Raw genomic sequence first — 115,343 nt, forward strand, 5'->3', positions numbered from 1 at the left:
TCGCCGTCGCCGAACAAGGCGCTGAAGCCGCCCGGCAGGCGCACTTCGAGCAGGCCGCCGTGCAGTTTTTCAAGCAGTTCGAAGACGAGGCGGGTATCACGGGCGACTTGCTCGCTGCCGCGCAGGACCAGGGTATTGTTCATTTTGTCGATTCCCGAAGGGGTTGAGAGACGTGGGCGCCACGGAAGGGCACCCCTTTCAGCCAGAGTTTCAGCGCCTGCCAGTGGATGCGGAAAACCACGCCGGCGGTGAGCAGCGGCATGCGCAGGAAGGCGCCGAGCAGCGCCCTTGCGGTCCACGCCTGCGCCTTACCGGAAATGGCGGTGAGCAGCAATTCGCCGTCGGCATCGTCGTAGTCGATGCGGGCGAGCGGGATCGGCCGCGCCAGGTGAAAACGGAAGCGGTAGCCGCCTTCGATCTCGTTGAACGGCGAGACGTGGAACAGCTTGTCGGCGCGCAGTTCCTCACCGTCGCGCAGCGCGGCGCCGGCCCGGTGCAGCAGGTAGTTGTGGTGGCCGCCGAAGGTATTGTTCACCTCGGCCAGCACGGCGATCAGTTCGCCGGCCCGGTTGTGGCAGAACCAGAAGCTGACCGGGTTGAAGAGCAGGCCGCAGACGCGCGGGAAGGTCTGCAGCATGATCTCGCCATCGTCCGCCAGGCCGTGTTCGCGGAGCAGCGCCTGGATCCAGGGCAACAACGGGCTGCCGTCGCGGGCGCCGTGGTCGCGACTGCGGAAACTGAGCAGATTGCTGCGGTCGACCCCGAAAATTCCGCAATTTCCCGCCGCCAGGTCGCGCACCGGCAATTGCACGTAGAACACCGGATAGACGAAGGCATTGACCACCGGGCGCAGGCGCCGGTGCATGACATGGCCGAGGAAGAGTTGCGGACGGGGTTTCATGGCGACCTCAGACGGTTTCCATCGCCGGCTGCGGTTCGGTAACGCCACCCTGCCACGGCGCCTTGACGCCCAGGCCGTTGACGACGCGCAGTGCCGATTTCAGGCCGTCCTCGTGGAAGCCGTAGCTGCCCCAGGCGCCGGCCAGCCAGATGCCGTTTTCGCCCTGGATCTCGGCCAGCTTGTGCTGGGCGGCGATGGCCGGGCCGTCGAAAATCGGATGGGCGTAGTCGAACTCGGCAATCACCTGGGCCGGGTCCGGTTCGCGAGCCGGGTTCAGGGTGACCACCACCGGCGTCGTGAACGGCAGCGGTTGCAGCTTGTTGATCAGGTAGGAAACACCGACCGGCTGGTCATTGGCCTCCGCGCCGGGGGCGCCCTGCGCGGCAAAGTAGTTCCAGGCCGACCACAGTTTTTCGTCGCGCGGCAGCAGCGCGCGGTCGGTGTGCAGCACGGCGCGGTTCGGCTGGTAGCGGATCGCCGACAAAACGGCGCGTTGCGCATCGCTCGCCGTGAAGCCGAGGATGGCCAAGGTCTGGTCGCTGTGGCAGGCCATCACCACCTGGTCGAAATGCTCGCTGCCCTCGGCATGGGTGACGCGCAGGCCATCGGCCTCGCGGCTCACCGCCTTGACCGGACAGGCCAGGCGGATATCGTCGAGCTGGGCGGCAATCTTCTGCACATACTGGCGGCCGCCGCCCCGCACGGTACGCCACATCGGCCGGTCGAAAACCTGCAGCAGGCTGTGGTTCTGGCAGAAGCGGATGAAGGTGGCGAGCGGCATGTCGAGCATCTGGCCGGTCGGGCAGGACCAGATGGCGGCCGCCATCGGCAGCAGGTACCAGTCGGCGAAGGCCGCCGAATAGCGCCCTTCGACCAGGAAGTCGCGCAGGCTGCGCTTGTTGTCCGGGTGACTGAGCAGCCAGGCCGTGCTTTCCCGGTTGAAGCGCAGGATGTCGGAGAGCATCGACCAGAACTGCGGCCGGATCAGGTTGCGCTTCTGGCCGAACACCGTCGCCAGATTGCTGCCGGCCCATTCGAGATCGGGCTGCTCCAGGCTGACGGCGAAGGACATTTCCGTTTCGACGCTATCGACGCCGAGCAGCGCGAACATCGCGATCAGGTTGGGGTAGGTCTTTTCGTTGAAGACGAGAAAGCCCGTATCGACTGGATGCGTTTTGCCCTCCAGCGTCACGTCCACCGTATTGGTGTGGCCGCCGAGGTAGGCGCCGGCCTCGAACAGCGTCACGTCATGCGTCCGGCTCAGCAGCCAGGCGCTGGCCAGGCCGGAAATGCCGGCACCGACGACGGCGATACGTTGCTTTCTCTGCATGCTGCGCTCCTCAGGCGTTGACGCCGAACAGTTCGGCAAAGGCGGAATGGTTGTGGATCGACTCGAAGTTCTCCGAAGCCACCTTCCACTCGGCGATGCGCGGTTCGTTCATCAGGCGCAGCGCGATGTCGCGGACCAGATCCTCGACGAACTTCGGGTTGTCGTAGGCGCGCTCGGTGACCCACTTCTCGTCCGGCCGCTTGAGCAGGCCGAACACTTCGCAGGAAGCCTCCTCCTCGGCGATGCGGACCAGTTCCTCGATGCTCATCGTCGAACGCAACTTCGCTTCGAGGGTGATGTGCGAGCGCTGGTTGTGGGCGCCGTAGTCGGATATCTTCTTCGAGCACGGGCACAGGCTGGTCACCGCGGCGACGACGCGCAACGTCAGGCTGGCGACCTGGCCTTCCGGCTGGTCGATGATCAGTGTCGCGTCGTAATCGAGCAGGCTCTCGACGCCGGACACCGGCGCCGCCTTGCGAATGAAATAGGGGAAAGCCAGCTCGATGCGGCCGCTGCGCGCCTCCAGCCGCAACAGCATTTCCTCGAACATGCGAAACAGGCCATCCTGGCTCAGTGCGCCGCGCCGGGCTTCGAGCAGTTCGACGAAACGCGACATGTGCGTGCCCTTGACCTCGGGCGGCAAGCCGACCGTCATCGCCAGCGTCGCCACGGTATTGAGCAGTTCGCCGTTGGCGGCAGCCAGTTGCAAGGGATAGCGCAGGCCTTTGACACCGACGTTCTGGATGGCCAGGCGACGGGTGTCGGCGGTGGACTGCACGTCAGGCAGGAAAATATTTTCTGGGGCATTCATGGCAAGGCTCCTGGTCGCGGCTTACTTGAGGAATTCGTCGATTTTCTTCAGCAGATCCTTGTCGTCCGGCTTGGTCAGGCTGCTGAAGGAGAGCACCTGCGTCGCCTCGCGGTTGATCAGGTACTTGTGGAAATTCCACTTCGGACGGCTGTCGGTGATTTCGTCCAGCTTCAGGTAGAAGGGATTAGCGTTCTTGCCCTTGACCACGCTCTTGCCGACCATCGGAAACTCGACGCCATAGGTCAGGCGGCAGAAGTCGGCGATTTCCTTTTCCGTGCCCGGCTCCTGCTCGCCAAAATCGTTGGACGGAAAGCCGATGACCACCAGCCCCTTGTCCTTGAGGCGGGCATAGAGCTTCTCCAGCCCGTCGTACTGTGAGGTGAAACCGCAGTAGCTCGCCGTATTGACGACCAGGATCACCTTGCCGGCGTACTGGCAGAGCGGCATCGGCTTGCCGTCCTGCAGACTGGCAAAAGTGTAATTGAGCAGGGGCGGGCATTCACCGGCCGCCGCAGCCGGCACGACACCGGCCGAAAGCAAGGTGGCAATGCCGAACCAGCGTTTGAGTTTGCTAATCATGTTCAACTCCTTGTTCGTTTTGTCCTAGACAAACAGGACGTTTGTTCGTAAGATAGTCATCAAAGATTCGTTTGTCAACGGTTTGTCTAACAATTGTTCAGGACAAATATGAATACCCCAAGCTTCAACATTGCCGCCGTCGAACGGGATACCGGCCTCTCCAAGGATGTCCTGCGTATGTGGGAACGCCGCTACGGATTTCCCGTACCGGACCGTGACGCCAACGGGGAACGCTGCTACCCGGCCGAGCAGGTCGACCGCCTGCGCCTGATCAAACGCCTGATGGATCAGGGACATCGCCCCGGCAAGCTGATCGCCACCCCCGCCGAAGAACTGACCGCGCTGGCGCCGCGTCGTTCAGCCCCCCGCGACAGCCACGATGCCGCCACGGCCGAGGACCTCGGCGAACTGCTGGCACTGATCAAGCAGCACGATGCCGCCGGCTACCAGCAGGCCATGCTGCAGCGCCTGGCCCGCCAGGGCTTGCAGCGTTTTGTCCAGGACACCGTCGCGCCACTCACCCGGCGCGTCGGCGAGGCCTGGGAAGACGGCAGCTTCGAAGTGTTCGAGGAACACCTGTTCACCGAGCTGACCAAGCGCCTGCTCCGCCAGGCCATCGCCGCCCTGCCCGGCGGCCCGCGCCGGCCGCGCATCCTGCTCACCAGTGTGCCGGAAGAACAGCACGTCCTCGGCCTGCTGATGGTCGAAGCGCTGTTCGCGCTGGAAGGCGCCGAGTGCATCCCGCTCGGCACCCAGATGCCGCTGCTCGAAATCGGCCGCGCCGCCAGCGCTCACCGCGCCGACATCGTCGCCCTCTCCTTTTCGGTCGCCTTCCCGCAGCGGCAGATTCCCGGCCTGTTGCAGCAATTGCGCCTCGTCCTGGCACCGGAAATCGCGCTCTGGGCCGGCGGCGGCGGCGTCGCCCGGGTCGCAAAAACAGACGGTGTGCATCTGCTGGTCACGCTGGACGACGCCCTGCGGGCCTTGCACGACTGGCATGCCGCGCCGCCCTGAAAGCAGCCGGACGACGCAATAACCCCCTTCCTGGCCCGCGGCAGAGCGCTGGCTTCAAAGTAAAAGCAACAGGCTTGGCGCCTTGTAGCAAAGCCAAGCCTTGAGCTTCTTTACGCCGTTTTTCATGAGATGACCTCAGGAGTGCCCGATGTTTTGCCGCAAACACCTGCAAAAAATTACCGAACTGGAACGCCAACTGAGCCATGCCCAGGCCCAGCAGCACGCACTTGATCGCTCGACGGCCGTCATCGAACTGGCGCTCGATGGCAGCATCATCCGGGCCAACGACAATTTCTGTTCGACGATGGGCTATACGCCGGCCGAACTCACCGGCCAGCATCACCGCATGCTCTGTGACGAGGCCTTTGCCGGCAGCCGGGAATATGCCGATCTATGGACCCGCCTGCGAACCGGGGATTATTTCCGCGGCACGATCAAGCGTCGCCACAAGAGCGGCCGGGAGATCTGGCTCGAGGCAAGTTACAACCCCGTCCTCGATGAGCGTGGCCAGGTGAAGATGGTGGTCAAATTAGCCACCGATGTCACCCGGCAGGTCGAAGAGGCTTCGCGCATGCAAGCCATGGTGCAGGCGATCGAACGTTCGATGGCGTTGATCGAGTTCAGCCTGGATGGTGTGGTATTGCGTGCCAACGACAATTTCCTGCGGACCATGGGCTATTCGCAGCAGGAAGTGATTGGTCGGCATCACCGTATTTTTTGCCCGGCCGACTATGCCGCGAGCAGCGCATACGCCAATTTCTGGGCCGCACTCGGGCGTGGCGAAATCAACGCCGGCCAGTTTTCCCGGCTCGACCGCCAGGGCCGGGAAGTCTGGCTGGAAGCCAGCTACAACCCGGTGTTCGGCCCGGACGGAAAAGTCACAAAAGTCGTCAAATTCGCCACCGACATCACCGCCCAGATCCAGCGTCATCAGGCTGAAAAACAGAGTGTGGGAACGGCCTATGAGGTGGCGCAGGAAACCCGGCAAATTTCCCAAAACGGTGAAAACATCATTCTCGCCACCATTGCCAAGATGCAATCGATCACCGCAATCGTCGAACAATCTGCCAATCTGGTCGATGCGCTCGGTGCCCAGACCACCCGCATCACGTCCATCGTCAATACCATCAAGGAAATTGCCGACCAGACCAACCTGCTCGCCCTCAACGCAGCCATCGAAGCCGCCCGGGCCGGCGAAAGCGGCCGGGGTTTTGCCGTGGTCGCCGACGAAGTGAGAAAGCTGGCCGAGCGCACCGGCAAATCGACCGGCGAGATCAGCCAGATGATTCAAGGCATCCAGGCGGAAACCGCATCGGTCGGTAACAGCATGAGCCGCGGCCTGAGCGAGGTCGCCTCCGGGGTCGATCTGGCGAACGAGGCCGGAACCTCGATCCAGCAGATACGCAACGGCGCGACGCGGGTCGTCGAAGTGATCCAGGAACTCTCGGAAACCGTTGCTAACTGAGCAGCAGGCAGCCCGACCTAGCGCTCCTTGGGGCGCAACAAGCTGTCCCTCCTGGCATCGGCGCACTAAAATACGCGCCTGTGTCCTCATTGAAGCCAGCCATGACCTACGCCGCCCCCAGTTTTGAATCGAAAATCTGCCCGCCGGAGCAGTTGACCGCAAGAGCCGCCCAGATCGCCCGGCCGCTGGTGTTCACCAATGGCTGTTTCGACATCCTGCATCGCGGCCACGTCACCTATCTGGCGCAGGCGGCAGCGCTGGGCGTCAGCATGGTCGTCGCGCTCAACACCGACGCTTCCGTGAAACGCCTCGGCAAGGGCGACGACCGCCCGGTCAATCTGCTGGAAGACCGCTTGGCCGTGATGGCTTCGCTCGGTTGCGTGGCGCTGGTCACCTGGTTCGACGAAGACACGCCGCTACAGCGCATTCTCGACTGCCGGCCGGAAATCCTGGTCAAGGGCGGCGACTGGCCGGTGGACAAGATCGTCGGCTGCAACGAAGTGCGCGGCTGGGGCGGCACGGTGCATTCGATCCCCTTCATTCACCAGAAATCGACGACTGCGCTGCTCGAAAAGATCCGCAAGCTGTAATGAAAAAGGCGCCCGCGGGCGCCTTTGTTCTTTGCGGGCGCCCCTTAAAGGACGACCTGGGTACCCAGTTCGACCACCCGGTTGCTCGGGATCTTGAAGAAGGCGGTGGCCGAACCGGCATTGCGGAACATGGCGATGAAGATCTTTTCGCGCCAGAAGGCCATGTCGGAATTGAGGCGCGGAATCAGCGTTTCGCGGCCGATGAAGTAGGAGGTTTCCAGCGAGCTGAATTCGAGACCGGAATCGGCGCACAGTTGCAGGGCCGCCGGGATGTCCGGCTCGTCCTTGAAACCGTACTGGATGACGACGCTCCAGAAATTCTCCTTCAGTTGCCGCACTTCGACGCGGTCGATATCCGGCACATAGGGCACGTCGTAGAACTGCACCGAAACCAGCACGACGCGCTCGTGCAGCACCTTGTTGTGCATCAGGTTGTGCAGCAGCGCATGCGGCACGCCCTTGGGGTCGGCATTCAGGAAGACCGAAGTACCGGAGACCCGGGTCGGCATCGACGAGGCCAGCGACTCGAGGAACAGCGACAGTTCCAGGCGCTCGCCCTGCAGGCGTTCCGACAGCAGCTGGCGGCCACGCTTCCAGGTCGTCATCAGAATGAAGACGACCATCCCGGCGATCAGCGGGAACCAGCCGCCATCCGGGATTTTCAGGATATTGGCGGCGAGGAAGACGAGTTCGACGGCGAGGAAACAGGAGAAGAGCAGCACGGCCCGCGTCCAGCCCCATTTCCAGGTGCGGGCGACGACGAAGGTGGCGAGCAGCGAGGTGATCACCATGTCGCCGGTCACCGCGATGCCGTAGGCGGCGGCCAGGTTGTTCGAGGACTTGAAGCCGAGGACGAGGATCATCACGGCCAGCATCAGGCCCCAGTTCACCGCCGGCAGATAGATCTGGCCGGCTTCCTTGTCCGAGGTGTGCTGCACTTCCATGCGCGGCATGAAGCCCAGCTGCATGGCCTGGCGGGTCACCGAGAAGGCGCCGGAAATCACCGCCTGACAGGCGATCACCGTCGACAGCGTGGCCAGCCCGACCAGCGGGTAGAGCGCCCAGTCCGGCGCCAGATGGAAGAAGGGACTGGCCGCCGCCTCCGGCTCGGCCAGGATCAGCGCGCCCTGGCCGAAGTAATTGAGAACGAGGGCCGGCAGGACAAAGAAGAACCAGGCGCGCTGGATCGGCTTGCGGCCGAAATGCCCCATGTCGGCATAGAGCGCCTCGGCCCCGGTCACGGCGAGCACGACGTTACCCATGGCGACCAGCGCCATCGCCTTGTTGGCCAGCAGAAAGTCGAGACCATAGGCCGGATTGAGCGCGCTCAGGATGGCCGGGTGGTCGACGATGCTGGCAATGCCGAGCAGTGCCAGCGTACTGAACCAGAGGACCATGACCGGGCCGAAGAAGGCGCCGACCACGGCCGTGCCGCTGCGCTGCACGAAGAAGAGGCCGAACAGCACCAGCATCGTGATCGGGATGACGAAGGGCTTGAAGGCCGGCGTCGCCACCTCCAGCCCTTCGACCGCCGACAGCACCGACATCGCCGGCGTCACCATGCCGTCGCCGTAGAACATCGCGGCGCCGAGGATGCCAACGATCATGATCGCCTTCATCTGCTTCGGGCTGCCCTGCGCCTCATGCAGGGCCAATGCGATCATCGCCATGACACCGCCTTCACCGCGGTTGTCGGCGCGCATGATGAAGATCACGTATTTGATCGAGACGATGATGATCAGCGCCCAGAAAAACAGCGACAGGCTGCCGAAGATGTTGGCCTCGGTGACTGGAATCGGATGATTGCCGGCAAAGACTTCCTTGACCGCATAGAGCGGGCTGGTCCCGATGTCGCCATAGACCACCCCGAGGGCGGCCAGCGCCAGGACGGCAAGACGCTTGCCGGAGATATCCCCGGCCGTTGTGTGACTGTTACTCATGCTTACCCCTGAAACCCCGGCGGCTTGAAAACCGCTCTGGAAATCGTATCTGCTGCTGCCGCCAATGGGCTGACGGCCCCCCAGCCATCAGCCACCCAGCGCCGACTTCAGCGACTGCACTTCTTCTTCGGATTCCTCGATGATCTCGGCCAGCGTTTCGGCGTCGAAGATTTCATCGAGTATCGAGGTGTCGACCGCACCATCGAGTTCCGGATCGCGCCAGCTCGCCGAACGGTTGGCGATCTTGTTGGCGACGTAAAGGACGTCGGACAGCGACTTGATTTCGACGATCTCGCGGTCGGTCTCGTGTTCCTGTACTGCCTTCAGCACCGATTCCGGCTGGCCGAGCGCCGAGAGCAGCGCATGGCCGATGTTGTCGTGCCAGTCAACCAGCAAGGCGTGCAGTTCGACCTTGTCATTGACCAGTTCAGGGAAATTGGCGGCGCGCGACATCAGGTAGAAAACGCCGAGATCGTGCACCAGGCCGGCGAACATCGCCTCGTCGCCGTTGATCTTGGCGACTTTGCGGGCCAGCACGCGGCACAGCGCGGCGACATGCGAGGTGTGCTCCCACAGCTTCTTCGAAATGCCTTCGAAGGCGTGCATCTGCTTCGATTTCAGCAATTGTTCCATGGCCACGGCAAAGGACACCGTGCGTACCGCTTCCATGCCGACCCGGACAATCGCGTTCTTGACGTCGGCAATCTCGCGACCAGACGGATTCAGCGCCACCGAATTGGACATCCGGATGATCTTGGCGCTCATCAGCGGCTCGGCCCCGACCAGCTTGGCCAGTTGCTCGATGCTCAGATTCGGATCCTTGAGCGCCGAACGCACCTGGAAGGTGATGTCGAGGAAGGTCGGAAAAGTAATCTCGTCGCCGGAAAGATCCTTGGCAATGTCTTCGAGAATCTTGAAGGTGATGGCATTGGACATGCTTTTATCCTTGGTCGGCTGCAGCAGTGCAGCAAGGCCGGAAATATCGTCGCAAAAGCGGTCTACCGGGCAAGGCACGGCACGCCGCAAACAAAACGAGCTTATTTTACAACCAGCCTGCACCAGGACGTGCGGCTCTCGTGCAGACAAGCTGCCGGTCGCCGCCAAGATGGCCGATAATCGACGCTCTCGAATTTCCGGACTGCCCGATGCGCCGCCTGCCCCTGCTGATTGCCGCCCTTCTCCCGCTTGCCCTGGCCGGCTGCGGCGAGCCCGAAGACACCCGCCCCGGGCAGCCGGTCAAACATCGGCGCGCCGCCTTTGCGACCATCCTGAAAGCCTTCGAACCGATGGGCAAGCAGTTGCGCGACGATCGCTACGAGGCCGACAAGTTCCTCACCCATGCCAAGGCGCTGGCCGCGGCCAAGGATGGCCCCTGGCAATATTTCGGCGCCGATACCAACTACCCGCCGACCCATGCCACGGCCCGCGTCTGGAGCGAGCCGGAACGTTTCGAAGCCGATCGCCAGGCTTTTTTCAAGGCCACAGACAAATTGCTGCAAGCCGCCGAGCGCCGCGACGAGAAAGAGGTCAAGGCGGCCTACGAAGCGGTGCATGACAGTTGCCGGACCTGCCACAAGGCCTTCAAGGAATAAAGCCGCTTAGCGGCAGCGGCTGCCGCTCATCCGGGAAAAGCCGAGGCCGCTGCCACCGCCGCTGCCCGGCTGGATGCAGATGGTCACCCCCAGCGAGCGGGCAGCCTTGTCGATATCCGGCGGGAAGGGCGAAAACGGTAGCGAACGCTCGATCACCGACTTGATGAAAGCGATTTCCTCGGCCTGATCGCCAGCATTCAGCACGACGAAGGATTTCAGCGAGCCGTCCGGGTTGAGCCTGAACTGCACCGCTGCCGAGCGGACGCCCTTGCTGCGCGGATCGTTCTTGACGAAAGCGGCACTCCGGTTGAGGCGGCGGACCAGGCCGTCCATATACATTTCCAGGCTGAAGGGGTCGGCCGGCGGGCCGTTCGGACGCCGCTCCAGCATCGCCTCGCCTGCCTCGTCCTGTGCCGCCATCTGGCGGCCCTGCTCGCGCGCCATGGCCAGCGAGCGCTGGGCCAGCGTCGGCTTCGGGGTGGCTTGAGCCTGACCGGCCAGCTCGTTGAGAAAGCCATCCATCTCCGCCTTCTGTGCCGCCGTCCATTTCGGCGCTGCCGCCACGGCCGGCCCGCGCGACTTGTCGACCGTCATCATCCGTGGCCGCGGAGCCGGCTTGGCGGCCTTGCTCGCCGACCTCGGCTGGATGTTGGCCGGCACCGGCGGCGCCGGTGTTTCTGCCGCTGGCTGGCGCACCGGCCCGAGGCGCGCTTCCAGACGCGACGCTGCCGCCGGCTGGGCGGACGGCTCGTGCCGGGGAACGAACAGGATCAGCAGGTGGATCACCAGCGAGGCAGCCAGCGCCCAGTTCAGGGCGCGCTGCTCGGGCGAGGTTTGCGCAATCAGCATCGGCGGAATTCTAAGCGGACCTCAGCGTGATGCTCAGCGAAAGCTGCCCCGGGTGGCATAAATAAACGCAAATTCCGGCCGGGTTCGAGCAGTTGTCCCGGCCGCGCCGGCAAGGCTTATTTGCCGTGCCGACGCTTGCGCTCGAAGTTCAGGGCCCGGGTCAGGTAGTCCCCGAATTCCTTCATCGCCTGCGGGTTGTTGCTGTAGCCCTGCTGCTCGATCTCGGCATCGATGATGGCATCGGTTTCCGGAGACATCGAGGCGTTCGGGTAAGTTGTTCTCTTTTTTGCTTGCTTCATCGCGACTGATCCTAAAATGAGGCCGAGACTTTAGCAGAGTCGACCGCTCGGCCCCAGACCAGCCGCCGCCCTACCCCATTCACTACTGGAAAATTGACCGCATGGAATCCCACCTCACCGACATTACGCACGTCATCCAGTTGTCCGTCGCCCCGGTTTTCCTGCTGACGGCCATCTCGACGCTGATCGGTGCGATGAATGCCCGTCTCGGGCGCATTGTCGACCGGCGGCGCGTACTCGGCGAACGGAACAACCGGGGCAACAAGGCGACCGAGGATCTCGAAGAACTCCAGCAACTGGCCCGCCGTCGCCACCTGATCTATCTCGCCATCCTCTTTGCGGTGATCGCGGCCCTGGCCGTCTGCCTGGTCGTCGGCGGCGCCTTCCTCGGGGCGTTGATGGCGTTCGATCTGGCCCGCCTGGTCGCTGCTTTTTTCATCTTCGCCATGACCTCGATGATCGCTGCGCTGTCACTATTGCTCCGCGAAATCTACCTGGCCGTCAGCGAGGGGAGCCGTTAGGCAAGCAGCCGGGACAATGAAAAACGCCCTGCAAAACAGGGCGTTCTTTAAAGAGCTGACCAAGCCGGTTCGGGTTAAAACGGGATATCGTCGCCCAGATCGTCGAACGAGGGCTTCGGCTTGTTCTTGGCCGGCGCCGGCGCGTAATCAGTCGGCTCGTTGTCGTAACCGCCACCACCACCGCCGCCACCGCCCGCCGGGGCGCCCATGCCCTGACGGCCGCCCAGCATCTGCATGGCGTCGCCGCGAATTTCGGTGGTGTATTTCTCAACGCCGTCCTTGTCCGTCCATTTGCGGGTCCGCAGGCTGCCTTCGACGTAGATCTGCGAGCCTTTCTTCAGGTACTGGCCGCAAACTTCGGCGGTCTTGCCGAAGAAGGAAACGCGGTGCCATTCGGTCACTTCCTTGCGCTCGCCGCTGGCCTTGTCGCGCCAGTTGTCGGTGGTCGCCACGCTCAGGTTGCACATCGCATCGCCGCTGGCGGTGTAGCGCACTTCCGGGTCGCGGCCCAGATTGCCGACGAGAATCACCTTGTTTACCGATGCCATACCCTATCTCTCCTAAGCTGTTTGAGTCGCAGCGGCGGTCTGGCGCCGTTGCGGAAAATTCATCGAGTTCGCTACCGCCAGCCAGAGCAAAGCCAGCCCGGCGCAGGCAGCAAAAACGGCATTATCGCCGAAATTTTGCGCCACATAGCCACCGACCGCACCACCAATAAAGAGTCCGATGGCCTGCGTCGTGTTGTAAACCCCGAGCGCCGCGCCCTTGGCGGCGGGCGGCGCGGTCCGCGAAACCAGCGACGGCAGCGTCGCTTCCAGCACGTTGAAGGCAACGAAGAAAAGCAGCAGCCACAATGCCAGCGTCCACAAGCTGGCGCTGAAGAAAAACAGCCCAACCTGGACGGCGATCAGCAGGGCGACCGCGGCGAGGAAGATCGGCCGCATCTTGTCCTTGCGCTCGGCGGCGATGATCGCCGGTACCATCACGGCGAAGGAGACGAGTACCGCCGGCAGATAGACTTTCCAGTGCTCCGCCGCGGCCAGCCCGCCGTGACTGACCAGGGCGTGCGGCAGCACGACGAACATCGCCATCTGCACCATGTGCAGCACGAAGATGCCGAGATTCAGGCGCAGCAGGTTGGCGTCGAATAGCACCTGGCGCAAGGGCAGCTTGGCGTGGCCCTGCGGCCCCGGCGCCGACGGCACGGCCTTGAGCAGCAGGATGATGGCGGCCAGGGCCAGGCCACCGGTCAGACAGAACAGGCCGCCCATGCCGATCCAGCCATAGAGTAGCGGCGCACCGACCAGCGACAGCGCAAAGACGAGGCCGATCGAGGAACCGATCATCGCCATCACCTTGGTCCGATGTTCCTCGCGCGTCAGGTCGGCGGCGAGCGCGGTGACCGCGGCGGAAATGGCACCGGCGCCCTGCAGCACGCGGCCGACGATGATCCAGTTCATGTCCGGCGCCCAGGCGGCGACGAAGCTGCCGAAGGCAAAGATCAGCAGGCCGATGACGATGACCGGCTTGCGCCCCCAGATGTCGGAAGCGATGCCGTAGGGAATCTGGAAAACGGCCTGGGTCAGGCCGTAGGCGCCGAGCGCGAAGCCGACCAGCGCCAGGTTGTCGCCGCCGGGCAGGGTTTTCGCGTAAACAGAAAACACCGGCAGGATCAGGAACAGCCCGAGCATGCGCAGGGCGAAGATGGAGGCCAGCGAGGCGCCGGCGCGGCGCTCCTCGGGACTCATGCGATCGGTTGGGGCAGACATTATGTTTGGTGTTTGTTGCATCGCAGCGAAGGCGAGAATATTAGCAGGTTTGCCCCGCCCTCCTCGCCCTCTCCGCCCCTCAAGCCAGCCAGGCCTGGGCGCCCCACAGCGCCAGCATGCCGGCCGCGATGGTCGCCAGCACGCTGCGCGTGGCCACCGCCACGGCCAGGGCGACCAGCGTCGCCCACCAGCGCGGATTGCCCGGAATGTCGGCCAGCACCGGCCCGCCGGGGAAAATTTCCGGCGCGATCAAGGCCCCGAGAATGGCCGGCGGCACGTAACGCAGGAATAGCGAAAAAGCCGGACTGGCCGGCAGGCGCTGGCCGCCCGCGATGAAGGAGAAGCGGATCAGGAAAGTGACCAGGCCGCAGGCCGCCATGGTCAGCAACAACGCGCCCGTACTCATGCCGCCCCCTGGTCGAAACGGCGCAGCAAGACGCCGCAGACGACGCCCACCGCCGCCGCGAGCAGCAGTCCCAGCTTGTGCGGCAGACCGAGCGCCAGCAAGGCGGTGGCCGCTGCTGCCAATGCCGCCCAGGCATCGCTGCGGCGATGGACGCCCAACACCAACAAGGCGATGAAGGTCAGCGCCACCGAGAAATCGAGCGACCAGCCGGCCGGTATCGCTGCCCCGACCAGCACGCCGGCCAGCGTCGACAATTGCCAGCCTGCCCACAGCGTAAACCCGGCGCCGAACAGGAACCAGTGACGCTGTGCTGTCGCCGGCCCGTCACGCAGGCGGCCGATCCCCGCGGCAAAAGCCTCATCGGTCAACAGATAAGCCAACAGCAACTTCCAGCGCCAGGGCAGCGCCTTCAGATAGGCGGCGATCGCCGCGCTGTACAAGGCATGGCGCAGATTGACGACGCCCACCGTGGCCACGATCACCGCCCCCGGCGCCGCCGCGCCGAACAACTGGGCAAAGACGATCTGCGACGAGCCGCCGAAAATTAGCGACGAACTGAGCACCACGGCCCAGTCCGGCAAGCCGGCGGCCAGCCCGAGCACACCGAAGATCAGGCCGAAGGGCACGACGCCGAGCAGCAGCGGCAATTCGGCGCGAACGCCACCGAGGAATTCGGTACGACAGGATGAGGATGACGGCATGGCGGGGTAGAAAAGAAACAGAGCGCTATGCTAACCGCCGGCCGGCTGCGATAGAACAAATACGGCGGTAAATCTAGCCGTTCCGGTTTTTGCCTTTTTTCGCGGGTTCACCGCAGCAATCAGGGCGAACGGGCAAAAAATCGACCGTGGCCGAGCGCCGCCATAAAAACTGTATGGACATACAGTCTTCAGTGCAAAACCCAGCTATTTTGCGTATAGTTCCCTTCTCCCAATCCCTAGCAGAACAGCGATGGAAACCATCCGCATTCGTGGCGCGCGCACGCACAATCTGAAGAATATCAACCTCGATCTGCCGCGCGATCAACTGATTGTGATTACCGGGCTGTCCGGCTCGGGCAAGTCCTCGCTGGCTTTCGACACGCTGTACGCCGAGGGCCAGCGGCGCTATGTCGAATCGCTGTCGGCCTATGCCCGGCAGTTCCTGCAGTTGATGGAGAAGCCGGATGTCGACCTGATCGAAGGGCTGAGCCCGGCCATTTCCATCGAGCAGAAGGCGACTTCGCACAACCCGCGCTCCACCGTCGGCACCGTCACCGAAATCCACGACTACCTGCGCCTGCTCTACGCCCGTGCCGGCACGCCCTATTGCCCGGACCACAACCAGGCGCTCGAAGCGCAAACCGTGTCGCAGATGGTCGATACCGTGCTCGCCCTGCCGGCCGAAACCAAGCTGATGATCTTGGCCCCGGTGGTGGCCAACCGCAAGGGCGAACAGCTCGACCTGTTTGCCGAACTGCGCGCCCAGGGCTTCGCCCGCGTCCGCGTCGATGGCACCGTCTATGAAATCGACGAGGTGCCGAAGCTGGCCAAGACGCAGAAACACAACGTCGATGTCGTCGTCGACCGCCTGAAGGTGCGCGACGACATGCGCCAGCGTCTGGCTGAATCCTTCGAAACCGCACTGCGCCACGCCGAAGGGCGGGCCATGGCGCTCGAGATGGACAGCAACGTCGAGCACCTGTTCTCGGCCAAGTTCGCCTGCCCGGTCTGCTCCTACGCCCTGCAGGAACTCGAACCGCGCCTCTTTTCCTTCAACAACCCGATGGGCGCCTGTCCGAAGTGCGACGGGTTGGGCGTCATCCAGTTCTTCGACCCCAAGCGCGTCGTCACCAACCCGGCCGCCTCGCTGGCCAACGGCGCCATCCGTGGCTGGGACAAGAAGAACCAGTTCTATTTCCAGATCATCGAGTCGATCGCGGCGCATTACGATTTCTCGGTCGATACGCCGTGGGACGAGTTGCCGGACGACATCCGCCAGCTGATCCTTTACGGCTCGGGGCGCACCGAAGTCAATTTCCGCTACCTGAACGAAAAAGGCACCCGTTTCGACCGCAGCCACACTTTCGAAGGGATCATCCCCAATCTCGAACGGCGCTACCGCGGCAGCGACTCCAATGCCGTGCGCGAGGAATTGTCGAAATACGTCAGCAGTTCGGCTTGCCCGAGTTGCGCCGGCACCCGCCTGCGCATCGAGGCCCGGCATGTCCGCGTCGGCGACAAGACCCTGCATGAAATCAGCCGCCTGCCGCTCGGCGAGGCGCGCAACTATTTCAACTGCCTGACCCTGAGCGGCCACAAGGCGCAGGTCGCCGACAAGATATTGAAGGAAATCACCGCCCGGCTGAGCTTCCTGATCAACGTCGGTCTCGATTACCTGTGCCTGGAACGCTCGGCCGAAACGCTGTCCGGCGGCGAAGCGCAGCGCATCCGGCTGGCCTCGCAGATCGGCTCCGGCCTGACCGGCGTCATGTATGTGCTCGACGAACCGTCGATTGGCCTGCACCAGCGCGACAACGACCGCCTGCTCGAAACCCTGAAGAACCTGCGCGACATGGGCAATACCGTGCTGGTCGTCGAGCATGACGAAGACGCCATCCGCGCCGCCGACTACGTCGTCGACATCGGCCCCGGCGCCGGCGTCCATGGTGGCTCGGTTGTCGCCCAGGGCACGCCGGCCGAAGTGACGGCCAACCCGCTGTCGATGACCGGCGATTACCTGTCCGGGCGGCGGGCAATTTTGCCCCCGAAACAACGTCGACCGGCGGACCCCAACAAACAGCTCAAAGTCGTCGGCGCCTACGGCAACAACCTGAAGGACGTCACGCTGGAAATCCCCGGCGGCCTGCTCACCTGCATCACCGGCGTCTCCGGTTCCGGCAAGTCGACCCTGATCAACGACACGCTCTATGCCGCCGCCGCCCGCCACCTCTACGGCTCGACCACCGAACCGGCGCCGCACAAGGAAATCATCGGCCTCGACCTGTTCGACAAGGTGATCAACGTTGACCAGGCGCCGATCGGCCGCACGCCGCGCTCCAACCCGGCGACCTACACCGGTCTGCTGACGCCGATCCGCGAACTGTTCGCGCAGGTGCCGGAATCGCGCGCCCGCGGCTACGGCCCGGGCCGCTTCAGCTTCAACGTCAAGGGCGGCCGCTGCGAAGCCTGCCAGGGCGACGGCATGATCAAGGTCGAAATGCACTTCCTGCCCGACATCTACGTCCCCTGCGACGTCTGTCACGGCAAGCGTTACAACCGCGAGACGCTGGAGATCCACTACAAGGGCAAGACCATCCACGACATCCTCGGCATGACCGTCGAGCAGGCCCGCGAGTTCTACGACGCCGTGCCGGTGGTTGCCCGCAAGCTGCAGACCCTGGTCGATGTCGGCCTCAGCTACATCACCCTCGGCCAGAGCGCGACCACGCTGTCCGGCGGCGAGGCGCAGCGCGTCAAGCTGGCCCTGGAACTGTCCAAGCGCGACACCGGCCGCACCCTGTACATCCTCGACGAACCGACCACCGGCCTGCATTTCCAGGACATCGAAATGCTGCTCAGCGTGCTGCAGCGGCTGGCCGCCAACGGCAATACCATCGTCGTCATCGAGCACAACCTCGACGTCATCAAGACCGCCGACTGGATCGTCGACCTCGGCCCGGAAGGCGGCGACGGCGGCGGCCGCATCCTGGTTGCCGGCACGCCGGAAATGGTCGCCAAGTGCAAAACCAGTCATACTGGACGCTTCCTGAAACCCTTGCTGAAGTCATAACCGACCAGGGAGTCCGCCATGTCGCTCGCCATCACCATCGTCACGACCGCCAACCGCAAACGCCGTTTCGTCCAGACCGACCCGACCCAGATCGGCCACATCCTGGACAGCCTGCAACGCGCCGGCCAATGGTTCAAGCAATCGAACCTGATCATCGTCGGCCACGACTCGACCGAGGTTTTCAACCCGTCGTCGATTGCCCGCGTCGAGTTCGAAACGACGATCGACCTGACGCCTCACCTGCCCTCGGGCTGGAAGCCGGATGCCATGCAGGCGCTCGCCGCCGACGCCGCGACGCCGACCGGCCAGGTCGATGAGGACTCGATGCAGATGCGGATCGATTTCTTCTTCGAAGGCGGCGACACGCTGCCGGTCTGGCTCGACAACAAGGATCCGGGCAGCGCCGCCGAACGCAAGGCCCGCGCCACCCATCTGTTCGAACAGGCGGTACTGCCCTACCGCCCGCTGCAACCGGGCATCGGCCTGATCAACCCGGCCGCGCTGACCCGTGCCCGCTTCGGCATCGCCGTCCTCTACCCGCCGAACAGCGCCTGGTTCGCCAACGAGGCATGAGCAGCGCCGAATTCAAGGGCAAGACCGGCCTCGTTCGGCTGTGGAACGCGCTTGGCTATTCGCGCGACGGCATCGGCGCCGCCTGGAAAAATGAAGCCGCCTTTCGCGAGGAAGTGCTGCTCGCCATCGTCACCATTCCGCTCGCCCTGTACCTCGGCCGGAGCGGTGGCGACCGCGCCTTGCTGGTCGGCAGCATCATCCTGGTTCTGATCGTCGAGATCCTCAATTCGGCGGTCGAAGCGGTGGTCGACAAGGCCTCGCCGGAAAAACACGAACTGGCCAAGCGTGCCAAGGACATGGGTAGCGCCGCGGTACTGTTCAGCCTGCTCAACGCCGCCGCCGTCTGGGCCTGCGTGCTCTGGCCGTGAACCGAAATTTATGTCAGTCAGATTGCGGTCAGACTTTGCCGGCATGATGGCCCGGCAACTCCTCCTAGACATACTTTGCCCCGCCACCCGGCGGGTTATTTTTGCCGGCTTGCCTGCCGCCGCAGCATCTCGCGGGCCAGCGCCGAAAACTGCTCGGCCAGTTCATGGCGCATCAGATTGACACCGAGCACTGAAGGCAGCCAGCGCTCGGGCTCCACTTCCAGCTTGTAATCAATGCGCGTGCCGCCGCCTGCCGCCTGATAGTGCAGTTCGCTGCGCATCGATTTGGTCGAGCCGGACAAGGCCTGAGCCAGAATCCGACCATCCGGCATCAGCTCGATCCGGCGCTCCGACTCGAAAGGGAAGGAAAATGGCCCGAAATCGGCCTTGCCGTACTGAATGACCCGATAGACATTGGCGCTGCGCGAGACGAGGCGGCTACTCGTCAGGTTGGGCATGAAGGCGGCCATGTGCTCGAAGTCGGTCAGCACCTCGAGCGCTACGGCCGGCGTCACGGCGACGCGCAGGCTCAGGCTGGCGAAATAGGTGCCGGCCCGATAGTCGACCGCGACATCGTCGTCAGCAAGCGGCGCCGCCGGCCCATCGGCAGCCGCCGTACCGGCCAGGCAGAGCATCCAGAGCAACAGGGGAAGGACGCCGCGCATGGCCTCTGCTCGCCTCAGTGCAGCGCCCGGGCCAGCCGGGGATGGGTCGCCACGTAGTAGTAAAGCGCCGGCAGCACGAACAAGGTGAGCAGGGTTGCCGAGATCAGGCCGCCGATGACGACCAGCGCCAGCGGCCGCTGGGTTTCCGAACCGATGCCGTGCGACAGCGCCATCGGCAGCAGGCCGAGCATGGCCAGCAAGGCGGTCATCAGTACGGTGCGCAGCCGGGACAGCGCACCCTGGAAAACCACCTGATAGGTCTCGAGCTTCTGCTGCTTCAACTGGTTGAAGTAACTGACCATCACCACCCCGTTCAGCACCGCCTGCCCGAACAGCGCAATGAAGCCGATCGCCGCCGAGACCGAGAGCGGGATGCCGGAAATGAGCAAGGCGAAAATGCCGCCGATCAGCGCGAACGGAATGTTGCAGATGATGATCAGCGCATCCTTGAAGGATTCGAAAGCATCGAAGAGCAGCACGAAGATCATCAGGATCGACAGCGGCACGACCAGCATCAGCCGTTTCATCGCCCGTTCCTGGTTCTCGAACTCGCCCGACCAGGTGATCGAGTAGCCTTGCGGCAGCTTGATGTCCTTGGCCTGGGTCTGCATGTCGGCGACGACGCTGCCCATGTCGCGGTCGCGGATGAAGACACCGATAGCGACGACGCGCTGGCCGGATTCGCGGGCGATGTTCATCGCCCCGCTACCCATCTTGAAATCGACCAGCGCCGACAGCGGCACCTGCGCCCCGGACGGGGTCGGCACCAGCACCTCCTTCAGGCGCTCAAGCTGGCGCGACGGCTCGTCGAGGCGGACGACGACGCTGAAATGGCGGTCGCCTTCCCACAACTCGGTCGCCGCCTTGCCGGCCAGCGCCGTTTCGACGACGTCCTGCACATCCATCACGTTCAGGCCGTAGCGCGCCGCTGCCGCCCGGTCGATCTCCAGCCGGTATTGCGGCAGATCGCCGTCGCGGTCGATGAAGGCGCGGACGACGCCCGGCACCTTGCCGATCCGCTCGAGCAGCTGGTTGGCGTGCAGCTTGAGGGTCGCCGTATCGTCGCCGAACAGCTTGACGACGATCTGGCCGTCGATCTGCGAGATCGATTCGAGAATCTGGTCGCGCACCGGCTGGCTGAAGGTCGGCTCGATGCCCGGCATGTCGTTCAGCTTGTCCTCCATCTCGCGGACCAGTTCGTCCTTGCTGACGCCCTTGCGCCAGAATTTGTCCGGCTTCAGGTCGACCAGCATCTCGGTCATGTTGATGTTCTTCGGATCGGTGCCGTCTTCCGGCCGGCCGCCCTTGGAAATCACCGCATTGACTTCGGGGAAGTCGGCAATGATCCGGCGCAGCTTGCGCAGTTCGCTCTTCGCCTCATCGACCGAAACCGAGGTCGGCAGCGTGATGTTGATCCAGATCGAGCCTTCGTTCAGCTCGGGCAGGAACTCGGTGCCCAGTTGCGGCACCAGCGCCGCCGTGATGGCGAGGGCGCCAAGGGCGATCAGCAGCACCCGTCGAGTGTTGGCCAGCACCCACTTGAGCGCCGGTTCGTAGCGGTTCATGAACCAGTGCATCAGCATCGTTTCTTCGTGCGGCACGTTTTTCCGGAAAGCGATCTTGCTCAGGAAAGGCACCAGCGTCAGCGACAGGATCAGCGAGGTGATCAGCGCCGCCACCACCGAGTAGGCCATCGGCGCGAAAATCTTGCCCTCGTGGCGCTGCATGGTGAAGATCGGCAGGTGGGCGACCATGATGATGACCATCGAGAACACGGTCGGCCGGCCGATTTCGACCACCGCCTCCTGGATCGTCCGCGTATGCGGCCGGTGATCGTCGTCGCGATTGGCTTCGCCAAGGCGGCGGAAGATGTTTTCGATGACGATCACCGCGCCATCGACAATGATGCCGAAGTCCATCGCCCCCAGTGACAGCAGGTTGGCCGGGATGCCGACCGCCGACAGGCCGATGAAAGTGCCGAGCAGGGCGAGCGGAATGATCGAGGCGACAATCGCCGCCGCCCGCAGGTCGGCCAGGAACAAGTAGAGAACCAGCGTGACCAGCAGGGCGCCTTCGAGCAGGTTCATGAAGACGGTTTTCAGCGTTTTGCTGATCAGCCAGGAACGGTCGTAGAAGGGCACGATCTGCACGCCGGGCGGCAGGCCACCGGCATTCAGCACATCGACCTTGGTCTTCAGGGCGTCGAGCACCATCGACGGATTCTCGTCCTTGCGCAGCAGCACGATGCCCGATACCACGTCGTCCTGGTCGCCGTTGGCATCGCTGATGCCGACGATGCCCTGCTCCGGCACCCGCGACTCGACGATTTCGGCCAGATCGCGGATCAACACCGGCGTGCCCTTGTTTTCGGCGACCACGACCTGGCCGATATCGGCCGACGAACGGAGCAGGCCGAGCGAACGGATCAGGAACTGCTGCCGGCCCTGCGCCACCGAACCGCCGCCGGCATTGGCGTTGGCCCGTTGCAGCGCATTGAACAACTGGCCGATGGTGATCTTGTAGTCGCGCAGCTTGGCCAGGTTCGGCCGCACTTCGTACTGGCGGATCGGGCCGCCGAGCGAAACGACATCGGCGATGCCGGGCACCTGCTTGATCTGGCGGGCCACCGTCCAGTCCTGGATGGCGCGCACTTCGCTCGGTTTCAAGCCGGGCGCATCGAGCCGGTAACGGAAAATTTCGCCGGTTGCCGTCGCCGGCGGCGCCAGTTCCGGCTCGACGCCGGCCGGCAGATCGAGACCGCGCAGGCGTTCCTCGACCAGTTGGCGGGCCATGAACAGGCTCGGTTTTTCGTCGAAGGTGACGACGATGAAGGAAAGGCCGAACTGAGTGTGCGAGAACATGCGGATCGAGTTCGGCACGCCGGACAGGGCAATCTCCAGCGGAATGGTCACCTGCTTCTCGACCTCTTCCGGCGCCCGCCCCGGGTAAAGGGAAATCACTGTGACCTGGGTATCGGTCACATCGGGAAAGGCCTCAATCGGCAGGTTCTTGAAGGCAATCACGCCGATGCCGATGAACAGCACCAGGCCGAGAATGATGAAGAGCGGCTGGTTGAGGGCGAAATGAACGATCCGCTTGATCATTTCGCCGCCTGCTTGTCGGCGGCCAGCGGCTTGAAAAACTTCAGCAGGTGCAGGTTGCCTTCGACGACGACCTTGTCGCCCTGTTTGACGCCCTCGAGCTCGATCCAGCCGTCGCGTTCGGTGCCGCAACGAACCGGCTGCCGCCGGTAGCTGCCGGCCGCTTCCTCAACGAAGACATAGCGCTTGTCGCCGAACAGGAAAACTGCCGTTGCCGGCGCCCGCAAGGCCTGCGTCGCCGGCAGTTCGACCAGCGCATTGACGAACATTTCCCCTTTCAGGCGGCGCTCGGCATTCGGCACCTCGCCGCGCACTTTGATCGTCCGCGTCGTCGGGTCGACGAAATCGGCGACGTGGCGTATGACGCCCTTGAAACGTTCGCCGGGATACTGCCGCGATTCGATGAGCAGCGGCTCGCCCGTCTGCAAATGGGCCAGGTCCACCTCGCCGGCATCGATCTGGATCCACAGGCTGGCCGGATCGGTGACCACGAATAGCGGCGTGGTCGCCTGCTCGGGGCGGAACTCCATGCCCGGGTTCAGGTTGCGCTCGACGACAACGCCGGCCAGCGGGCTGCGCAGCACGTAGGAACCGTCGGCCTCGCCGCCCAGCCCGGCCAGCCGGCGGGCGGCCCGTTCGCCTTCGGCCTTGGCCGCGACGGCGGCCGCCTCGGCCTGTTGCCAGTCCTTTTCGGCGATGACGCCGGCTTCACGCAACTGGCGGCTGCGGTCCAGCGCCTGAGCCGCGACCTGCGCCTCGGCCCTCGCCTTGCGCGCGTCGGCCAGGGCCTGGCCGTAATCCGGCGAATTGAGCACGGCCAGTGCCTGGCCGGTTTTTACCGTATCGCCGACGTCGACCGCCAGACTCTGCACCCGGCCACCCAGTTGCGGGAAAACGCGCACCGTCTTTTCCTCGTTCCAGACCAGCCGGCCGGGCAGGCGCAGCACGCCGCCCGGATCACGCTCGACCGTCGCCAGTTTGAGGAAGGTCGCCTTGTCCGGCTCGCTCAGCGTGATGCGCTCGCCATCGACCTTGAACGCCGCCTGTTGTTTCGGTTCGGGTTCGCCGGAACAAGCGGTCAGGGCCAGCAACATGGAGAGAAGGATGGGTGTGAACTTCATTTCGCTTTCCTGAATTCGGCCTGGATCTGCCAGTCCGACAATGCCTTGGCGTAATCGGCGCGCGCGCTGGCCGCCTCGATCTGAATCTGGCGCAGCGTCCGGCGGGCATCGAGCAGATCCATCAGCCCCATCGCCCCCTTGCCGTAGGCAAACTCGGCGGCCTTGGCGACCCGTTCGGCATCGGCCAGCAAGCCGCCTTCGAGTCTCTGGTAGCGATCCCGCGCCGAGAGCAACGCATTGCGCGCCTGCGCCACCTGGCCGGTCGCCTGCGCCTGCAACTGCTCCAGTTGCCGGCGGGCGACATCGAGGTCGGCTTCGGAGCGGGCGATTTCGCCTTCGTACTCGTGCCAGATGAAGAGCGGCAGGCTGACCCCGAAACCGTAGCTGTTGGTCGGCGCGTTCTGCATGTTGTGTTCGTACTGGACGCCAAGCGTAACGTCGCGACTTTTCTTCGCTTTCGCCAGATCGCGCTCGGCCTCGGCTGCCTGCAGGCGGCGGCTGGCCGCCTCCAGGTCTGGCCTCTGCTCGAGCGGCGCCTGGGCCAAGGCCAATGCTTCCAGCGCCGGCCAGCTATCGGCGGCAACCAGCGACTCGGCCTCGGCTTCGCGGCCAATCAGGTAGGCCAGCGCCTGCCGGGCCTGCTGCAATTCGGTCAGCGCCTGCCGTGCATCGCTGTCGGCCCGCGCCTGATCGATCTGCAGGCGGGAGAGGTCGACCGGCGCAATGTCGCCGGCCTTTTTCCGCAACTTGCCGGCCTCGGCACTCTTGCCGTAGAGCGCCGCGCTTTCCTGCGCCAGGACCAACCGTTCCTGGGCCAGGCGCAGGTTGTAGTAGGCGTAGCGCAGCAGGCCCAATTGCTGGCGGGCAGCGTCATCGAGATCGAAACGCGCCGCATCGAGGCGGGCTGCGGCGCTCTTGACCCGCAACTCGCGCTTGCTGCCGCGCTCGATCAGTTGATCGAGGCGGAGCTGGGTATCCATTTTCTTGTCCTTCCACGGGCCGGCGCCGTAGCCCGACCACGGGCTGATCGACAGCATGTTCAGCGAGACGTCGGGGTTGGGAATTTGCCCGGCTGCCGTCACATCGGCGGCGGCCCCGGCCACGGCGGCCTGGCCGAGGCGAAGTTCGTGACTGTGCTCCTGCCAGAGCAGCTCGGCTTCGCGCAGGCTCAAGGGGGAAGTTCCTTGCGCCATGGCCAGCGTCGGCAGTATCAGGAAAAACAATAAGGATCGCATTGCTCTGACTGGGAAAGCGGAGTGGTATCGTATGGCGCTCCGCTGACCAATTTCTGACACCCGATGCGCATACTTCTTGTCGAGGACGACGCCCTGCTGGCCGACGGTCTGGCCCGTTCCCTGGGCCAATCCGGCTATCTCGTCGAAGTCGCCGCCGATGGCCTGACCGCCGACCGCTGGCTGGAAAACGAGAGCTTTGACCTGACCATTCTCGATCTCGGCCTGCCCGGCCTCGATGGCAGCACCGTGCTGCAACGCCTGCGTGCCCGCAAGCAACGCACGCCGGTACTGATCCTGTCGGCCCGGATGGCGATCGAGGAGCGGGTCCGCCTGCTCGACCTCGGGGCCGACGATTACGTCGTCAAGCCAGTCGCCCTGGTCGAGCTCGAAGCCCGCGTCCGCGCCCTGATCCGCCGCGGCGCCGGCACTGGCGAACCGAACATCCGGCTCGGCCGGCTGGAACTCGACACGGTCGGCAAGCGCGCCTGGCTGGCCGGCAAGGCGCTCGAACTGAGCGCCCGCGAATGGACCGCACTGGAGTTCCTGGCCAGCCGGGTCAATCGTATCGTCAACAAAGAACAGATCATGCAGGCGCTCTATAGCTGGGATGACGAAATCACCCCCAATGCCATCGAGAAATTCATCTCTCGCCTGCGCAACAAGCTCGAACCGGCCGGCATCACCATTCGCACCGTGCGCGGCCTCGGCTATTACCTGGAGAAACCCGACAAGGACGGCGATGAAGCAGGCTAGCCTGCGTTTCCTGCTGCTCCGCCAGCTGCTGCCGGCGATGCTGGTGCTGCTGCTGGCCGGCGCCGCCACCGCCTACTGGGTCGCCTGGCGCAGCGCCACCAAGGCCTATGACCGCGCGCTGTTCGATACGACGCTGGCCATTGCCGACCAGTTGCGCATCGTCGACGGCAAACCGCAACTGCCCTTGACGCCGCAGGCGCGGGCGGTACTGCTCACCGACAAGTTCGACGACACCTTCTACGCGGTGCGCGGCCCGGCCGGCGAGGTGCTGGATGGTGAGGCCGGGCTGCCGATGCCGGCAGCGACGCAACCGAGAATCACCAGCAAGGAAGGGCGCTATTACTTCGATGGCTGGCTGCAGGGGCGGCCGATCCGCATTGCGGCGCTGCAAAAGGAGCTGGCCGGCTCGACGATAACGGTGCTGGCCGGCGAAACGCTGGTCAAGCGCAATGCGCTGGTCCGGGAAATCATTCTCGGCATGCTGCTCCCCGAACTGCTGCTGATCGTGGTCAGCCTGGCCGTCGTCTGGTTCGGTGTCCGCTCCGCCCTGCGCCCGCTGTCGGCCTTGCGCCAGGAACTGGCCGGGCGCTCGCAGAGCGATCTCAGCCCGGTCCTGGTCGCCGTCCCCGAAGAAATCAGGCCGGTCGTCACCGAAATCAACGAACTGCTGCAGCGCCTGCAACGCTCGTTGGCCAGCCAGCGCAATTTCGTCTCCGATGCCGCCCACCAGTTGCGTACCCCGATTGCGGCGCTGCAGGCCCAGGTCGAGGCGGCGCGCAGCGAGTCGGCGCCCGACACCCGGCAAAAACTGGATGGCGTGCTAACCGCTGCCCAGCGCCTGTCGCACCTGGTCGCCCAGATGCTGGCGCTGGCCCGGGCCGAGCCCTCGCCGGCCCAGACGCAACCCGAGGTTGCGCTGGAAGCGGTGGTTCAGAAAGTGGCCGAAAGCTGGCTGCCGCTGGCCTTCAGCCGGCAGATCGATCTCGGCTTCGAACTGGCGCCGGCCTTCATGCACGGCAACAGCCTGCTGCTCGAAGAACTGCTCGGCAACCTGCTCAATAACGCGCTGCGCTACACGCCGGAAGGCGGCATGGTCACCGTCAGTTGTGGCGAAAAGGATGGCCGGGCCTGGCTCAGCGTCGAGGACAGCGGCAAGGGGATCGCCGCCGGCGAGCGCGACAAGGTCTTCGCACGCTTCTACCAGGCACCGGGCAGCCTGAGCGACGGCAACGGCCTCGGCCTCGCCATCGTCCGCGAAATCGCCCGCCAGCATGGCGGCAACGTCGTCGCGCAGGTCTCGGAAAAACTGGGCGGTGCCTGCCTGCTGGCCAGCTTCCCCGCCCAGCGCCCGACCGCCTCCGCTTAGCGCGGCAGCGACCGGCCTGGCCTAATGGCGGCCGTCATTGCCGTGCCGCTCCATCAGCAGCGCCGCCCCCTGGAAGTAGGCAATCGCTTCCTCGGCCAGTTTCGGATCGGTTGCCATCGGCTGCGCATCCTTGCCGTCGGCGCTGATCCGGAAGGTTTCGATCTTGCGGCGCGGTTGCAGCACCGTCATCACATCGCCCTTCAGATAACCGAGGTTTTGATAAGTCGAGAGCAGGGCGCGGCCCTCCTCCGGCGGCACCTGCAGGATATTGCGGCCGACGAAATGATCGTCCTTTTCCAGACCGAGCATGGCGAGCAGGGTCGGCACCAGGTCGATCTGGCTGGCCAGCGTATCGACGCGCTGCGGCGAGATCATTTTCGGCGCATAGACGATGGCCGGGATGTGATAGCGATGGACCGGGATCTTGGCCTTGCCGGCGCTGCTCGCGCAGTGGTCGGCAACGAAGACGAAAATGGTGTTGTCGAACCACGGCTTCTGCTTGGCCATCTCGATGAAACGACCGACCGCATAGTCGGCGTACTTGACGCCGCCGGCCCGCTTGCCCGGCGACGGGATGTCGATGCGGCCGGACGGGTAAGTGAAGGGCACGTGGTTGGAGGCGGTCATGACGTGGCCGAAGAAGGGCTTGCCGGTGGCCGTTTCCCGGTCGATTTCAAGCAGCACCTGGTCGAACAGATGCTCGTCGGCGACGCCCCAGACATTCTCGAACTCGACCAGGCCGTCCTTGAAGCCGGTGCGGTCGGTGACCTTGTAGCCCTGAGCGCCGAAATAACCGTTCATGTTGTCGAACATGCCATAGCCGCCATAGAGGAAATGCGGCGCCCAGCCGCGCTCGGCCAGCGAAGCGCCGAGCGTGTTCAGGTTGGTGATGTCCGGCCAACGCACGACCGACTTGCCGGGCAGCGGCGGCAGCGCCGCCGACAGCGCTTCCAGGCCGCGCACGGTACGCGTGCCGGCGGCATAGAGGTGGGTGAACAGCATGCCCTCGCCGGCCAGCTTGTCCAGGCTCGGCGTCAGGTTCTCGGTGTTGCCGAAGGTCGCCATGTATTCGGCCGACATGCTTTCCATCATGACGACGACGACATTCGGCTGTTTGCCACCGGGGAAGCCCGACTTGTAGGCCACCTTCTGAACCGCGTCGTGCGTCGCCGAAACCCGGGCGTGACCGGACAGGCGCTGCAGATCGCTGATCACCTCGGCATCCGGGCGGGTAGCGTAGAACTGGCGATAGTCCAGCTTGTTCTGGCGAGCCGCCCACAGGAAGCTGCGCCAGCCGTTGTCGGCCAGTTCGTTGGCGAAATTGCTGCTGGAGAATTCGGGCGGCGCCATCTTGTAGGCGACGACCCAGACCAGCACGACGAGGCTGAGCACCCAGCCGAACTGGCTGCGGCGCGGCACGCTGCGGGCGACGGCCGAATGCAGCGGCCGCTTGAGCAGCCAGACGAGCAACGCGCTAAGCAGGGCGAGGGCACCGACGATCTGGCCGACCGGGTAGGACTCGCGGATATTGCCGATGACTTCGGTGGTGAACACCAGGTAATCGAGGGCGATGAAGTTGAAGCGGACGCTGAACTCATCCCAGAAGATGGTCTCCGAAACGGCGACGAAGCACAGTGTGAAGACATAGATCGCCAACAGCGGCCAGCGCAGCCGGGCTCGCCAGCTTGGCTTGCCGAGCAATTCGAAGAGCGCCCAGGGCGAAGCGACCACCGCCGCCGCCGGCAGGTCGCGCAGCAGGCCGAGCGCGACGGCGCCGAGCAGGCCGCCCGCCGGCTGTTCGCTGAAAACCACGGCATGAGCCAGCAGCACCAGGCGGGTCACGAAAAATACACCAAGCGCCAGTAGAGCCGTCAGGCCCCAGACACGCAAGGCATTGCCGTTCAATCCGGAAAAGCGCTTCATAAGTCGACCACGAGACAAAAAGTGCTCGTGAATTTAGTCGACCGCGCGTGAGGCTTTAGTGAGCGAGTTGTGAGGGAATTGTGAGGCTAGCCAGATAACCGGAAAGCGCAGTTTACCGGGCAGCCTCGGCGGTGGCTTCGCTCTTCATCTGCTTGACCCGGAGCTCGATGTAACGGGCCCTGGCCACGCCTTCATCGCCGCTGGCGATCTGCATCGCGCTATCCCACAGTGCATGGTCGATGCGTTGCAGGTGCAGTTCCCGATTGGCCACCATGAAGCGCTGCAGATCGTTTTTATCCGTCGCGTCGGCCGAGGCCATCGAGCGGCGATAGATGAAATAGCAGGCACCGACCAGCAATGCCAGCGCCAGGAAAGCCAGGAAAGTCGCCATCGATAGGTCCCGTTGAGTGAGGGCGCCAGCATACCACCCGGACCGGGCGCTCAGTGGAGCCGGCTGCTGCCGAAGTCGAGCATGATCTCGCCGCCCCCGGCTGGCGCATTGCGCGCACTGACTTGCCAGCCGCAGGCCGCGCAGACGTGGCGAACCAGCGCCAGACCGAGTCCGTGGGCGCCGCGCGGACCGACGAAGAAGCGATCGAACACCCGCGCCAGATCGCTTTCGGCAAAGCCCGGGCCGCTATCGCGCACGCTCAGCAGCTGGCCGCTCAGCGAACAGATGATGTCGCCCGTTTCGCTGTAGCGCAGCGCGTTGTCGAGGATATTGCGCAGGACCAGGTCGAACAGCCGGGGGTCGGCGGCCAGCGTGCCCTCGGCCGGGATATCGAGGCTGAGGCCGACTGGCTTCGGCGTGGCCAGGAGCAGCGACTCCCAGACCGCTTCGATGGCCGGGCGCAGGCGGATTTCTTCCGGCTGGCCGGCTTTCGCTTCACGGGCCAGCAGGAGCAGGCTGCTGGCCAGGCCATTGATGCGGTCGACGCTGCTGACAATGCGATTTCCGCGCCGGGCGACGGCGGCGGGCAGATCGGGCAAGGCGGCGAGCATTTCAGCGTCGGTGCGGATGCCGGTCAACGGCGTGCGCAGCTCGTGCGACAGGTTGGCGGCGAAGGCGCGTTCGCGCTCAAGGACGGCGGCCTGGCGAGCCCGGGAATGGTCGAGCGCTGCGGCGACGGCCTGCAGTTCGCGTTCCATGCCGGGTTCGACCAGGGGGCCGGGGCTTTCATGCTCGACGCGCTCGGCCAGCCGTTCCAGCCGGCGACTCAGGCGCCCGGCCAACCAGTAACCGGCAAGCAGGGTCAGTACGCAGAGCAGCAGCGAGGCACAGACGGTGATCCAGACCAGGCTGTTGAGCCGCGATTCGTGGTCTGCGACATCGTAGGCCAGGATATAGCGCCCACTGTCGTCCTCGCGCACCGCGACGTGGTATTCCTTGCTGCCGAGATAGGCTTCGTGGTTGCCGACAGTCAACTGGCGGAACACCGGCGGCACATCGCTCCTCGCCGGGCCTGCCGTCTCGTCCTTGGCAACCCGATACAGCCACATCGCCGGCGTGTTGGGGAACGCCGCCTCGGGTGACTTGCGCCAGATCGCCATGCTGTATTCGATCTGATCGGCCAACTGGTTGTTGATGAACTCTTCTTCCTTCTCATGCAGCAGGAAGACCAGCGACAGCGACAGGGTCAGGATGACCAGGAAGACCAGCGCCGCCAGCGACAGGGCGATGCGCAGGCGCATGCTGGGGGCCCGTTCAGGCAGCGACGAGCTTGTAGCCAAGGCCATGCACGTTCTGGATTTCGACGGCGCCGCTGCCCAGTGCCTTGCGCACGGTATGCAGCACGCTGCGCAGGTTGTCGCTGGACTCCTGCTCGTGGCCCCAGATGGCGATTTCCAGTTCGCGGCGGGCAAACAGGCGGCCGGGGTGGGGCAGCATCACGGCCAGCAGGCGGATCGCCTTCGGCGGCAGGACGAGCAATTCGCCATCCAGGCGGACTTCCTGCGCCGACGGATCGTAGGCCAGTCGGCCGAGCTGCAGCGGCCCCTCGCCGCCCCGGCTGCCGCAACGGCGCTGCAAGGCGAGCAGGCGGACCTCGACCTCCTTCAGCGCGAAGGGTTTGGCCAGGTAATCGTCGGCCCCGGCATCGAAGCCGGCCAGCTTGTCGTCGAGCCCGTCCCGGGCGGTCAACATCAGAATCGGCAGCATTTTGCCGGCGCTGCGCAGGCTGCGGGCCAGCGTCGCGCCATCGCCATCCGGCAGGTTGCGGTCGAGGATCAGCGCATCGATCGTCGATCGGGCCAGCAGTTGCCGGGCCGCCGCCAGCGTCGTCGCGAAATCGCACTGGTGACCGCGCGACTCGAGAAAATCGTAGAGATTCTCGGCAATCAGCGGGTCATCCTCGACAATCAGGACATGCATCAGGCAACCGTACCACTCGCATCGGCCAGCACGATCCGGTTGCGCCCCTGGCGCTTGGCCATGTACAGCGCCTCGTCGGCCCGCCGTAGCGCAACCTCGATCGGGCAGGCGCTGGCATCGGCCAGCCCCATGCTCAGCGTGACCCTGACCAGGCGACCGTCGGGAATGCGGATGTCGTAGTCGGCGCAGCGGGCCCGGAAACGCTCGGCCAGCTTCTCGGCCTCGACCAGCGTGCTTTCCGGAAAGAGAAAGGCGAACTCCTCACCGCCGTAGCGGCAAACGAAATCGGACTGGCGCAGCATCTCGTTGGCCAGTTCGGCAAAGGCGCGCAAGACCGCATCGCCGGCGGCATGGCCGTAGGTGTCGTTGAGCTTCTTGAAGAAATCGAGGTCGGCCATGCCGACGGTGACCGGCCGCTGGTAGCGCTGGGCGCGCTGCAACTCGGTGTCGGCCGTCTGCAGGAAGTGGCGGCGGTTCATCAGGCCGGTCAGGCCGTCCTTGTTGGCCAGCTTTTCCAGCGCATGGCGTGCCACCTCGTTCTCGAGCAGCGAAGCGTGCAGTTCGCCGATCGCCTCTTCGACGACCTGGATCTCGACCATCGCCGACGGCCTGAACTCCGGCGCCGGCCGGTCAACGCTGAGGCTGGACAGCGCCCGATCGATGCGCTGCAAGGGGTGAATCAGGTGCCCCCGGACCAGGAACAGGAAAACGACGAGAAACAGGCTGACCACCAGCAGCGCTGCCGTCAGCTTGTAGCGCGCCAGGCGCATGGCGCCCGCAACATCGGTCAAGTCGGCGGTCGCCAGATTGATGCCCTGGATCGATACGTCATCGACCAGGATACCGAGGCGGCCGGCCAGACGCTGCCATTCGTCGTAGCTGGCGGCAAAGGCTTGCGCATCGCGCGCCGAGTGCCGCACGACATCGATCAGGAAGCGTTCGGTCTGCCGCGCCAGGTCGGCCGCCTCCTTGTGCTCCAGCACGCTCGGGTGGCTGGCGACCAGGGTGACGACGAACATCGCCTGCTGCCGGGCTTGCGGCGTGCCGGCCGAGAAAACACGCTCGCCTTCCTGGCGCAACTGCTCCAGATTACGCGCCAGACGCTGGTAGCGGATGATTTCCGGCACCGTCTGTTCCTGCAGGCGGGCCGTCGCTTCGAGCACCCGTTGCTGGTCGAGGGCGACCAGCGCCACCATGATGCCGAAGGCCAGGATGAAGGCCGCCCCCAAAAAACCGAAGGCGTGACCGGCGCGCAGACCGGAGAGACGGGGGATGAAGGTCAGCGGCGCCATCTCAATCCAGATTGAAGGGGAAATGCCGACGGACGATGCGCAACCAGGTTCCGTCGGCCCGAATCGCCGCAATCGCCCGATTGACCGCCGGCTGCAACGTGGCGTTGCCCTTGGTCAGCGCAATATGCACCGTACCGCCGAGGCCGCGTTCGGCAATGGCCGGACCGACGAACTCGAAAGTACCGGGGGTTTCCCGGCTCAGCATGACGAAGGCACTGAGCATCGTCAGCAGCGAAAAATCGGCCTTTCCGTCGCGCAGCAGGCGCAAGGTATCGGCCATGGTTTTCGCCTCGACCAAACTCAGTTGCTGCTCGGCGGCAACGCTGCGCAGATAGATCGCCTGCTGCGTGTCGGCAATGACGGCGACCCGCACGCCGCGCAATTTGTCGAGCGTCATCTCGCCTTCCGGATGGTCGGCATAACGGCGGGCGGTGGCCGCCGTCGCCAGCAGGCGTGACGACGAGCGCCAGATCGAGTCGCTGAAATCGACCCGCCGCTCGCGCTCCGGCGTGCGCAGGAAATTGCCGAAACCGAGGTCGGCGCGGCGTGCCTCGACATCGGGCAGGATGCTGGCAAAGATGCCGTAAGTGAAGCTGCAACGCGCATTCAGCCGGCGGCAGATTTCGCGGGCCAGATCTTCGTTGAAAGCGACCAGGCCGCCGGTTGCGCCACTTTTGCCGGCCGCATTCGGGGCCAGATCCTGGACGCCGAGCGCGACACGCAACTCCAGCGCGTGGGCGAGCGGCAGGCAAAGGCTGAAGCAGAGCAGGAAAAACGCAACAAAACGCATCAATTCACCCGAAACGGCAGAAATTGGGAATTGATACGATCATACGTCCCATTGCGCTTGATGCGCTCAAGCGCCGCGTCAATTTGTTCCTTCAGTTCCGGCCGGCGCGGCGCAATGCCGAACGAGGCATCGCCGCCCAGTTCCGGTTCGGGCATCACGCTGCTGCTCAGGCCAAGCTGGCGAAACTCCGGTCGCTTCATCAGGTTGAGGGCGCTGCTCATCGGAATGATCGCCGCCTGGGCGAGACCGGCATTGAGCGGCTCGGCCAGTTCGCCATTGGTCTGCACACCGACGGTATCCCACCCCTTGGCCCGGGCGAAGCGGTCCTGCGCCGAACCGCGGACGACGGCGACGCGGATGCCGGCCTGCCCGGGCAACACCCCCGGCTTGGCGAACCACAGTGAAATCGAGCGGAAATAGGGCTTGGCCAGAATGATCCGGGCCCGCCGCTCCGGGGTGTCGAGCAGGCTGACCGCGGCAATGTCGTACTCGCCGGCAGCCAGTTCATCGACGACGCGGTCGAGGGTCGTCACCTGGAAGCTGCAGTGGGCCCGCATTTCCTCGCACAGGGCACGGATGATGCCGAGCGAAAAACCGCTCAGTTCGCCATTCGCATCGCGAAAAGCCATCGGCGGCGAATTATCAAGGACGGCAACGCGCAGGTTTCGCTCGCCGGCCGCCAGCCCGGCACTGGCGGCGAACAGCAGCAGGATGCTGGCGAAAACTCGACGAAATTCAGACAACAGGCACGCCTCGACGATCAATATCTATGACTAAAGTATAAGCAGTCGTTTTTGAAGGTTATGTGTAATTTTTCATACTTTGCAGAATTCTCAGCCGGTCAGTTCGATCAGCCGCCCCTGCAACGGAAAATAGATCGCCAGGCGTAGCGGCAGCGGGTCGCCGGCGAACAGGCCGGCATAACGCGCCAATTGCGGCCGGTAGGTCTCAGCCCGCTGCGCCAGCTGGTCATCTGGCAGGCGTACCGTCTTGTAGTCGATAATCCAGCGGCAGCCATCGGCGACGAAAATGCGGTCGATGATGTGGTTGACCGGCGCCCCGCCATCGCTGCTGCTCCAGGCTTCTTCGGCCGCCGCCAGGGGGTGGTCGGCGAGCAGCCAGCGGCCAGTATCGCCGGCCAGCGTTTGGCTCAGGGCAGCGACCACCTCCCCTGCCCCGCTCTCCGCCTCGGCCTCGCCGTGGCCCTGGGCGAGCAGCCAGCGCCGGTAGGCCGGCTGCAAGCTGGCGACCCTTGCGGTCGACCAGCTTTCCAGGCCGTTTTTCGCGATCAGTTCGAGGCAGCGGTGCACCAGCGTGCCGACCGAGGCTTCGAGCGACAGGCCGCTTTCCGCCACGTCGAGATCGACCGGGTTGCCGGCCGGACGCAGGCCGCCGGGAATCTGGCGCAGGCCATCGGCCAATTCGATGTCGCGCAGGCGGACCAGCGGCGGTACGAAGCTGGCCGGATCGATACTGCTGGCGGCTTCGCCGGCCGTGACCAGGCCGGCCAGTGCCGCGGCGAAGACCGGCTGGGCGACGCCCGGCCAGAGCAGCTTGAGCAGCGTGCCGGCAGCCGGCGCTTTCAGGCCGTCGTCCTTGTTGGCGTCGGCAACGGCGATGCCGACCAGATGCAGGCGGCGGATGGCGCGGGTGGCGGCGACGTAGAGCAAACGCTCATCTTCGTGCGCCGCGCGTTCGGCTTCCAGTTTCTTCAGGTAGTCGTAGGCCGTCGGCTCACTGCCCGCCCCCTTGGCTTTGATCGGCGCGACCAGCAGATGCTCGGCGCCGTCGGCCCCGGCCACTTCGTCCCAGAGCAGCAAGCTACTTTCGTTGCCGCCGGTCTCGCGGTGCAGGCCGGGCAGGATCACGGTATCGAACTCGAGGCCCTTCGACTTGTGCACCGTCATCATCTGCACCGCATCGCCGAGCGGGTCGGACGGCGCATAAAGCTCGGCGGCATGGGCGGCCAGCGTCTCGGCGCTCAGATTGCGTGCGGCGACCAGCTTGTCGACCAGTGCGAAGAAGGCGGCGACATCGTTCAAGGCCTCCGGCGCTTCCAGGCAACGCGGTCCGCCAAGCATCAGCCAGACCCCTTCCAGCCAGCGCCGCGGATGCAGGCGGGCACGGCCGGCGAAGGCCAGGTCGAGCACCGCGCGCACATGCCGCAGGCGCTGCCGGCCGTCGTCGGACAGGCGGGCAAGGCGGGTTTCGTCCTGCATCAGTTGCCAGATCGTCTGTTTCTTGTCGTCGGCGGCCAGCGCGTGCAGGTCGGACAGGGTCAGGCCGCACCACGGAGCGCGCAGCAGGGCCAGCCAATGCACGCGGTCGGCACGATGCTGCAGGGCGCGGAACAGGGTCAGCAGATCCTGGACATGCTGGCGCCCATCCAGGCCTTCGATATCGACCGCCTGAAAGCGTAGCTCCGGCGCGCTGCGGCGAATCTCGCCGACCAGTGCATCGAGGTGGCTACGAGCGCGGACCAGCACGGCGACCCGTTCCTCTGGCGCCTCGCGTCGCGCCTGCTGGATGATGCCCAGCACCTGGCGGGCTTCCTCGGCGATGGCATCCGAGCCATCGCGCTCGATCACCGGATGCACGATCACCCCGCTGTCGGCTCGTGCCGCCCGGGTCGCCGCCGATTCGGCATAGCGCACGGCGCCGGCCTCGGGGCTGTCGGCGGCCGGGAAGATGCTCGGAAAGGCCGTATTGACCCAATCGACGATGCCCGGATAGGAGCGGTTGTTGCGGAACAGCCGCAGGTGGCCGAGCCGGATGTCGCCGATGCCGCGCTCGCGGCAGCGCAGGAAAAGCCCGACGTCGGCCTTGCGGAAGCGGTAGATCGACTGCATCGGGTCGCCGACCACGAACAGCGTCCGACCGTCGTCCGGCATCCAGCCACGGGTCAGTTTCTCGATCAGGCCGACCTGGCTCGGGCTGGTGTCCTGGAATTCGTCGACCAGCAGGTGGCGGATGCGGTAATCGAGGGCCTGCGCCAGATCGGTCGGCGCCTCGTCGTCGCCGAGCGCCAGCCCGGCGCGGGCGGCGATTTCGATGAAATCGACCTCGCCGGCTTCCTGGAAGGCCAGCCACAACTGGCCGGCGGCCAGCCGGAGCAGGCGCGAAAAGCATTCGACGGTGGCCCATTCGGCGGCGCTCAGCTCCGGCTGCGGCAGCTTGCCGAGGACGCCGAGTTTGTCTTCGATACCTGGCAAGCCGGCCAAATCGGCGAGCAGTTCGCCCATCGCCTCCTTTTGCGTCGCCGCTTCCTTGCCGGCCGGGAAGCCGATGTTCTTGTTCAGCGCCTTGCGCAGCGTGCCGGTGCCTGTCAGCAGCAGGCTGGCCAGCGCCTGCCAGCGCGGCAGATCGTCGATGGCTGCGGTCAACGGCGTCGACCAGTCCAAAAGCGGCTCCAGCACCTCCGGCACATTGGCCGCGGCAAAGCGGGCGAGCGGCATCAGGCGCTGCTGCCAGGCGCTGTCGAGCAAGCGCCCGACCTGCGCCAGATCGCGCTCGATCAGCGCCGCGAAGCCGGCCTCGACTTCGGCCTGCATGGCGCCGCTTTCGATCCGCGTCGCGTGCTGCACCCACTGGTCGCGCCGGCCGAGCATGCTGACCAGCAGCTTTTCCAGGCGGCCGGCGTTGTTGTCCATGAAAGCCAGCGCCTCAGCCACCACCCCGGCATCGGCCCCGTCGCCCTCGACCATTTCCAGCGTCCGCCGCGCCGCCGTCGCGTAATGTGCCGCGACATCATCGCTGACCCCGGGCTGGCTGCCGAAACGGCTGAGGTAGGGCATCTGCCGGGCCAGGCTGGCGCACAGCGCATCAAGCGTCGTGATGCGCAGGCGGCCGGGGTGGCCGAGCAGGCTCCAGCCGAGCCGGGCGTCGTGGGCCAGCACCTTGGTCGCCAGATCGAAAGTCAGCTGCTTGTGCGCCTGTTCCGGCAGCTCGCCGCTCGCCGCGCGCTCCAGGCTACCGAGGATGCGGTCGCGCATCTCGGTCGCCGCCTTGTTGGTGAAGGTCAGCGCCAGCACCTCTTCCGGATTGTCGACGACGGCGAGCAGGCGCAGGTAGCGCTGGGTCAGCAGCTCGGTCTTGCCCGCCCCGGCCGGCGCCTCGACGATGAAGGAAGCAATTTCGAGCGCCCGCAGCCGGGCGATTTTATCCTCTTCGAGGCGGTCGCCCCCAGGACCAGCCGTTGATTCCATGGTCGCCGGCATCGTGGCGGAATCAGTCATCAGGGGCCGGCATCCTCGAGTTCAGCGGCAAATTTCTCGGCGAAGGCGACGAACTGCTCAAGCGGCAGCGGCCGGCTGAAGAAATAGCCCTGGTAGGCATGGCAGCCGGAAGCGGCGAGAAAGTCGCGCTGCGCCGCAGTTTCCACCCCTTCGGCGATGACGCCGAGGCCCAGGCTGCGGGCCAGCGCAACCACCGTCCGGGCGATCGCCGCGTCGTTCGGGTCGACCAGCACATCGCGCACGAAGGACTGGTCGATCTTCAGCTCATCGAGTGGCAGGCGTTTCAGGTAGCTCAGCGAGGAATAGCCGGTACCGAAATCGTCGAGCGAGAAACCGACGCCGGCCGCTTTCAGTTCGGACATTTTGCCGATCACTTCCTCGACGTTATGGACGAGCAGGCTCTCGGTCAGTTCCAGTTTCAGGCGCTGCGGATTGGCCCCGCTCTGCACCAGCACGGCCAGCACCCGGGCCACGAAGTCGGGCAGGCGCAACTGATGGGCGCTGACATTCACCGCAATCGTCAGATGCGCCAGCTCCGGCCGGCATGCCCAGACGGCCAACTGCCGACACACGGTTTCCAGCACCCACTGGCCGAGCGGCACGATCAGCCGGGTTTCTTCGGCCAGCGGAATGAAGTCGGCCGGCGACACCATGCCCAGTTCGGGATGCTGCCAGCGGAGCAGGACTTCGGCGCCGGTCAATCGATCGCCGCCGGCAATCTGCGCCTGGTAGTGGAGCAGGAACTGCTTTTCCTCGACGGCGCGGCGCAGGTCGGTTTCAAGCAGCGCCCGCTTGAGCAGGCTGGCCTCCATCGCCGGGTCGAAGAAACACAACGCGTCGCGCCCCGCCGCCTTGGCCTTGTACATCGCCATGTCGGCCTGCTTGAGCACCTCGTCCATGCTGTCGTGCGGATTGCCGAACAGCGCGACGCCGATGCTCGACGTGCTGTGACACTTGTGGTCGCCCACTTGGTAGGGTTCCTTCAGGGCGGCGAGGATCTTGTCGCCGACCGCTTTCGCCTGGTCGGCCGCGACCCCGGGGTCGAGGTCCAGGCCTTCGAGCATCACGACGAACTCGTCACCGCCGAGGCGGGCCACGGTATCGCCGTCGCGCACGCAACTGGCCAGGCGGCGGGCGACATCCTGCAGCAAAAAGTCGCCCGCCGTGTGACCGAGGGTGTCGTTGAGGGTCTTGAAATTATCGAGGTCAATGAAGAGCACGGCACCGCGCAGTTGATTGCGGACGCTGAGGGCCAGCGCATGGTGCAGACGGTCGCGCAGTTGCCGCCGGTTGGGCAAGGCGGTCAACGGATCGTAGAAGGCCAGATTCTGGATTTCCTGTTCCGCCGCCTTGCGTTCGCTGATATCGATATGAGTCGCCACGAAATGCGTCGTCTCACCGGACTCGCCCTTGACGGCCGTGATGCTCACCCACTTGGGATAGACCTCGCCATCCTTGCGGCGGTCCCAGACTTCGCCCTCCCAGACCCCGGCCTGCGCCAGGCCCTGCCACATCGACGCATAAAAGGCCGCATCGTGCCGGTCGGAGCGGAACAGGCTGGGCGTCTGGCCGAGCAACTCGTCCGCGGCATAGCCGCTGGATTCGACCAGTGCCCGGTTGACCTTGACGATCCGCCTCTCGCTATCGATCACCATGATGCCGACCTGCGCCTCGAAGGCGCTGGCCGCCACCCGCCGGTCGGCCTCGAGCCGGCGCGACTCGCTGATGTCCTCGACGATCGACCAGATGTGGCGCTCGCCATCGGCGCCGGCGACCAGCACGCCGTTCAAGCGGACCGGTACCAGGCTCCCATCCTGGCGCCGATATTCTTTCTCGTAGGGGCCATAGCGCCCGCTGCGGGCCAGCGCATCGAGTTGCCGGGCCTCTTCCGCCGCGTACTTTTCCGGGGTCAGTTGCCAATAATCGAGCGCCTTGAGTTGATCGGCGTCATAGGCGCAGAGCTTGCGGAAGGCCTCGTTGAATTCGATAAAACGGCCGTTCATGTCGGTCAAGGCAATGCCGAGCGGCGACAGCTCGAACAAGCCGCGCAACTTTTCCTCGCTGGCGCGCAAATCGAGCTGCGCCTGCTTGACCGAACTGATGTCGGAAACCTGGACGAAAAATCCGCGCACGGTGCCATCGACCACATCCGGCACATATTCGGCCAGCGCATTGCGGACGACCTTGCCATCCGGCGACGGAATGGCCCGCTCGAAGGCTTGCGCTTCACCGCGCAATGCCGCCTCGATGTAGGGCAGGTTGAGCTGATAGCGTTCCTCGCCGATCACATCCCGGATATGGCGACCGGCAATCTGGGCCGGCTCGAGACCGAACCAGGTCGAATAAGCCTGGTTGCAGAAACAGTTATGCAACTCCGTGTCCCAGTAGCCGATCATCGCCGGCATGTTGTCGAGAATGCTCAGCGGCAGGCAATGCGCCGCCTGGGCATCGTAACGATCGGCCGTGGCAACGGGGCCGGTGCCCGCGGCGGGCCCAAGCAGAGCCGTGAGGCGGGCCACCTCGGCCTGCAGGCGCTGCTTGTCGGCTTCCAGCTCGCGCAGGCGGGCGGCAAAATGGTCGGGGGAACACATGATGGGCGGTGGCTCGGGAAACGGTTAATTAATGACGTGCGAAAGGCGAAAAGTACCATTACTGCGACACAATGTGAAAATCGATGGCACTAATCCACAGGCCGGCGCGAGAAAAGTTCAGCCATCCGCCGGTTGCAGCGCCATTGCCAGCAGCCGTCGGCGTTCCGGCAAGCGGAGCAGCGGCAGCACCTCGCAATACTGCAAGGCCTTTTCATCGGCAAACATCACCCCGGCCTGCCCTTGCCTGACCTCCCTCGCCACCGCATGCAGTCGTTCGCGCCAATGGGTGATGACGGCAACCCAGTCGGGGAACTCGGCCGGATCGAAAATTTTCTGCTTGTCGTCGCCGATACCCTGGACGCCGGGCAGGATGTCCTTTTCGTCGGCGACGCCGGTAAAAGCCGGCTTGTCGAGCAGTACCTTGGCGAAGACGACGGCCGCCACGTCCTCATTGACCAGCGCGGCGTAGATCGGCAACTGCGGCTCGGTGATGCGGAGCGCCGCCCAGTTCTTGGTGTCGATGCTGGCGCCGGTCTTGTAGTCGATGATCACCTGCCGGCCGTCGGCCAACTGATCGATGCGGTCGACGACCATTTTGACCTTGATTTCCTCGATCTCGACCTCGGCCGCCTGTTCGCAGGCGAGCACGTCAAACGGCTGCTCGCGCCGGCTTTCGACCTGCAGCCAGACCTCGAGCAGGCGGGCCAGGCGCGCCGCCTCCAGGGCGCGGAAACGGGCCGGCAGGGTCAGGCGCCGATCCAGTTCGAAGCTCTGCAGTGCCTGGTCGACCGCCGTGGCGATCGCCGGCCGACGGCCCGCCTCGCCCAACGCGGCGAGCGCCGCCGACGAGCGAACCGCCGTCCAGAAGGCTTCCAGCGCCTCGTGAACCAGCGTGCCACGCGCCGCCGGATCGAGCCCTTCGACCGGTTTTTCCATCGCCTCGCCGCCGAGCCGGAACTGGTAATAGGCCCAGGCCGGGCAAATCGCCTGGGCGCGCAGCAGCCAACTGCCGCCGGAGACCTTTTCGCCTTCCGCCACCGGCGGCGCCACGGCATCCGCCAGTTGCTCGCAGGCCGTCCCGGCGGCACCGGCCAGTCGCCGGGCCAGGCTACTCACCTCGCCGGCCGGCTCGCGGCTGGCCGGAATGCCGGCAATCAGCGGGCTGGGCCGCAGCACGCGGTTGCCGTCGGCCTGCGCCCAGGAAAAGGTCACGCTCGGCGCCGCCAGCAACAGCCTGGCATGGACGCGCCGGGCAAAATCGAGCTCGACTTCGGCGCTGGCATGTGCCGCCCCGGCGGCACGCAGCGCCTCGGCCGGCAACAGCGGATTGGGGCGCGGCGGCGGCGGCCAGAGGTCGTCGTTCATGCCCATCACCCACAGCGCGTCGAATTCGAGGCCGGCACTTTCGAGCACGCCAAGCACCTGGATCGCCGGCCGGCCGCGCGTTTCCGGCTGGAAGATGCGCTGGCGGCAGAGTTGTGCCAGGCGATGAACCGCTTCGGCAAAAGCCTGCGCCCCGAGCAGGCCATCGAAACGGCCAAAGCCGTCGAGCACCTCGGCAAAAGCCAGACGGGCCTGGAATTCATGGCTGGACAGTTCGCGGTCGCCGGGCCAGCCGGCCGCTTTCAGGCACTGGCGAAAAACGCCGGCCCACTGACCGGGCAGCAGCTTGCGCGGCGCGCTGTCGGCTGCGACGAGCAGGGCCTCAAGCGCCGCCATCGTCTGCGGGCAGAGGGGCGGCTCGTTGTCGGCCAGCCGACCAGCCAGCCGGATCAGGGCCGGCAAGGTGGTGAAATACGGCAAGTCACGGCGCAACGCGACATCGAGCCGGGCCCGGCCATCCGCCTCGGCATCGCTCGCCGACCAGCCGCTGCTCAACAGCAAGGCGGAAAAACGGCTTTGTTCGAGTTTGGCCCGACTACTGCCGAGGGCCAGCAAATCGAGGGCGACGCGGATCAGCGGCAGATCGGCCAGCGCCCGACCGAGCGAGAAATTGAAGCTGCGCTGCACCTCCGCCGCATCGGGGCGAATCAGTGCCGGGTGCAAGGCATCGTCGAGCTGGAATTCCAGCCGGTCGCGCACGCCGGCCAGATCGGGGGCGACGATGCCGAGCCGGGCCGCCGGATTGGCCCGCAGTTGCGCCGCGGCCCAGGCAGCGACGGCCACGCATTCGGCCTCGACGTCGGCACAGGCCAGGCCGCGACGCTGACCACCGACCAAGGGAATTTCCTCGGTGCGGCGGTCGACGGCCGTTTTTTGCCCATTTTCAAGACTGACACCACGCGCCTGCAAGGCCGCCAGCAAACGCAGTTCAAGCGGCGTATGGCGATCGTAACCGACCACGCTGATCGTCGCCGGCAAGGTGAAATGGCCGGCCTCGATCAGTTCGATCAGGCGCCGCTGCAGCCCGGCTGCATCGATCCAGCCGGCGGCCCGGCAGCGTTTTTCGAATTCAGCCTGCCAACCGATGAAGAGCCGGGCTTCGTCGGACAGCGCGCTTTCCGCCGGCTGAACATTCCAGACCTGGCTCAGGGCATGCGCTTCGGCGGCCGAGGAGGCCATGCCCTGGATATCGAAGAGCGGCGCCGCTTCGGTCAACGCAGCGGCAATGACTTTTTCCCAGAGCAGCCGTTCGGCAAAGGCATCGAGAGCGACCGGCAACTCGGCAATGCCGGTCAGCTGCGCCTCGTCGGCCAGCGTCGCCAGCCACTGGCCAAGGGTCAGGGCCGGCCGGGTCCGCCACACCGCCTGCCCGCCCGGCACCTCGCCGCGCAAGGTCTGGGCAAGGCGGGTGGTGGCGCAGAGGAATAAAGACTGGCTCACAACGACTCCGGAAAAATGGCCAAAAAGGTCAGTTGACCGCAGCTGGCTGTGCCGGTTTGGCCGGTTTGGCCGGAGCGACCGGCATGGCTGGCTTGCTGGCTGGCGCAGCCGGGGTCGCCGGCTTGCTCGCCGACGATGCCGTGGGCGGTGCGGCTGGCTTCGCCGGCGCAGGCTTGGCCTCGGCGGCCGGCTTGCCGGGCATGGCCGGCCGAGCAGGGGCCGCCGGTTTAGCCGCAGAATCGGCGACGGCCGGCACAGGTGCCGGCGTTGCCGGCTTGGCCGTTGGCCGAGCCGGCGCTACCGCCTCGGGCTGGCCGATGGCCAACCCGATGCCGAGCAACCAGCTGGCGATAACGAGGCATAGTGTCTTCATGATTTCTCCACTGATTCACAGATCGGCAACGGATAGCCAATCACTTGACGCCAATCGAAAGGAAGAAGTTGGAAACGCCGCTGCTCGAATAGGCCATGCCCAAATAAACCGGCCCGAGCGGGGTTTCGCCGCCGACATAGAGGCCCAGCGAATCGAGCAGGCCGTCACGCTGTGTTTCAGTATAGCGATAGCCGGCCCGTGCGACTTCCAGCGAGATGCCCAGACGCATGTCACCGCGCAAACCGAGCGGCAGCCGCCCGATAATCTGTTCGGCGCGCAAGCCGGCATAAGCGATGTCGTCACCGATGATCTGGCCCTGGGCATAGGCGCTCAGGTTCTGAGGACCGCCCAGGCTGGCTGCATCGTAGATCGGCAGTTGACCACGCGGCGATCCGGAGTAGCTGGCGCGTGCATTGAACACGGTATTACCCCACGACATGGCGCCCTGCAACTGACCATCGATCCGGGAATAGCCAGATTGTTGCGAGTCGAAGTAAACGAAGCGGGCCGACCAACCATCGGTCGGGAAGTACATCCGGTTCATCTGGTCGAAATCGAGGGCCAGACGGACCCCGCCGAAGGTCACGTCGCCGTCCGGCAACGAGGGCGTCCCGGTATCCAACTCGGCCCGCCGCTTGCGCTCCAGCCAGCCCATGCGGATCTGGCCAAGCAGGCCGACGTTGACCCCGCCATAGACGCCGAGGGCCGACTGATAGACGTTGTACTGGGCGATCCGCTGATCGTTCTGGAACACCGTGGTCCGCGTTTGTTCGGTCAAGGCTGTGGTTTCAACGAAATAGCGCTGTGCCGCATCGAGCGGCTGGTAGTAGTCACCGCCCAACCGGTTGACGTTACCGACATCGACCGAAGCGATCAGCTCGCCGCCCAACTGGTTGATCAGAGTTTTGTGATAGGCGGCCCGCAGACCGAAAGTTGAACCCTTCGACGCATCAGCCTCCAGATGCATCGCCAAACGCAGATAATCCGGTCCCCAACTTTTCTCCAGCGGCATGACGCGCAGGATGTTGCGGTCGCGCTGGGTCAGCACGCTATAATCGACCGCCTCGTAATAGCCGTCGCCATACATGCGGAGCAGGTCGCGATTGATTTCGTTGGGCCGGACTTTCGTCCCGTTACCGAGCGTCAGATGCCGTTCGACCACGGCCGGATTGACCCGCTTCAAGCCGGCCACCTCAACCTCGTCAATGACCGGGGAGACCCGTGGCGCGCCCTCGATGCCCTGCCACCACGCCAAATAGACCGCTTCCGGCTGGCTCAGCTTCTGTAGTTGGGGGATCAGGGCCTCGGCCGCAACCCGACCGCGATCGGCGGTTTCGGCATGACGCGGAAAATCGCCGGCGCTGATGCCGTTCAGGTCCGGCTTGATGTAGACGTCTTGCGGCGTCAACTGGGCCAGCGAACGCGTCACGTTCTGTTCGGTCAGAATATTGACCATCTGCGCCGAGACGCTCAGCAGCGAACCGACCTCCTCGGGCTTGAGCAAGGGCGAACCGACATTGACGGCAATCACCACGTCGGCCTTGCAGCGCTCCTTGACTTCGCTGATCGGCACGTTATCAACAAGGCCGCCGTCGACCAGCTTGCGCCCCTGATGATCGACCGGCGCCAGCAGGCCGGGCACCGACATGCTCGCCCGCATCGCCTTGGTCAGGCTGCCATCGCGGAAAACGACCCGATCGCCATTGCCGATGTCGGTGGCGATGATCGACAGCGGCAACGGCAGATCCTCGATATTTCGCTCGCCCTGGTTGGCGCGCACCAGCTGGTTGAAGAAGAGCTTGATCTTCTGGCCGGCGACGACACCCGGCTGATAGCGCGCCCCCTCCGAGGTAATGCCGGTTTCCGAACCGGGCAGGTAATTGCGCAACATCGTCTTGTTACGAAAGCTCATCTCCGAATAATCCGGGTTGTCGATGAACATGTCGTTCCAGTCGGCTTTCCCCAGTTGCTCGCGCATCACGGCCGGCGACAGGCCGGCGGCGTAGGAGCCGGCGACCAGGGCGCCCATGCTGGTCCCGGCGATGCAATCGACCGGCACCCGCATTTTCTCCAGCACCTCCAGCACGCCGATGTGCGCCGCGCCGCGCGCGCCGCCGCCGCCGAGGACCAGGCCGATACGTGGCCGGCTCGGTAGCTCGGCGGCCTGGGCGCCACAAACAATGAGCAGAGCGGCCAGCATCAGCGAACGAAGCAGTGAGGACGTGTTAGGCATGAGAACCCCTTGTATGGCAAAAAAAAGCCCCGCTGGGCGGGGCTTTTCGCTGAAGCGTCGGCGGATTACTTGGTGCCGATGACTTCGATGTCGACGCGACGGTCCGGCTGCAGGCAGTCGATCAGCGCCTTGGACTTGGTGGTGCCCTTGCACTTGTCGCCGGTCACGGGCTGCTTCTCGCCCTTGCCTTCGGTGTAGACGCGGTTGGCTTCGATGCCCTTGGCAACCAGGTATTCCTTGACCGCGGCAGCGCGCTTCTCGGACAGCTTCTGGTTGTAGGCGTCACCACCGATGCGGTCGGTGTGGCCAACGGCGAGGATCACTTCGAGCTTGATCGCCTTGGCCTTGGAGACCAGTTCGTCGAGCTTGGCCTTGCCTTCCGGACGCAGCACAGCCTTGTTGAAGTCGAACAGCGCGTCAGCGGCGACGGTGATCTTCTCACCGGTCGGCTTCGGGCCAGCCACGGCGGCGCCGGTAGCTGCGGTCTTCGGGGCGCAAACTTCGGCCGGCAGCAGGTCCTTGTCGCATTCGCAACCGGCAGCGTCCTTGGCGGCAGCAGCCGGGGTCCAGTAACCGGTACGCCAGCACAGGCCGAAGCCGCTCTTGGCGACGACGTCGCGCTGGTCGATGACGTATACGCGTTCCTGGGCAGTGGCAGCAAAGCCGATACCGGCCAGCAGGGCCAGAACCAGCGACTTCTTGGCGATGTTCTTGATCATTGTTTTCCCTCGTTGAAGAAAATTTGAAAATCTTTAACCCGCAATTCAGCCTAGAACTAGGCCTCCCAGCGGACTTCCAACCTATTTTGCCATAGTGCAATAGTCGATTCCAAGTCATTTTGGTCGGCTGGGTGAAGTGTTTTGTGGTCTACGCAACACTTTCCGGCCACCCAGACGTGGGTGACGCATTCTCGGCCGGCGACATGTACCAGATGTGACACCGGGTCGAAGCACGGCTTGCTTTCGATAGCGCCCAGGCTGACCGCGCAAAGGTCGGCGGCCTTGCCGGGGGTGATCGAGCCGATCTCGTCGCCGAGGCCGAGTGCGATGGCGCCGTTGAGTGTCGCCATGCGCAGCACCTCGTTGGCCGGCAGGACGCTGGCGTCGCCGGTGCTGCCTTTGGCGAGCAGGGCAGCGAGGCGCATTTCGCCAAACAGGTCGAGTCGGTTGTTGCTGGCGGCGCCATCGGTGCCCAGGCCGACATTGATGCCCAGTTGTCTCATTCTTGCCACAGGGGCAAAACCGCTCGCCAGCTTTAGGTTGGAGGTCGGGCAATGGGCGATGGAGCTGCCGGTTTCGGCCAGCAGTTGCAGCTCGCCTTCGCTCAGGTGCACGGCGTGGACGCCGATGAAGCTGGGGCCGAGCAGGCCGAGTTGGTGCAGGCGTTCAAGTGGTGCCAATCCATTTTGCCGCTGGCCGTCCTCGATTTCCTGGCGCGTCTCGTGGATGTGGCAGTGAATGGGCAGATTCAGTTGTTCGGACAGGGTCAGTACGCGTTCGAAGGTGCCGTCGGAAACCGTGTAGGGCGCGTGGGGGGCAAGGCAGAAGTTGATTAGCGGCTGGTTCAGCAGTTTTTCGCGGACGGCCAGGCCTTTGTTCAGGTAATCATCGGCATCGCTGGCGTAGGTGGTCGGGAATTCCAGGGTGGTGATACCGAGCGTCGCCCGCATGCCGTATTCACGGGCGGCCGTGGCTGCCGCTTCCGGGAAGAAGTACATGTCGTTGAAGCAGGTGATGCCGCCCTTGAGCATTTCGGCGCAGGCCAGCCGGGTACCGTCGTAGACGAACTGGGCCGAGACGTGGGCGGCTTCGGCGGGCCAGATGCGTTTTTGCAGCCAGTCGTGCAGCGGCAGATCGTCGGCCATGCCGCGCATCAGCGACATCGCGGCGTGGGTGTGCAGGTTGACCAGGCCGGGGATCAGGACGTGGTCTTCCAGTGTGACGCGCTGGTCGGGCAGGTAGCGCTGGCGGGCTTCGCTGCCGGGGAGGACGGCGAGAATACGGCCGTCGCGGATGGCGACGGCGTGGTTTTTGAGCACAACATCGGGGGCGACCGCAGCGATCCAGCGGGCTTCGATCAGAAGGTCGATTGCTTCGGGTGTTGTTGTCATGGAAAACGGCGTCGGCTCTATGTTGGGGCGTGTTAAAATAACAAATTACGCTCAATTCAACCAATAAGGCATCGCGCAAGCGGTGCGATTGTGAGACATGGATCAATTCGCCAAAGAAACACTGCCGATCAGCCTCGAAGACGAGATGCGGCGTTCCTATCTCGATTACGCGATGAGCGTGATCGTCGGCCGTGCGCTGCCGGATGCGCGCGACGGCCTGAAGCCGGTACATCGCCGCGTGCTGTTCGCGATGCACGAGTTGAACAACGACTGGAACAAGGCCTACAAGAAATCGGCGCGTATCGTCGGTGACGTGATCGGTAAGTATCACCCGCACGGCGACTCCGCAGTCTATGAAACCATCGTTCGCATGGCGCAGGATTTTTCCTTGCGCTACATGCTGGTCGATGGCCAGGGCAACTTCGGTTCGGTGGACGGCGATAGCGCGGCGGCGATGCGTTACACCGAAATCCGGATGGCTAAGATCGGCCACCAGATGCTGGAAGATCTGGATAAGGAAACGGTCGATTTTGGGCCGAACTACGACGGTTCCGAGCATGAGCCGCTGGTCATGCCAGCGCGCATTCCGAATCTGCTGATCAACGGTTCGTCCGGTATCGCGGTCGGTATGGCGACGAATATTCCGCCGCACAACCTGAATGAAGTAGTCGCCGGCTGTCTGGCGCTGCTTGAAAACCCGGCGATTTCGATCGATGACCTGATCGACTACATCCCGGCCCCTGATTTTCCGACTGCAGCGCTGATCTACGGCGTCATGGGCGTCCGTGAAGGTTACCGGACCGGCCGTGGCCGCGTCATCATGCGCGCCCGCACCCACTTCGAGGACATGGAAAAGGGCGGGCGTCAGGCGCTGATCGTCGACGAGATTCCCTACCAGGTGAACAAGAAGTCGCTGATCGAGAAGGTCGCCGAACTGGTCAATGAGAAGAAGATCGAGGGTATCTCCGATATCCGCGATGAGTCGGACAAGTCCGGCATGCGCATCGTCATCGAACTGAAGCGCGGTGAAGTCGGCGAGGTCATCCTCAATAACCTGTACAAGCAGACGCAGTTGCAGGACACCTTCGGTATGAACATGGTGGCGCTGGTCGATGGTCAGCCGCGCCTGCTCAACCTGAAGCAGATGCTCGAATGTTTCCTGTCGCATCGCCGGGAAGTGGTGACACGGCGTACCGTCTATGAATTGCGCAAGGCGCGCGAACGCGGCCATATCCTGGAAGGTCTGGCTGTCGCGCTGTCCAATGTCGATGAAATCATCGCCCTGATCAAGGCGGCGCCGACGCCGGCTGACGCCAAGCGCGGCCTGATGGAGCGCATGTGGCGCAGCGCCGTGGTCGAGGAAATGCTGCTCCGTGCCGCCTCCGACGCTTCGCGACCGGAAGGGCTGGCGCCGGAATTCGGTTTGTCGGCACAGGGCTACCGGCTGTCCGACGCCCAGGCCCAGGCCATCCTCGAGCTGCGTCTGCAGCGCCTGACCGGCCTTGAGCAGGACAAGATCGTCGGCGAGTACAAGGACGTCATGGCCAAGATCCTCGATCTGCTCGACATCTTGGCTCGTCCGGAGCGCATCACCGAAATCATCGTCAATGAACTGACTGCCATTCGCGAGCAGTTCGGCGACGACCGTCGCTCAGAAATCATCCTGCAGACTTCCGAACTCGGCATCGAAGACCTGATCACGCCGCAGGACATGGTGGTTACGCTGTCGCACGGCGGCTACATCAAGGCCCAGCCGCTCGCCGATTACCGCGCCCAGCGCCGCGGCGGTCGTGGCAAGCAGGCGGCGGCGATCAAGGACGAGGATTTCGTCGATCACCTGTTCGTCGCCAATACCCACGATTACATCCTGTGCTTCTCGAACCGCGGCCGCTGCTACTGGCTCAAGGTATACGAAGCGCCGCAGGGCAGTCGGGTCAGTCGCGGCAAGCCGATCGTCAATCTCTTCCCGCTGGAAGAGGGCGAACGGATCAATGCCGTGCTGCCGGTCAAGGAATTCTCCGACGACCAGTATGTCTTCATGGCGACCGTGATGGGCACCGTCAAGAAGACACCGCTCTCCGATTACTCGAACCCGCGCAAGGCCGGCATCATCGCCGTCGCGCTGGATGATGGCGACTACCTGGTCGGCGTCGAGCTGACTTCCGGGCAGAGCGACATCGTGCTTGTATCCGACGCTGGCAAGGCTGTCTGGTTCGATGAGGAAGATGTCCGTCCGATGGGTCGCGGTGCTCGTGGCGTACGCGGCATGAAACTGCAGGAAGGCCAGTCGGTGATTTCCCTGCTCGTCGCCGAGAGCGATCAGCAGACCGTGCTGGTCGCTACCGAGAATGGCTACGGTAAACGTACCGTTCTGGCTGATTTCCGCCATTCCGGTCGCGGTACCCAGGGCGTGCGCGCCATTGCCGACAGCGAACGCAATGGCACGGTGGTCGGCGCCAAGCTGGTCGGCGATGAGGATGAAATCATGCTGATCACCACCGGTGGCGTGCTGATTCGCACCCGCGTCTCGGAAGTGCGCGGCATGGGCCGGGCGACGCAGGGCGTGACGCTGATTTCGCTGGACGAAGGCGAGAAGCTGGCCGGCCTGGAAAAGGTGGCCGAATCCGTGGTGGAAGCCGAGGCCGAAGTCGAAGTTGGCGCTGAAGTCGAAGCGGCACCCGAAGTGCCGACCCCGAATGCAGAAGAAGGTGGAGAAGCCTGATGAGTCGAATCTGGAATTTCAGCGCCGGCCCGGCTGCTCTGCCAGAAGAGGTCCTGCGCCAGGCGCAGGAAGAACTGCTCGACTGGCATGGCGCTGGCTGCAGCGTCATGGAGATGAGCCATCGTGGCAAGGAGTTCATGTCTATCCTCGATCAGGCCGAAGCCGACCTGCGTGAGCTGATGGGGATTCCCGCCAATTACAAGGTGCTTTTCCTGCAGGGTGGGGCGACGCAGCAGTTCGCACAGATTCCGATGAATTTGCTGGCCGGCCGTTCGGCCGACTACATCGTTACCGGCTCGTGGTCGAAGAAGGCACTCAAGGAAGCGCAGCGCATCGGTGACGTGCGCTGTGCGGCAACGACCGAAAGCAGCGGCTTCAACCGTCTGCCGACGGCCGAGGAAATCAAGCTCGACCCCTTTGCCGCCTACCTGCACGTCTGCACCAACGAAACCATCCACGGCATCGAAATTCCCGCCCAGCGCATTGCCGATACCGGGGTGCCGCTGGTCGCCGACATGTCGTCGCATATTCTGTCGCGGCCGGTGCCGGTCGAAAAGTTTGGCCTGATTTACGCCGGCGCTCAGAAGAACATCGGTCCGTCCGGCCTGACCCTGGTCATCATTCGCGACGACCTGCTCGGCATGGCGCCGCTGACCATCCCGAGCGTGATGGATTACGCGGTGATGGCGGAAAACGGCTCGATGCTGAATACGCCGCCGACCTACGGTATCTATATGGCCGGTCTGGTTTTCCAGTGGCTGAAGAAGCAGGGCGGTCTGGCCGTGATTGATGCGGTCAACGCCGAAAAAGCACGTATTTTGTACGAGGCTATCGATCAATCCGCCGGCTTTTACCATAATCCGGTCGATCCGGATTGCCGCTCACGGATGAACGTGCCATTCACGCTGGCCCAGCCGGAACTCGATGCGGCTTTCCTCGACGAATCGAAGGCAGCCGGTCTGGTTTCCCTGAAGGGCCACAAATCGGTCGGCGGCATGCGTGCCTCGATCTACAACGCGGTTCCGCTGGCCGGTGTGCAGGCGCTGGTGGACTTCATGAACGATTTCGCCAAGCGCAACGGTTAACCCACGATGAGCGACGATCTGCAGAAGGCTCTGGCCGGCGTCCGCGCCGAAATTGACGGTATCGATGCCGAGTTGTTGAATCTCCTCAACCAGCGCGCCCGTTGCGCCCAAAAGGTCGGCGAGATCAAGGCTGAGCACGGCGAAGCGGGGCATATCTACCGCCCCGAGCGCGAGGCCCAGGTTCTGCGCCGGTTGCAGGATGCCAATCCTGGGCCGTTGCCGAACGAGGGCATTACTTTTTTCTTCCGCGAGGTGATGTCGGCCTGCCTGTCGCTCGAGCAGCCGCTCGGCGTGGCTTTCCTCGGGCCGCTCGGCACCTTTTCGGAATCGGCAGCGACCAAGCATTTTGGCCACGCGGCGCGCCTGTTGCCGCAGGCCTCGATTGACGATGTCTTCCGTGAAGTCGAATCGGCTCATGCCCACTATGCGGTGGTGCCGGTCGAAAATTCGACCGAAGGGGCGGTCGGCCGGACGATGGATTTGCTGCTCGGCTCGTCGTTGAAGATCTGTGGTGAAGTGGTGCTGCGTATCCACCAGAACCTGCTCTCCAACGAGACGGATCTGAGCAAGATCACCAAAGTCTATTCGCACGCCCAGTCGCTGGCCCAGTGCCACGAATGGCTGAACCGGGTGTTGCCCAACGCGCAGCGTATCTCGGTCGGCAGCAATGCCCAGGCGGCGCAAAAGGCCTCCGAGGAAGCCGGGGTAGCGGCGATTGCCGGGGAAGCCGCGGCAACGCGCTACAGCCTGCCGCGTCTGGCCGAGAACATAGAGGACGAGCCGAATAATACGACGCGCTTTCTGATTCTTGGCAAGCACGATGCGGGTCCTTCCGGGCGCGACAAGACCTCGCTGATCATGTCCGCCCCGAACCGGACGGGCGCGCTGTACGAACTCCTGCTGCCCTTCTCGCATACCGGTGTCTCCTTGTCCCGCCTGGAATCCCGCCCGGCACGCCATGCCTTGTGGGAGTACGTTTTTTATGTCGACATCGACGGCCATCGCGACGATCCGACCGTCAAGGCCGCGCTCGACGAACTGGCCGGCCGCGCCGCCTACCTGAAAATCCTCGGCTCCTATCCGGTTGCCGTTTACTGAGGAAAGTTCATGAGCCTCGCCGAACAAGCGCTCTCCTACGTCCGCGCCATTTCGCCTTACCAGCCGGGCAAGCCGATCACCGAACTGGCCCGAGAAATGGGCATTCCGGTCGACAGCATCGTCAAGCTGGCTTCCAATGAAAATCCGCTGGGCGTCAGCCCGAAAGCCAAGAAGGCGGTTGAGGCGGCGATCAACGGGGTCGAGCGTTACCCGGACCAGTTCGATCTGATCAAGGCCGTCGCCGAGCGTTCCGGCGTCGCCCAGGGGCAGGTCGTGCTCGGCAACGGTTCGAATGATGTACTCGATCTGGTTGCCCGAGTCTTCCTCGCGCCCGGTCGTTCGGCGGTGTTTGCCCAGCATGCCTTTGCGGTTTACCCGCTGGCCACGCTGTCGACCGGCGCCGAATTGATCGTCACGCCGGCCAAGAACTACGGTCACGATCTGGAAGCGATGCGCGCCGCCATTCGGCCGGATACGCGGATCATCTGGATCGCCAATCCGAACAACCCGACCGGCAACTTCCTGCCTTACCCGGAAGTGCGCGCTTTCCTGGAAAGCGTACCGAAGGATGTTGTCGTCGTGCTCGACGAAGCCTACAACGAGTACCTGCCGCCCGAGGAGCGGGCCGATACGGCTGCTTGGATAAATGATTTCCCGAATCTGGTGGTTTGCCGCACTTTCTCGAAGATTTTCGGTCTGGCCGGCTTGCGCGTTGGCTATGCCCTGGCTTCGGCCGAGGTCGCCGACCTGATGAACCGCGTCCGCCAGCCGTTCAATGTAAACAACCTGGCCCTGGCCGGCGCACTGGCTGCACTCGATGACCATGAGTTCATTGCCGAGAGCTACGAACTGAACCGCCGTGGCATGGCGCAGATCGTTGCCGGCCTGCAGCGCCTTGGCCTCGAATACATTCCGTCGTTCTGCAACTTCGTGACCTTCAGGGCCGGCGACGGCGCGGCGGTCAATCAGAAGCTCCTGCAGCAAGGCGTGATTGTCCGGCCGATCGGTGGTTACGGCTTGCCCGAATGGTTGCGGGTGACGATCGGCACCGAGCCGGAAAATGCGCGCTTCCTGGAGGCGCTGGAGAAAGCCCTCTAAATGTCCGCGCATGCGCCCGAGTTCGGCAAAGTCGTTGTTTTTGGCACCGGCCTGATTGGCGGTTCTTTTGCGCTAGCCCTCAAGGAAGCCGGTGCGGTGGAAGAGGTGGTCGGTTTCGGCCGGACGCCTGCTACCCTGCGTGCCGCTCAGCAACTCGGCGTAATCGACCGGGCCGGGATCAACCCGACGCACGAAATCGAGGAAGCCGACATCGTTCTGGTCGCCACGCCGGTGGCCCAGATGCCGGAGATTTTTGCGCGCATCGAACCTTACCTGGGGCCGAATACCATCGTCACCGATGGTGGTTCAACCAAAGGGGATGTCGTTGCCGCGGCACGGGCCGCCTTTGGCGACAAGATCAGCCAGTTCGTGCCGGCCCACCCGATCGCCGGGGCGGAAAACAGTGGCCCGGCTGCGGCGCGTTGGGATCTGTATCAGGGCAAGAAAGTGGTTGTCACTCCTTTGCCTGAAAACAGCGACGATGCGCTCGATCACATCAAGCGCGCCTGGTCCCTCTGTGGCGCCGATATCTACGAACTGGCGCCGGAAGCACACGACCGGGTATTTGCCGCAGTCAGCCACCTGCCGCACCTGCTGTCCTATGCCTTGGTGCACGACCTAGCGGTCCGCGAGGATGCCGACCTGTTCTTCACCTTCGCCGCCTCGGGGTTTCGCGATTTCACCCGCATCGCGGCCAGTCATCCGGAAATGTGGCGCGACATCTGTCTTGCCAACCGGGCGGCCCTGCTTGGTGAACTCGACAGTTACCGGGCGCAACTCGATGAACTGCGACTGGCCCTGGCGCAAAACGATGGCGAGCGGCTCGAAGAGGTGTTCGGTATCGCCCGCCAGGCGCGGCGAAGCTGGGCGGGCGACAACTGATGTCACGCCTGTTGCGTGCCTTGCTGCTCGGGCTCGCATTGGTCCAGCCGCTCTATACATTTGCCGCGGAGCCGCCGGCTATCCTGCTGGGGCAAACCTACCGTGGGCAAGTTGACGTTTCCCATTATTTGATCAGCGAAAAACTGGATGGCGTCCGTGCGATATGGAATGGCACAACGCTCCGCTTTCGCAGTGGCAAGGAAATTCAAGCGCCACGCTGGTTTCTGGATGGGTTGCCCAAAGAGTCGCTCGATGGTGAGTTGTGGATGGGGCGGGGCAGTTTCGAACGTCTTTCCGGTGCCGTTCGCCGCGACTCACCGGATGACGCAGGATGGCGGCAAGTTCGCTACATGATTTTTGAACTCCCTGGCGCTGCTGGTAGCTTCAGGGAGCGTGCCGAAGCCATTCGGCAAATAATTCGCCAGGCCAGTGTCCCATGGCTGCGTGAAATTGAGCAGTTTTCAGTAGTCGACCGCAGCGCTTTGCAAACACACTTCAGTAAGGTCGTTAAGGCCGGCGGCGAAGGCTTGATACTGCACCATGCCGACGCCGAGTACCAGACCGGACGTAGCGACGTGCTCCTCAAAATGAAACCCTGGGATGATGCCGAGGCGGAGGTGGTTGGCTACAAACCTGGCAAGGGAAAGTATGTCGGTGCCTTGGGGGCTCTGCGAGTACGGATGCCGGATGGTAAGGAGTTTTATCTGGGTTCAGGGTTTACCGATGAACAACGCCGTAATCCGCCTGAGATTGGTACGGTGGTGACTTATGGTCATCGGGAGTTTACGGCAAATGGGCTGCCCCGGTTTGCGACTTTTTTGCGTGTTCGTGGGGAGTGATTTTCAGGGGAATCAGCCCGATAAATTCATCAAGGATCGCATTGGCATGAGGTTCTATGACTAAAGCTAGACTGGGACAAATTGGTGCAATGCGATAGAATTAATGTTTTCGCCAAAAATTAACTGAAATGCTTATTCCTGTTATTTTATCCGGTGGTGCTGGTACGCGACTGTGGCCGGTTTCTCGTGAAGGGCATCCAAAGCCTTTCATGAAGCTGGCCGATGGTCAGAGCCTGCTGCTCAAGACCTATCTGCGGGCCGCTGGTGTTGCACAGGTTGGCGAGATGCTCACGGTTACCAATCGCGACTATTTCTTCATGAGCAAGGATGAGTTGGCCAACGCCAAACTGGGCGAGAACCTGCCGGGGGTCTTCATGCTCGAACCGGTCGGCCGCAACACTGCACCGGCGGTGGCCATGGCTGCGCTGCATATTGCGGAAAAGTACGGTCGCGATGCCCGCTTGCTCGTTCTGGCGGCCGATCACCTGATTCAGGATCAGCCGGCTTTTGCCAAGGCAGTAGTCGATGCCACCAGTCTTGCCGCCGATGACTACCTGGTGACCTTTGGCATCGTCCCCGATGCGCCCGAAACCGGCTTTGGCTACATTGAAGCGGGCGAAGCGGTCGGTGCAGGCAAGGCGGTTAAGCGCTTTGTCGAAAAGCCTTCGCTGGACAAGGCGCGTAGTTATCTTGAGGCTGGCAACTTCCTGTGGAACTCAGGGATGTTCTGTTTCAAGGCGGGTACCGTACTCGATGAGCTTGCAGTCCACGCGCCGGACGTTCTTAAGGCATGCGAGGCCTGCTGGGCGGCGATGAAGGAATGCGGTTCGCGGATCGACGCCATGCTCGAAATCCCTGCCGAAGCTTTTGGCGAAGTGCCCGATATCTCGGTCGATTACGCCATCATGGAGCGTTCGAGCAAGGTCGCCGTCGTCCCGGCGGATATCGGCTGGAGCGACATCGGCTCCTGGAACGCGATACGCGATCTGGCTGTGCCGGATGCCGACAGCAACCGGGCGGTCGGCGACGCTATTTTTGTCGATACCCGCAATACTTACGTGCAGAGCGAGGACCGTCTGGTTGCCGCGGTTGGTATCGACAACCTGATGATCATCGATACGCCCGATGCCCTGCTCGTTGCCCATCCCGACAAGGCGCAGGAGGTCAAGCAGGTGGTCGCTCGACTCAAGCAGCGCGACCACGATGCCTACAAGCTGCATCGCACGGTGGCTCGCCCTTGGGGTACCTATACGGTGCTGGAAGAGGGACCGCGATTCAAGATCAAGCGCATCGAAGTCAAGCCCGGCGGTAGTCTTAGCTTGCAGATGCACCACCACCGTAGCGAGCACTGGGTCGTCGTCAGTGGCATGGCCAAAGTGGTGAATGGGGACCGGGAAATTTTCGTCGGCACCAACCAGTCCACCTATATTCCGGCCGGCCACAAGCACCGACTGGAAAACCCCGGGGTGATGGACCTCGTCATGATCGAAGTGCAGAGCGGCGAATATCTGGGCGAGGACGACATCGTTCGCTTCCAGGATGTTTACGGGCGCTGTTGATTCAGTCCGCGACTATGAGTACCGAAAATTTTCCGATTCAAGCTACTGTTTCGTCGGCTCGACAGTTGTGGCACGAGCACGACGGAGGTAGCGATATCTCCGTCGGATTGTTAGCTTCACATGTATGGCTGGCGCTCGGCTGGCACGACATTCGACAGCGCTACCGTCGCTCGGTGCTGGGGCCTTTCTGGTTTACGCTGAGCACGCTCATCATGGTCGCGGTCCTCGGGATACTCTATTCCACGTTGCTGGGGCAAGAGATCACCACTTATTTGCCGTATCTGGGCATTGGGTTGGTTGTTTGGCAGTATTTGAGCGCTTGCGTCAACGAGGGGAGCACAGCATTCATTGGCTCGGCCTATCTCATTAAGCAGATCCGCATGCCATTGACGGTACACGTAAGTCGTATTGTCTGGCGTAATTTTGTGATTTTGCTGCACAGTCTGCCTGTCGTCGTGGTGTTTATGTTCATCTTTGGGCACGTGCCGGGGCCGGAATTCCTGTTGGTAGTGCCGGGCTTGGTGCTGCTGTTACTTAACGGAGTCTGGATTGGTGTAGTGCTCGGAACGCTCTGTGCCCGCTATCGTGATGTCCTGCCCATCGTCGGTAACCTTATTCAGATTGTGTTCTTCTTTACGCCGATCATGTGGACGAAAGATCTGCTCAAGGACCGGGCTTGGGTCGCCGAACTCAATCCGTTTCACCACATGATCGATATCGTCAGGGGGCCGATTATCGGAAGCACAGTTGCGCCGGAGTCGTGGCTTTGGTCTGTCGGCATCTTGGTCGTTGGATTTCTTGCGGCTCAGTATCTGATGCAGCGTTGCCGCAATCGCGTTCCCTATTGGGTCTGATACATGGAAGCATTCATTCGCGCCCGCGACCTGTCGGTCGATTTTCCCATTTACGACAATTCACACCGCTCCTTCAAGAAAAAGGTTCTCAACCTCACGACCGGCGGACGGATCGGTAGCGATGCGGGCAAACATCCGGTAGTCAGCGCGCTGGCTGAGCTTAACTTCGATTTCAGCCATGGGGATCGGGTTGGCCTGGTTGGGCATAACGGCTCCGGGAAGACCACGCTGCTTCGCGTCCTATCTGGCGTTTACGCTCCAGTTCGAGGCCAGCTTTCGGTTCGCGGCAAGATCGCTTCGCTGCTCGATGTTTCAATGGGGCTCGATCCCGATGCCACGGGCTTCGAGAATATCTACCTGCGTGGCATCATGGATGGGCTCAAGCCGGCATTGATACGGAGCAAGATCGACGAAATTGCAGATTTCACCGATCTCGGAGAGTACCTCAACCTGCCGGTGAGGACTTATTCGAGCGGCATGATGCTCCGTCTCGCCTTTGCTATCTCGACCAGCGTCGAGGCAGACATCCTGATCATGGATGAATGGTTGAGCGTCGGCGACGCCGAATTCAGCGCAAAGGCCGCGGCACGCCTCGATGTTCTTGTAGGAAACGCCGCCATTCTTGTTATTGCTTCACACAATCCGGCCCTCATCGCTCGAATCTGTACCCGTAAGATCCACCTGGAGCACGGCCGCGTCCTGTCTGATGAGCCAGTAGTACCGGAAGTCCAATGATCAGGGCGAACCATCCAGCGCTCCGCGTTGGCGAGGCGGTGTTCGCCCGCCAGCCATTCCGTCTGATTAAGGGGCTGGTTAGCGCCTACCTCGCTTATCCCGTCGCAGAGCGTCGTGAGATGCGGCTGATCCGTCCGAAGCTTGCCGAATTGCGCCGACATTACCGGATGACCTTCCCGGAGCGGCTAAGTATGGCCCGCGAGCGCCTTGCCGATACCCTGTGCTTTGCCCAGTCTTCTGTGCCCTATTATCGCGATCTTTTTGCCGCCAGCGGGTTCGACCCCGAGCGGGTGCGGAGGGATACGGGCTACCTCGGCGACCTCCCTTACCTGACCAAGGACATCATCCGGGAGCAGGGCGAACGCCTGCTTTCGCGACCCCTTGCGGAGCTTCGCCATCATGCCTGCAAGACGGGCGGTTCCACCGGCGTTTCTACCGTCATCTACTACGATCAGGAAGCAGCCGACTACTCGGCTGCCGTAACCTTGTACGCCCGCGAGCGCATCGGCAAGAAAAAATACAAGCCTGAGCTTCATTTCGCCTGCCGCTTCCCCGATCCGGACGTGCCCGAGTGGCCGACCCGCGAAGACTGGAAGTGCTTCGCGATGAACCGTAGCAACATTTTCTTTGACCGCATAGACGATGTGGGCCTCGAGGAGATTTGGCGAAAATTGAAACGCCGTCGCCCTTACCTGGTGCATGAGCATCCCTCGACCATCTATGCGCTCGCCTGCTACATCGAGCAACGCTATGGCAGCGGCAAGGCCTTCGATGTTTTCGAATCGAGCGGCGAACTCTTGCAGCCCTACATGCGCGAGAAAATTGCCAAAGCCTTGCGTTGCCGTGTCGTCGACCGCTACGGCCTCGCCGAACTGGGGGTCATGGCCTACGAACTCGATGGTGACTCGGGCGGGCTGCAGGCCCTCGACTCGGAAGGCTGGCCCGAGAGTCGCGAAATTGAAGACGGCCACGAACTCGTCTTCACCGGTTTTCGTAATCGCCTGATGCCGCTGATCCGCTACGCGACTGGCGACCGGGCCCGTGTGTCACAGGCTGACAACGCCTTCCTGCTGACTGATGTCGTCGGACGCATCCATGATGTCGTGCCGATCAACGGTGTTGCCCACGCGACGCACCACATCATGGACATGCTCGATCACCGGGTGGGCGGCATCCAGGAGTTCCAGATCGACCTGCGCACCGCCCATCCAGTCTTGCGCATCGTTCCGGAACCCCATGCCGACCCGGGCCATATCTCGGCACGCATCGAAACCTTCTGGCCTGGAGCCTTCCTCATTGAATACGTCGGCCACGATGCGCTCGTCCGCGTCGGTCATCGCGCCAAGTTCCGCCATGTGGTGACCGCATGATCGAACTACTCGCCGCAAGCGTCGCCCTGGATGCAGCAGGACTTGTTCTCGCCGCGCTCAGGCGTTCGGTCAGCACAACGCAGGCGCGCCGGATTTCCGGCGCTTTATCGGCGTCAACGGCAGCAGGCATCATCGTTGCCATCGAACCGGACGAAGAAGCCTCGCAACGCTTGCTGGCGTGGATGGCGCACGGCCCCTGTAAGCTGATCTTGCTCGGGCGCCTTTCGCCCACGCTGGTTGCCCATCTCGGTCTGCGCCATACCGACTGGCCTGGTGATTCAGCTTCGTGGAGCCGCAGTCCGCCCGCGCCGACCTATGCCTCTGCACAAAGCATGGGTGCCATTCGCTACACGCCAGTGGCTGGGCAGTTCGGCGCTGACCAGTGGCAGCGTCCGCTGGAGCGCTTCGATTTCACCGACGAGTGGAACAACCTCGGGTTTGGCGCCGTTCGTGCCGACGAGCCCTTCTGGTCGCTCTCCATGCCGGTACGCGCCGCCACGGAGAGAACGCTTGCTGAAGTCGCCATTGACGGCCTGCCGGTACTTGCCTATTGCGCACTAGTCGATCAGGGTGAATCCAGCATCCTCTGGTTCAACCGCCAAGTTGGACCGATCGACTCCTTCGAGTGGCGCCTCGTGGAGCGCTTTCTTTCCTCCTGGCGATATGGCGAATTGCCCTGCCAGCCGGTATTGCAGGAGATCCCGTGGGGGCATGAGGCCGCCGTCACCATGCGGCTCGACTGCGACGAAGACGTCGAGTCTGCGCGCCCCTTGCGCGGGGCCTATCACGCGATGGGTATTCCCTTCTCGCTGGCAGTGCATACCACTAATCTCGACGACCCGTGCCACCACGGCATCCTGCGCGAAATGGCCTTGGCTGGGGAAAGTATCCTCTCGCATACCGCGACCCATGCGCCAAACTGGGGCGGCAGCTATGAAGCCGCCCTGCGCGAAGCACGCGAATCGGCCAGCCGCCTGCAGGCTGTTACCGGACAATCCGTGCGCTATGCAGTCTCGCCCTTTCATCAATCCCCACCCTATGCCCTGGCCGCACTGGTCGATGCAGGTTATTACGGGTGCATCGGTGGCATCATCCGCAATGACCCCGAGTTCCTGATCGCCCGTGGCGGGGCACTCGCCGACCTGCCCGCGGGTTTCATCGGCCACAGCCAGCAACACATGCTGCATGGCGATTGCCTGCTGGCCGAAGGCGATCCGCTCGCGGTGTTCAAGCAGGCATTCGACCGCGCCTGCGAAACCCGTACGCTTTTCGGCTACCTCGACCACCCGTTCTCGGCACGCTATCAGTACGGCTGGCCGGACGAAACCACGAGAATCGCCGCGCATCGCGCCCTGGTCGATTACATCCGCATCAAGGCACCCGGCACCCTGTTCCTCTCGGAAAACGACGCCCTCGATTTTCTGCTCGCCAAATCCGAATGGCAGGTGGTGCAGCACGACGAGTATTTTGAGCTGCAGCCGCCGTCAACCGCAAAAGCATTCAGCCCGCTGCTGCCCACCATCGAATATGCCGGCAAGCAATTCGAAGCCGTGGCCGGGAGATTGCCGGCATGAAGGTGATGGTCGTCGTCGGCACCCGTCCCGAAGTGATTAAGATGGCGCCGGTCATCAATGCGCTGCGCGCGGCTTTGCTCGATACGGTGGTTTGCGCCAGCGGCCAGCACCGCGAAATGCTGGCCCAGGCGCTTGATGTGTTCTCGATCAAGCCCGACATTTCGCTGGATGCAATGCGCCCGGGGCAAACCCTCAACAGCCTCGCCGCCCGCCTGCTGGCCGATCTCGACACCATTCTGGCCGAGCAGACGCCCGATTGGGTTTTGGTGCAAGGGGATACCACCACCGCCTTCTGCGCCGGGCTCGCCGCCTTCCATCGTGACATCCGCGTTGGCCATGTCGAAGCCGGGCTGCGCACCGGTGACCTGGCCAGCCCGTTCCCCGAAGAAGCCAACCGCAGCCTGCTGGCAAGGATCGCTACCCGCCATTTCGCACCGACCATCGCGGCCCGCCAGGCACTGCTGAATGAAGGTATTCCGGTGGAGGCTATCGATGTGACCGGCAACACAGTTGTCGATGCCCTGTACATGGCACAACGCATCATGGCCGTAGCACAGGCTGCCCCGGCGCTTGCCGACGTAATCCATGCCGCTGCCGGAAGGCCGCTGGTGCTGATTACCTGCCATCGCCGCGAGAACTTCGGTGGCGTGCTCGAAGGTATCTGCCATCTGTTGAAGCGATTAGCCATGCGCTACCCGGACTTTTACTGGGTCTTCCCGGTGCACCTCAACCCGAATGTTCGCGAACCGGTGGGGCGCATTCTCGGCAACGTATCCAACCTGAGTCTGATCGAACCCGTCGACTACCTGACCAGCCTCGCGTTGATCTCCCGCGCTGCGCTCGTCATCAGCGATTCCGGAGGCATCCAGGAAGAGGCGCCGAGTTTTGGTGTGCCGGTTGTCGTCATGCGCAGCCATACCGAGCGGCGCGAGGGCGTTGAAGCTGGCTTCGCAACTCTTGCCGGGCAGTCGGCGGAGCGCATTGATGCCGCAGTCATGGGCTGGCTCGATCATCCGGAACGAAGAGATGAGTTGAAGAATCGCCCCAACCCTTACGGTGACGGCCAAGCTGCAGCACGCATTGCGGCCATTCTTGCCAGCGATACGGTTCATGAATTCAATGGTTGAACAACCTCCAGTCATCCCGCAAAGCTGTGTCTTGTTTGCCACGGCCGACTGGGATGAACCCTACTGGACCAATAAGCAGCACTGCGCCCAATCCCTCGCGGAACTCGGCACCCGGGTGCTGTATGTGGAAAGCGTGGGCCTGCGCAGCCCCAAGGCCGGCAGCGCGAAAGATTGGGGCCGCCTGTCGAACCGGCTGCGCAAGGGCCTGTTGTCATTACTGCTCGGCGCCCGCGAGCGCTCGCCCGGCATCTTCGTGCTCTCGCCGCTGCTGATTCCTGCCGGCCACCGCCATCCCGCTACCCGCGCCCTCAACCGCTGGCTGCTCAGGGCCGCCATCGCCCGCAGTACTTGGCAGCGTGACTTCTCGCGCCCGCTCATCTGGACCTACCACCCCTTCATGCTGGATGTTATTGACGGCATGGAGACTGGCCCTGTGCTCTATCACTGCGTGGACGACTTGGCCGCTGTGCCTGGCGTGGATGCCGCCACCTTCCGTGCCGCTGAGGCCAGGCTGCTCCAGCACGCCAACGTCGTGTTCGCCACTGCCCCGGCGCTGGCCGAGCACTGCAAAAAGCACAACCCCAATTCCCACTTCCTGCCCAACGTGGTGGATGCCGAACACTTCGGTAAGGCACTCGAGCCGGGCCCCGTCCCGGCCGACCTAGCTCACATCCCTGAGCCGCGCCTGTGTTACCACGGCGTGCTCTCCGACTTCAAGATCGACTTCCAACTCCTGCTCGATGCCGCACGCCTGAAGCCTGAATGGAGCTGGGTCTTGATCGGCGAAGAGCGCGAAGGCCAGAGCAGTTCGCGGTTGGCTGAACTGGCGAAACTGCCGAACGTGCATTTCCTCGGATATAAGCCGTATTCCGTATTACCCGATTACCTGCGCGGCATGCGGGTCGGCCTGCTGCCCTCGCTGATCAACGACTATACGCGGGGCATGTTCCCGATGAAGTACTTTGAATACATCGCAGCTGGATTGCCGGTAGTTTCCACGCCGCTGGACTTTACCCGGACCCACAACGCTGGGCTAGAAAGTGGTGCCACCCCAGAAAATTTTGTTGCAGCAATTCATCGTCAACTGGGTTCAGGACGCTTCAGCATGTTTCAGGTTTCAGAACTGGTGGGATCCAATACCTGGCAGGGGCGCACGATCAAGATGTTGAGTGATTTGGGTTATGCCGAATAACGTTGGCAGCTGCGGCAATTAACAAGCAGTTCCTTTTGAAAGGTTGAGATGATGAAATTGGCTCCCCAGATGTTCGATATGCCCCATCAGAATGGGTGGCTGGATCGTATTGTTGAAACGGATAAAGGAGTGCTTGTCGAGGGCTGGGCGTTCCGGAAAGATGCCGATGGCACCTCGTTCCCGCATGTGGTCATCACGTCTGATTGGGAGGTGGTCAAGGCCGTTGAAGCCGGCAATGTTACACGCGAAGACGTCGCGTTAGCGTATCCGGACTTTGTGTTCGATCAGCAGGTCGGTTTCTCCATTCCCGTGGCGAAATCATCATTGGGGCTTCGCGGCGTGGCGGGTATTCAGGTATTTGTGTTGCGACCCGATGGCAAGGTGTCAGAGCTCAAGAAGGGCTTCAAGCGTGGCCTGCAGGTCGAACTGACCGGTCGCTGCAATCTACGCTGCCCAATGTGCCCGAGTGTTATTTACTCGGATTTTCACAAAAAAGAACTTACCGAAAGCGAAATTCCGGGACTGATTGATTTTCTTCAGGACAGAGACTTCATCTGTCTGGATGGCTTCGGCGAGTCCCTGCTTGCACCGAGTTTTGAGCTCCTGCTGGATTCCCTGCCGCGAGCTTCGGAGGTGGTCTTCCATACCAATGGTCTATTACTGGATAAGAAAGCGGACAAGATATTGCGGAATGCGCCACCGGTGACTTGGGTGGCGGTCAGCTTGGACTCGCTGGATCCGGAGAAATATTCAAGGCTGCGGGCAGGCAGTTCTTTGGAAAAGGTGCTTGCCAATCTACGGGCTTTCAAGCAAAGGAGGGAGGCGCTGGGAATTGCCTATCCGGTGATTCGTTTGAACCTCACACTAATGAAGGAAAACTACACCGAACTGGAAGATTTCATTCGCGCGTCACTTGAATTCGACCGGGTCGTTGAATGCAACTGGCTCTATGATGTCCAGCATTTGGCAGAGGGGGTAGATATTGAGGTCGCCGGGCAGGTCTTTGATTACGAATCAAATAAGCTTAAGCATGTTGCTAATGAAACAAATGAGCACCTACGTGCTGCATTTGCGCTAGCCGAAAGCCTCGGCGTACAGCTTATATTTAATTCCTATTTCAACGAGAATCTCTCAGATGCTCCGGATGAATATGGATTTTCCGGGGCTGTGAAACGCACGGTATCGGACTGCCCCCATCTACAAGGCGATTTCATGCTTCAGGCCGACGGAAAAGTTCAAAACTGTGTCTGGCAGACCTCATCGCTGTTTAACTGGCGGGAAGAGGGACTTGTGAAAATCAAGCAGCATCCAAGGATAGCGAAAGTCAAGGCAATGGCCATTGAGGGACGGATTCCTCATGAATGTTCCGGAGCGGGATGTTCCTACGTAAGACTGCGTAAATCTGACGAGGCACATTGTCATGCCGAGATGATCGGTGGCTATAGCGGGGATCGAGTCGCGGATAAAAAGAAGATTAAGATAAAGGCAGCGGCCGCCATATCATCAGAAATACAATAATGTGGATGGCGTAATAAAATGAGGGGCTATGTAGATCAGATAGACCGCGAGTGCGTGAGGGGCTGGTGCGAAGGGCCGGTGGAAGTGGTTGTTGACCGGCGGTTTGTCGTTGATTCCGAGAGAGTCTTGCTACGCCCAGATCTTGCTGCTGTAGGTCTTAATGGCATTGGTTTTGAAATGGATCTTGCAGCGGTGCTGCCGGGTTACGTGCCTAATGAAATCATCGTTCGACCTAGAGGGCGAGTTCATCCTCTGCCGGCAGGGTATCTCAAGCTCGACAACCTGCGGCCATTCCAATATGTCCAGAGTGATGTAAATGCCCGAGGACATAACGAGCGCTTGCTAGAAGGCGTGGTCAGAGGTGTATGCCTTTTTACATCTCGTTCGGGGGGGACCTACCTGTCAGACCTCATCAGGGGGCATCCTCGAGCCTACGCATTTGCTGAGCCGGTGGACGGTTTTTCAGGTTTAGGCAGGGCCGGGTTTTATAACTGGTTGAGCGATTATTTTCTCTTGCCTTCTCGCGTTGAGTACCCTGTCCAGATTGAAAATCCTGGCCTGATGTTCCTCACGTCTAAAATATATAAACATGATGTCGATTTGCTTTCGGTCTTCAATTATTACAATGTCAGATATCTGCGACTCTATCGTGAAAATGTTATCAAGCAAGCGCTTTCATTTATCGTTGCGAGGAAAACTTACGCAGAAACGTTCAATTTTAATATCAAAGATATCGTTGAAGAACAAGCAACTCGTAAAAAACGTAAAATTCTGATTGATCCTTATTATCTTCTTCATCTGGCAGCGCAATATCAGGAGTCAGAAAACGTGATTGACGATATGGTGTCAGCCTTCGTAACCGGGGATGTGCTTTCAATATCTTATGAGCGTTTGATTGCCGGAGAAGAAGGGATTCGGGCCGTATTCAATCATTTCGGTCTGGAGTACGTTGAAACAAAGTCTAGTCACGTTAAGGTCAATAACGATGATCTTTCTGAGCTTGTCGAGAATTATGAAGAAGTGGCACGGGTGTTGCGCGGGACCCGCTATGCTCATTGTCTTTAATGAGCCTGTCTGTAACGTTAATGATTATGTTTTTATTTAAGACGAATTGTTTGTCTTTTCAAAAATGGAACCTGGTGTGTTAGAAAATTCTGGACGCAATGTTGCCCCACATATCTTGATGGTCACGCATGTGATCCCCTATCCACCAGCAGCGGGCAACGAAATCAGAATTTTCAACATGCTGAAATGGTTTCGCCGTAAGGAGTATCGGGTGACGCTTGTTGTGCGTCCCTTGGGGAATGAGGAGGTTTCAAACGAATCAGTCATTGGCCTTCACAAATTTGTGGATGATCTCTATGTCTTTGACGCACGCGCCAAACCTGATTCCAGCGCTGAGATGATCGGTTCGAGAGTTTTGGATCCTGACTTCCAGAATGATCGTGTTGCTGAACTTCAAAATGGTTTTTGTCCGCCCTGGTTTGTTTCGGACGTTGCCAACTTGATTCAGCAAAAACGTCCAGATGTATTGTTGGCTGAATACGTTGTCATGAGTCGTGTTTTGAACGTTCCCGAAGCAACTGGGTGCCTGAAAGTTATCGATTCAATTGAGCTGTTTTGTCGATTGAAGGTAACTTTGGAAAAGTTTGGATTGGTCAATTACGGTCTGGATTTGTCTGATGAAGAAGAGAAATTGTTGCTCGAAAGGGCGGACATCATCCTTGCAATTCAACATCTTGAGTATTCTGAAATACAAAAGCTTGTGCCAGATCGTCGGGCTCTGGTAACGGGGTTCGACCTTGATATTCGATCAGGCGAAGAGCAGCATAATGTTGCAGGTCGTGTTCTTATTATCGGCTCGGAAAATGAGTTCAACGTTCGCGGAACTCAAGATTTCATAGACTACACTTGGCCCTTGATACTCGAACAGTATCCTTCTGCCACTTTGCATGTGGTGGGTCGAGTTTCACGTTGCGTGCATACGAATGACCCGTCCGTCAGTTTGTTGGGATTTGTTGACTCACTCGAGTCGGAGTACGACCAGGCCAGTGTAGTGGTCAATCCCTGCCGTGTTGGTACCGGTCTTAAGATCAAGACGGTTGAAGCACTGGCATGCGGCAAGCCGCATGTAGGTTGGCCGGCTTCGTCTGACGGACTGCGCGAATTGGGAGAACTTCCCTATGTGGTGGCGGGGGATGCCGTCGATTTTGCCGACGCCATTGGCGAATTTTTGAGTGACCCTGGCAAGTGTCGAAATTATGGTGCCAAGGCGCAGAAATTCATCAGCTCGCATTTTGGTGCCGAGGTGGTTTATGGCCCGTTGTCGGCAGCTATCGAGGAACACGTTTCCAGTCGGCATTAAGAATATTCTTGGCGTCTTCCCTGATCGGCTGGCAGGGAGAATTTTTCGGAACCTGAGATGGATATTGATCGAAATCTGGTCTGGCACGGTAGTCAAGTGAATAGCTCGGAGAGGATTGCTTTGTTAGGGCAGTTGCCGCGAACACTCTGGCTAACGGGGTTGAGCGGTTCAGGCAAATCGACCTTGGCATTCGCGCTTGAGCGCCATTTGATTGATGCAGGGCATTGTTCTTTTGTGCTGGATGGCGATAACGTTCGCCATGGTCTTAACCGTAATTTGGGTTTTTCTCCGACCGATCGCACCGAGAACATTCGGCGTATTGCGGAGGTCGCTCGCCTGATGAATGAGGCCGGGTTGATCGTGATCACCGCATTTATTTCTCCCTATCGTACCGACCGAAAGATGGCGGCGGAGATCATTGGCGAGGTACGCTTCAGCGAGATTTACATCAGTACGCCACTATCGTTGTGTGAGCAACGAGATCCGAAAGGTCTTTATCGGCGTGCGCGTAATGGAGAGGTGCGCGAGTTCACAGGCATTGATTCGCCTTATGAGCCGCCTGAATTCCCGGCTTTGGCGCTCGATACCGGGGTATTCGATGTCCGAGCATGCGTGGATCAATTGCGTGCGGCGGCGTTATGCTAAACGTGTCGAGCTGTCATTTCGTCGCCCAGTCAGAGGATTTGAAACCATGCAAGCCTGTACATCACAGTTAAGTTATTAAATCTGAATTGCATAATATGTCGCTATTGACTCAGGTGTTATATCTTCCTTTATCGATCAATGTTGTTGGCCGGGATATTTTGGTGCACTCTTTTTCAATTGGAGAGAGAAGAGATGCGCTAGTTGAGGCTATGCATGTTGACATGCATCCTCCCGGTGAGCCTCGGGTCATAGAAGGTTTGAGTGGGATAAACAGGTGCTTGAGTTCGATAATAAGACGAGGCGAATTCGCGCTTTTTGTCGGGGCTGAACATTCCTTTTCTGCGGCAGAGCTTGCCCGGATGATTGAACCTGCCTTGAGGGACCCCTTGTTCGGCTTTGTCATGCCGCTAACGGTGGGCGGGAGTTCACTTGGCGCCTTCCCTTCTGATAGCGTCGCACGAGATGTGATGGGCCATATGCCTTATGACATGCAACGGGTTGTAGAAGGTCCCCCGGTGCTTGTTCGGAGCGAGGTGCTTCTGGATTTTGGACCTTTGGAGGCTGAAGGCGATGATCTCTCCAGGGCCTTGGCGAGTCTCTTCATCCGTGCCAATCGGCGGGGCTACAGCGCGCGCTTGTGCAATGCCGTATTTTTCCCGGTTGCGGACGAAACCTGCGGCGGGGTTGCCCGGGCGGTGCCGGCACTCGAGCGTGCTTCGGACTACTACAAGGCCCTCGATGGACAAACGACGCAGCCTGAAACACGGCTTGAAGCCTTGCTTACGCAACGTTTTTTGCCCAAGGAACGGCGTGATGTCTTGTTCGATATACGTAATCTGGCCCCGGGTTACAACGGCACGGCGCAGCACATTCTCTCTTTGCTTCCACATTTTGTCGGTTTGGCGGAACAGTACGCGATCTGGCCCTGTTTCTGGGTGTTGCCGCAATCCGCAGCGTTTCACAATTTGGCGGCCTTGTACCCGGAGTTCCTTGTGCATGAACTGCCGGGCGACCGACTTTTCGACGCGTGCGTACGTTTGTCGCAGCCCTGGAGTTTCAGCGAATTGCGCGACCAGGCTTATCGGTCATCCGTAAATATCTACGCTGTTCTCGATACCATTGCCTGGGACTGCCACTACGTGCGCATGCCACATCTGGATGGCGTTTGGCGTTCGTTGGCGGAGTTTGCGGATGGCCTTCTCTACATCAGTGATTTCTCGAGGAAACGTTTCAATTCGCGCTTTCCTGCATCTAAGCATGCCGAGAACGTCGTGGCTTATTGCTCTATGAACCCCCCGGAGTATCTGGCTGGAAGCCAGCAGGTGTTGTTGCCGGCTGCTGAAGGGGAGCAGGCACCTTATATATTGGTATGTGGTAACAGCTATTACCACAAAGGTTTGAATGAGACGGTACATGCCTTGTCTGCCGGATTCCCCAGCGTCAGAATCAAGGTGATTGGTGAGTTGAAATCGCAATTCCATAACGTCGAGCAGGTGCCCTCGGGCAATCAATCGGCCGAAACGATGGCAGCTTTGTATCGGAATTGTGTTTGTCTGGTTTTCCCTTCTTTCTACGAAGGTTTCGGATTGCCGATATTCGAGGCGCTCGCTTTTGCCAGGCCGGTAGTGGCGCGACACAGCGAACTGATTGATGAGTTGTGCGAGAAAATTGATCCGGTCAAGGGCATTTTCCCATTCTCGAACGATAGCGAATTGTTGCGAACAGTGAAGCGATGCCTGACTAGGGCAATAGCACCTGATGCAATCTCGGGAAAACCAGGACAACCTTATACGTGGAAGGATTCGGCAGAAGATATTTTGCGACTGGTTGATCGATCTTTAGCGAATGTGAATCTGGATCGTTGCCGGCAACGGCTTGAGTTCTTCTATCGGGTGGATCAGTTCGATATCGAGCGCGCCGGCTGGACTAACGCGGAACAAAATAAGGTGGTCTTTGAGGTGGAGCAGGAAGAGTAGTCATGAAGCTCCTGAGTCTGTTCGTTCGCTATGGGGATCGTGATTACAAAGGCGCATATCAGGCGTTGCAGCAGTTGTATGAGCGATTTTCCGACGTCGAAATTCATTCCGTACTGATCGATACCGCGCTGCCGAATGGCGTTGAGGCCCATATTGGCAATCAAGCACTGCTGATGGCGGGCGACAACCACCGTCGTGAGTTCAGCGGTTGGGATACGGCATTGGCGCGTTATGCCGATCAGCTCGATGAATTTGATCTGGTTCATGTCGTGACCTCTGCGTTCCAGAATGAATACAGTGGCTTCTATCCGCTGGTGCGGCGGGAGATGCTCGATTATCTGATCGACCACCCGGCGCAGGTGCTGGCCCATGTTGATGCTTATCCCGACGGTGTTCGGTTGTTCGGTCGTGGTTTTCAGACATGGGGATGCTCGAAATTTCTGTTTGCATCGCCGGCGACGATCAGGCGTTTGGGGGTATTTGTCGGGCCATTCGACTCGACCGATTTCTTTTTGGACGAAGATGACGGGCTATTCGCGGGGCGGGCTCCAATCTCGTCGAACTATGCCAAATACTTGACGGACTGGCTTACGGGGGATGGCCTTCCACACGGGCAGTGGCACTCTGTGTTTGAACTGAACTCGGCGAGCGTTGAGAAGTTTCGTTCGAAAGCGCTGTCAATCCTCGACGAGCATAGCCTGTCCATGCGGATACGGGAGACAGGTGCGACGATTGTCGATTTCACGTGGTGGCATGCAAATCAGCTCAAGGGCGTTCCTGCGCTACCGCCGGAGGAGATTCTTCAGGTTGCCGAGCGCAATCGCTTCCTCTTCGGTTCGGAAATTGTCGAACCACGGGTCCTCAGGCAAGACCATCCACTGCCGGCCAAACCGGCTATCAGTAGGCTTCTTCAGCACACCGCAGATACACCGTTCGGAAGAAGCCCTTTGTTGGAGTCTCTACGAGCGGGAATCGAGGATGTTGAAGAGAGTGCGCTTGATGATCCTCTTCAGTGTGCGGCTTTGCATTTGCTGCTAGGGCTTGCGCTGGATGATGAGCAGTTGGCTTGGCTCGTTGCTGCTTCCGATAAGGCAAAGCAGGACGCCCCGCTACCGATCACGCGGGGACTGCACGCGCTGTGGCTGGCAAAAGCCGACCTGAAGTCGGCGATGGACCTAGATACCCGGGCGGGCCGGGAAGCGCTGGTCGGCTGGTGGATGAGCGACGGCCGCCACGACAAGGCAAACGACGGGGTGGTGTTGGCAGACGCCTACGGCGAAACCTCACCACTGCTTGAGCAGGATGTACCGCTACCGATCACGCGGGGGCTGCACGCGCTGTGGTTGGCAAAAGCCGACCTGAAGTCGGCGATGGATCTGGAAATGCGGGCAGGCCGGGAAGCGCTGGTCGGCTGGTGGATGAGCGATGGCCGTCACGACAAGGCGAACGGCGGATTGATGTTGGCAGACGCCTACGGCAAAACCTCGCCGTTCCTTGAGCAGGACGCACCGCTACCGATTACGCGGGGACTGCAAGCGCTGTGGCTGGCACGGCATGATTTGCAGGGGGTGTTCGACATCAGTACTCCGGACGGCAGGAAAGCGCTTGTCGAATGGTTCGTGACTTATGGAAAAGACGACACCGCGTTCGTTTTGCCCAATGCGGAGGCCACCTCCACGCAGTTTGTTCAGGAAAACCGGGGGCGCTTTATTTTCGGCGGCGTAAATATCGTCGGCTATGCGCGTGGGGAGTTTGGCATTGGTGAAGATGTCAGGATGGCGACCTGCGCGTTGGAAACTACGGAGTTCGAACATTGCGTACCCGGAATACCCTTAAAAGCCGGTGCACGTATGCGGGACTTGACTCTGCGTGGCTATGAAACTGGCTCACCTCTTTACAATGTCAACTTGATCTGTTTGCCCCATTTTGAATCATTGCGCTTGCTTGGGGCGTCCAGACATATGATTCTGGATCGTCGTTACAACATCGCTTTTTGGCAATGGGAACTTGCCAGATTCCCTGAGGCGATGAAAAGCGCCTTAGAAATTGTTGATGAAATATGGTCCATATCCGACTTCGCTGCTTCGGCAATGCGAGGAGCGACTGATAAGTCTGTCTATTCGATGCCATTGGTCGTCGAACTTCCTGTAATGACGCAAAAGTATTTGCGCGCTGACTTTGGTTTGCCGGAAGGGGATTTTGTTTTTCTGACAGTGCTGGACGGTTTTTCCAGTATTCCACGAAAAAACCCGCAGGCCGCAGTCAATGCGTTTAAGCGCGCATTTCCTGGTTCCAATGGGGTGCGGCTGGTAATCAAGGCCATGAATGTTGATGTGGCAATGCCGGCTTGGAAGGCGCTGCTCGACTCTGTGACCGGAGATAGTAGAATAAAGATTATTGCTGAAACTTTTTCTAAAGAAAAATTGTTGGCATTGCAGAAAGTCAGTGATTGTTTCGTGTCGCTCCATCGCGCCGAAGGGTTTGGGCGAAATATCGCCGAAGCAATGCTGCTGGGAAAGCCCGTTATTGTTTCCAATTATTCAGGAAACACTGATTTTACAACTAATTCGACTGCATTTCTCGTTGAAGGCGACATGATTGAAATCCATCGCGGTGAGTATCCATTGTCGGATCAGCAGGTTTGGTTCGATCCTGAAGTCGTGATGGCTTCTGAACAGATGATTAAGTGTGTTCAGGACAGTGCAGCAAGGAATTTGAAAGCCCTCGCTGGCAAGGAATTGGTTCAGGAGCGCTATTCCAGGAATGCGGTCGGGCAGAAGTATCGCAATCGGCTGACTCAGATCGCATTCGAGTAGTATTTCAATTCATGTTGTCTGGGATTTTATTTTGCAAACTATACAAAATGCAGTTTTAGTCACCGGAGGTGCCGGCTTCATCGGCAGCAATTTCGTTCTCGACTGGCTGGCTGCGGGAGACGAGCATGTCATCAACCTCGACGCGCTCACCTACGCGGGTAACTGTGAGAACCTCGCGAGCCTAGACGGCGACACACGTCACACCTTTGTCCAGGGCGATATCGGTGACTTCGACCTCGTCTGTCGACTGCTGGCCGAACACCAGCCACGCGCCGTCATCAACTTTGCAGCAGAATCCCACGTCGACCGCAGCATCCATGGCCCCGGGGACTTCATCCAGACCAATATTGTCGGCACCTTCCGGCTGCTCGAAGCCGTCCGTTCCTACTATGGTCAACTCGGAAAAGACGCCCAAAACGCCTTCCGTTTCCTCCACGTCTCCACCGACGAAGTCTACGGCTCACTCGCCAAGGACGATCCCGCCTTCACCGAACAAAACCGCTACGAACCCAACAGCCCGTACTCCGCCAGCAAGGCTGCGTCCGATCATCTGGTGCGCGCCTACTGCCACACCTACGGCCTTCCGGTGCTCACTACCAATTGCTCCAACAACTACGGCCCCTACCATTTCCCGGAAAAGCTCATTCCGCTGGTCATTCACAACGCGCTTGCCGGCAAGCCGCTGCCCATCTACGGCGACGGCATGCAGATCCGCGACTGGCTCTACGTGAAAGATCATTGCAGTGCCATCCGCCGTGTTCTTGAAGCGGGCAGGGTGGGCGAGGTATACAACATAGGCGGCTGGAACGAAAAACCCAATCTCGACGTCGTGCACACCCTGTGTGCCATCCTCGACGAACTCAGCCCGCGTGCGGACGGCCGGTCCTACAAGGCGCAGATCACCTTCGTCCAGGATCGTCCCGGCCACGACCGCCGCTATGCCATCGATGCCGGCAAGCTCGAACGCGAACTCGGCTGGAAGCCGGCCGAGACCTTCGAGACCGGCATCAGGAAGGCCGTGGAGTGGTATCTCGACAATCAGGGCTGGGTAAAGAACGTCACCAGCGGCGCCTACCGGGATTGGGTCGGCAAGCAGTACGGAACCACCTGATGCGGATTCTGCTCACCGGTTGCCATGGTCAGGTCGGCTTTGAACTCCAGCGCGCCCTAGCGCCGCTGGGAGAACTCGTTGCGGTCGACCACGCCGACTGTAACCTCGCTGATCCGGAAGCGATCCGCCACCTGATCCGCGCGGCGCGCCCGAATATCATCGTGAACCCGGCAGCCTACACCGCCGTGGACAAGGCCGAGGCTGAGAGCGACCTGGCCTTTGCGGTCAATGCCGTCGGACCTGCGATTCTGGGCGAGGAGGGTGCCAGGGCTGGTGCCTTCATCATCCACTACTCTACCGACTACGTCTTCGATGGGACCAAGCAACGAGCCTATGTCGAAGAAGATGCAACCAACCCGCAAAGTGTCTACGGCCAAAGCAAGTGCGACGGTGAACTCGCCCTGGCACTCGTCAACCCGCGCCACCTGATTCTGCGTACAAGTTGGGTGGTCGGCGCCCATGGTGGCAACTTCGCCAGAACCATGCTCAAGCTGGCCGCCGAACGCGACAGCCTGAGCGTCGTCGCCGACCAGTGGGGCGCCCCGACCTCGGCTGCGCTGCTCGCCGACGTCACCGCCCACCTCGTCCGCCAGCAGCAGCGCAGCCCGGAATCCTTTCCTTGCGGCACCTACCACTGCGTCGCCGGAGGCGAGACCAATTGGTGTGAGTACGCCCGTCATGTCGTCGGTGCTGCGATCAAGGCCGGAAAGCCGCTCAAGGTGATGCCCGACAAGATCAGGTCCATCGCCACCGCCGACTACCCGACCCCCGCGAAACGCCCGGCCAACTCACGCCTGGACACCATGAAATTCCGCACGACCTTCGGCCTCGAACTGCCCCATTGGCAGCGAGGCATCGACCATATTCTCCAGCAAATCCTCAGCACATCATGACCACCCGCAAAGGCCTCATCCTCGCCGGCGGCGCCGGCACCCGCTTGCACCCAGCCACCCTGTCAGTTTCCAAGCAGTTACTGCCGATCTACGACAAGCCGATGATCTACTACCCGCTGACCACGCTCATGCTGGCTGGTATCCGCGACATCCTGATCATCTCCACCCCGCAGGACACCCCGCGCTTTGAGCAATTGCTCGGCGATGGCAGCCAGTGGGGCATCAACCTGCAATACGCCGTCCAACCCAGTCCGGACGGCCTAGCCCAAGCCTTCATCATTGGAGCCGATTTCATCGGCAACGGTGACTCAGCGCTCGTGCTCGGCGACAACATCTTTTACGGCCACGATTTCCACAACATCCTTGGCAGTGCGGATGCAAGGAAAGGCGGAGCCAGTGTCTTTGCATATCACGTGCACGACCCCGAGCGCTACGGCGTCGCAGAATTCGATCCTTCTGGCAAGGTGCTCAGCCTCGAAGAGAAGCCAAAGCAGCCGAAGTCCAATTACGCCGTTACCGGTCTTTATTTCTACGACAGCCAGGTCGTCGACCTCGCCCACAACCTCAAGCCCTCACCTCGTGGTGAACTGGAAATCACCGACCTCAACCGCCTCTACCTTGAAAAAGGCCAGCTCAATGTCGAGATCATGGGCCGAGGCTACGCTTGGCTCGATACCGGCACCCACGACAGCCTGCTCGAAGCAGGCCAGTTCATCGCCACCATCGAGAAGCGCCAGGGCCTCAAGGTCGCCTGCCCGGAAGAAGTCGCCTTCCGCCAAGGCTGGATCACGCCGGAACGGCTTCAAACGCTTGCCCAGTCGCTGGCCAAGAACGGTTATGGGCAGTACCTGCTCGGACTGCTGACGGAAAAGGTGTTCTGATGAAAGTGACGCCAACATCGATTTCCGATGTCCTCATCCTCGAACCCAAAGTCTTCGGCGACGAGCGCGGATTTTTTTTCGAGAGCTTTAACGCTCGCACTTTCGCTGAGGCCACCGGCCTCGATGTCACCTTCGTGCAGGATAATCACTCCAGATCTGCCAAGAGCGTACTGCGTGGGCTGCATTATCAGATCCAGCAACCACAAGGAAAACTTGTTCGCGTAGTGCAGGGTGAAGTCTTCGATGTTGCGGTCGACCTCAGAAAACGCTCAAAAACCTTCGGCCAGTGGGTTGGTGTCCATCTAAGCGCCGAAGATAAAAGGCAACTTTGGGTTCCGGAGGGATTTGCGCATGGTTTTGTAGTGCTGAGCGAGACTGCCGAGTTTCTCTACAAGACAACCGATTTTTACGCCCCGGAATTTGAGCGTAGCTTGTTGTGGAATGATCCGGCTCTGTCCATCGAGTGGCCCCTAGAAGGGCAGCCAATACTCGCGGCCAAGGATGCCAGAGGCGCGCTCTTCGCTGATGCAGAGTGCTTCGATTAAATTCCCGGAATCATCAAAAATAACAACTTTCGATCATCCGTACAGCCGATTGGGGAAGTGGACGCTCGGCAATCGTACGGGTGAACTTAGCTCGGCAGTCATTTATGCTTAATTTGCGCGTTCTCATAACAACCTATCACGAGGCTTATCTCACCCGCGGCGGCGGTGAGTACGAACTTCAATCCATTGCCGATGGCCTGCGGCAACTGGGGATCATCGTTGATATTTACGGTCCTTACTCCCGCTCGCTTGCCTTCTATGATGTAGTGCTGCACTTTTCTGTTCATGTTGGAGGGCTGTCGCTATTGCGCGAGATCCGGCGCCAGGGCAAGCCAGTTGTTCTCTGGCCGAACTTGTGGGCGGGTAAATTGGGGAACGAGACGATTGATTCGGTGCGCGAGCATATCGATATCGCCCATTTCGTGGCGTTCAAGTCCCGAGCAGAACAGGATCGTTTTCTGGAACAGATTCCTGTAACCGCTGAGAAACTTGCCTTGTGCCGCTGGGTTGCTGATCTGAGCTATCTTAAGCCTGCGCCGGCAGATCTTTTCTCGACCCTGTACAAGATCCGTGACTACGCAATTTGGTTCGGAATTGTCGAGCCGGTCAAAAACCAGTTAGCGGCAATCAGGGTGCTGAAAAAAAAGGCGATACCGCTGGTGGTGGTGGGAAAGTATCGAGACGAGGCTTATATGCAAGCGTGTCGCGAACTTGGCGGAGACAACGTTTTGTTTATCGAGGCGCTTCCTCAGAAATCCGAAATCGTTCGCTCGGCACTGCAAAGTGCAGGCTTTTATGTGGAATTGTCGCTCGAGCCGCCAGGGCTGTCAGCCATTGAGGCAGGCTTGTCAGGTTGTCGTTTGCTGTTGAGCGAATCCGAATGGGCACGTGAGCTTTTTGGTGACAAGGCGGTCTTGGTAGATCCGCTGTCTGATCTGGATGTGGCTCAAGGCGTTGATCGGGTACTGGCGAGGCCCGCAGCGTGCGGCGAGTTGCGAAAGCACCTGATGGCTTATTGTTTCCCCAATGCCCTAACACCGCTGGTTGATTTGCTGGTCAAGGCGGCGCGATGATTCTCTATTTGATCCGTCATGGTCGCTCACAGGCGAACGAACAACGGTTGGTGACCGGTACCCCGAGCGACAGTTTGTCTGTCGTGGGGCGTAACCAGGCCGCCGGATTGGCTGATTGGCTATCCAAACAGTCGGTGCAACCCGAGCGATTCATGGTCAGCCATTGGAGCCGTGCCCGCGAAACGGCGGAAATCGTTTTCCCTGAGGCAGATTGGGTGACCGATACCCGTTTGGGTGAAACTGATGCCGGCTCTGTCGCCAACTTGCCGTTGACGAATTTTCTCCAGGATCAACCGAATTTTTATGCCAACCTAGGGAATCGTTATCCCGGTGGTGAGTCGCATCTCGATCTTAATGCACGCACGCTCGCCTGCCTGGATGAGCAGTTGCAGAAGCCATGCCGCTTAATGGCTGTGGTCGCACATTCCGGCCCAATTACCTGCATTTTGCAGCACGTGCTGCAAATGGATATGACGTCCTTTCCAGCATTTCTACCAATGCATGCGACGGTTAGCGTTGTTCATTTTTCCAACCAAAGTGGTGTGTGGACAGGTCGCCTGGCCGGATTCGCCTTGGGGCCGGCTGAAAATACGGTAGAAATTCTACATGGCGACCACTGATTCCCGTCCGATCAGGATATTGGTCCTTCAACGCGAATCGCTGGTGGCTGCGGGTGTGCCATCGCTTTCTGTTTCGGCCCGAATCACTGAGGTTCTGGATTACATGGCTTCGCTTGGTGGGATTGAGCATGCCGCCATTTCAGAGGCGGACCCTTGTGCCGATTTGGGGGTTGAGTGGGCTGATATATTGATTCTCAGCAAGCACAATTCGTCCACCGCCCTGGGGTTGGCGCAATTGGCGAGTGGCCTTGGCGTAAAGATTGTTTATGACATTGATGACTGGATATTCTCATTTCCTGCTTACAGCGGCGGGCACGCAGCCAATAACCGAAATTTTGCACATGACATCATCGAACTTGCCGATGTCGTGACAGTTGCTAACAATGAATTGTTGAGGAGACTACCGAAAAAAATTCCTGGGATCTCGCCGGTGTTAATGCCGAACGGCATGTGGGTTGAGCGCTATTTTGCTACAAACCGCGAAAGACAGCAGTTGGTTAATCCACGTATCTTGTTTACAAACGCTGACTTTCTAAAAGTTCAGTCGGCTAAAGACAGCATACTCACCGCGTTGCATGTCTTTTTTTCGCGGCACCCGGATTATGTTCTGGATTTCTTTGGCGACCCTTTTCCGGAAATGTTTTCTCTTCCATTTTTGCATTTCACGAATCGCATGCCTTATGAAAGTTACATGCGGGCAATTGTTGCGGGAGATTATGTTTTCGCGATTACCCCTCTGGGGGCCGATGAGGACGAGGAGTCTGTCGAATTCAATGCGTGCAAAAATCCGTTCAAGTACATCAATTATGGAACGGCAAAAATTCCCGGAATCTACTCGAATGCCGATATTTACAAATCCTGTGTTCAGGACGGCGAAACCGGGCTATTGATTGAAAACAGCTTTGAAGCCTGGCTGGAAGCACTTGAGTTGATGGCATACAACGATTGTTTGCGCGAAAGAATTCGGGTGGGGGCACATGATGATGTAAGGGAGCGGTTCCACGTGAGACATGGCTGCAAAGTGCTACAGACAATTGTTTCGGATTTGGTTTGTCGATGATTTTGAGTGAGTGATTTATGCGCGTTATATTGGACTTTCAAGCTTGTCAATCAGCTAGTCGATTCCGTGGTATCGGACGAGGATCCAGATCCTTGCAATTGGCAATGGCGAATCTGCTTTTGTCTCGCGGGCATGAGGTGATTTGTTTGTTTAGCGAAGCCTTTCAGGAGGGCTTGGCAGACTTGCGTGCAGACATAATCAGCAATGCACCCGGGGTGCGCGTGGCGTCCTTCCATGTTCCTTCGCCGTGCGCCGCTTGTGCGCCGGATAATGCTTGGCGACAGATGGCTGCACGCATGTTGCGTGAACATGCGATTGCCTGCCTGGAACCGGAGTTTGTTCATGTGCCGGCGTTGCTTGCGGATGGCTGGGGTGATGATGCCATCGGCTCGATTGGTGTTCTCGGTGTGCGTGCGCCAACCTCATTGACCCAGTACGACTTGATTCCGCTGGTGATGTCGGATATCTACATGCCCCCCGGGGCATTCCGCGATTACTACATGAAGAAACTAGAGGGCGTGAAGCAGGCTGATTTGCTGCTGGCTATCTCAGAGTATTCACAGCGCGAGGCAATCGAGTGGCTGGGGATGCAGTCGGAGGATATCGTGCATATCTCCTTCGCAGCGGACTCCAAATTTGCAGAAGAGCCTGCAGGCGGACTGCATGATGTTGAGCGGACGGTCAGCAAATATGGATTGAGGCCGGGTTACCTGCTCTATGCTCCGGGCGGGTTTGATGCCCGCAAGAATATGGATCGGCTACTCGAGGCATATTCTTTGTTACCGGAGGATGTGAGGGGGCGCCATCAATTGGCAATTGCAAGCAAGCTTCATGAAGGTGTGCGTGCAGGGATTGAATGGAAGGCCGGAACTTTCGGCGTGCAAGCCTCGGAAATTGTATTGATGGATTATGTGCCGGATGAGGATCTGATGCATCTATACCGCGCCTGTCATGCCTATGTATTCCCGTCCCTGCATGAAGGATTTGGCTTGCCGGCGCTTGAGGCTATGTTTTGTGGAGCCCCGGTGATCGCCTCCAACTGCACCAGCATTCCCGAGGTGATGGAGATGGATGAAGCGCTTTTCGATCCCTACGACCCGCAATCCATGGCGGCGAAGATTCTGCAAGTGATCCATGATCCGGATTTCAGGCAGCGGTTGATTGCGCATGCTGCGATTCAGCCTCACAAGTTTTCCTGGGCAACCAGCGCCGAGCTTGCTGTATCAGCCTTGGAGCGCAAACACGCCGCGCTGAAGAACGCCGGATGGCATTCCACTCCAGTCGCTAATCTGCCGACGTGCGAAGACATGCTGGCGCGGCTTGCCAAGCTGGTTGCCAACGTGCAACCCAGCGAAGAAGATCTGGAGTTATTCCGTGCCTGTCTGAAGGCCAACCTGAAAGCAAAGTGCATATGAAGATATGTCTCGGAACCTATCCATGGGCTTTTGACGTACCAGGCGGCGGTGAGCGGCAGTTGCAATTTTATTCTGACGCGCTTCTGAGGGCGGGACATAAGTGGCCAGCCGTGGAGTTTTCGTTTTTCGATCCCTGGCAGCCCGAGTTTTCTGGGATGCATCTGATGCATTATTTCTCGTGTATGCCCAGTAGCCGCGATTTTCTGGATCATGTCAAATCGAAGCGAGGCATACCGTTGGCGATTAGCCCCAATTTCTGGCCTGATCCCGAGGGCTGGGAATTATCTGGCGCTCTGGAGAACATCAAAACAATACTTTGGCTGGCCGATAGGGTGATTGTTAATTCTCGTATTGAGGAAGAAGCCCTAGTGCGCTTGTGCAAGATTGATTCCTCAAAAATATCGGTCGTATATAACGCTGTTGGAGACTGCTTCTTTGATTCAGTTAATCCGGATATTTTCAGGAAAGCCTATGGGATTGATGGTCCTTTTGTGCTGAACGTTGGCAATGTTGAGCCTCGAAAAAATCAATTGGCATTTCTCAAGTCGCTCAAGGCTTTTCCGGACTTACAGTTGGTGACGATTGGTGGCGTTCGTGAACAATCTTATCTGGATGCGTGCATTCAGGAGGGGGAGGGGCAGTTTCAACTTATTGATCCTTTGCCCCCAGGGTCGGAACTTATTCGCTCCGCCATGGCGGCTTGCGAGTTCTTTGCCATGCCTAGTTTACGTGAAACCCCGAGCATCGCGAGCCTGGAGGCTGGTGCGGCCGGCTCCAGAATTATGACAACCAGCCTGGGGTCGCCGACAGAGTATTTCGAGCAGCATGCGGTCTATGTCAATCCTTACGACCTTGCCGATATGCGAGAGGGGGTGGAGGCGATTCTTGCACGGCCTAAGGATGCGGCACTCGTGGAGCGTATCCGGAATTTGTATCGGTGGGATGTAGTCGTCGAGCAGTTGGTGGATGCCTATTCGGCTGTGCTCGGAACTGATTTGAGAATGAAGAAATGATGCAGCAGAAAGCGATTGCGCAAAATCAGGACATTATCTGGAGGCTTGAAGGCCCTTTTGATAGCACCTACAGCCTAGCACTGCTGAACAGGGAGATCGCGCGCGCACTCAGTGCGCAAGGGGTCGATGTCGCCTTGTTCTCAACTGAAGGTCCGGGAGATTTCGTGCCTTCCCGAGATTTCCTTGAGAAAAACCCCGACCTTGGTGCCATGAATCAGCGTGCAGATGTAGTGGGGCATTCGGAGGCATCCGTCACAAGCCGTAATCTGTATCCACCACGCGTCGCAGATATGGCATGCGAGCGGAATCTGATGCACTCCTATGCTTGGGAAGAATCCGGGTTTCCGCCGGACTGGGTACGCGCCTTCAATAGGCACCTGACTGGAGTGACCTGCCTTTCCAGTCACGTCCTGCGGATACTTCGTGACAACGGAGTCAGCGTTCCGATGGCCGTTTCAGGTTGCGGTGTGGATCATTGGGAACGCATCGAAGCAAGTTCGGAATCGGTTCTCGATGATCTGGCCCCTCGTTCTTTCCGATTTCTGCACGTGTCGTCGTTTTTTCCGAGAAAAGGCCCGGATGCCTTGCTCGAAGCTTATGGCAGGGCGTTTACGGTTGCTGATGATGTGAGTCTTATCATCAAAACATTTCCAAATCCCCATAACCGGATTCGCGAGCAGCTTGAGGCAATGCGCGCCAAGTTTCCGGGCTATCCGCATGTTATTGTGATCGAGGAGGATCTACCTGACGCAGATCTGAAGGCACTATATCTGCGTTGCCATGTTCTTGTGGCGCCAAGTTGTGCAGAAGGTTTTGGATTACCGCTTGCCGAAGCCATGTTGACCGGGATGCCTGTCATAGTGACTGGTTGGTCAGGGCAAATGGATTTTTGCACCAAGCAGAATGCGTGGTTGGTAGATTACACGTATGAGCAGGCGGATACGCACTTTAACCTGAAACCGTCTGCCTGGGCGGCGATCGATGTCGATGCGCTTGCTGCGACAATGCAAGGAGCACTCCATTCAAAGGAAAGCGTTCGTCGGGCCATGGCTCGACGCGGACGGGATTTGTTACTGAAGAAATTTACCTGGGCGCGTGTTGCGGAGCGCTTGGTCGATTTCTACAGGGCACCTGCCGGGGATCGATTCGGGCTTCCATCGATTGGTTGGGTGAGTACTTGGAACGCGAAATGCGGCATTGCGACTTATTCGGAACATCTTGTGGTCGGAATGCGTAATAAGCCAATCATGCTGGCTGCAAGAACCGACGCACTTTTGCAGCCTGACGGTGACAACTGCCTGCGCTGTTGGAGCGTAAGCGATGACGACGATTTGGCTGAACTCTCTAGGATTGTTGATCAAAAAGGATTGGATGTAATCGTCATCCAGTTCAACTTCGGATTCTTCCACCACACACATTTACGCCGTTTCCTTGAGAGGCAGAAGGCAGCGGGGCGTGTGATTGTCTTGGATATGCATGCGACCCAGGATCCACCCCAGGCTCCGCACAAAAATCTGCTCAATTATGTTCCCGCACTGGCGCTCGCAGACCGCCTGCTGACGCATTCCATCGCTGACATGAACCGTCTGAAGTCTTGTGGGCTGAACGAGAACCTGATGCTCTTTCCCCATGGCATTCTTGATTTGCCTTCATCCCCTTCTTCTCAATCGGTTGTGCCGACCATTGCTACCTATGGTTTCTGTCTGCCGCACAAAGGACTGGAGCAGGTAGTCGATGCAATTGCCTTGTTGCGTGACGTTGGAGAGCGTGTCGATCTCAGGATGATCAATGCCGAATACCCGGTCGACTTTTCCGCCGACCTTGCGCGGGAGCTTCGCGCGAGGGTCGCCCGTCTAGGCTTGGACGAACAGGTGATGATCGAAACCCGGTTCCTGCCTGACGAGGAGAGCATTTCCCTCCTTCTAGGTGCCGATCTTGTACTGTTCGTTTACCACCCAACTTCGGAATCGGCCAGTGGCGCGGTGCGATATGGACTAGCCTGCGGTAAGCCGACTCTCGTGACCGATCTGCCGATTTTTGCTGAATTCGGGGACTCGGTCTGGCGCGTGAACGACAGTAGCCCGGGACTGCTTGCTCATACTCTGAGGGAAGTGCTCGGACATATCCGTTCCGGGTCTCCAGAGCATCAGTACAAACAGCAACTTGGCGACGCATGGCGGGCGCAGCATAGATATTCTTGGTTGTCCGAACGACTTGAAGGCATGCTGCAAGGGTTGCATTCTGACGTTAGTTTTTCCTAAACAATTATCGAGGTACAAATGAAAACTGCTGTAATTACCGGGATATCCGGCCAGGATGGGGCTTACCTGGCCGAATTGTTGTTGAATAAGGGCTATGCTGTTTATGGAACCTATCGTCGTACCAGTTCTGTCAATTTTTGGCGAATTGAGGAGTTAGGAATCGAGAAAGACCCTAACCTGCATCTGGTTGAATATGATCTGACGGATCTGTCTTCCAGCATTCGTTTGTTGCAGACCACTGGCGCGACGGAGGTATACAACTTAGCAGCACAGAGCTTCGTTGGGGTTTCGTTTGACCAGCCTTTGACGACTGCGGAGATTACCGGCGTTGGCCCCGTTAATCTGCTGGAAGCAATCCGCATCGTCAATCCGAAGATACGTTTCTACCAAGCGAGTACCTCCGAAATGTTCGGCAAGGTGCAGGCTATCCCGCAGATCGAGTCTACGCCGTTCTATCCCCGTAGCCCATATGGGGTGGCCAAGCTGTACGCACACTGGATGACGATCAACTACCGCGAAAGTTACGACATCTTTGGTTGCAGCGGCATCCTGTTCAATCACGAATCACCGTTACGCGGACGGGAGTTCGTGACGCGCAAAATTACGGATTCCGTGGCCAAGATCAAGCTTGGCCGACTGGACGTGCTGGAACTGGGCAACATGGATGCCAAGCGCGACTGGGGTTTCGCCAAGGAATACGTGGAAGGCATGTGGCGAATGCTGCAAGCTGATGAGCCGGATACCTATGTACTGGCTACTAACCGGACCGAGACGGTGCGCGATTTCGTTTCCATGGCTTTCAAGGCGGTGGGTATTGCAGTCGACTTCAAGGGCGAAGCAGAAAATGAGGTAGGCATCGATTCGGCGACTGGTAAGACGGTGCTGCGCGTGAACCCGAAGTTCTACCGCCCGGCCGAGGTTGAGTTGCTGATCGGTAATCCGGAGAAAGCCAAGCAGAAACTGGGGTGGGAGCCGAAGACTAGCCTCGAAGAGCTTTGTGCAATGATGGTTCAGGCGGACCTGCGGCGGAATGATCGTGGCTTCTCGTTCTGAGGTTCCGCGTGCCTTGGTGACTGGGCTCGGCGGCTTTACCGGCCGCTATCTGGCGCGTGAGTTGGAGAGCGCCGGTTACCAGATTTTTGGCACTGTGCATGGTAGCGAGCCGTCGGGCAGGGACATGCTTGCCGTCGACCTCTGTGACCGTGAGGAATTGCGCCGAGTGGTCGCAGAGGTACGCCCTCATGTGGTGGCGCATCTGGCGGCAATTTCGTTTGTGGCACATGGCGATGCGGAGGCGATCTACCGGACAAACGTGCTGGGCACGCGCAACTTGCTGGAGGCCTTGGCCGGGTTGGATCAATCTCCGCGCGCAGTGTTGCTGGCGAGCAGCGCCAACATCTATGGGAACGCAGCGGTGGAGGTGATCGACGAGTCTGTGTCGCCTTCGCCGGCGAATGACTATGCCGTGAGCAAGCTGGCGATGGAGTACATGGCCCATCTGTGGATGGAACGCCTACCCATTGTGATCGCCCGGCCGTTCAACTACACCGGGGTGGGGCAAGGGGCTCAATTCCTCTTGCCCAAGATCGTCGGGCATTTCCAGCGTGGCGAGCGAGTGATCGAACTGGGCAATATCGACGTAGAGCGCGACTTCTCCGACGTGCGCATGGTGGCCTGTGCCTACGCAGCATTGCTCGCCAAGGCCCCAGCCGGTGATGTATTCAATGTGTGTTCCGGTAAGGCGTATTCACTGAAGGATGTGCTGGCGATGATGGCGGAAATTGCCGGTTACGAGATAGAGGTGCGGGTCAATCCGACATTCGTGCGGGCAAATGATGTCAAGCGACTTCAAGGTTCTGCAAGAAAACTGGAGGCTTGTATTGGCGGTATCGAATGCATTCCTCTGAGCGAGACATTGGCTTGGATGTATCACCACGCTGTTCCGTCAGGGGCATGAATTGAGAGTTTTACACGTCTATCGGACGTATTTTCCGGACCCCCCGGGAGGCTTACAAGAGGCAATACGGCAGATTTGCTTGGGAACCAAGGCGCTCGGGGTGGAATCGAAAATCCTGTCGCTATCGCCATGCCCGATTCCCGCTGAAATTGAGAGTTCCGAAGGCACAGTAATTCGCTCGCGTTCCTGGATGGCGCCGGCGTCTTGTGACTTGGGGGCCTTTGATTCATTCAAGCGGTTTCGGGAGTTGTCCGCTTGGTCCGACGTGATTCATTACCACTTCCCGTGGCCATTTGCCGATGTCTTGAACCTCGTTGCAGACAGGAACAAGCCGAAGGTGATGACCTATCACTCGGATATTGTCAGACAGAAATTCCTTAGTCTCATCTACGGGCCGTTGATGCGCTATACCCTTGGGGTCATGGATGCTGTGGTTGCGACTTCTCCCACGTATGCAAAAACTAGTCCGGTACTCAATACGGCGGTCGCGCCGGATCGCCTGAAGGTGATCCCGCTTGGACTTGAAGACCGGTCGCATCGGGAATCGATGGAGATAGGTTCGTCCGACATTCTGGAGCGGTTGGAATTGGGCGATAGGCCGTTTGCTTTGGCGCTGGGGGTGCTGCGGTATTACAAGGGCTTGCATTTTCTGGTGGATGCTGCATCGAGGACCAATGCAACCATCGTAATTGCTGGCTCAGGTCCCGAGGGGGGGCATCTGCAAGAGCAGGTCCTGCGGCAGGGAGTGCGGAATGTCGTCTTCGCTGGACAGGTGAGTGAGCAGGAAAAGGCTACATTGTTGAGGCGCTGCAGGCTGCTGGTATTGCCATCTCACGTTCGTTCGGAAGCATTTGGCATGGTTCTTCTTGAGGCAGCCATGTTCGGTAAGCCGATGGTTTGTTGCGAAGTGGGTTCTGGAACCTCATTCGTTAACGTTCATGGTGAAACTGGCTATGTTGTCCCACCCGAGAATGCGTTGGAACTGGCTGATGCCATGAACACGTTATTGGCGGATCAATGTCTTTCTGAATGCATGGGCCTTGCCGCTAGGTTGCGTTACGAACATATGTTTTCCGGGGAAGTGCTTGGGCGTCGATATGACGATCTCTATCGGGGCGTCTTGAATTCACACCGTTATGCGTGATGTAATAACGGATACCGCATAATTTGGCATATGGATAGGGTGATGGATGAGATTCGATATGTTGGATTCAGTTGCGTGATCGAATGTTAGGAACCGAACGCGCTATCTGGGCCGTTGTGGTGACCTACAATCCGAATATGGAAGGTCTTGGAAATTTGATTTCTGCCTTGGCGCCTCAGGTTGCCGGAGTGATTGTTGTCGATAACGCTTCGTCTCCAGATATCACTTCGCAACTTGCAAGATTCGTAGCCGAAAATGCCACGTTGTTGCGGATGCCGGAGAATCTCGGCATCGCGGAAGCACAAAATGTGGGTATAGAGTACGCAATTTGCTCCGGAGCGGCATTTATCTATCTATCGGATCAAGATAGTGTTCCTGGTTCGACTATGTTGAGCGAGCTTTTGTCGGTCTTGACCGGTAGGCGTATGAATCCGGTTGCTGCAGTTGGGCCGGCTACGGTGGATAGTCGTACCGGAGTTTCTTCATTTTTTGTTGTCGAGCGTTCCGGTTTGCCTCGCCGTTGGATGCAGCCCGTGGAGGGGCAAGTCATTCCAAAAGACATTGAGGTGAGTTTTCTCATTGCTTCCGGTACCTTGATTCCAGTTGAAGTACTCAAGCGCCTTGGGGGCATGCGTTCGCAGTATTTTATTGACCATGTCGATACCGAGTGGTGTTTTCGTGCAAGAGCAGCAGGTTATGTGTTGCTTGGTGTTCCTGAAGCACGGCTGGTGCATCAATTGGGCGATTCTGTAAAAGCTGTCTGGTTTTTTGGCAAGCGCCAAGTAATGTACCACTCGCCATTGCGCGATTACTACATGTTCAGAAATACGCTGTTATTGCTGCGTGATGTGTCCATGTCTTGGATTTGGCGAGCCCATTTCTTATGGCGCCTAGTTCAGTTTGCCGGGTATTTTCTGACGTTTTCGGATGATAGGTCGCTGCGCCTCAGGAGAATGGTGCTCGGTGTGTTGCATGGCTTGCAGGGGCGAGCCGGCCGGCTTGATGCCGCGACAGGGTGCAGTCATGAACTGCCGGAGTCACCCATTGGGCAGGTTTAATGCGACCCAGTGTTGAGTGTCTTTTGAGTGCCAGCCATTCCATGACTGGCACTCTCTGTTCGTCGATTTTTCTACGTGATGGATTTTCAGGAGCGACGCTGAATGCCTAGTAATTCAGGAGTCCTTGGCGGAGCCCTTTGGAATCTTACCGGCTCGGTATTGCCCCTCTGCGTTGGAGTGGTGGCAATCCCCGTTCTCGTTGCACAACTGGGGGTCGAGCGCTTTGGTCTCTTGAGCCTCGCCTGGTTGTTGGTAGGGTATTTCAGTCTGTTCGATTTCGGCTTGGGGCGAGCGTTGACGCGTCTGGTTGCGGTCAGGCTGAGTTCGGGGCTTGAGTATGAGATTCCCGACTTGACGGCCACCGCGATGGGGCTTATTCGCAGTCTGGGGCTGGCTGCTGGTGTGCTTTTGGCGACCCTGTCAACATGGGTCGTAGGATGGCTGGCTATCTCGGCGGCTTTGAGCGATGAGGTTCTGGTCGGTTTGTGGGTGCTCGCGGGGGCTTTGCCGTTTGTACTCCTCTCGGCTGGTTGGCGTGGGGTGCTCGAAGCATATGGTCGCTTCGATCTAGTGAATTGGATAAGAATTCCGTTGGGCGTTGCGCTGTTTCTGGCACCGCTTGTGGCGTTGTGGTTTTCTAAAGGGCTGGTTCCGGTGATCGTTTCACTGGCAGTGACACGCGTCCTCGGTTGGTGGTTTTTGCGGTTCATGTGTTTTCGTTTACGCCCGGATTTGCGACGGGCAAACGGGTTCAGTCGAGCCTTAGTCTGGCCGTTACTGACTTTTGGTGGTTGGATGACTGTCTCGAATGTGGTTGGCCCGTTGATGGTCTACGCCGATCGATTCTTGATCGGTGGTTTGCTTTCAGCGACGGCGGTTGCCTATTACGCCACTCCATATGAGATGGTGACCCGTCTGTGGATTATTTCCGGAGCTTTGACCGGGGTGCTGTTCCCGATCGTGGCGGCTCGCTTGGTGGCTGATCGTGAGATGGTCCGGCTGGTCTACTGGCAGTCGATGAAATGCGTGTTCATGCTTTTTCTACCGGTAGTGGCAATCTTGTATCTGTTCGCCGGAGAAGTCATCGATTGGTGGTTGGGTGCCGATTTTGCCCGGAACGGCCAGCAGACGGCGCGGCTTCTGTTACTCGGTGTTTTTGTCAATGCCCTAGGGCAAGTGGCCATTACCGTGGTGCATGGTGCAGGCCGCGCCGATTGGGCGGCCAAGATACATTTGCTGGAATTGCCGTTTTATCTTGCCGCACTTGTGCTTATGGCCGAGTGCCATGGTATCGAAGGCGTCGCCTTGGTTTGGCTGCTGCGTGTTGCGGTGGACACGGTACTGATGGCCATCTTGGTTGAGCGACTACTAACGGTGACCAATCGTTATTTGTTTGTGCTCACTACATTATCTGCAGGAGTCATTTTGCTTTTGTGGCTGGCCGGTGGGGTAGAAAACCTTGCTGCCCGGGGGGCGGTAGCTTTGGTCATGTGCCTGGCGTGTGCTATGTTGCTCCCCCGGCAATTGCGTGGACTCGTTCAGGTATCACGTGGTTCTGTCTGATTTTGTATATGCGCCCCAATGTTGATTAAACCTTCTCCTGTGACTGATTGGCCCGCGTCCGGACTAGAGCCAGTGGCGGCTTGTCCATTGTGCGGGTCGAGCGAGCGTCAGCTTGCTTACAGTGATCTTCAGGATTATTTCTTTGGATCGGGGCCCGGTAATTGGCAGTTTTACCGTTGCCTTGGGTGCGGCAGCGGCTATTTGGACCCGAGGCCGAGTCCGGAGGCAATTGGCATTGCTTACCGTCACTATTACACGCATCGCTCAAGCGAGACATCGTATTCCGGAGTTCGTTGGCTTTGGCACTTGTTGCGGGATGATTATTTCAAAAGCCGCTTTGGATTCCAGTCTGAATGTACCTTATGGCCCGGTCGATGGGTGCTGCCACTTTTTCCATTTTTTCGTCAGGGTCTGGATACGGCCGTGGCGCGTAATCTCGAATGGGTGACGCCAGAAAATAGAAGGTTGTTGGATGTCGGTTGTGGTAATGGCGAGTTCATGGAATTTGCTCGCCAGGCGGGGTGGCTGGTTCAAGGGGTGGATATTGACGTGGCAGCAGTGACCATTGCCAAGGCCAAAGGCCTGGATGTCATTGCGGGCGGCATAGAGCAGTTTGCTGGGCAAACTGCTTGTTTTGACCGAATTACGCTTAGCCACGTTGTCGAGCATGTTTTCGACCCTATGGGCTTGTTGAGGGACTGTTTCCGATTGTTAAAGCCGGGTGGTGTACTGTGGGTTGATACTCCGAATATGGGGAGTGCCGGGCTGAGGGTCTTTGGTGAATATTGGCGTGGCCTTGAACCTCCGCGTCATCTGATGTTGTTTTCCCGGGCATCACTGATTGATTCGTTAATCAAAATTGGATTTGGGGAGATTGTGGACCGTTTTAGCACCTTGGCGACAACGGCAGTGTGGCGCGAAAGTCGTGAGATCATGTCGCGCGCTAGCGTGAAGCGTAATTGGCGACAAGCGTTGCCGGGACGGTTTTTGGCTGATGTCGACGGGATTTTCGCTCCGACTGAGCGTGAGTTCGTTACGTTGACATGCAGGAAGCCAGGATGAATTGTGTTGGTTTAGCTATGTGCGGAGATGATGGTGTGTTTGGGGGCTGGTGGCTGATTGACGCCCATGTTTGCCTAGGCATGGAACTCTGGGGAGGAAGATCATGATTGCCGTTTCCATTGTCAGTCATGGTCATGGCGCCATGGTGGCAAGACTGATTGCATCACTGTCGGCCTTTCCAGAAGTCCAGCAGATCATTCTGACTCGCAATATTCCCGAGGCGCTGGGTATGGATACTAATGCCCAGGTAAGCATTATCGACAACGGTTCGCCGAAGGGGTTTGGCGAGAATCACAATGCTGCGTTTGCCGCGTGTAACCAACCGTATTTTTGCCCGCTGAATCCAGATGTCGAATTACCGGAAAACCCGTTTCCGGGATTGTTAAATTGCGCCAGGATTTCAGACGCTGCGTTAGTTGCTCCGCGTGTTGTAACTCCGGAGGGGGCAACTGAAGACAATATGCGTTATTTTCCGAATTTTCGTTCCTTACTGACCAAAGCGTTTGGCGGGAAGGATGGAAGATTCGATGTGTCCGACGGACAACCGGACTTTTGCCCGGACTGGGTTGCGGGAATGTTCATGCTGTTTCGAAGTGAGGATTTCGCTCGCCTAAAGGGATTTGATGAGGGCTTTTTCCTTTATTACGAAGATGTTGATATTTGTGTTCGTATATGGCTACAGGGGTTGAGGATAGTTGCCTGCCCAAGCGTGACGATCGTTCACGATGCTCGACGTCATAGTCGGCGGAATTTGCAGTACCTTCGATGGCATTTGACGAGTATGGGCCGCCATTTTCGTAAGCATTGGGGGCGCATGCCCAGTGTGCGTGATCGCCGGGTAATCCCATGATCGGAATCTCCGGTTGCACGGGTTTCATTGGAGCCCGTCTGGGAGCGATGCTGAGTAAGTCCGATGTGCCATGGGTGGGGCTGGCGCGTAGTAGTGATTCATTTCCTGAGTGCCGAATTGCAGATCTAAGCAACTCGTTGGCATTGACCGCTGCATGTGCCGGACTGGATACACTGTTTCACTGCGCTGGCTATGCGCACGCTTTTTCAGCAGTGAATGGCAATGATTCGAAGCGTCACCAGGAAATTAATTTCGAGGGGACCCGCAATTTGGTGGAGGCTGCCGGACAGGCTGGAGTCAAACGCTTTGTCTTTCTCTCCAGTGTAAAAGCGATGGCGGAGCCCGGTGATGCGCTGGTCGAGGAGGATTTCGAGGGGGAGCCCAATACCGCTTACGGTCGGTCAAAGCGCGCAGCGGAGAGGGCTGTGCTGGAGGTGGGGCAACGTCACGGCATGCATGTCGTGAATTTGCGATTGGCTATGGTCTATGGCAGTGGTGGGCGAGGTAATCTTGAGCGCATGGGACGGCTAGTCCGGCTTGGGGGGTTTCCACCATTGCCCGAGACAGGGAACCATCGATCATTGGTGCATATTGAAGACGTGCTTGCCGCAACGAGGCTGGTCGCCGAAGATGATCGCGCCAATGGGCGTACCTATATTGTGGCGTCGCCTGAGGCACCCTCGGGGCGCCAATTGTATGATGCGTTGCGAGAGGCGCTGGGGTTAACACCCTGTGCCTGGGCCGTTCCCGCGTCTGCGCTTCGGATGGTTGCGCGTGTTTTCGATGGAGTGGAGTTCGTTACGCGCCGCCGCATACCGTTGGATAGCGAGGCGCTGGAGCGACTGCTTGGCTCGGCTTGGTATTCTCCGGCTCGGCTTGAGCGCGAGCTTGGCTGGCAAGCTCGTATATCTTTGGCTGAAGGCCTACAGGAAATGTTCAGGCAGTGAAACGATTATTCGATTTGTTGCTGGCGCTATTGGCTGCCAGCGTTCTGGTTTTTGTTATCTTGGTGGTCTCCGCGGCAGTCAAATTAACTTCTCCAGGTCCAATATTTTATTGGTCGGATCGGGTTGGTCGGCATAACAGTATTTTCAAGATGCCAAAATTTCGTAGCATGCGCATCGGAACACCAGCGGTGGCCACCCATCTGTTGAAGGATCCGAATGTCTATCTGACGCCGATTGGCTCATTTCTGCGCAAATCGAGCCTGGATGAATTGCCTCAGCTCTGGAGCATTCTGGTGGGAGATATGAGTTTCGTCGGTCCTCGGCCGGCCTTGTTTAATCAGGATGACCTGGTAGCTTTGCGTACTGAACTCGGGGTGCATGAACTATTGCCGGGTTTGACCGGGTGGGCGCAAGTCAATGGGCGGGATGAGTTGCCGATTCCGGAAAAGGTGAAACTTGATGCCGAGTACCTTCAGCGCCGGTCTCTATTCTTCGATATTCATATTTTGTGGCTGACCTTCGTCAAGGTCTTGCGGCGTGATGGCGTTTCTCATTGATTTATTTCCAGCGGGTTAAAATAGGCGGTTTCGATCGTGTTTGGTCGGCTATTTAACTTTTCGGAATCTGCTGAATGACTAATCCACGTACCTTGGCCGCGTTTCTCCACGATCTGGTGGCGGCTGCGCTGGCGTGGATGCTCGCTTTCTGGCTGCGCTTCAATTTTGACGTGCCAGCTGAGTTTGCGCATTCGGCTACTTACTCGCTGCTTTGGGTGTTGCCGCTCTTCGGTTCGTTGTTTTTTGTTTTTGGCCTGTATCGCGGATTGTGGCGTTTTGCCAGTCTGTCTGATTTGCAGCACATCCTTTCTGCGGTGCTGACCGGTGCCGTTTTAACGATGGTAGCCGTCGTTTTTCTTGGTCTGGGGCCGATTCCCCGTTCAGTACTGGTCTTGCATCCGCTGCTCCTGGCGTTGGTGATGGGCGGGAGTCGCTTTGCCTATCGTAGCTGGAAGGAGCACCGTCTTTACGGTCCGGCCAAAATGCGTGGGCAACCGGTGCTTGTCCTTGGTGCCGGGGAGGCAGCAGATTCGTTGTTGCGGGAATTGAATCGTAGCGGCCTGTGGTATGCGGTGGCGCTGGTCGATGACAACCCGGCTAAGGTGGGGCGTCGGCTGCGTGGTTTGCCTGTCTTTGGGCCGTTGGCCAATGTGCCGGAGGTTGCCGAAAAATATGGCGTCAAGCATGTCGTGATGGCCTTGCCCGGCGCCAAATCCGGCGAGCGGCGGCGGGCTGCAGAGTTGGCGGCAGCTGCGGGCTTGACCGTGATGACGATGCCTTCCTACGATGATTTGTTGGCCGGGCGTCTGTCTGTTTCCAACATCCGTCGCGTTGAGTTGGAGGATCTGCTTGGGCGCGACGCTGTTTCTCTGGATGATGCCGGCTTGCATGAGCTGCTGACCGGGCGTGTTGTCCTTGTCAGTGGGGCGGGAGGCTCGATTGGCTCAGAGTTGTGCCGCCAGATTGCTCGTTTTGAGCCATCGCGCCTAGTCTTGCTGGAGGCCTCTGAGTTCGCCTTGTATCGGATTGACGAGGAGTTGAAACAGTCCTTCCCCAAGCTTGAGTGTGGTTGTTGGGCGGGGGATGTGCGGGATGCCGAGCGAGTGGCGGAAATTCTGGCGGCTGAACAACCCGCTGTTATTTTCCACGCCGCAGCCTACAAGCATGTTCCTTTGATGGAGCATGCCAATGCCTGGCAGGCGGTTCGGACAAACGCCCTCGGCACCGTGACGCTAGCTCGGGCGGCGCAACGGGCGGGGGTCGACAAGTTCGTGTTGATCTCCACCGACAAGGCAGTCAATCCGACTAACGTGATGGGGGCGAGCAAGCGTCTGGCTGAGCGCCTTTGTCGGGTGACCCAAGCTGCTGGTGGGACGCGTTTTATTACGGTGCGTTTCGGCAACGTGCTGGGTAGCAATGGGAGTGTGATTCCCAAGTTCCGTGAGCAGATTTCGCGTGGTGGGCCGGTTACCGTGACTCACCCGGATATCGTGCGTTATTTCATGACCATACCCGAGGCAGCGCAGTTGGTTTTACAGGCGGGCTGGATGGGGCTGGGGGGCGAGATATTTGTCTTGGACATGGGTGAGCCGGTAAAAATTGTCGATCTGGCACGTGACATGATTCGGCTGTCCGGATTTTCCGAGGACGATATTCCGCTTGAGTTCACCGGCTTGCGTCCCGGAGAAAAGCTTTACGAAGAGTTACTGGCCGATGGTGAGGCAACTTTGCCGACGCCGCATCCAAAGCTGCGCATAGCCAAGCAGGCCGACAGCATGAGTGATCTCGAATTTCAAGAGCTGCTGGACTGGCTGGCGCCCAGTGTGCGTGAGGTGGCCGTCGTCAAGACGGGCTTGCAGCGCTTTGTGCCTGAATATGTGATGAATTGATTCGTTGGGAGGCGTGGCGCCTTCCTTCTCTGTAAACGGAGTATTCCTTGAGTATTGAATTCCTTGATCTTTCCCAGCAGATCTCTGCTGGTGGCACGGTTCGCTTGCCAGGCTCAAAAAGCATCTCCAACCGGGTTTTGTTGCTGGCTGCGCTGGCTGAAGGTGAAACCGAAGTTCGCGACTTGCTCGCTTCCGATGATACCGAGCGCATGCTCGATGCCCTTAAAACGCTTGGTGTTGGTGTTGACGCGCTGGCTGGGGAAAGTTGGCGGATCAAGGGTTGTGGCGGGAGGTTTCCGGTCAGGCAGGCCGAGTTGTTTCTTGGCAATGCCGGCACCGCATTTCGGCCACTGACGGCGGCGCTGGCGCTGGCTGGCGGTGATTACGTGCTGAGGGGCGTGGCGCGCATGCACGAGCGGCCGATTGGCGACTTGGTCGATGGCCTGCGCCAGTTGGGGGGCAATGTTACCTATCTGGCCAACGATGGTTTTCCGCCGCTGCATCTTAAGCCGGCGACGATTCGTGCCGGGGGCACGGTTCAGGTGCGCGGCGATGTCTCCAGTCAATTTTTGACCGGTTTGCTGATGGCGCTGCCCTTGACTGGCGAGACTGCTACGGTCGACGTGATTGGGGAGCTGATTTCCAAGCCCTACATTGAAATCACGTTGGCCATCATGGCGCGCTTTGGTGTGCAGGTGCAGCGCGAAGGTTGGCAGCGTTTCACGGTGCCGGCCGGCAGTCGTTATGTTTCGCCGGGAACGGTTTATGTCGAGGGTGATGCTTCGTCGGCATCTTATTTCCTCGCTCTGGGGGCGATTGGCGGTGGACCGGTGCGTGTCGAGGGTGTCGGTCGCGACTCGATTCAGGGCGATGTTCGCTTTGCCGAGGCTTTGGCGCAAATGGGCGCCGAAATCGAGATGGGGCCGAACTGGATGGCGGCGCGGGCGCCCAAGTCGGGTCTTGTTGCGGTCGACCTTGATTGCAATCACATTCCCGATGCTGCGATGACGCTGGCGACGACGGCCTTGTTCGCCAAAGGTACTACCACGCTACGCAATATTGCCAGTTGGCGGGTCAAGGAAACCGACCGCATTGCTGCCATGGCGACCGAACTGCGCAAGTTGGGGGCGGTGGTTGAGGAGGGTGAGGATTTCATCCGCGTTACGCCGGCCGACCTGAAGCCGGCGGCAATCGATACTTACGACGATCACCGGATGGCGATGTGTTTCTCCTTGGTGGCGTTTGGCACGCCATTGCGTATCAACGATCCGAAGTGCGTGGCCAAGACCTTCCCAGATTACTTCGAGCGTTTCGCTGGCGTTACTCAAGCTGCGCCGGTGGTTGCCATCGACGGTCCCTCGGCTTCGGGCAAGGGAACGGTCGCGGCACGCGTCGCGGCAGCGCTCGGTTTTGCCTATCTCGATTCCGGAGCCCTGTACCGGTTGACCGCGCTGGCGGCGCAACGGGCGGGCGTGGATTGGGCCGATGAAGAGCGTGTGGCGGCAATTGCTGCGGCGCTGGATGTCGAATTCCTTGAAAACGAAATTCGCCTGGACGGGCAATTGGTCGGCGATGCGATCCGCACCGAGGCAATGTCGGCCGGGGCCTCGAAAGTGGCGGCTTTGCCGGCGGTGCGCGAGGCCTTGCTGTTCCGTCAGCGTGCCTTCAATACCAAACCCGGTTTGGTCGGCGATGGCCGCGACATGGGCTCGGTCATCTTCCCGCATGCCCCGCTCAAGGTCTTCCTGACGGCGAGTGCCGAAGTACGCGCCGAGCGCCGTTATAAGCAGTTGATCGAAAAAGGATTATCTGCTAATCTCACGGACCTTCTGCTAGATCTTCAGCAACGTGACGAGCGCGATTCGCAGCGCAGCGTTGCTCCGCTCAGGCAGGAGCGTGATGCCAAATTGCTCGATACCACCGGGCTCACCATCGAACAGGCGGTGGATCAGGTGCTGGTGTGGAGCAGGGAAGCGTTGAAGTAAGGTGTTGCCGGCTGCAATGGTCGGCAATATGTTTGAAACCTCTAACCCGCTGTGAATTTCACGGTTCGCGGCATGAAAGTTCTCTCCGTCAATGGAATCTTTTGCTCAACTATTTGAAGAATCCCTGGCTCGCCAGGAAATGCGTCAAGGCGAAGTCATCACTGCAGAAGTGGTGCTCATCGATCACAACTTCGTTGTGGTCAATGCCGGCCTGAAATCGGAATCCTATGTTCCGCTCGAAGAATTCCTGAACGATCAGGGCGAACTCGAAGTGCAAGTGGGCGATTTCGTCCAAGTTGCCATCGAGATGCTGGAAGACGGCTACGGCGCAACCCGCCTGTCGCGCGATCGCGCCAAGCGCATCGCTGCCTGGAACTTCCTGGAACAGGCCCTGAACGACAATACCCTGGTTACCGGCACCATCACCGGCAAGGTCAAGGGCGGTCTGACCGTCATGTCCAACGGCGTCCGTGCATTCCTGCCGGGTTCGCTGGTCGACATGCGTCCGGTCAAGGACACTACCCCATACGAAGGCAAGACCCTCGAATTCAAGGTTATCAAGCTGGATCGCAAGCGCAACAACGTGGTCATGTCCCGTCGCGCCGTCCTCGAAGCCACCGCTGACAAAGATCGCGAAAAGCTGCTTGAGAACCTCAAGGAAGGCACCACCGTCAAGGGTATCGTCAAGAACATCACCGATTACGGTGCATTCGTCGATCTCGGCGGTATCGATGGCCTGCTGCACATCACCGACCTGGCCTGGCGCCGTGTCCGTCACCCGTCCGAAGTGCTGGCCGTGGGCGACGAAGTTACCGCCAAGATCCTCAAGTTCGACGCCGAGAAGAACCGCGTCTCCCTGGGTATGAAGCAACTGGGCGACGATCCGTGGGTTGGTATTGCCCGCCGTTACCCGGCCGGCACCCGCCTGTTCGGCAAGGTCACCAACCTGACCGACTACGGTTCATTTGTTGAAATCGAACAAGGCATCGAAGGTCTGGTTCACGTTTCCGAAATGGATTGGACCAACAAGAACGTTCATCCGTCCAAGGTTGTTTCCTTGGGTGATGAAGTCGAAGTCATGATCCTAGAAATCGACGAAGAGCGTCGCCGTATTTCCCTCGGCATGAAGCAATGCCTGCCGAATCCGTGGGATGATTTCGCGATGAACCAGAAGAAGGGCGACAAGGTTCGCGGTGCGATCAAGTCGATCACCGACTTCGGTATCTTCATTGGCCTGCCTGGCGGCATCGACGGCCTGGTTCACCTGTCCGACCTGTCCTGGAGCAGCACTGGCGAAGAAGCCATCCGCAACTTCAAGAAGGGTGACGAAGTTGAAGCCGTCGTGCTCGGTATCGACGTCGAGAAGGAACGTATCTCCCTCGGCATCAAGCAGCTCGAAGGCGACCCGTACACCAACTTCATTGCTACCCACGAAAAGAACAGCATCGTGCGCGCTACCGTCAAGACGGTTGATGCCCGCGGCGCCGTGATGACGCTGGATGGCGAGAACGAAGGTTACCTGCGCGCTTCCGAGTTCTCCCGTGATCGTATCGACGACCTGTCGCAGCACCTGAAGGTGGGTGACGAGGTTGAAGTCATGATCATCAACGTGGATCGCAAGACCCGTGGTATCAACCTGTCCGTCAAGGCCAAGGATCAAGCCGAGCAGCACGAAGCGATGCAGAAGTTCTCTGCCGAGTCGAATTCTGCTGCTTCTGGTACGACCAACCTGGGCGCCCTGCTGAAGGCCAAGCTTAACCAGCAAGGCTGATAGGCATAAAGCATGACCAAATCCGAGCTCATCGCCCGGCTGGCGGAGCGGTTTCCGCAGTTGGTGGCGAAGGATGCTGATTTTGCGGTCAAGATGATTCTCGATGCGATGTCCGATGCACTTGTGCGCGGGGATCGTATCGAGATCCGCGGATTCGGCAGCTTTGCGCTCAACTACCGGCCACCACGCACCGGTCGTAACCCCAAGTCGGGGGAGAAGGTCAGCGTTCCTGCCAAGTGGGTTCCCCACTTCAAGGCGGGCAAAGAACTGCGTGAGCGGGTTGATCAGGCGATCTGACAGTCCGCTGAGCAGACGCAATGTGGTAGATTCAGGGCAGTGAATGATTTCACTGCCCTTTTTTATTGAATGCCATGACAGCACTGACTTGGGCCATCCGGCTCATTATTTTTTCCTTTCTGGTCGTTTTTGCGGTGCAGAACACCGATCCGGTGGTTCTGAACTTCGTCCTCGGTCAGGCCTGGCAGGCACCGCTGGTCATCGTGCTGCTTGCCTTTTTCGTCGGCGGTGCAATGCTCGGTGTGCTATCGCTGCTTGGCGTGATCTATCGCCAGCGCCGGGAAATCGCGCGCCTGAAGCGTGCGGTCGACAAACCTCAGTCCGTCATTTCGCAGGAACCCCCACCGGTCGCATGAACGATCTTTTTGAATACTGGCAGTTGCTGCTCATTCCCTTGTTTTTCGGGCTGGGCTGGGCGGCGGCCCGCGTTGACATGCGCCAGGTGGTGCTTGAATCCCGCGCCTTGCCGCGCTCCTATTTTCAGGGGCTGAATTTTCTCCTCAACGAACAGCCGGACAAGGCGATCGACTCCTTTCTCGAGGTCGCCAAGGTCGACTCGCAGACGGTTGAGCTCCACTTTGCCCTTGGTAACCTGTTTCGCCGCCGCGGGGAGACCGAGCGTGCCATTCGCCTGCACCAGAACCTGATCGATCGCCCCGATCTGGAAGAGGAGGTGCGTCTGCATGCGCTCTCCGAGCTCGGGCAGAATTTTTTGAAGGCCGGCCTGCTTGATCGAGCTGAGGAAATTTTCAACAAGTTGAGTGGGACGACTTTCGAAATGGAAGCCAAGCGCAATCTGCTGGAAATCTACCAGGTTGAGAAAGAGTGGCTAAAGGCCATCGAGATTGCCCGCGAATTGCCGGATGGCGTAACGCAGCAGCAGGTGGCCGAGTTTTATTGCGAGTTGGCTGCCAATGAAATCATGCGCTCCAAGCCGGACTCGGCGCGCGGCTATATTGAATCTGCCATCCAGCAGAACCGGAAATGTGTCCGCGCCAGTCTGTTGCAGGGCGACCTGTTGCTCCAAGAAGGCAAGCCGGAAGCGGCCATCGAGGCCTGGCAGCGGATCGAGCAGCAGGATCCGGCCTATCTGGCTCTGGTCGCCCAGCGTCTGCTCGATACCTATCGCAAGCTGGAGCGCCGCGATGAGGGTATTGCCCTGTTGCGCGGCTATCTTGAACGCTATCCGTCGCTTGATCTGCTGGACGTCGTCTATCAGTTGATTCTCGAGGGCGAGGGAACGGAGTCCGCCTATCGCCTGGTGCGCGATGAATTACAGCGCAATCCGACCCTGCTTGGCTTGGAAAAACTGATGAGTGCCCGCCTGCCGCTGGCGCCGCCGGATGTGCGTGGCGACGTCGAACTGGCCAAGACCATCATTCAGGGCTACACCAAACGCCTGTCGCGCTATCGGTGCGATAATTGCGGCTTCAAGGCGCGACAGTTCTACTGGCGCTGTCCGGCCTGCGGCGGCTGGGAAACCTACCCACCGCGCCGTAGCGAAGAATTCGATCAAACTCTGTAGGAAGCATTCATGAAAATCACCGTCGTCGGCACCGGCTATGTCGGTCTGGTAAGTGGTACCTGTCTGGCTGAAGTCGGCAACGACGTCCTCTGTCTGGACGTCGATCCGGAAAAGATCCGCATTCTCGAAGAAGGCGGCATCCCGATCTACGAACCGGGCCTGCAGGAAATGGTCCGCCGCAACGTTGCCGCCGGCCGCCTGAGCTTCACCACCGATGTTGAAAAAGCCGTCCACCACGGCACCATCCAGTTCATCGCCGTCGGCACCCCGCCCGACGAAGACGGCTCGGCCGACCTCCAGTACGTGCTCGGTGCCGCCCGCAACATCGGCCGCCTGATGAGCGACTACAAGGTTGTCGTCGACAAGAGCACCGTCCCGGTCGGCACCGGCGCCAAGGTCAAGGCCGCCATTGCCGACGAACTCGCGAAGCGGGCGGTCGACATCCCCTACAGCGTCGTTTCCAACCCGGAATTCCTCAAGGAAGGCGCTGCCGTCGAAGACTTCATGCGGCCCGACCGTATCGTCGTCGGCGCCGAAGAAGAGCAGGCCATCCTCCTGATGCGTGCCCTCTACGCCCCGTTCCAGCGCAACCACGAACGCCTGATCATCACCGACGTCAAGAGCGCCGAACTGACCAAGTACGCCGCCAACGCCATGCTGGCCACCCGCATCAGCTTCATGAACGAACTCGCCAACCTGGCCGAAGTGCTCGGCGCCGACATCGAAATGGTCCGCCAGGGCATTGGCTCCGACCCGCGCATCGGCTACCACTTCCTCTACCCCGGCTGTGGCTACGGCGGTTCCTGCTTCCCGAAAGACGTCAAGGCCCTGATCGCCACTGCCCAGGACGACGCCGACATTACCCTCAAGGTGCTGACCGCCGTCGAAGAAGCCAACGATGCGCAAAAGCATGTGCTGACCCACAAGCTCAAGGCCCGCTTCGGCGATCTCAAGGGCAAGCACTTCGCGCTGTGGGGCCTGTCCTTCAAGCCCAACACCGACGACATGCGTGAAGCGCCGAGCCGCGAACTGATCGCCGACCTCTTCGCCGCCGGCGCCACCGTCACCGCCTACGACCCGGTCGCCATGCACGAAACGCAACGCATCTTCGGCGACGACAGCCGCCTGCAGTACGCCGAGAACCCGATGGGTGCGCTCGACAGCGCCGACGCGCTGCTCATCGTCACCGAATGGAAGGAATTCCGCAGCCCGGACTTCGACGCCATCAAGCAGACCCTGAAGAATCCGGTGATTTTCGACGGGCGCAACCTCTACGATCCCAAGCTGGTACGCGGGCTGGGCATCGAATATTTCGCAATCGGACGTTAATTGACGGTAGGCAGCATGCTGGAAAAAGTTTCGCAGGTTCGCCTGCTCGTGGTGGGCGATGTGATGCTCGATCGTTACTGGTTCGGCGAGGTCAACCGGATTTCGCCGGAGGCGCCGGTACCGGTGGTCAAGGTTGAGCGGCAGGAGGAGCGTCTGGGCGGAGCCGCCAACGTCGCCCGCAATGCGGCTTCACTCGGGGCGACGACGGCGCTGCTGTCGGTGGTTGGCGATGACGATGCCGGGCGTTCCCTCGGCCGCCTGCTCGAAGAGGGGCTGATCGATGCAGGCCTGCATGTCGACCGCGATATCGACACCATCGTCAAGTTGCGCGTCATCGGACGTCAGCAGCAATTGCTGCGCATCGACTTCGAAACGCCGCCGTCGCATGAAATCCTGCAGGCCAAGCTGGCCGATTTCGAGCGTCGGGTCGCCGATGCCGATGTCGTGATCCTGTCGGATTACGGCAAGGGCGGCCTGACCCACATCGCCGAGATGATCCGCATCGCCCGCGCCGCGGCCAAGCCGGTGCTGGTCGATCCGAAGGGTGACGAGTGGGAAAAATACGCCGGGGCGACGGTGATCACCCCGAACCGCTCCGAATTGCGCGAAGTGGTCGGTCGTTGGTCCTCGGAAGCTGATCTGATCGCCAAATCGCAGAAACTCCGCGCCGATCTCGGTCTCGAAGCCTTGCTGGTCACGCGTAGCGAAGAGGGTATGACCCTGTTTGCTGATGGCGAAACGCATCATCAGGCGGCCCTGGCGCGGGAAGTGTTCGACGTTTCCGGGGCCGGCGATACGGTGATTGCGACGCTGGCCGTGATGATCGCGGCAGGTGCCGATTGGGCCGAAGCCATCCGTGTCGCCAATGTGGCGGCCGGCATCGTGGTTGGCAAGCTGGGGACCGCTGTTGTTACCCGCCAAGAACTCGCAGCAGCTCTGTAAGGAATAAATATGTACACAGTCGTTACCGGCGCTGCCGGCTTCATTGGTTCGAATATCGTCAAGGCCCTCAACGAGCGCGGCGTCACCAAGATCATCGCGGTCGATAACCTGACCAAGGCCGACAAGTTCAAGAATCTGATCGACTGCGAAATCGCCGATTACCTCGACAAGCAGGATTTCATCGAGCGCATCCAGGCCGGCCATTTCGATGGAGAGATCGAAGCGATTTTCCATGAAGGCGCCTGCTCCGACACCATGGAAACCGACGGCCGCTACATGATGGAGAACAACTACCGGTACTCCATGATCCTGCTCGACTGGTGCCAGGATCAGGACGTCCAGTTGCTCTATGCTTCCAGCGCGGCGACCTACGGCGGCAGCAATATCTTCAAGGAAGAGCGCCAGTATGAAGGCCCGCTCAACGTTTACGGCTATTCCAAGTTCCTGTTCGACCAGGTGGTGCGCCAGCGTCTGGCCCAGAGCCCGTCGTCGCAGATCGTCGGTTTCCGCTATTTCAACGTCTATGGCCCGCGCGAGACGCACAAGGGGCGGATGGCCTCGGTCGCCTTCCACAACTACAACCAGTTCAAGGCCGACGGCAAGGTTAAGCTGTTCGAAGGCTCGCATGGCTACGAGAACGGCGGTCAGATGCGAGATTTCGTCTTTGTTGGCGATGTCGCCAAGGTCAATCTCTTCTTCCTGGACCATCCGGAAAAGTCCGGCATCTTCAATCTCGGCTCCGGTCGGGCCCAGAGTTTCAATGATGTGGCGGTTGCTGCGGTCAACGGCTGCCGCAAGGCAAAAAGCGAGGCGCCGCTAACGCTGGACGAACTGCGGGCACAGGGTTTGCTCGAATATATCGCTTTCCCCGAGGCCTTGAAGGGCAAGTACCAGGCATTCACGCAGGGCGATCTGACCCGCTTGCGCGCTGCCGGCTACGATGCTCCGATGGCGACGGTTGAGGAGGGCGTCTCCCAATACATCGAGTGGCTCCATAAAAATGTATAAAACCCTGCAGGATTTTGTCGGAAACACCCCGCTGGTACGCCTGGTGCGTATTCCGGGGGCGGAGAACGACAAGCGCAACAACGTCATCCTCGCCAAGCTGGAAGGCAACAATCCGGCCGGTTCGGTCAAGGACCGGCCTGCTCTGTCGATGATCGTCCATGCCGAGGCGCGCGGCGACATCAAGCCGGGCGATACGCTGATTGAGGCGACTTCCGGCAATACCGGCATTGCGCTGGCGATGGCGGCGGCGATCAAGGGCTACCGGATGATCCTGGTCATGCCGGAAAACCAGAGCATCGAGCGCCGGCAAAGCATGCGCGCCTACGGCGCTGAGCTGGTGCTGACGCCCAAGGATGGCGGCATGGAGCTGGCGCGCGATGTCGCCGACAAGATGCGGGACGAAGGCAAGGGCATCATCCTCGACCAGTTCGGCAACCCGGACAATCCGCTTGCCCACCTCGAAGGTACCGGCCCGGAAATCTGGCGTGATACCGACGGCAAGGTGACGCACTTTGTTTCCAGCATGGGCACGACCGGCACCATCATGGGGACCTCGGCCTACCTGAAGGGGCAGAATCCGACGATCCAGATCGTTGGCTGCCAGCCGGAAGAGGGTAGCCAGATTCCCGGTATCCGCAAATGGCCGGAAGCCTACCTGCCGAAGATTTACGACAAAACCAACGTCGACCGCATCGAATACGTCAGCCAGGCCGATGCCGAGGCGATGACGCGCCGTCTGGCGATGGAAGAGGGCATCTTCGCCGGCATTTCCTCGGGCGGGGCGCTGGCCGTTGCGCTGCGCCTGTCGCAGACGCTGGAAAATGCGGTGATCGTCAGCATCATTTGCGATCGCGGCGACCGCTACCTGTCGACCGGCGTTTTCCCGGCATGAAACCGGTCCTCGTTTTCGATATCGAGACGATTCCCGATGTTGCCGGCCTGCGCCGCCTGAACGATCTGCCCGGCGAGCTTTCCGACGACGAGGTCGCCGAGCTCGCCTTCCAGCAGCGGCGGGCCAAGACCGGCAACGATTTCCTGCAGTTGCACCTGCAGCGCGTCGTCGCCATCTCCTGTGTGCTGCGCACCAGCGAAGGCCTCAAGGTCTGGTCGCTGGCCGAACCGGAGCAGGGCGAGGGCGAGATCATCCAGCGCTTCTTCGATGGCATCGAGAAATTCACGCCGCAGATCGTTTCCTGGAACGGTAGCGGCTTCGACCTGCCGGTGCTGCACTATCGCGGCATGCTGCATGGAGTCAGCGCGCCACGCTACTGGGATCTGGGCGACGGCGACTATGCCGATTCGCGCGATTTCAAGTGGAACAACTACATCAGTCGCTACCACATGCGCCATCTCGACCTGATGGACCTGTTGGCCCTCTACAACCCGCGTGCCAACGCGCCGCTCGACGACCTGGCCAAGCTCTACGGCTTTCCCGGCAAGCTCGGCATGGATGGCGGCAAGGTCTGGGAAGCCTGGCAGGCCGGCAAGAGCGCCGAAATTCGCGACTATTGCGAAACCGATGTCATCAATACCTACCTCGTCTATAACCGCTTCCGTCGCCTGCGCGGCGAACTGACAGCGGCCGAGGAAGGGGCGGAAATCGACTTCGTCAAGGCGCAGCTCGCCAAGATCGGGGCGCCGCACTGGCAAGAGTTTCTCGCCGCCTGGCACTGACAGTGCTTAGCACAGCGTTATAATCACAAGTTCTCAAAACCTAAACGCAGAGAGATTACGATGGCTCTTAACAACGTTCCTTCCGGCAAGTCCCTCCCCGACGACTTCAACGTCATCATCGAAATCACCGCCCACGCCGACCCCGTCAAGTACGAAGTCGACAAGGAATCCGGCGCGATTTTCGTCGATCGTTTCATGGGTACCGCGATGCACTATCCGTGCAACTACGGCTACATCAACAACACCATCGCCGGCGACGGCGACCCGGTCGATGTGCTGGTCGTGACCCCGTTCGGCCTGCCGCCGGGCGTTGTCGTGCGTTGCCGCCCGCTCGGCATGCTGGCCATGGAAGACGAGGGCGGTCAGGACGCCAAGCTGCTGGCCGTGCCGGTCGACAAGTTGACCCCGCTCTACAAGGACGCCAAGACCTTCGAAGACATTCCGCAACTGCTGCGTGACCAGATCTCCCACTTCTTCTCCCATTACAAGGATCTGGAGAAGGGCAAGTGGGTCAAGATCGTTGGCTGGCAGGGTATTGATGCCGCCAAGAACGAAATCATGGAAGGCGTCGCCCGTTACCAGGCCGAAGCCAAGTAAGAAGCCGTCCGTATGATGCGAATCGCCGTTGCCCAGTTCAACGCCACCGTCGGTGACCTGACGGGCAACGTCGAACGTATCTTGAAGTGCGCCGCGCAGGCCAAGGCCCGCGGCGCCCAGGTGTTGTTGACGCCTGAGTTGTCGCTGTGCGGTTATCCGCCGGAAGACCTGTTGCTGCGTCCCGATTTCTATCGGGCCTGCCACCAGGCACTGGATGATCTGGCGAGCCGGGTCGAGGGAATTGTCCTCGTCGTCGGCTACCCGGAAGAAAGCGATGGCCACTGCTACAACGCGGCCATGGTCATTGAAAATGGCCAGAAAAAGGCGGTCTACCGCAAGATTCGCCTGCCCAACTACGAAGTGTTCGACGAACAGCGTTATTTCGAAGCCGGCAGCGAAGCCTGTGTCGTCACCATCGCCGGGGTTCGTTGCGGCATCAATATTTGCGCCGATATCTGGGAGCCGGGCGCTTTCGAACTGGCCTGCACGGCTGGCGCCGAGTTGATGCTGGTGCTCAATGCCTCGCCCTGCCATCTGGAAAAACACCAGCAGCGGGCACAGGTACTCGGCGAGCGGATCGAGGCGACTGGGGTGCCGGCCGTCTACGCCAATCTGGTCGGCGGCCAGGATGAACTGGTCTTTGACGGTGCTTCTTTCGCCCTCGATGCGCACAAAGTCTGCCGGATGCGCCTGCCGCAATTCGAGGAAGCGCTCGGCATCGTCGATTTCACGGCCGGCAATTTGCAGTCGGCCGACATGGCGAGCGAATTGTCGATCGAGGCCGAAGCCTACCAGGCCCTGGTGCTGGGCGTTCGCGACTACATCGGCAAGAGCGGCTTCAAGGGCGCCATCATCGGCCTTTCCGGCGGTATCGATTCGGCCTTGACGCTGTGCGTCGCGGTCGACGCGCTGGGGGCCGACAAAGTGCGGGCGGTGATGATGCCGTCGCCATATACCGCCCAGATGAGCCTCGACGATTCGCGGGCGATGATCCAGAAGCTGGGCGTGCGTTACGACGAAATCGCCATCGCGCCGGCCATGCAGACCTATGCCGCCATGCTCGACCCGCTGTTCGCCGGTCTGCCGGCCGACACCACCGAAGAGAACATCCAGGCGCGCATTCGCGGCAACATCCTGATGGCGCTCTCCAACAAGACTGGTGCGCTGGTGCTGACCACCGGCAACAAGTCGGAGATGGCGGTTGGCTACTGCACGCTGTACGGCGACATGGCCGGCGGCTTCGCGGTGATCAAGGACGTCTACAAGACGCTGGTCTATCGCCTGTCGCGCTACCGCAATACGCTGTGCGGCGAGAGCGGCCCGGTCATTCCCGAGAACATTATCGTCCGGCCGCCTTCGGCCGAATTGAAGCCGGACCAGACCGACCAGGACTCTCTGCCGCCGTACGAGGTGCTCGATGCCATCGTCCGCGCCTACATGGAAGAAGATCGCAGTCCGCGTGAGATCATCGCCGCCGGCTTGCCGGAAGCCGACGTGCGTCGCGTCGTGCGCCTGTTGCGGATTGCCGAATACAAGCGCCGGCAGTCGCCGGTCGGTATCCGCATCACGCCGCGTGGTTTCGGCAAGGATTGGCGTTACCCTATTACCAATCGTTATCAAGACGAATTCTAAGAAACCGACTTCCCGAGGAAACAGACCATGAAAAAAATCGAAGCCGTCATCAAGCCCTTCAAACTCGACGAAGTGCGTGAAGCGCTGTCGGAAGTGGGTATCACCGGCCTGACCGTGACCGAGGTCAAGGGTTTTGGCCGGCAGAAAGGCCACACCGAGCTGTATCGTGGCGCCGAGTATGTCGTCGATTTCCTGCCCAAGGTGAAGATCGAAATCGTCGTTGCCACCGAGAACGTCGATGCCGCTATCGATGCCATCATCAAGGCCGCCCGCACCGGCAAGATCGGTGATGGCAAGATCTTCGTGACGGCGGTCGAGCAGGTCGTCCGCATCCGTACCGGCGAAACCAACGAGGCCGCTATCTAAGCGCTGCTTCTTGCTGCCAGAAGAGGGCGACTGCGGTCGCCTTTTTTATTTTTTGCTGGAGCGCAACAGCGCGATCAAGGCGCCCTCGCCGCCATCCTGCGGGCGGGCCTGGCAAAAGGCGAGGATCTCGATACGCTGCATCAGCCAGCCACGAACCAGTTGGCGCAGGATGGAAAGCTTCTGCGGCGAGCCATGCCCCTTGCCGTGAATGATGCGGACGCAGCGCGTGCCATGGTGCAGGCATTCAGCCAGGAAGTTGCCGAGCAGGTGGCGGGCTTCGTCGCGATTCAGGCCGTGCAGGTCGAGTTCCTCCTGAATCACCCAGCGGCCGCGGCGCAGATCCTTGAGGATGCTGCCAGCCAGGCCCTGGCGCAGGTAGTTCGGCTCATCGCCGCCTTCCAGCCGGTCTTGCAGGCCGATCGGGCCGTGCAGGCTTTCGTGCAGCGCCGCCTGCTCGTCGGCTACGAACTGCTGTGGGCAGGGGGGCGGCAACGGGCCGCCGAGAAGTACCCGGTTCGGGGCGGGCAGGGGCTGGACGCCCGACATTGCCAGTTGAAAGGCCGCCAGTTCCGGATCGCTCGGCAGGGCGGCTGGCGGCTTGCTGGCAGCGGCCTGCCAGTGTGCCGGCAGCGCTGGTTCGGCCTGTTGCTTCGAGCGTTCTGGTTTTTCCGGCAGTCTTGGCGCCGGCGGGGTGAGGCGCCGGGGCCTGGTTTTCGGCAGTTGGACGCGGTTGACCGGCGGCAGCGGCGCAATGTCCGCTACCGCCGCCTGGAAGGCGGCAAGGTCTTCCGGGTCGATCAAGCCGGTTGGCGCTTAGCTGAGCTGGTCGAGGTAACGCTCGGCATCGAGCGCCGCCATGCAACCGGTGCCGGCCGAGATGCAGGCCTGCTTGTAGATCTGGTCGGCGACGTCGCCGGCCGCGAAAACCCCGGGGATGCTGGTCTGCGTGGCGTTGCCTTTGAGGCCGGCTTCGGTGATCAGATAGCCGCCATCCATGGCCAGTTGGCCGGCGAACATGTCGGTATTCGGCTTGTGACCGATGGCGATGAAGACGCCATGCACCTCGAGATTCTGCATGGCGCCGGTCTGCGTATTCTTGATGCGCAGACCGGTGACGCCGGAGTCATCGCCAAGGACTTCGTCCACGGCGTTGTTGTAGAGGATGGTGATCTTGCCGGCCTTTTCCTTTTCGAACAGCTTGTCCTGCATGATCTTCTCGGCGCGGAATTTGTCGCGGCGGTGAATAAGCGTTACATGACTGGCGATGTTGGCGAGGTAAAGTGCTTCCTCGACGGCCGTATCGCCGCCACCGACGACGGCGACCGGCTTGTTGCGGTAGAAGAAGCCGTCGCAGGTGGCGCAGGCGGAAACGCCCTTGCCGGCGAATTTTTCCTCGGAAGGCAGGCCCAAATACATGGCCGAAGCGCCGGTGGCGATGATCAGGGCATCGCAGGTGTAGGTGCCGGCATCGCCGGTCAGCGTGAAGGGCTTCTCGGTCAGCTGTGCGGTGTGGATGTGGTCGAAGATGATTTCGGTGTCGAAGCGGCGGGCGTGGGCTTCGAAACGGGCCATCAGTTCCGGACCCTGGACGCCGTCGGCATCGGCTGGCCAGTTGTCGACGTCGGTCGTGGTCATCAGCTGGCCACCTTGGGCCATGCCGGTGATCAGCACGGGTTTCAGGTTGGCGCGGGCGGCATACACGGCGGCGGTGTAACCGGCAGGACCGGAGCCGAGAATAATCAGCGGGCTGTGGCGGGCGGGTTGGGACATGGTCATCCTCTTGGGTTGTCGAACGGAAAATTATAGCCTTCTCAGAGCCACAGATTTTTCCCGAGTTCCTATGTTGTTTGGGAAAGCAGTTTATAATCGTTGCGTAACTATATGAACGGAAAATGATTTATGTCCGCTACCAATTTCGGCTTGAGTCTGGTTGTCCTGCGCAATGTACCGTTGTTTGCCGGGCTGAATGAGGTCGAACTGGAGAAGCTCTCCAAGGTTTCGGGCCGAAAACGCGTCGAGCGCGGCGCCTTCGTCGTCCGCGCCGGCGACGATACGGATTCGCTATATATCCTGCTCAGCGGTCGGGCCAAGGTGACCAACAGCGACGAAGAGGGGCGCGAGATCATTCTCGCCTGGCTGGGCCCCGGCGAATTTTTCGGTGAAATGGGGTTGATCGACGGTAGTCCGCGCTCGGCCAGCGTCGTCGCCAGCGAAGCCTGCGAGCTGCTCTGCCTGAGCAAGGATGCCTTCCAGCGCTGCATGCAGGACAATTTCCAGGTAGCGCAGAAGTTGATGCAGAGCCTGGTCCGCCGCTTGCGCGAGGCTGACCGCAAGATTGAGAGCCTGGCGCTGCTTGATGTTTATGGCCGCGTCGCGCGCCTGCTGCTCGATCTTTCCGAGGAAGTGGATGGCCGTCGTGTCGTTCGCAAGAAAATATCCAAGCAGGACATGGCGCGGATGATTGGTGCTTCGCGCGAAATGGTCAGCAAGGTGATGAGGGATCTGGAGTTGAGTGCATATATTCATACTGAAGGTGACCAGGTGGTCATTCTCGGGGCTTGAGCATGGCGCGGACGATTGATCGCAGTACACCGAGCCCATTGCCGGAAAAAATTGGTGCGTTGTTGCAGGAATCGCGTTGGTTGGGGGTAGGCGCCATTGCGCTGTTCCTCTGCATGGCGCTGTGGGGTTTCAACAAGGAAGATCCGGGCTGGTCGCATGCCGTCGTCGGGCAGAGCCTGCATAATCCGGCCGGTCGTGCCGGGGCCTGGATTGCCGATCTGATGCTCTACATTTTTGGCCTTTCGGCCTGGTGGTGGATCGTGCTGCTCGGCATGTTCGTCTGGTGGGGCGTGCGTCGCCTGCATACCTGGGGGGCGGAGGACCGTCGCCCGTTGTTCATAGCGCTGGCCGGTTTTGTTTTTCTACTGGTGGCCAGTTCGGCGCTCGAAGCGCTGCGTTTCTACAGCCTCAAGGCGGCATTGCCGCTCAGTCCAGGCGGCGTCCTGGGGGTCGAGATGAGCGGCCTTCTGGCCCGCCAATTGGGCTATACCGGCGCCACCATGTTCCTGCTGGCGGCGATGGCGGCGGGCTGGAGCGTATTTTCCGGCATGTCCTGGCTGTGGGCTTTCGAGCGCCTGGGGGCTTTCCTGGAAACTGCCACCGGCTTCTTCTATGGCCGGGTCGATACCTGGCGTGATCGGCAGATCGGCAAGGAAGTGGCGCAGCAGCGCGAGGTGGTCGTCGAGGAAGAAAAGCGCCGCGTCGAACAGTATGAACCGATCATCATCGAAACGCCGAAGCCGGAAATTCCCGTTTCCAAGAAGGCCGAGGCCCGGATCGAGCGCGAGAAGCAGGTCGCGCTGTTCCCCGAGGCGATCGTCGGCGGCCAGTTGCCGCCGCTGCATCTGCTCGACCCGGCGCCGCCGGTGACCGAGACGGTCAGCGCCGAAACGCTGGAATACACCTCGCGGCTGATCGAGCGCAAGCTGGCCGACTTCGGGGTCCAGGTCAAGGTGCTGGCCGCGATGCCGGGGCCGGTCATCACCCGTTACGAAATCGAGCCGGCGGTCGGCGTCAAGGGCGCCCAGATCGTCAATCTGGCGCGCGACCTGGCCCGCGCCCTGGCCATGGTCTCGATCCGCGTCGTCGAAACGGTGCCCGGCAAGTCGTGCATGGCGCTGGAGTTGCCCAACCCGAAGCGGCAGACGGTGAAACTCTCCGAGATCATCTCCAGCAAGCCGTACAACGACATGACCAGCCCGCTGACCGTCTGCCTCGGCAAGGACATCGGCGGCCTGCCGGTAGTCGCCGACCTGGCCAAGACGCCGCACCTGCTGGTCGCCGGGACAACCGGTTCCGGCAAGTCGGTCGGCGTCAATGCGATGATTTTGTCGATGCTCTACAAGTCCGAGCCGGAGCATGTCCGCCTGATCATGGTCGACCCGAAAATGCTCGAACTGTCGATCTACGAAGGTATTCCGCATTTGCTGGCGCCGGTCGTCACCGACATGAAGCAGGCGGCCAACGCGCTGCACTGGTGCGTCACCGAGATGGAAAAGCGTTACAAGCTGATGTCGGCGATGGGCGTGCGCAACATCGCCGGTCTCAACACCAAGATCCGCGATGCCGAAAAGCGCGGCGAACACATTCCGAATCCGCTGTCGCTGACGCCGGAAACGCCCGAGCCGTTGAAGGCCATGCCGTTCATCGTCGTCATCATCGACGAACTGGCCGACCTGATGATGGTGGTCGGCAAGAAGGTCGAGGAGCAGATTGCCCGTCTCGCCCAGAAGGCCCGCGCCTCGGGCATCCACCTGGTGCTGGCGACGCAGCGCCCGAGCGTGGACGTGATCACCGGCCTGATCAAGGCCAACATCCCGACCCGGCTGTCTTTCCAGGTGTCGAGCAAGATCGACTCGCGGACCATTCTCGACCAGATGGGCGCCGAAGCCTTGCTTGGACAGGGTGACATGCTCTATCTGGCGCCGGGGACCGGCTACCCGACCCGCGTCCATGGCGCCTTCGTCTCCGACGATGAGGTGCATCGCGTGGTCGAACACCTGAAGGCAACCGGGGCGCCGGAATACGTCGAGGACATCCTCAACGGGGCGGCCGGCGACGACGAAGAGGGCGGCGAAGGCGGCGAGGGCGGCGGCGACGCCGAAGCCGATCCGCTCTACGACCAGGCGGTCGACATCGTGCTGAAGAACAAAAGGGCCTCGATCTCGCTGGTCCAGCGCCACCTGCGCATCGGTTACAACCGTTCGGCGCGACTGATTGAAGCCATGGAAAAGGCCGGCCTGGTTTCCTCGATGGATGGCCGTGGCGGTCGTGAAGTGCTGGCCCGCAAGGAAGCCGAATGAAATTTGCCGTAAAACTGCTGTCCACCGCAGCAATCACTCTTTTCCCGTTGCTCGCCCAGGCGGGCGCCATCGATCAGCTGCACCAGTTTCTGCAGGGCACGCGGACGCTGAAAGCCGAGTTCGCGCAGAGCGTGATCAGCAAGAGCGGCCGCAAGCCGCAATTGTCGTCCGGCCTGCTCGCCATTTCCCGGCCGGGCAAGCTGCGCTGGGAAATCCTCAAGCCTTATCCGCAACTGGTGGTCGGCGACGGCGAAAAGATCTGGATCTACGACCCCGAACTGCAGCAAGTGACCGTGCGCCAGGCCGGCCAGGCCGTCAGCGGCTCGCCGGCCGCCTTATTGGCCGGCAGCAACGAACTGGAAAAGAACTTCAGTCTGAAGGATATCGGCGAGGCGGAGGGCATGACCTGGGTCGAGGCAACGCCCAAGGCCGGCGACAGCGGCTTCGAGAAAGTCCGCCTCGGCCTGGTCGGCAGCGACCTGAAAGCGATGGAGTTGCAGGACAGCTTCGGGCAAACGACGCATATCCGCTTTTCCCGCCTTGAGCGCAACCCGGCACTACCCGCCGCCACCTTCAAATTTACGCCGCCAGCCGGCGTGGACGTGGTCGGGGAATAAATTCGGCGGAATCCCCGACTCCGGCGGTCGACCCCGCGAAAATGGGGAAAATGACAGACACTGTTGTCTGGCAGGGGGCGGCGCCCCCTGTAGGCATCCGGGCCGCTGGGTGCTATAGCTTTTTCCAGTCGTCGGTCAGCAGGCCTGAATATCCCCAGTTTTCCTCATCGATTTCCTGAATGACGATGTGCGTATGCTCCGGCTTTTTGCCGAGTACACGTACCAGCGAATCGGTGACCTCTTTGACCAACTGGGCTTTTTGCGCCCGACTGGCGCCTTTGGTGATCTGGATATTGACGTATGGCATGGGTAGGGTTTCCGTTGTTCAAAAGGTGACGTTGCTTGCTGCCGGTCGTGGCAAGCGCATATGAACCAGTGCTAAGCGCTTTCCGTGCTTGCTCTGCCGCTCTTCTAGCGCATAAGGCTGAAAGCCGAGCTTCGGATAAAGCAGCAAGCCCGCCGTGTTGTGATTGAAGCAGGACACCGTGACTTCGGCGGCCTGATGTTTTGCGAAGGCGAGCCCAATCATTTTCTCTACAAGATAGCGTCCAATGCCGCAGCCACGGGCGGTCGGCGCAACGATGACATTTCCGATGGCGCAACTACCGCCGGCTTTCCAACGGTAGAAGTTGGCGAAGGCGACAACTTCGCCACGGCGCTCGACAACCGTTGCGTCGGCGCGCTGAGCGATGGCTGCCTGCAGTTGCGTGGGGTGCAGTGGAAATGTCGCCTTGGGGAAAAAGAAAAGCGACTCGTCTTCACTTTGCGGAAAAGTGCAAATGACAGGAATATCCGCCGTATTAACGGGGCGATGGTTCAGTGACATTGGGGCTGGCAAGTTGGAGAAGGTGAGGGGGGCAGCGTCGTTCAGGCCTGGCGGCCATAGGCATGGACGCGGGCCAGCCATTTGTTCCGTTGCTGCTCGCTTGAGCCGCGTATCGGCCCGAAGCTAGAAATGCTGACGGGCTTGATGCCGCTGAATTCGAGAATGGTGCGTTTCATCTGATTGTGCCCCGGCATCCGGTACAGCCAGCGAAAGTACCAGGGCGGCGTGTCCATCGTCACCAGAAGCTGCGCAGAGCGCCCGGCAAGCAGGCGATCCCAGAAAATCGAATCATCCCGATATTTGAAGGCAAAGCCCGGCAGAAAGACACGATCGATAAACCCCTTGAGCAAGGCCGGCATCGCGCCCCACCAGATGGGGTAGATGAAAACGATATGCTGTGCCCGGGCAATTGCTGCCTGAGCCGCCACCAGATCCGGTTCCAGATCCTGAATCGTGGCGTAGCCATTGTGCAGCACCGGGTCAAAACTCAAATTGCCAAGGGCGATCGATTCAAGCTCGTTTCCCGCCGCTTTGGCGCCTTCAACATATGAATCGGCCAAGGCGGCGCAAAAACTGTCGCGTGCCGGGTGGCCGAGGATGACCAGGATGCGTTTGCTCATGTTTGTCAGGTTCTGGCAGGGTTTCGGTAGCGACAAGCATAAAGTCTCCCCCTAAGGGCAGAGTCAAGCGGCGCTCGAGCATAGCCCGGCGTTGCGCCGCAGATCCGCCTGCAAGGCAACCAGCTGGCGATCATGGGCCAGGGCGCGGTCGATCGTTTGGCGCAAGGTCTGCCGC

General features: G+C 60.5%; 101 protein-coding genes (1 of these 101 cut by a window edge). 65 read left to right on the forward strand and 36 right to left on the reverse strand.

Annotated elements, in window-relative coordinates; translation table 11 throughout:
- Positions 1-139: 139 nt before the first annotated feature.
- Genes AT959_RS11875 through AT959_RS11890 form a run of 4 tightly spaced genes read right to left on the reverse strand, consistent with a single transcriptional unit; the run spans position 140 to position 3,621 of the window.
- Positions 140-901: a DUF1365 domain-containing protein gene (locus AT959_RS11875; RefSeq protein ID WP_066883344.1), complete on the reverse strand. Its 762-nt coding sequence runs from the start codon at positions 899-901 to the stop codon at positions 140-142.
- A gap of 7 nt (positions 902-908) precedes the next feature.
- Complete coding sequence (locus AT959_RS11880; RefSeq protein WP_066883346.1) at positions 909-2,231, reverse strand: NAD(P)/FAD-dependent oxidoreductase; 1,323 nt, start codon at positions 2,229-2,231, stop codon at positions 909-911.
- A 10-nt stretch (positions 2,232-2,241) separates the two neighbouring features.
- A complete protein-coding gene (folE2, locus tag AT959_RS11885) occupies positions 2,242-3,042 on the reverse strand; it encodes a GTP cyclohydrolase FolE2 (RefSeq protein WP_066883348.1) in 801 nt (266 codons plus the stop codon).
- Between the two features lie 21 nt (positions 3,043-3,063).
- Positions 3,064-3,621, reverse strand: coding sequence for a glutathione peroxidase (locus tag AT959_RS11890; protein ID WP_066883350.1), 558 nt, complete (start codon positions 3,619-3,621; stop codon positions 3,064-3,066).
- Positions 3,622-3,729: 108 nt separating this feature from the next.
- Between AT959_RS11890 and AT959_RS11895 the strand changes: the two genes are divergently transcribed.
- The 3 genes from AT959_RS11895 to AT959_RS11905 all read left to right on the forward strand — a co-directional run bounded on the left by AT959_RS11895 (position 3,730) and on the right by AT959_RS11905 (position 6,690).
- Positions 3,730-4,635 (forward strand): MerR family transcriptional regulator, encoded by a 906-nt coding sequence (locus AT959_RS11895; RefSeq protein ID WP_066883352.1) that lies wholly within the window; start codon positions 3,730-3,732, stop codon positions 4,633-4,635.
- Between the two features lie 148 nt (positions 4,636-4,783).
- Positions 4,784-6,100 (forward strand): methyl-accepting chemotaxis protein, encoded by a 1,317-nt coding sequence (locus tag AT959_RS22000; protein WP_066883354.1) that lies wholly within the window; start codon positions 4,784-4,786, stop codon positions 6,098-6,100.
- Between the two features lie 101 nt (positions 6,101-6,201).
- On the forward strand, positions 6,202-6,690 hold the full coding sequence (locus AT959_RS11905; protein ID WP_066883356.1) for an adenylyltransferase/cytidyltransferase family protein: 489 nt from the start codon (positions 6,202-6,204) through the stop codon (positions 6,688-6,690).
- Between the two features lie 44 nt (positions 6,691-6,734).
- Here the strand turns inward: AT959_RS11905 and AT959_RS11910 are convergent, their stop codons facing one another.
- A complete protein-coding gene (locus AT959_RS11910; RefSeq protein WP_066883358.1) occupies positions 6,735-8,630 on the reverse strand; it encodes a potassium transporter Kup in 1,896 nt (631 codons plus the stop codon).
- A gap of 87 nt (positions 8,631-8,717) precedes the next feature.
- Positions 8,718-9,566, reverse strand: coding sequence for an HDOD domain-containing protein (locus tag AT959_RS11915; RefSeq protein WP_066884371.1), 849 nt, complete (start codon positions 9,564-9,566; stop codon positions 8,718-8,720).
- Positions 9,567-9,775: 209 nt separating this feature from the next.
- Here AT959_RS11915 and AT959_RS11920 point away from each other — a divergent pair, with 209 nt between their 5' ends.
- A complete protein-coding gene (locus AT959_RS11920) occupies positions 9,776-10,222 on the forward strand; it encodes a c-type cytochrome (RefSeq protein ID WP_066883360.1) in 447 nt (148 codons plus the stop codon).
- 6 nt (positions 10,223-10,228) lie between these two features.
- Here the strand turns inward: AT959_RS11920 and AT959_RS11925 are convergent, their stop codons facing one another.
- The gene (locus AT959_RS11925; RefSeq protein WP_088178973.1) at positions 10,229-11,071 is read right to left on the reverse strand and encodes a hypothetical protein; all 843 of its coding nucleotides are present in this window, start codon (positions 11,069-11,071) and stop codon (positions 10,229-10,231) included.
- Positions 11,072-11,187: 116 nt separating this feature from the next.
- Positions 11,188-11,370: a hypothetical protein gene (locus AT959_RS21160; RefSeq protein WP_153132045.1), complete on the reverse strand. Its 183-nt coding sequence runs from the start codon at positions 11,368-11,370 to the stop codon at positions 11,188-11,190.
- A 101-nt stretch (positions 11,371-11,471) separates the two neighbouring features.
- On the opposite strand from AT959_RS21160, the gene AT959_RS11930 reads away from it, so the two are divergent.
- Complete coding sequence (locus AT959_RS11930; RefSeq protein ID WP_066883365.1) at positions 11,472-11,891, forward strand: DUF2721 domain-containing protein; 420 nt, start codon at positions 11,472-11,474, stop codon at positions 11,889-11,891.
- Between the two features lie 74 nt (positions 11,892-11,965).
- Here the strand turns inward: AT959_RS11930 and ssb are convergent, their stop codons facing one another.
- From ssb to AT959_RS11950, 4 genes are all read right to left on the reverse strand, one after another.
- Positions 11,966-12,439 (reverse strand): single-stranded DNA-binding protein, encoded by a 474-nt coding sequence (ssb, locus tag AT959_RS11935; RefSeq protein ID WP_066883366.1) that lies wholly within the window; start codon positions 12,437-12,439, stop codon positions 11,966-11,968.
- Positions 12,440-12,451: 12 nt separating this feature from the next.
- On the reverse strand, positions 12,452-13,660 hold the full coding sequence (locus AT959_RS11940) for an MFS transporter (protein ID WP_240481816.1): 1,209 nt from the start codon (positions 13,658-13,660) through the stop codon (positions 12,452-12,454).
- A gap of 79 nt (positions 13,661-13,739) precedes the next feature.
- Positions 13,740-14,066 (reverse strand): AzlD domain-containing protein, encoded by a 327-nt coding sequence (locus AT959_RS11945; RefSeq protein ID WP_066883370.1) that lies wholly within the window; start codon positions 14,064-14,066, stop codon positions 13,740-13,742.
- The gene (locus AT959_RS11950; RefSeq protein ID WP_066883372.1) at positions 14,063-14,767 is read right to left on the reverse strand and encodes an AzlC family ABC transporter permease; all 705 of its coding nucleotides are present in this window, start codon (positions 14,765-14,767) and stop codon (positions 14,063-14,065) included. Before AT959_RS11950 ends, AT959_RS11945 begins: the two co-directional genes overlap by 4 nt.
- Before the next feature lie 250 nt (positions 14,768-15,017).
- On the opposite strand from AT959_RS11950, the gene uvrA reads away from it, so the two are divergent.
- Genes uvrA through AT959_RS11965 form a run of 3 tightly spaced genes read left to right on the forward strand, consistent with a single transcriptional unit; the run spans position 15,018 to position 18,778 of the window.
- A complete protein-coding gene (uvrA, locus tag AT959_RS11955; protein ID WP_066883374.1) occupies positions 15,018-17,837 on the forward strand; it encodes an excinuclease ABC subunit UvrA in 2,820 nt (939 codons plus the stop codon).
- Between the two features lie 18 nt (positions 17,838-17,855).
- A complete protein-coding gene (locus tag AT959_RS11960) occupies positions 17,856-18,410 on the forward strand; it encodes a hypothetical protein (protein ID WP_066883376.1) in 555 nt (184 codons plus the stop codon).
- Positions 18,407-18,778 (forward strand): diacylglycerol kinase, encoded by a 372-nt coding sequence (locus tag AT959_RS11965; RefSeq protein WP_066883378.1) that lies wholly within the window; start codon positions 18,407-18,409, stop codon positions 18,776-18,778. The genes AT959_RS11960 and AT959_RS11965 overlap by 4 nt, the downstream gene beginning before the upstream one ends.
- A 95-nt stretch (positions 18,779-18,873) precedes the next feature.
- Here the strand turns inward: AT959_RS11965 and AT959_RS11970 are convergent, their stop codons facing one another.
- From AT959_RS11970 to AT959_RS11985, 4 genes are read right to left on the reverse strand one after another with little or no spacing between them, the layout of a single operon-like run.
- Positions 18,874-19,443, reverse strand: coding sequence for an SRPBCC family protein (locus AT959_RS11970; RefSeq protein WP_066883380.1), 570 nt, complete (start codon positions 19,441-19,443; stop codon positions 18,874-18,876).
- A 14-nt stretch (positions 19,444-19,457) separates the two neighbouring features.
- Positions 19,458-22,547, reverse strand: a complete 3,090-nt coding sequence (locus AT959_RS11975) for an efflux RND transporter permease subunit (RefSeq protein WP_066883382.1) — start codon at positions 22,545-22,547, stop codon at positions 19,458-19,460.
- The gene (locus AT959_RS11980; protein ID WP_066883384.1) at positions 22,544-23,665 is read right to left on the reverse strand and encodes an efflux RND transporter periplasmic adaptor subunit; all 1,122 of its coding nucleotides are present in this window, start codon (positions 23,663-23,665) and stop codon (positions 22,544-22,546) included. The genes AT959_RS11975 and AT959_RS11980 overlap by 4 nt, the downstream gene beginning before the upstream one ends.
- Positions 23,662-24,888 (reverse strand): TolC family protein, encoded by a 1,227-nt coding sequence (locus AT959_RS11985; protein WP_240481817.1) that lies wholly within the window; start codon positions 24,886-24,888, stop codon positions 23,662-23,664. The genes AT959_RS11980 and AT959_RS11985 overlap by 4 nt, the downstream gene beginning before the upstream one ends.
- Positions 24,889-24,963: 75 nt before the next feature.
- Between AT959_RS11985 and AT959_RS11990 the strand changes: the two genes are divergently transcribed.
- On the forward strand, positions 24,964-25,653 hold the full coding sequence (locus tag AT959_RS11990) for a response regulator (RefSeq protein ID WP_066883388.1): 690 nt from the start codon (positions 24,964-24,966) through the stop codon (positions 25,651-25,653).
- Positions 25,640-27,019 (forward strand): sensor histidine kinase, encoded by a 1,380-nt coding sequence (locus tag AT959_RS11995; protein WP_066883390.1) that lies wholly within the window; start codon positions 25,640-25,642, stop codon positions 27,017-27,019. Before AT959_RS11990 ends, AT959_RS11995 begins: the two co-directional genes overlap by 14 nt.
- A 21-nt stretch (positions 27,020-27,040) precedes the next feature.
- On the opposite strand, the gene AT959_RS12000 is transcribed toward AT959_RS11995, so the two are convergent.
- From AT959_RS12000 to AT959_RS12065, 14 genes are all read right to left on the reverse strand, one after another.
- Positions 27,041-28,942: an LTA synthase family protein gene (locus tag AT959_RS12000; protein WP_066883392.1), complete on the reverse strand. Its 1,902-nt coding sequence runs from the start codon at positions 28,940-28,942 to the stop codon at positions 27,041-27,043.
- Between the two features lie 112 nt (positions 28,943-29,054).
- Entirely contained in the window at positions 29,055-29,333 is a 279-nt protein-coding gene (locus tag AT959_RS12005; RefSeq protein ID WP_066883394.1) for a hypothetical protein, read from the reverse strand.
- Positions 29,334-29,383: 50 nt separating this feature from the next.
- A complete protein-coding gene (locus AT959_RS12010) occupies positions 29,384-30,634 on the reverse strand; it encodes a sensor histidine kinase (protein WP_066883396.1) in 1,251 nt (416 codons plus the stop codon).
- Between the two features lie 13 nt (positions 30,635-30,647).
- Positions 30,648-31,313, reverse strand: a complete 666-nt coding sequence (locus tag AT959_RS12015; protein ID WP_066883398.1) for a response regulator transcription factor — start codon at positions 31,311-31,313, stop codon at positions 30,648-30,650.
- Positions 31,313-32,605 carry a GGDEF domain-containing protein gene (locus AT959_RS12020; RefSeq protein ID WP_066883400.1) on the reverse strand — a complete coding sequence of 431 codons (1,293 nt, stop codon included), beginning with the start codon at positions 32,603-32,605 and terminating at the stop codon, positions 31,313-31,315. The genes AT959_RS12015 and AT959_RS12020 overlap by 1 nt, the downstream gene beginning before the upstream one ends.
- Position 32,606: 1 nt before the next feature.
- Positions 32,607-33,395: a substrate-binding periplasmic protein gene (locus tag AT959_RS12025; RefSeq protein ID WP_066883402.1), complete on the reverse strand. Its 789-nt coding sequence runs from the start codon at positions 33,393-33,395 to the stop codon at positions 32,607-32,609.
- Entirely contained in the window at positions 33,395-34,138 is a 744-nt protein-coding gene (locus AT959_RS12030) for a substrate-binding periplasmic protein (RefSeq protein WP_066884373.1), read from the reverse strand. Before AT959_RS12030 ends, AT959_RS12025 begins: the two co-directional genes overlap by 1 nt.
- Before the next feature lie 90 nt (positions 34,139-34,228).
- A complete protein-coding gene (locus AT959_RS12035; RefSeq protein WP_205629906.1) occupies positions 34,229-37,630 on the reverse strand; it encodes a UvrD-helicase domain-containing protein in 3,402 nt (1,133 codons plus the stop codon).
- On the reverse strand, positions 37,630-40,221 hold the full coding sequence (locus tag AT959_RS12040) for a sensor domain-containing protein (RefSeq protein WP_066883404.1): 2,592 nt from the start codon (positions 40,219-40,221) through the stop codon (positions 37,630-37,632). Before AT959_RS12040 ends, AT959_RS12035 begins: the two co-directional genes overlap by 1 nt.
- 117 nt (positions 40,222-40,338) lie before the next feature.
- Complete coding sequence (locus AT959_RS12045; RefSeq protein WP_066883406.1) at positions 40,339-43,044, reverse strand: PD-(D/E)XK nuclease family protein; 2,706 nt, start codon at positions 43,042-43,044, stop codon at positions 40,339-40,341.
- 28 nt (positions 43,045-43,072) lie between these two features.
- Positions 43,073-43,417 (reverse strand): hypothetical protein, encoded by a 345-nt coding sequence (locus AT959_RS12050; RefSeq protein WP_066883407.1) that lies wholly within the window; start codon positions 43,415-43,417, stop codon positions 43,073-43,075.
- Positions 43,418-43,457: 40 nt separating this feature from the next.
- Positions 43,458-45,650 carry a patatin-like phospholipase family protein gene (locus AT959_RS12055; protein ID WP_066883409.1) on the reverse strand — a complete coding sequence of 731 codons (2,193 nt, stop codon included), beginning with the start codon at positions 45,648-45,650 and terminating at the stop codon, positions 43,458-43,460.
- Between the two features lie 65 nt (positions 45,651-45,715).
- Positions 45,716-46,369 carry an OmpA family protein gene (locus tag AT959_RS12060; protein ID WP_066883411.1) on the reverse strand — a complete coding sequence of 218 codons (654 nt, stop codon included), beginning with the start codon at positions 46,367-46,369 and terminating at the stop codon, positions 45,716-45,718.
- A 56-nt stretch (positions 46,370-46,425) separates the two neighbouring features.
- Positions 46,426-47,760, reverse strand: a complete 1,335-nt coding sequence (locus AT959_RS12065) for a TRZ/ATZ family hydrolase (protein ID WP_066883413.1) — start codon at positions 47,758-47,760, stop codon at positions 46,426-46,428.
- 97 nt (positions 47,761-47,857) lie between these two features.
- Here AT959_RS12065 and gyrA point away from each other — a divergent pair, with 97 nt between their 5' ends.
- The 52 genes from gyrA to AT959_RS12325 all read left to right on the forward strand — a co-directional run bounded on the left by gyrA (position 47,858) and on the right by AT959_RS12325 (position 108,240).
- Positions 47,858-50,482: a DNA gyrase subunit A gene (gene gyrA, locus AT959_RS12070; RefSeq protein ID WP_066883415.1), complete on the forward strand. Its 2,625-nt coding sequence runs from the start codon at positions 47,858-47,860 to the stop codon at positions 50,480-50,482.
- On the forward strand, positions 50,482-51,567 hold the full coding sequence (gene serC, locus AT959_RS12075) for a 3-phosphoserine/phosphohydroxythreonine transaminase (protein ID WP_066883417.1): 1,086 nt from the start codon (positions 50,482-50,484) through the stop codon (positions 51,565-51,567). The genes gyrA and serC overlap by 1 nt, the downstream gene beginning before the upstream one ends.
- Before the next feature lie 6 nt (positions 51,568-51,573).
- Positions 51,574-52,665: a prephenate dehydratase gene (gene pheA / locus AT959_RS12080; RefSeq protein WP_066883419.1), complete on the forward strand. Its 1,092-nt coding sequence runs from the start codon at positions 51,574-51,576 to the stop codon at positions 52,663-52,665.
- A 9-nt stretch (positions 52,666-52,674) separates the two neighbouring features.
- Entirely contained in the window at positions 52,675-53,763 is a 1,089-nt protein-coding gene (hisC, locus tag AT959_RS12085; protein ID WP_066883421.1) for a histidinol-phosphate transaminase, read from the forward strand.
- Positions 53,764-54,645, forward strand: coding sequence for a prephenate dehydrogenase (locus tag AT959_RS12090; RefSeq protein ID WP_066883423.1), 882 nt, complete (start codon positions 53,764-53,766; stop codon positions 54,643-54,645).
- Positions 54,645-55,484 carry a DNA ligase gene (locus tag AT959_RS12095; RefSeq protein WP_066883425.1) on the forward strand — a complete coding sequence of 280 codons (840 nt, stop codon included), beginning with the start codon at positions 54,645-54,647 and terminating at the stop codon, positions 55,482-55,484. Before AT959_RS12090 ends, AT959_RS12095 begins: the two co-directional genes overlap by 1 nt.
- 128 nt (positions 55,485-55,612) lie before the next feature.
- Positions 55,613-57,043, forward strand: coding sequence for a mannose-1-phosphate guanylyltransferase/mannose-6-phosphate isomerase (locus tag AT959_RS12100; protein ID WP_066883426.1), 1,431 nt, complete (start codon positions 55,613-55,615; stop codon positions 57,041-57,043).
- Between the two features lie 14 nt (positions 57,044-57,057).
- Complete coding sequence (locus tag AT959_RS12105) at positions 57,058-57,897, forward strand: ABC transporter permease (protein WP_083518432.1); 840 nt, start codon at positions 57,058-57,060, stop codon at positions 57,895-57,897.
- Between the two features lie 3 nt (positions 57,898-57,900).
- Positions 57,901-58,632 carry an ABC transporter ATP-binding protein gene (locus AT959_RS12110; RefSeq protein WP_066883428.1) on the forward strand — a complete coding sequence of 244 codons (732 nt, stop codon included), beginning with the start codon at positions 57,901-57,903 and terminating at the stop codon, positions 58,630-58,632.
- Entirely contained in the window at positions 58,629-60,002 is a 1,374-nt protein-coding gene (locus tag AT959_RS12115) for a phenylacetate--CoA ligase family protein (RefSeq protein ID WP_205629907.1), read from the forward strand. The genes AT959_RS12110 and AT959_RS12115 overlap by 4 nt, the downstream gene beginning before the upstream one ends.
- The gene (locus AT959_RS12120) at positions 59,999-61,576 is read left to right on the forward strand and encodes a polysaccharide deacetylase family protein (RefSeq protein ID WP_066883430.1); all 1,578 of its coding nucleotides are present in this window, start codon (positions 59,999-60,001) and stop codon (positions 61,574-61,576) included. Before AT959_RS12115 ends, AT959_RS12120 begins: the two co-directional genes overlap by 4 nt.
- Positions 61,573-62,703 (forward strand): non-hydrolyzing UDP-N-acetylglucosamine 2-epimerase, encoded by a 1,131-nt coding sequence (wecB, locus tag AT959_RS12125; RefSeq protein ID WP_066883433.1) that lies wholly within the window; start codon positions 61,573-61,575, stop codon positions 62,701-62,703. The genes AT959_RS12120 and wecB overlap by 4 nt, the downstream gene beginning before the upstream one ends.
- Positions 62,687-63,895 carry a glycosyltransferase gene (locus AT959_RS12130; protein WP_205629908.1) on the forward strand — a complete coding sequence of 403 codons (1,209 nt, stop codon included), beginning with the start codon at positions 62,687-62,689 and terminating at the stop codon, positions 63,893-63,895. The genes wecB and AT959_RS12130 overlap by 17 nt, the downstream gene beginning before the upstream one ends.
- A 48-nt stretch (positions 63,896-63,943) precedes the next feature.
- Positions 63,944-65,413: a radical SAM protein gene (locus AT959_RS12135; protein WP_066883437.1), complete on the forward strand. Its 1,470-nt coding sequence runs from the start codon at positions 63,944-63,946 to the stop codon at positions 65,411-65,413.
- 18 nt (positions 65,414-65,431) lie between these two features.
- Positions 65,432-66,478: a hypothetical protein gene (locus AT959_RS21165; RefSeq protein WP_157651290.1), complete on the forward strand. Its 1,047-nt coding sequence runs from the start codon at positions 65,432-65,434 to the stop codon at positions 66,476-66,478.
- Positions 66,479-66,524: 46 nt separating this feature from the next.
- Positions 66,525-67,778, forward strand: coding sequence for a glycosyltransferase family 4 protein (locus tag AT959_RS12150; RefSeq protein ID WP_205629909.1), 1,254 nt, complete (start codon positions 66,525-66,527; stop codon positions 67,776-67,778).
- 57 nt (positions 67,779-67,835) lie between these two features.
- Complete coding sequence (gene cysC, locus AT959_RS12155; RefSeq protein WP_066883444.1) at positions 67,836-68,423, forward strand: adenylyl-sulfate kinase; 588 nt, start codon at positions 67,836-67,838, stop codon at positions 68,421-68,423.
- 95 nt (positions 68,424-68,518) lie between these two features.
- A complete protein-coding gene (locus AT959_RS12160; protein WP_083518377.1) occupies positions 68,519-70,399 on the forward strand; it encodes a glycosyltransferase in 1,881 nt (626 codons plus the stop codon).
- Between the two features lie 2 nt (positions 70,400-70,401).
- Positions 70,402-73,215 (forward strand): glycosyltransferase, encoded by a 2,814-nt coding sequence (locus AT959_RS12165; protein WP_066883448.1) that lies wholly within the window; start codon positions 70,402-70,404, stop codon positions 73,213-73,215.
- Between the two features lie 31 nt (positions 73,216-73,246).
- Positions 73,247-74,326, forward strand: coding sequence for a dTDP-glucose 4,6-dehydratase (gene rfbB / locus AT959_RS12170; protein ID WP_240481818.1), 1,080 nt, complete (start codon positions 73,247-73,249; stop codon positions 74,324-74,326).
- Positions 74,326-75,219, forward strand: coding sequence for a dTDP-4-dehydrorhamnose reductase (rfbD, locus tag AT959_RS12175; protein WP_066883450.1), 894 nt, complete (start codon positions 74,326-74,328; stop codon positions 75,217-75,219). Before rfbB ends, rfbD begins: the two co-directional genes overlap by 1 nt.
- Positions 75,216-76,100, forward strand: coding sequence for a glucose-1-phosphate thymidylyltransferase RfbA (gene rfbA / locus AT959_RS12180; RefSeq protein WP_066883452.1), 885 nt, complete (start codon positions 75,216-75,218; stop codon positions 76,098-76,100). Before rfbD ends, rfbA begins: the two co-directional genes overlap by 4 nt.
- On the forward strand, positions 76,100-76,645 hold the full coding sequence (gene rfbC / locus AT959_RS12185; RefSeq protein ID WP_066883454.1) for a dTDP-4-dehydrorhamnose 3,5-epimerase: 546 nt from the start codon (positions 76,100-76,102) through the stop codon (positions 76,643-76,645). The genes rfbA and rfbC overlap by 1 nt, the downstream gene beginning before the upstream one ends.
- A gap of 104 nt (positions 76,646-76,749) precedes the next feature.
- The gene (locus AT959_RS12190) at positions 76,750-77,718 is read left to right on the forward strand and encodes a glycosyltransferase (protein WP_066883456.1); all 969 of its coding nucleotides are present in this window, start codon (positions 76,750-76,752) and stop codon (positions 77,716-77,718) included.
- Entirely contained in the window at positions 77,715-78,338 is a 624-nt protein-coding gene (locus tag AT959_RS12195) for a histidine phosphatase family protein (protein ID WP_066883458.1), read from the forward strand. Before AT959_RS12190 ends, AT959_RS12195 begins: the two co-directional genes overlap by 4 nt.
- Entirely contained in the window at positions 78,325-79,398 is a 1,074-nt protein-coding gene (locus AT959_RS12200; RefSeq protein WP_066883460.1) for a glycosyltransferase family protein, read from the forward strand. The genes AT959_RS12195 and AT959_RS12200 overlap by 14 nt, the downstream gene beginning before the upstream one ends.
- Before the next feature lie 104 nt (positions 79,399-79,502).
- Entirely contained in the window at positions 79,503-80,813 is a 1,311-nt protein-coding gene (locus AT959_RS12205; RefSeq protein ID WP_066883462.1) for a glycosyltransferase, read from the forward strand.
- Positions 80,810-81,826, forward strand: a complete 1,017-nt coding sequence (locus AT959_RS12210) for a glycosyltransferase family 4 protein (RefSeq protein ID WP_066883464.1) — start codon at positions 80,810-80,812, stop codon at positions 81,824-81,826. Before AT959_RS12205 ends, AT959_RS12210 begins: the two co-directional genes overlap by 4 nt.
- The gene (locus tag AT959_RS12215) at positions 81,823-84,087 is read left to right on the forward strand and encodes a glycosyltransferase family 4 protein (protein WP_066883466.1); all 2,265 of its coding nucleotides are present in this window, start codon (positions 81,823-81,825) and stop codon (positions 84,085-84,087) included. The genes AT959_RS12210 and AT959_RS12215 overlap by 4 nt, the downstream gene beginning before the upstream one ends.
- Before the next feature lie 18 nt (positions 84,088-84,105).
- Positions 84,106-85,140, forward strand: a complete 1,035-nt coding sequence (gmd, locus tag AT959_RS12220) for a GDP-mannose 4,6-dehydratase (protein ID WP_066883468.1) — start codon at positions 84,106-84,108, stop codon at positions 85,138-85,140.
- Positions 85,124-86,044 (forward strand): GDP-mannose 4,6-dehydratase, encoded by a 921-nt coding sequence (locus AT959_RS12225; protein WP_240481819.1) that lies wholly within the window; start codon positions 85,124-85,126, stop codon positions 86,042-86,044. The genes gmd and AT959_RS12225 overlap by 17 nt, the downstream gene beginning before the upstream one ends.
- Before the next feature lies 1 nt (position 86,045).
- On the forward strand, positions 86,046-87,188 hold the full coding sequence (locus tag AT959_RS12230) for a glycosyltransferase (protein WP_066883475.1): 1,143 nt from the start codon (positions 86,046-86,048) through the stop codon (positions 87,186-87,188).
- Positions 87,189-87,271: 83 nt separating this feature from the next.
- Positions 87,272-88,246, forward strand: a complete 975-nt coding sequence (locus AT959_RS12235; protein ID WP_066883477.1) for a glycosyltransferase family 2 protein — start codon at positions 87,272-87,274, stop codon at positions 88,244-88,246.
- A gap of 102 nt (positions 88,247-88,348) precedes the next feature.
- Complete coding sequence (locus AT959_RS12240) at positions 88,349-89,809, forward strand: flippase (protein ID WP_083518379.1); 1,461 nt, start codon at positions 88,349-88,351, stop codon at positions 89,807-89,809.
- A 423-nt stretch (positions 89,810-90,232) separates the two neighbouring features.
- A complete protein-coding gene (locus AT959_RS21170; RefSeq protein WP_157651291.1) occupies positions 90,233-90,871 on the forward strand; it encodes a class I SAM-dependent methyltransferase in 639 nt (212 codons plus the stop codon).
- 103 nt (positions 90,872-90,974) lie between these two features.
- Positions 90,975-91,721 carry a galactosyltransferase-related protein gene (locus tag AT959_RS20545; RefSeq protein WP_169795470.1) on the forward strand — a complete coding sequence of 249 codons (747 nt, stop codon included), beginning with the start codon at positions 90,975-90,977 and terminating at the stop codon, positions 91,719-91,721.
- Positions 91,718-92,668, forward strand: coding sequence for an NAD-dependent epimerase/dehydratase family protein (locus AT959_RS12250; protein ID WP_083518381.1), 951 nt, complete (start codon positions 91,718-91,720; stop codon positions 92,666-92,668). The genes AT959_RS20545 and AT959_RS12250 overlap by 4 nt, the downstream gene beginning before the upstream one ends.
- A complete protein-coding gene (locus AT959_RS12255; protein ID WP_066883485.1) occupies positions 92,665-93,225 on the forward strand; it encodes a sugar transferase in 561 nt (186 codons plus the stop codon). The genes AT959_RS12250 and AT959_RS12255 overlap by 4 nt, the downstream gene beginning before the upstream one ends.
- Positions 93,226-93,299: 74 nt before the next feature.
- The gene (locus tag AT959_RS12260; protein WP_066883488.1) at positions 93,300-95,114 is read left to right on the forward strand and encodes a nucleoside-diphosphate sugar epimerase/dehydratase; all 1,815 of its coding nucleotides are present in this window, start codon (positions 93,300-93,302) and stop codon (positions 95,112-95,114) included.
- 53 nt (positions 95,115-95,167) lie between these two features.
- Positions 95,168-97,099 (forward strand): bifunctional 3-phosphoshikimate 1-carboxyvinyltransferase/cytidylate kinase, encoded by a 1,932-nt coding sequence (locus tag AT959_RS12265; RefSeq protein WP_066884387.1) that lies wholly within the window; start codon positions 95,168-95,170, stop codon positions 97,097-97,099.
- A 91-nt stretch (positions 97,100-97,190) separates the two neighbouring features.
- The gene (rpsA, locus tag AT959_RS12270) at positions 97,191-98,870 is read left to right on the forward strand and encodes a 30S ribosomal protein S1 (protein WP_066883490.1); all 1,680 of its coding nucleotides are present in this window, start codon (positions 97,191-97,193) and stop codon (positions 98,868-98,870) included.
- Positions 98,871-98,882: 12 nt separating this feature from the next.
- Positions 98,883-99,167, forward strand: a complete 285-nt coding sequence (locus AT959_RS12275) for an integration host factor subunit beta (RefSeq protein WP_066883492.1) — start codon at positions 98,883-98,885, stop codon at positions 99,165-99,167.
- Between the two features lie 74 nt (positions 99,168-99,241).
- A complete protein-coding gene (locus AT959_RS12280; RefSeq protein WP_169795471.1) occupies positions 99,242-99,523 on the forward strand; it encodes a LapA family protein in 282 nt (93 codons plus the stop codon).
- Positions 99,520-100,692, forward strand: coding sequence for a lipopolysaccharide assembly protein LapB (gene lapB, locus AT959_RS12285; protein WP_066883496.1), 1,173 nt, complete (start codon positions 99,520-99,522; stop codon positions 100,690-100,692). Before AT959_RS12280 ends, lapB begins: the two co-directional genes overlap by 4 nt.
- Positions 100,693-100,701: 9 nt before the next feature.
- Positions 100,702-102,021 carry a UDP-glucose dehydrogenase family protein gene (locus AT959_RS12290; protein WP_066883500.1) on the forward strand — a complete coding sequence of 440 codons (1,320 nt, stop codon included), beginning with the start codon at positions 100,702-100,704 and terminating at the stop codon, positions 102,019-102,021.
- Positions 102,022-102,036: 15 nt separating this feature from the next.
- A complete protein-coding gene (gene rfaE1 / locus AT959_RS12295; RefSeq protein WP_066883502.1) occupies positions 102,037-102,963 on the forward strand; it encodes a D-glycero-beta-D-manno-heptose-7-phosphate kinase in 927 nt (308 codons plus the stop codon).
- Positions 102,964-102,972: 9 nt separating this feature from the next.
- Positions 102,973-103,971 carry an ADP-glyceromanno-heptose 6-epimerase gene (gene rfaD, locus AT959_RS12300; protein WP_066883504.1) on the forward strand — a complete coding sequence of 333 codons (999 nt, stop codon included), beginning with the start codon at positions 102,973-102,975 and terminating at the stop codon, positions 103,969-103,971.
- Positions 103,964-104,863 carry a cysteine synthase CysM gene (cysM, locus tag AT959_RS12305; protein ID WP_066883506.1) on the forward strand — a complete coding sequence of 300 codons (900 nt, stop codon included), beginning with the start codon at positions 103,964-103,966 and terminating at the stop codon, positions 104,861-104,863. Before rfaD ends, cysM begins: the two co-directional genes overlap by 8 nt.
- Positions 104,860-105,645, forward strand: coding sequence for a 3'-5' exonuclease (locus tag AT959_RS12310; RefSeq protein WP_066883508.1), 786 nt, complete (start codon positions 104,860-104,862; stop codon positions 105,643-105,645). The genes cysM and AT959_RS12310 overlap by 4 nt, the downstream gene beginning before the upstream one ends.
- Before the next feature lie 60 nt (positions 105,646-105,705).
- The gene (ppa, locus tag AT959_RS12315) at positions 105,706-106,242 is read left to right on the forward strand and encodes an inorganic diphosphatase (RefSeq protein WP_066883510.1); all 537 of its coding nucleotides are present in this window, start codon (positions 105,706-105,708) and stop codon (positions 106,240-106,242) included.
- A gap of 12 nt (positions 106,243-106,254) precedes the next feature.
- Entirely contained in the window at positions 106,255-107,874 is a 1,620-nt protein-coding gene (locus AT959_RS12320; protein WP_066883512.1) for an NAD+ synthase, read from the forward strand.
- A 27-nt stretch (positions 107,875-107,901) separates the two neighbouring features.
- Positions 107,902-108,240, forward strand: a complete 339-nt coding sequence (locus AT959_RS12325; protein ID WP_066883514.1) for a P-II family nitrogen regulator — start codon at positions 107,902-107,904, stop codon at positions 108,238-108,240.
- A gap of 45 nt (positions 108,241-108,285) precedes the next feature.
- Here AT959_RS12325 and AT959_RS12330 read toward each other — a convergent pair whose 3' ends face one another.
- Both AT959_RS12330 and trxB read right to left on the reverse strand, forming a co-directional pair.
- Positions 108,286-109,041, reverse strand: coding sequence for a Smr/MutS family protein (locus AT959_RS12330; protein ID WP_240481821.1), 756 nt, complete (start codon positions 109,039-109,041; stop codon positions 108,286-108,288).
- Positions 109,042-109,053: 12 nt separating this feature from the next.
- Positions 109,054-110,010: a thioredoxin-disulfide reductase gene (gene trxB, locus AT959_RS12335; protein WP_066884391.1), complete on the reverse strand. Its 957-nt coding sequence runs from the start codon at positions 110,008-110,010 to the stop codon at positions 109,054-109,056.
- 129 nt (positions 110,011-110,139) lie between these two features.
- On the opposite strand from trxB, the gene AT959_RS12340 reads away from it, so the two are divergent.
- The 3 genes from AT959_RS12340 to lolA are packed head-to-tail and all read left to right on the forward strand — an operon-like array spanning position 110,140 to position 113,722.
- Positions 110,140-110,802: a Crp/Fnr family transcriptional regulator gene (locus AT959_RS12340; protein ID WP_066883516.1), complete on the forward strand. Its 663-nt coding sequence runs from the start codon at positions 110,140-110,142 to the stop codon at positions 110,800-110,802.
- Positions 110,803-110,804: 2 nt separating this feature from the next.
- Entirely contained in the window at positions 110,805-113,105 is a 2,301-nt protein-coding gene (locus AT959_RS12345) for a DNA translocase FtsK (protein WP_066883518.1), read from the forward strand.
- Positions 113,102-113,722, forward strand: a complete 621-nt coding sequence (gene lolA / locus AT959_RS12350) for an outer membrane lipoprotein periplasmic chaperone LolA (RefSeq protein ID WP_066883520.1) — start codon at positions 113,102-113,104, stop codon at positions 113,720-113,722. Before AT959_RS12345 ends, lolA begins: the two co-directional genes overlap by 4 nt.
- Before the next feature lie 112 nt (positions 113,723-113,834).
- Here lolA and AT959_RS12355 read toward each other — a convergent pair whose 3' ends face one another.
- The 4 genes from AT959_RS12355 to AT959_RS12370 all read right to left on the reverse strand — a co-directional run.
- Positions 113,835-114,029 (reverse strand): tautomerase family protein, encoded by a 195-nt coding sequence (locus AT959_RS12355; protein ID WP_066883522.1) that lies wholly within the window; start codon positions 114,027-114,029, stop codon positions 113,835-113,837.
- An 18-nt stretch (positions 114,030-114,047) separates the two neighbouring features.
- A complete protein-coding gene (locus AT959_RS12360; protein WP_066883524.1) occupies positions 114,048-114,548 on the reverse strand; it encodes a GNAT family N-acetyltransferase in 501 nt (166 codons plus the stop codon).
- A 41-nt stretch (positions 114,549-114,589) separates the two neighbouring features.
- Positions 114,590-115,168: an NAD(P)H-dependent oxidoreductase gene (locus AT959_RS12365; protein WP_066883526.1), complete on the reverse strand. Its 579-nt coding sequence runs from the start codon at positions 115,166-115,168 to the stop codon at positions 114,590-114,592.
- 63 nt (positions 115,169-115,231) lie between these two features.
- Positions 115,232-115,343: the end of a MerR family transcriptional regulator gene (locus AT959_RS12370; RefSeq protein WP_205629910.1), read on the reverse strand. Its footprint extends 263 nt past the window's final position; the window shows 112 of its 375 coding nt (coding positions 264-375); the start codon falls outside the window, past its right edge; it ends in the stop codon at positions 115,232-115,234.

Source organism: Dechloromonas denitrificans (genome assembly GCF_001551835.1).
Lineage (GTDB): Bacteria > Pseudomonadota > Gammaproteobacteria > Burkholderiales > Rhodocyclaceae > Azonexus > Azonexus denitrificans.

Coding starts and splice junctions, on each gene's coding strand:
- AT959_RS11905 (WP_066883356.1), top strand. CDS start 6,202: ATGACCTACGCCGCCCCCAGTTTTGAATCGAAAATCTGCCCGCCGGAG.
- AT959_RS12065 (WP_066883413.1), bottom strand. CDS start 47,760: ATGACAACAACACCCGAAGCAATCGACCTTCTGATCGAAGCCCGCTGG.
- AT959_RS12095 (WP_066883425.1), top strand. CDS start 54,645: ATGTCACGCCTGTTGCGTGCCTTGCTGCTCGGGCTCGCATTGGTCCAG.
- AT959_RS11910 (WP_066883358.1), bottom strand. CDS start 8,630: ATGAGTAACAGTCACACAACGGCCGGGGATATCTCCGGCAAGCGTCTT.
- AT959_RS12340 (WP_066883516.1), top strand. CDS start 110,140: ATGTCCGCTACCAATTTCGGCTTGAGTCTGGTTGTCCTGCGCAATGTA.
- AT959_RS12190 (WP_066883456.1), top strand. CDS start 76,750: ATGCTTAATTTGCGCGTTCTCATAACAACCTATCACGAGGCTTATCTC.
- cysC (WP_066883444.1), top strand. CDS start 67,836: ATGGATATTGATCGAAATCTGGTCTGGCACGGTAGTCAAGTGAATAGC.
- AT959_RS11965 (WP_066883378.1), top strand. CDS start 18,407: ATGAGCAGCGCCGAATTCAAGGGCAAGACCGGCCTCGTTCGGCTGTGG.
- AT959_RS12235 (WP_066883477.1), top strand. CDS start 87,272: ATGTTAGGAACCGAACGCGCTATCTGGGCCGTTGTGGTGACCTACAAT.
- AT959_RS22000 (WP_066883354.1), top strand. CDS start 4,784: ATGTTTTGCCGCAAACACCTGCAAAAAATTACCGAACTGGAACGCCAA.
- AT959_RS11915 (WP_066884371.1), bottom strand. CDS start 9,566: ATGTCCAATGCCATCACCTTCAAGATTCTCGAAGACATTGCCAAGGAT.
- AT959_RS11945 (WP_066883370.1), bottom strand. CDS start 14,066: ATGAGTACGGGCGCGTTGTTGCTGACCATGGCGGCCTGCGGCCTGGTC.
- AT959_RS12280 (WP_169795471.1), top strand. CDS start 99,242: ATGACAGCACTGACTTGGGCCATCCGGCTCATTATTTTTTCCTTTCTG.
- lolA (WP_066883520.1), top strand. CDS start 113,102: ATGAAATTTGCCGTAAAACTGCTGTCCACCGCAGCAATCACTCTTTTC.
- AT959_RS12050 (WP_066883407.1), bottom strand. CDS start 43,417: ATGAAGACACTATGCCTCGTTATCGCCAGCTGGTTGCTCGGCATCGGG.
- rfaD (WP_066883504.1), top strand. CDS start 102,973: ATGTACACAGTCGTTACCGGCGCTGCCGGCTTCATTGGTTCGAATATC.
- AT959_RS11875 (WP_066883344.1), bottom strand. CDS start 901: ATGAAACCCCGTCCGCAACTCTTCCTCGGCCATGTCATGCACCGGCGC.
- uvrA (WP_066883374.1), top strand. CDS start 15,018: ATGGAAACCATCCGCATTCGTGGCGCGCGCACGCACAATCTGAAGAAT.
- AT959_RS21165 (WP_157651290.1), top strand. CDS start 65,432: ATGAGGGGCTATGTAGATCAGATAGACCGCGAGTGCGTGAGGGGCTGG.
- AT959_RS12345 (WP_066883518.1), top strand. CDS start 110,805: ATGGCGCGGACGATTGATCGCAGTACACCGAGCCCATTGCCGGAAAAA.
- AT959_RS12130 (WP_205629908.1), top strand. CDS start 62,687: ATGAATTCAATGGTTGAACAACCTCCAGTCATCCCGCAAAGCTGTGTC.
- AT959_RS12055 (WP_066883409.1), bottom strand. CDS start 45,650: ATGCCTAACACGTCCTCACTGCTTCGTTCGCTGATGCTGGCCGCTCTG.
- ppa (WP_066883510.1), top strand. CDS start 105,706: ATGGCTCTTAACAACGTTCCTTCCGGCAAGTCCCTCCCCGACGACTTC.
- AT959_RS11895 (WP_066883352.1), top strand. CDS start 3,730: ATGAATACCCCAAGCTTCAACATTGCCGCCGTCGAACGGGATACCGGC.
- gyrA (WP_066883415.1), top strand. CDS start 47,858: ATGGATCAATTCGCCAAAGAAACACTGCCGATCAGCCTCGAAGACGAG.
- AT959_RS12205 (WP_066883462.1), top strand. CDS start 79,503: ATGGCGAATCTGCTTTTGTCTCGCGGGCATGAGGTGATTTGTTTGTTT.
- AT959_RS12020 (WP_066883400.1), bottom strand. CDS start 32,605: ATGGCGCCGCTGACCTTCATCCCCCGTCTCTCCGGTCTGCGCGCCGGT.
- AT959_RS12100 (WP_066883426.1), top strand. CDS start 55,613: ATGCTTATTCCTGTTATTTTATCCGGTGGTGCTGGTACGCGACTGTGG.
- rfbA (WP_066883452.1), top strand. CDS start 75,216: ATGACCACCCGCAAAGGCCTCATCCTCGCCGGCGGCGCCGGCACCCGC.
- AT959_RS12135 (WP_066883437.1), top strand. CDS start 63,944: ATGATGAAATTGGCTCCCCAGATGTTCGATATGCCCCATCAGAATGGG.
- AT959_RS11940 (WP_240481816.1), bottom strand. CDS start 13,660: ATGTCTGCCCCAACCGATCGCATGAGTCCCGAGGAGCGCCGCGCCGGC.
- wecB (WP_066883433.1), top strand. CDS start 61,573: ATGAAGGTGATGGTCGTCGTCGGCACCCGTCCCGAAGTGATTAAGATG.
- AT959_RS11970 (WP_066883380.1), bottom strand. CDS start 19,443: ATGCGCGGCGTCCTTCCCCTGTTGCTCTGGATGCTCTGCCTGGCCGGT.
- AT959_RS11975 (WP_066883382.1), bottom strand. CDS start 22,547: ATGATCAAGCGGATCGTTCATTTCGCCCTCAACCAGCCGCTCTTCATC.
- AT959_RS12200 (WP_066883460.1), top strand. CDS start 78,325: ATGGCGACCACTGATTCCCGTCCGATCAGGATATTGGTCCTTCAACGC.
- AT959_RS12215 (WP_066883466.1), top strand. CDS start 81,823: ATGATGCAGCAGAAAGCGATTGCGCAAAATCAGGACATTATCTGGAGG.
- AT959_RS12355 (WP_066883522.1), bottom strand. CDS start 114,029: ATGCCATACGTCAATATCCAGATCACCAAAGGCGCCAGTCGGGCGCAA.
- AT959_RS12250 (WP_083518381.1), top strand. CDS start 91,718: ATGATCGGAATCTCCGGTTGCACGGGTTTCATTGGAGCCCGTCTGGGA.
- AT959_RS11925 (WP_088178973.1), bottom strand. CDS start 11,071: ATGCTGATTGCGCAAACCTCGCCCGAGCAGCGCGCCCTGAACTGGGCG.
- AT959_RS11995 (WP_066883390.1), top strand. CDS start 25,640: ATGAAGCAGGCTAGCCTGCGTTTCCTGCTGCTCCGCCAGCTGCTGCCG.
- AT959_RS12210 (WP_066883464.1), top strand. CDS start 80,810: ATGAAGATATGTCTCGGAACCTATCCATGGGCTTTTGACGTACCAGGC.
- folE2 (WP_066883348.1), bottom strand. CDS start 3,042: ATGAATGCCCCAGAAAATATTTTCCTGCCTGACGTGCAGTCCACCGCC.
- AT959_RS11950 (WP_066883372.1), bottom strand. CDS start 14,767: ATGCCGTCATCCTCATCCTGTCGTACCGAATTCCTCGGTGGCGTTCGC.
- rfaE1 (WP_066883502.1), top strand. CDS start 102,037: ATGCTGGAAAAAGTTTCGCAGGTTCGCCTGCTCGTGGTGGGCGATGTG.
- AT959_RS12000 (WP_066883392.1), bottom strand. CDS start 28,942: ATGAAGCGCTTTTCCGGATTGAACGGCAATGCCTTGCGTGTCTGGGGC.
- AT959_RS11980 (WP_066883384.1), bottom strand. CDS start 23,665: ATGAAGTTCACACCCATCCTTCTCTCCATGTTGCTGGCCCTGACCGCT.
- AT959_RS12005 (WP_066883394.1), bottom strand. CDS start 29,333: ATGGCGACTTTCCTGGCTTTCCTGGCGCTGGCATTGCTGGTCGGTGCC.
- AT959_RS12325 (WP_066883514.1), top strand. CDS start 107,902: ATGAAAAAAATCGAAGCCGTCATCAAGCCCTTCAAACTCGACGAAGTG.
- AT959_RS12110 (WP_066883428.1), top strand. CDS start 57,901: ATGGAAGCATTCATTCGCGCCCGCGACCTGTCGGTCGATTTTCCCATT.
- AT959_RS12260 (WP_066883488.1), top strand. CDS start 93,300: ATGACTAATCCACGTACCTTGGCCGCGTTTCTCCACGATCTGGTGGCG.
- serC (WP_066883417.1), top strand. CDS start 50,482: ATGAGTCGAATCTGGAATTTCAGCGCCGGCCCGGCTGCTCTGCCAGAA.
- AT959_RS12240 (WP_083518379.1), top strand. CDS start 88,349: ATGCCTAGTAATTCAGGAGTCCTTGGCGGAGCCCTTTGGAATCTTACC.
- AT959_RS12365 (WP_066883526.1), bottom strand. CDS start 115,168: ATGAGCAAACGCATCCTGGTCATCCTCGGCCACCCGGCACGCGACAGT.
- AT959_RS11960 (WP_066883376.1), top strand. CDS start 17,856: ATGTCGCTCGCCATCACCATCGTCACGACCGCCAACCGCAAACGCCGT.
- ssb (WP_066883366.1), bottom strand. CDS start 12,439: ATGGCATCGGTAAACAAGGTGATTCTCGTCGGCAATCTGGGCCGCGAC.
- AT959_RS12035 (WP_205629906.1), bottom strand. CDS start 37,630: ATGACTGATTCCGCCACGATGCCGGCGACCATGGAATCAACGGCTGGT.
- trxB (WP_066884391.1), bottom strand. CDS start 110,010: ATGTCCCAACCCGCCCGCCACAGCCCGCTGATTATTCTCGGCTCCGGT.
- AT959_RS12120 (WP_066883430.1), top strand. CDS start 59,999: ATGATCGAACTACTCGCCGCAAGCGTCGCCCTGGATGCAGCAGGACTT.
- AT959_RS12025 (WP_066883402.1), bottom strand. CDS start 33,395: ATGCGTTTTGTTGCGTTTTTCCTGCTCTGCTTCAGCCTTTGCCTGCCG.
- AT959_RS12115 (WP_205629907.1), top strand. CDS start 58,629: ATGATCAGGGCGAACCATCCAGCGCTCCGCGTTGGCGAGGCGGTGTTC.
- AT959_RS21160 (WP_153132045.1), bottom strand. CDS start 11,370: ATGAAGCAAGCAAAAAAGAGAACAACTTACCCGAACGCCTCGATGTCT.
- AT959_RS12165 (WP_066883448.1), top strand. CDS start 70,402: ATGAAGCTCCTGAGTCTGTTCGTTCGCTATGGGGATCGTGATTACAAA.
- AT959_RS12015 (WP_066883398.1), bottom strand. CDS start 31,313: ATGCATGTCCTGATTGTCGAGGATGACCCGCTGATTGCCGAGAATCTC.
- AT959_RS12310 (WP_066883508.1), top strand. CDS start 104,860: ATGAAACCGGTCCTCGTTTTCGATATCGAGACGATTCCCGATGTTGCC.
- hisC (WP_066883421.1), top strand. CDS start 52,675: ATGAGCCTCGCCGAACAAGCGCTCTCCTACGTCCGCGCCATTTCGCCT.
- AT959_RS11920 (WP_066883360.1), top strand. CDS start 9,776: ATGCGCCGCCTGCCCCTGCTGATTGCCGCCCTTCTCCCGCTTGCCCTG.
- AT959_RS12360 (WP_066883524.1), bottom strand. CDS start 114,548: ATGTCACTGAACCATCGCCCCGTTAATACGGCGGATATTCCTGTCATT.
- lapB (WP_066883496.1), top strand. CDS start 99,520: ATGAACGATCTTTTTGAATACTGGCAGTTGCTGCTCATTCCCTTGTTT.
- AT959_RS12060 (WP_066883411.1), bottom strand. CDS start 46,369: ATGATCAAGAACATCGCCAAGAAGTCGCTGGTTCTGGCCCTGCTGGCC.
- AT959_RS11990 (WP_066883388.1), top strand. CDS start 24,964: ATGCGCATACTTCTTGTCGAGGACGACGCCCTGCTGGCCGACGGTCTG.
- gmd (WP_066883468.1), top strand. CDS start 84,106: ATGAAAACTGCTGTAATTACCGGGATATCCGGCCAGGATGGGGCTTAC.
- AT959_RS12105 (WP_083518432.1), top strand. CDS start 57,058: ATGAGTACCGAAAATTTTCCGATTCAAGCTACTGTTTCGTCGGCTCGA.
- rfbD (WP_066883450.1), top strand. CDS start 74,326: ATGCGGATTCTGCTCACCGGTTGCCATGGTCAGGTCGGCTTTGAACTC.
- AT959_RS12290 (WP_066883500.1), top strand. CDS start 100,702: ATGAAAATCACCGTCGTCGGCACCGGCTATGTCGGTCTGGTAAGTGGT.
- AT959_RS11930 (WP_066883365.1), top strand. CDS start 11,472: ATGGAATCCCACCTCACCGACATTACGCACGTCATCCAGTTGTCCGTC.
- AT959_RS12160 (WP_083518377.1), top strand. CDS start 68,519: ATGTCGCTATTGACTCAGGTGTTATATCTTCCTTTATCGATCAATGTT.
- rfbC (WP_066883454.1), top strand. CDS start 76,100: ATGAAAGTGACGCCAACATCGATTTCCGATGTCCTCATCCTCGAACCC.
- AT959_RS12010 (WP_066883396.1), bottom strand. CDS start 30,634: ATGCGCCTGCGCATCGCCCTGTCGCTGGCGGCGCTGGTCTTCCTGGTC.
- AT959_RS20545 (WP_169795470.1), top strand. CDS start 90,975: ATGATTGCCGTTTCCATTGTCAGTCATGGTCATGGCGCCATGGTGGCA.
- AT959_RS11890 (WP_066883350.1), bottom strand. CDS start 3,621: ATGATTAGCAAACTCAAACGCTGGTTCGGCATTGCCACCTTGCTTTCG.
- cysM (WP_066883506.1), top strand. CDS start 103,964: ATGTATAAAACCCTGCAGGATTTTGTCGGAAACACCCCGCTGGTACGC.
- rpsA (WP_066883490.1), top strand. CDS start 97,191: ATGGAATCTTTTGCTCAACTATTTGAAGAATCCCTGGCTCGCCAGGAA.
- AT959_RS12040 (WP_066883404.1), bottom strand. CDS start 40,221: ATGTGTTCCCCCGACCATTTTGCCGCCCGCCTGCGCGAGCTGGAAGCC.
- AT959_RS12275 (WP_066883492.1), top strand. CDS start 98,883: ATGACCAAATCCGAGCTCATCGCCCGGCTGGCGGAGCGGTTTCCGCAG.
- AT959_RS12195 (WP_066883458.1), top strand. CDS start 77,715: ATGATTCTCTATTTGATCCGTCATGGTCGCTCACAGGCGAACGAACAA.
- AT959_RS12320 (WP_066883512.1), top strand. CDS start 106,255: ATGATGCGAATCGCCGTTGCCCAGTTCAACGCCACCGTCGGTGACCTG.
- AT959_RS12090 (WP_066883423.1), top strand. CDS start 53,764: ATGTCCGCGCATGCGCCCGAGTTCGGCAAAGTCGTTGTTTTTGGCACC.
- pheA (WP_066883419.1), top strand. CDS start 51,574: ATGAGCGACGATCTGCAGAAGGCTCTGGCCGGCGTCCGCGCCGAAATT.
- AT959_RS11880 (WP_066883346.1), bottom strand. CDS start 2,231: ATGCAGAGAAAGCAACGTATCGCCGTCGTCGGTGCCGGCATTTCCGGC.